Genomic DNA, 111,738 nt, shown 5'->3' on the forward strand with positions numbered 1-111,738 from the left:
CGCACCACCTTGTCGCCGCCGAACAGCAGCGTGTCGAAGGCATCGCGGATCGCGGCGATCGGGGTCATCGCGGCGACGTCATACTGGGCATCGATTTCCGGCGGCATGTCCACGGCGGCGATCAGCCGCGATTCGTCCTTTCGCCGGAGAACGATGGCCTTGGTTCCCGTCGCCATCAGGGTTTCTTCCTGCAGAGGCCGCGACAGCTGCACGTCTTGCAGGCCATCGACCACAACGCCGGCGGCGGCGGCCGTGTTCAAGCGGTCTTCCATCCAGCGGATGCGCATATTGGCAACGGACGGCACGAAGATCAGCACCTCGGCGAGCATGACGAAGACAACGGTCAGAAACAAAAGCCTGCCGGAAAGGCCGCGGAAAAAGCCAACGCGGGCCGGCTGCCTTTGAAGGGCCGTGGTTGCTGTCGTCTCTGCCGTCATGTCGTCGAATTCCATCGTCTCAGCCGAAGCGTCTGAGCAGGCGGATGATGGCCCGGACGAACGGCGCGCGTGTCAGGGGCGTATAATAGGCGATGACGGCCCGTTTTCCAATCTCCGTCATGGCCGGATAGGGGACGATGGCATTGCGGACATGACGCAGCGACTGGCCGTTGGCAATCAGCAGGCTCCACATGTTGATCATTTCGGCCGCTCCGGCCCCGGTTATGCCGACGCCGAGAATCTTTCCGCGCTTGCCCGTGACGATCTTGATCAGGCCCTCGGTGGCACGTTCCGCCTGGGCGCGGTCATTGTCCGCATAGGGCCAGCGAAGAACCTCGACGGCGCCGTAACGTCTGCGGGCTTGCTCTTCATCCAACCCGGCAGAGGCGATTTCCGGATCGGTGAAGGTGGCGCGCGGGACGATGTCACGGTTTTCGCGGGCGGGCAGCCGGAACAGGATTTCCCGCAGCACCAGCGAGGCGTGGTAATTGGCGGCATGGGTGAATTGCAGCCCGCCCGCCACGTCGCCGATCGCATAGACCCTGTGGTTCTGCGTCCGCAGGCTGCGATCAACAGAAATGCCCGTTACCGACACGCCGATACCGGCAGCCTCGAGGCCCAGCCCCGACGTATTGCCCCGCTTACCGGCCGCGACGAGCAGGGCGCTGCCTTCGATGGTGACCGGGCCAGCCGGCGTTTCGCAGTGGAGATGCAGGCCAGCCGCCGTTTTCCCGACAGACAAAACCTGGCTGTGTTCGAAAATATCGATGCCTTCGCCACGCAATCCGTCAAGCACGATGCCCGCCAGTTCGGGGTCCTCCTTGGCCAGCGCCCTGCCCGCATCGACGACCGTCACTCTCGCCCCCAGCCGCCGGTGCGCCTGCGCCATCTCCAGCCCCACCGGCCCGGCGCCGATGATGATGAGATGCTGCGGCAGGCTCTCGAGGTCAAACAGCGTTTCGCTGGTGAGGTAATCGATACCGGCAAGGCCCGGAACCGGCGGGATGACCGGCACGGATCCCGTCGCGATGACGAAACGGCGGGCGCGGATGGTATAGTCTCCGGCGATGACGGTATTACCGTCGGTGAATTGTGCATCGGCCTTGATGACTGTGACGCCCATGGCGGCGAACCGTTCGGCCGAATCATTCGGCGCGATGGCATCGATCACCGAACGGACATGCGCACGCACTTTCTCAAAATCGATCAACGGCTCACCGGCGATCACGCCGAACTCGGCCGCCTTGCGGACCGCATGGGCGTGTTTGGCGGCGGCGATCAGCGCCTTCGACGGCACGCAGCCGGTGTTCAGGCACTCGCCGCCCATCAGCCCGCGCTCGATCAACACGACGGGCACACCGAAGGCGGCCGCACCTGCGGCAACGGAAAGCCCCGCCGAACCGGCACCGATCACGCAGATATCGGGAGAAAGTACCGTTGCCACGCCGTCAGTCTTGTCCACGATCACCCGCCGCCTGCCGTTTTTCGCGAGCAAATTGCACCAGAAGCGGCAGGGCGGCAATGACGGCGAGCGCCATGAAGGCGACGGTCAGTTTTGGCGTCAGGAAATCGGACAACCGCAGGGCCCTTCCATGTTCCGCCGCCTCGCCGATAGCCTCCTCGAAGCCGCAGCCAAGCCATGTGTAGGCGAATGTGCCCGGAATGATGCCGACCACGGTGGCCAGCGCAAAGGTGCGCAGACTGACGGCGAAGAAAGCGGGTGCGATATTGACGACGAAGAAGGGAAACATCGGCGCAAGACGCAGCACCAGCAGATAGCTGAAGGCATTGCGGCTGAAACCCGCTGAAAAGCGTTTGAGAAACGGCCCGGCCCGCCGCCGGAGAATATCACCGAACACCGTGCGTGCACCGGCAAACAGAAGACAGGAACCGATGGTGGCAGCAATGACGACGATGATGCCGCCAGCCAGCCAGCCGAACAGGAAGCCGGCAAAGATCGTCAGCACCGATGCCGCTGGAACCGACAACGCCACAACGGCAGCATAGACCGCGAAGAACAGCACCACTGCCCGCACCGGATGGCGCGCCACCATATCGAGCAGCACCTCGCGCTGATCCGCCAGCCAGCCGAGCGACACATAACGGTGCCACCCCAGCCCATAGGCAAGGGCAAGGCCTGCGGCCAGCACGAGAAGCGGAGCAATGCGCAGCGCCAGCGGCGGCCCTCCCGGCACCTTGTCCCCTGCTGTCGTTTCCTGGCCGCCTTCCACTGTCAGCTGCTGCCTTTCGCGCTCATTCTGTTCCATCGCCCAGCATTAGAAGGAAAGTGCCATCCGGACCAATAACGAATGATCGCGTTCAACAACGTCGCCGTGATCGGAATGCAAAATCCCGCGGCGAGACCGGCTCGCCGCGGGATTTCTGTTCACGTCCGATATCCTGTTAAGGATCAGAATTCTTCCCAATTGTCCTTCGCCACCGCGGCACTGGCCGAGCCGCCGCCAAAGGCGCGGGCGACAGTACCCATCATCTTGCGGGCAGGCGATGCGACCGGCCGGGTGTTTTCGCGAACCGGAGCCGCGACCGCACGCAACGGCGCACTATCGTCCAGCTTGAAGTGGGAGATCAGCCGCGCCAGGCTGTCGGCTTCGGCCGAAAGCTTGTGGGTGGCGGCATTGGCTTCTTCGACCATCGCGGCGTTCTGCTGGGTCACCTGGTCCATCTGGTTGACGGCGGTGCTGACTTCGCCGAGGCCGGTCGACTGTTCGCGGGCAGCTGTGGCGATCGAATGGATGTGATCGTTGATGCTCAACACCCGCGTTTCGATCTTGCCAAGAACCTCACCCGTTTCCTGCACCAGCTTGACGCCGGTCGCGACTTCCGAGCCGGACTTGGCGATCAGACCCTTGATGTCCTTGGCGGCACTTGCGGCACGCTGGGCCAGTTCGCGGACTTCCTGGGCGACGACGGCAAAACCCTTGCCCGCATCACCGGCACGCGCAGCCTCGACACCGGCGTTGAGCGCCAGAAGGTTGGTCTGGAAGGCGATCTCGTCGATCACGTTGGTGATCTGGCCGATCTCGCTGGAAGCCTGCTCGATCCGGCCCATCGCATCGACGGCCTTACGCACGACTTCGCCGGACTGGGCAGCACTCTGTTTCGCCTCCGTGACCATGACAGTCGCTTCCTGGGCGCGGTCGGTGGAGTTGCGCACGGCGGCGGTGATCTGCTCCAGTGCAGCAGATGTTTCTTCGAGCGCTGCGGCCTGCTGTTCTGTGCGCTTCGACAGGTCATCGGCGGCGGAGCGCAGTTCCGAGGAATTGCCGTTGATCGAGTCCGTCGTGGTGCGGACTTCCCGTAGCGTGCTCTGCAGGGTCGACAGCGTGTCGTTGACGTTCTGCTGCAACTCGGCAAAGGCGCCCTGGAAGTTGCCGTTCATGTTCTGCGTCAGGTCACCGCCCGAAAGGCTGGCGATAACGCGGCGGGTCTCGTTGACACCGCTGTTCACACCATCGACAAGCTCGTTGAGGCTGGCGGCAAAGCGATTGAGGTCGGCATTGCCGTAATCCTTGCTGATCCGCTGGGTAAAGTCGCCAGCGGCGGCAGCGGTGACGACGACGGCAATGCTCGACTGCAGATCGGCGCTCTTTTCGCGCAGCGCACTCTCCTGCGCATTCAGTTCGCGCACGGCCAGGCCATTGCGCTTGAACACCTCGACAGCACCGGCCATTTCGCCGATTTCGTCCTTTCGGCCGGCAAACGGCACGTTGGCATTGAGATCGCCGTCAGCCAGCCGCTTCATCGTGCCTGTCAACTGCAGGATCGGCTGGCTCAGTTGCTTGGTGCCGATGTAGAAAGCCGTACCCGCGCCGATGACCAGGCCAACGCCCGCCGTCAACAGCACCATGAGGATCATCCGACTTTCAATCGTGTTGACTTCATTCTCGATCGTATCCAGAGCCGCGCGGTCGGTGTCGACGAGCGCATCGATCTCGGCCTGGAAGGCCTTGCGGTTGGCGCGGTTAAGTTCGTTGTTGCCCTGTTCGTTGGCAGCCTGCGGCGAGACTTCCTGGCTAAGACGGGCTGTTTCCGTGCGGAATGTGCGGAATTCGGCGGCGCGTTTGACGACCGCGTCGAAGGCTGGAATTTCTTCGGCGGGAACGAGCGGCTTCCACTCGGTGAGGAGAGCATCGATCTTGTCGAGGTTTTTCAGCAGGCCTTCAGCGAATGGCTTGGATTTTTCCATCGTCGGAGCTGCGTAGATACCGCGCGCTTCCATGACGACAGCCGTTACCAGTCGGTTGAGATGCTCGCCGTTCAGCGCGCGATCCGAGGCGTTGTCGAACTGGACGAGTCTCGAATTATATTGTGTGACCACTGTCAGCGCCATGCCGGTCACAGCCAGTGTGATCAGGCTCATCAACCCGACGATGAGATAGATCTTGCCTCGAATTTTCATTTACGTGTCACTCCCCTGGGACCGGCAGCAGACCATGAAAGGCGCAGCTTGCGGGTACTTGTCTCAGGCGTGACACTAAAGCAGCGATGGTTAATGAAGCCTCATGCGGCACTCAACAATTCTACTGATCGGGTCTTAGGGCTTTGTTTAAGCCGTTGCATTATTATGCACCAATACTCAATTTTAAGTTGAATAGACCCAAGGACACCCCAACCGGCTGCTGATCCAGCAGAACGGCAAAACCCGCGCTGATTCCAGCTTTTCCGCCCCGGCAATTGACTTTCGCGGCTCTTTGCTCTTATAAGCCGCCCACGTCCGGACAAGTCCCCTTGCCCTGTGCAATGCCATGCCCGGAACGTAACGCTCCCTTGCTAAGAAGCAAACCCAAGAAGGGCCGCACACCGCGGTATTAAAATAAATGACGAAGCGTACCTACCAACCGTCCAAGCTTGTTCGCAAGCGCCGTCACGGCTTCCGTGCACGTATCGCCACCAAGGGTGGCCGCAAGGTTATCGTTGCCCGCCGGGCACGTGGCCGTAAGCGTCTGTCGGCTTAAGGCCGTCTGGCGCGTGCCGCGTCTTCGCGCACTTACCTTCGCGAAACCTGCATGCGCGGCTTCACGGCGCCGGAGCATCCATCAGTCGTCTCTAGGGACACTGGATGCTCCAGCGCCAAGAAGGAGCGCGGGCGAATGACATCACCCAAGCCTAAATCAACTGCCGGGCGGCTGAAAAGCCGGCCGCAGTTTCTTGCTGTGCGCAAGGGAGAGCAGCGGAAAGGTCCGTTGTTTCTTCTGGAAGTTCTTGATCGCAACGAACCGGATACCGGGCCGCGTGTCGGTTTCACCGTCACCAAGAAGCATGGCAATGCCGTCGAACGCAACCGGATGCGCCGGCGCCTGAAAGAGGCCGTGCGGCTTTCCGCCGGATTTGCAATGAAGCCCGGACATGACTATGTGATTGTCGCCAGACGCGACCTTTTGAACGCACCCTTCAAGCGGATCGAAAAGACCCTCTGTGAGCGGATCGAAAGCAAGCAGAAATATTCACGGCCTCAACAGGCCGGCTCCAGGAAAGAATGATGGAAAAAAACCGCAACTACTTCGTGGCGATCGGGCTATCAGTGCTCATTCTGATTGCCTGGCAATTTCTCTATGTGAACCCGAAGATAGAGAAAGAACGGATTGCGGCGGAAGCCCATCAGAAGCTCACCCAGCAGACCCAGCCGGCCGGCACGCCTGCCGTTCCCGGTCAGGCTCAACCGGCTCAGGGCGCCGTCCCCGGCGCCGTTGAAACCCGTGATCAGGCGATCGCCAAATCGGCCCGTGTTTCCATCGACACGGCAGCGCTGATCGGCTCGATCAACCTCACCGGCGCACGTTTTGACGACCTGAAGCTCAAGGAATACCACGAGACCGTCGACGACAAGAGCCCGCTGATCACGCTGTTCAGCCCCTCCGACACGCCGGACGGTTACTTTACCGAACTCGGCTATATCGGCAACGACGCAACCGGCACCGTTCCCGGCCCATCGACCATCTGGACAGTCAAAAGCGGCGACAAGCTGACGACCGAAACCCCTGTCGTCTTGACTTATACCAACGAGAAGGGCGTGGTTTTCACCCGCACGATCTCGATCGACGAACACTTCATGTTCCAGGTCGTAGACTCGATCAACAATGGCAGCGGCGCTCCGGTATCGCTGTCGACCTACGGCCGCGTCACCCGCTTCAACAAGCCGACCACGCCCAGCGTCTACGTTCTGCATGAAGGCTTCATCGGCGTCATCGGCGAGCATGGCCTGAACGAAATCGCCTACAGCAAGGTGGAAAACGACGTTCCGGTCAAGCACGAGAAGGCAACGACCGGCTGGCTTGGCATCACCGACAAGTACTGGGCTGCCGCCATCGTTCCGCCGCAGACACTGGCTTACGAATCCAAGTACGAGCACTTCACCGATGGCCGCCCGCGCTTCCAGGCTGACTACAAGCAGGACGCAGTCACCATCGCGCCGGGCCAATCCACTGACCTGAAGACCCTGGTCTTTGCCGGCGCCAAAGTCGTCTCCGTTGTTCAGAGCTACTCAAAGGACGATAGCTGGTTCAGCTCAATGTTCTCGAGTTTGACGAACGCTGACAAATCGAAGGCAGCCGCCTATAACATTCCACAGTTTGATCTTTTGATCGATTGGGGCTGGTTCTACTTCATCACCAAGCCGATGTTCATGTTAATGGATTTCTTCTTCCGTTATTTCGGCAACTTCGGCGTTGCGATCCTTCTGACCACCATCGTCGTCAAGGGCCTGTTCTTCCCGCTTGCCTCGAAGCAGTACGCTTCGATGGCGAACATGAAGAAGGTTCAGCCGAAGATGGAGGAACTGAAGAAGAAGCACGGCGACGACCGCATGGCGTTGCAGCAGGGCATGATGCAGCTCTACAAGGAAGAGAAGATCAACCCGATCGCCGGTTGCTGGCCGATCCTGTTGCAGATCCCGGTGTTCTTCGCGCTCTACAAGGTGATCTACGTCACCATCGAAATGCGCCACGCGCCGTTCTTCGGCTGGATCCAGGATCTTTCCGCGCCGGATCCGACCTCGCTGTTCAACCTGTTCGGCCTTCTGCCTTACGCGGTTCCGCATGCGCTGGTCATCGGCGTCTGGCCGCTGATCATGGGCATCACCATGTTCCTGCAGATGCGTATGAACCCGACGCCGCCGGATCCCACCCAGGCGATGCTGTTCACCTGGATGCCGCTGGTCTTCACCTTCATGCTGGCAAGCTTCCCGGCCGGTCTGGTCATCTACTGGGCCTGGAACAACACGCTGTCGATCATGCAACAGGCGTTCATCATGAAGCGCCACGGCGCCAAGATCGAGCTGTTCGACAATCTCAAGGGATTATTCTCAAAGAAACCGAAACCGGCCGAATAGGCCGGAACCGGGACCAGGAATGCGAAAACCCCGGATCGGCTGATCCGGGGTTTTTTCTTGGCGAAAAACTTGCACCGCAACGGCTAGACCATGCGCTGCATCTCCTCCCCGAGCCATTTGCGGAATTTCCGCGTCATGCGGTTTTCATGACGATGGAAGACCACACGGTAATGACCGAGGTCCACCGGCCCGAAGCCCGGCAAAACCACCAGCCCGCCTGAGCGGATCTCGCGCTCCGTCAGGAACGCCGGCGCCAGAACCATGCCCAGACCGGCCGTGGCTGCATGCAGAGCCGTATCGTCGGTGTCGAACACATGCTGGATCTGTATGGCGCCGCCATCGAGGCCGAGCGTGCGGGTCCACAATGCCCAGTCCCAATTGTCCACCGAGCATTGAAGGGCTGGCACCCTTCCAAGATCGCCGGTCCCGTCATACCCGACGGCCGCCAGCAGCGCCGGCGACGCGACGGGACGGCTCATATCGGCGGCAAGCCACTCCCCTTCTGCAGGGTTCGTACCAGCACGGTGATAGGAAATTGCCAGGTCGCCGGACCCGAGAGAGATGCTGGAACCGGTTTTCGTCTCGACACGCACACGGGCGGCCGGATGCATCGCCTTGAACCGCTCCAGCGCTGGGATCAGCCAGCGAACGGCAAGCGAAATCGAGACGCGGACGACGATTTCGTTCTGGTCGCGGCTCAGCGCCTCTGCCGAACGGTCGATCGCAGCAATGGCAGCGGCGGCATCATCATGGAAGCGGCGACCCGCATCCGTCAGGTCAAGGAAGTTGTGGCTCCGCTTGAACAGCGCCACGCCCAGCTCACCCTCCAGCTTCTTGATTTGATGACTGACAGCGCTCGGGGTAACGCCGATTTCTGCGGCGGCCTGGACGATACTAAGATGGCGGGCCGTCAGGACAAAAACCCGCACCGCATTGAGCGAGACGTTCCGCTTGTTCTGCATCGAAATTACTCATCCAGGGCTCAAAAATCGAATTTGCATTGCGGCAGGGTCATTTGGCAAGAGTTGGAAGAGAAACCTTTGAAAGTTAAGGCCTTGCGTAAAAACCTGCTGAACTCGAATGCTGAAGCGATGATCTGGGTTGTACTCGGAACGGCATTATTTTCCTTGATTTTTGCCTCTGGCAAATTCGGGGGAGACAGCCTGTCCGTCGTACAGATCCAGTTCCTGCGTTATGTCAGCGGCCTGGCAACGCTTCTGGCTGTGGTTGCCTTCAAGCGCGACAGCTTGCGCGTCTATCGCAGTGCCCGGCCGTTTTCCCATGCCATGCGCGCCGCGTTCGGTGTTTCCGGCGGCTTCGCGCTGATTTATGCCTCTGCGGCGATGCCGATTGTCGATGCAACGGCGCTTGGTCTTCTCTACGTGGTTTTCATCATCCCGCTGGCGGTTATCGTCCTCAAGGAAACTGTGACGAAGCAGCATATGGTCGGCATCACCCTCAGTTTCGCCGGTGCCGGTTTCATCATGATTTCACGCGGCGCCTTCACCCAGTTCGAGCCCGCCTATCTCGTCCCCGCAGCTATTGCTGTTCTCGGTGCCGCGTTACTCGCCATCGAAGGGCTGATGATCCGTGTCCTCTCCCATGCCGACCGCCCGCTGACGGTCCTGCTCTATGTCAACGCCTTTGGCATCCTGTTCCTGGCGATACCGGCGTTCTGGACATGGAAGGAAGCGTCCCTCTCCTCCATGGTCCCGTTTCTGCTGCTCGGCCCGATCGCGGTGGCGGCACAATACTGCGTCGTCCGCGGCTACCGGCTTGCCTCACTGGCGATCGTCGGTCCGGTCGATTATGCTTGGCTGGTCTTTGCCGCCGTCATCGGCTTCCTGTTCTTCAACGAAATTCCGACGACGGGCGTGATCGCCGGTGCGGCCATCATCGCCATTGGCGGTGTGATTCTTGCCGTGATAAAGCCCGAACCGGACAAAACCGCCGCCGAGATTCAATAGTTGCGTCACATAAGGCACACAGGAAGGTTTGCGACAGCACCCTGTCGCGGATACCAGCGCGCGCCGGACCGTTCGCTCCTACACTGCAGCACCGCAACCGGATTCCCGCCATGTCGCAGCCTCTGCCGCAATCCGTAACCGATGGCCAAAACAGCGCAACCCAGGGCGCAGCCTTGGTGCTCGGCTCGGCCATCGTCTGGAGTTTCGGCGGCACGCTGGCGCGCTTCCTGTCGATCGAGGATGGCTGGACCATCGTGTTCTGGCGCTCGCTGTTTGCCGCCCTGTTCCTCATCGGCTTCATGTTGCTGCGCGACGGGCCACGCGGCACCGTCTCGCTGTTTCGCAACATGGGCCTGCCGGGCATCGCGGTCGGGCTGTGTTTTGCCATCGCCTCGACCTCATTCATCCTGGCGCTTGCCTATACCACCGTTGCCAACATCGTTCTCATTCAGGCCGGCGTGCCGCTGATTGCGGCGCTGATCAGCTGGATCGTGTTTCGGGAACGCGTCTCGCTGCTGACCTGGCTTGCCATCGCTGCCGTGATTTCCGGCGTAGCGATCATGGTCTCGGATTCCGTGAACGGCGCGGTCTCGCCCGTGGGCGATGCGCTGGCCATCCTGATCGCCTTCGTCTTCGCGCTCGCCACCGTCATCACCCGGCGCTATGCCCATGTGCGCATGACACCGGCTGCCTGTTTCGGCACCATCGTCGCCGGAACGGTCGCAGCCATTATGGCGTCCGGCCTCAGTGTCACGCTGCCGGAGCTCGGCATCCTCGTGACGTTCGGCGCGCTCAACTTCGGCCTTGGCCTCGCCTTCTTCGTCACCGGCGCGCGGTTGATCCCCTCGGCGCTCGCGGCCCTGCTCGGCACCGCCGAGACGATCCTGGCGCCGCTCTGGGTGGCGCTGATCCACGGCGAGATCCCAAGCCTCAACACGATCCTCGGCGGCACGATCGTGCTGATCGCCCTCCTCTCCTATCTCAGCATCGAGATGTGGCGGCAGCGGCGTACCATGGCCTGAGCCAAATTGGCGAAAATCGCGAGTTTTCTTGACATGGCGGCGCAAAACCGTGAAGTCCTGAACAAAAGCCAAGGACAGGATACCATGACAGACGCCACGCAGCAGGACGACAAGCCCCTTTTCGGGCGGCCATGGGTATTCATCCGCGGTGTGCCGTCGATGAAGTTCCTGCCGCCGGAGGGCCCGTTCGAGATCGCCTTTGCCGGCCGCTCCAATGTCGGCAAGTCGTCGCTGATCAACGGGCTGGTCGGCCAGAAGGGGCTTGCCCGCACATCCAATACGCCAGGCCGTACCCAGGAACTCAACTATTTCGTACCGGACGGCTATTCCGGTCAGCCCGGCGACCTGCCGCCAATGGCGCTGGTCGACATGCCCGGTTACGGTTACGCCCAGGCGCCGAAAGAGCATGTCGATGCCTGGACCAAGCTGGTCTTCGACTATCTGCGCGGCCGCTCGACGCTGAAGCGCGTTTACGTCCTGATCGACAGCCGCCATGGCATCAAGAAGAACGACGAGGACGTCTTGAGCCTGCTCGACAAGGCGGCAGTCTCCTACCAGGTCGTGCTGACCAAGACCGACAAGATCAAGGACCCGGCGGTTCCGCGGCTGATTGCCGAGACGCTGGAAAAGATCAGGAAGCGGCCTGCGGCGTTCCCGGAGGTGCTTGCAACATCGTCCGAGAAGAACCTTGGCATGGAAGAACTGCGCGCCGCCATCAAGGTCGCCATCTCCACCTGACGCACAGCAATCACGCTAAAGCATGCCGCGCATTTTTGCGCGGCATGCTTTAATTGCATCTGTCACACTACCCCGACATGAACTGTGCTCTATCTCCCAGCGCGGGGCGGCCTTCCGGCGACCTCCAATGCGTTGAGAGTTCAAGGAGAACACGACATGTCCGATCTGATTGTGGTGGGTTTTGACAGTACGGAAGAAGCCGACAAGGTGCTTCTGAAGCTGAATACGCTGAAGAAGGAATATCTGATCGATCTGGAGGATGCCGTCGTCGTGGTGCGCGACGAGACCGGCAAGGTTCACTTGAAGCAGAGCATGAACCTGACGGCCATCGGCGCGACATCGGGGCTTCTCAGCGGCTCGCTCTGGGGCGGCCTCGTCGGTCTCCTGTTCCTCAACCCGCTGGCCGGCTTTGCCATCGGCGGCGCGATCGGCGCCGGCACTGGCGCGCTGTCGGGATCGCTGGCCGATTACGGCATCGATGACAATTTCATCAAGTCGCTCGGCGATACCATTCCCAACAATTCCTCGGCGCTTTTCGTGCTGGTGCGCAAGGTACAGCCTGAAAAGGTTCTGGCGGAGTTCCACGGCCTGCGCGGCAAGGTCTTGAAGACCTCGCTGTCGCCGGACCAGGAAGCCAAGCTTCAGGCGGCGCTGTCCGATTCCCAGCCTGCGGCTCCAGCAGCCCTTTAAACGGTCAGGCAGCCGATGCTGGCGTGAACGTCATTGCGAACCCGTTGATGCAATGGCGCATGCCAGTCGGCTGCGGCCCGTCATCGAAGATATGCCCGAGATGGCCACCGCACCGGCGGCAATGACATTCGGTGCGGGTCATGAACAGCGACGTGTCCTCACGCTTGCCGACAGCATCCGGCAGCGATTCCCAGAAGCTCGGCCACCCCGTGCCGCTGTCGTATTTCGCGTCCGACGAATAGACCGGCAGATCGCAACCGGCACAGTGAAACGTGCCCTTGCGTTTCTCGGTGTTGAGCGCGCTGGTAAACGGCCGTTCGGTGTCTTCATGCCGCAGGATCTGGTATTGCTCGGCGGTCAGGATCGCTTTCCATTCGGCATCGGTTTTGGTCACTTCGAACGTTTCGGCGGCGATGGCCCCGGGGCTGCCTCCGCGAAACGCCACCGCAGCGGTAAGGGCTACCCCGGAAAGAAGAAAAAAGCGTCGGCTTGTCATGGTCATCTCCCGTCTGCCTGATGGTGCCGGCAACACCTGAAAACTAATGCGGCGTTCGCCCGGGGGCAAAACAAATGCCAATCAATCCCGCGTGAGCAATCGCTTGAATACGAGATAAAAAGGCCACCGGCGAGTGAAGAGCCGGTGGCCTTGAGGCCGGAGAGGTCTCCGGCCCGGAGCCGAAAATGCATCGAGGATGCATCCGGCTCCCAAGCCACAAGGGCGTGGATCAGGATTTCGGCAGCAGCACCTTGTCGATCACATGGATGACACCGTTCGACTGCTTGACGTCGGCGATGGTAACATGCGCGACCCCGCCCATTTCATCGGTGAGCGTGATCTTGCCGCCCTTGTCCTTGGCCTTCAGAATGCAGCCGCCAACCGTCTTGACGTCATGGGTGCCGCCATCATCCTTGACCATCTTGGCGATCGCCTTGGACATTGCATCCGCTGCCACCACATGGCAGGTCAGAACCTTGGTCAGCATCGCCTTGTTTTCGGGCTTCAGAAGGGTTTCCACAGTGCCCTTAGGCAGGGCGGCAAAGGCTTCATTGGTCGGAGCAAAAACCGTGAACGGCCCCTTACCCTCAAGCGTTTCGACGAGGCCGGCAGCCTTGACGGCGGCGACCAGCGTCGTGTGATCCTTGGAATTGACGGCATTTTCGACGATGTTCTTGTTGGCATACATCGGCGCGCCGCCGACCATCGGATTTTCAGCGTGCGCTGCAAAGGAACCTGTGGCCAGTATCGAAGCGACGGTGACCGTGCGCAGCATGGACTTGAACATTTCTCTTCCTTCCTGTTGATCTCGCGGACCCGCGTTGCGGATCTCTCCCAAGTTTTTTCTGGAATTCTTGTTCTCTGCGCAGAGGACAGAACAAGGTACGCAAGGTCGCCGGAAAGAGTTTCAGGAAAAATATGAACAATCCAAATAATTGATTTCATTTACCTCTTCGGAAGTCGCGCGCGGCACAATGAATAAAGGCCGCCCTCTTGCAAGGGCAGCCATTCGGTAACCAATTACTTACAATAAGCCGCTACGGCCGCCGCGTCTTGCCGACGGCAACGACCGGGCCGGTGGCCGTGGCGGTCGGCGAGCCGCCGAAAGGCTCGACACTGACGGCGAGCGTGACGCCTGCACCGAACTTCGAACGTAGCTCCGGCGGAATGATGATCTCACCCTCGCCCGTCTGCGGCAGGATGCCCAGCGACTTGGCGGGGTTATCGCCTTCGATCAGCCAGAGTTCCAGCGATTTGGCCTCGGCCTGCTTTGCCGCCACCGGCGTGATCTTCAGGGCGCCGTTGCCGGCGTCGTATTGCGCCAGAAGATTGATCGTCGTGCTGGCATCGCCAGTCAGTTCGGCCACCAGCGGCTTCGTCTGACTGACAGGCGTCAGGACACCCGTGGCGAAGGTCGCAACCGTCACGAGACCCGCCACCGATGCCAACGTCAGCATGCGCCACAGGGCCAGAGAATTCCATACCCCCGTGGCAGCAACAGCCGGTTTGGCCTGCGCGGCAAACAGGCGGCGCTCGACAGCGACCAGCACCTGCGGTGGCGGCGTGACCGGCTCGTAAGCATCGTCGAAAGAGGAGAGATTGCTCTGCCAGTGATTGACCATGGCAGCAAAGGCGCCATCGAGAACCATGCGCGCCTCGACCTTGCGGCGGTCGTCGGCAGACAGAACACCCAGAACATACTCGCCCGCAATCACCTGGTCGCGGCGGGAATCTCCGCTTTCGGGATTCTGTGTGGTCATCGCTCCATGCACTCTCTGAGTTTCAACAGACTGCGGCGCAGCCATGTTCGCATCGTGTTCAGCGGCGTGCCGAAAAGGTCGGCCAATTCCTGGTAGCTTAACCCTTCGACATAGGCCTTGCGTACGGCATCGGCGCGATCTGCCTCGAGTTCATTCATGCAATTGTCGATCCGGCGGCCCTCTGCCGTATTGATGGCAGCTTTTTCCGGGTCCGGCGCAGAATCCGCCAGATCATAGGCCTCGTCAATCGTGTTTGCCACCGGCTTTCTTGCCCGCAGATGATCGATCGCATGATTGCGCGCAATCGCCGAAAGCCAGGACATCGGATTGGTGTCGCCGCTGGCAAAACGGTCTGCCCGCTGCCATATCTTGATGTAGATTTCCTGCAAGGCTTCTTCCGCTTCCGTCCGGTCTCTCAAAATACGGACGCAAATGGCGAAAAGTTTCGGACTGGTCTGCCTGTAGAGCGCGGAAAAGGCGGCACGATCTTTCAGCGAGATCCGGCCGATCAGCGTGGAGATGTCGTCTGTGGTCATTGATGCTCCGGTCCTCGTCCGTCAGCGGCGAACATAGGGCACAAATCCGGGGATAAAAAGGGGAGTTGCGGCAGATAAAAACGGTGATAGAGGCTGATGTCACACCGGCTTTATCTTTGCCACGGATCATTCCCTCCACCGGAAACTTGCGCTAAACAGCACCCGGCTAATTTCGAGGTATTTCCATGTCCGCATCAGAAAGCGAAATCCAGGCAAATCTTCTCGCCAAGGCGCTGCCCTATATGCAGCGCTACGAGAACAAAACGATCGTGGTAAAATATGGCGGCCACGCCATGGGCAATGCCGAGCTCGGCAAGGCCTTTGCCGCGGATATCGCGCTTTTGAAGCAGTCGGGTGTCAACCCGATTGTTGTTCATGGCGGCGGTCCGCAGATCGGCGCGATGCTGACCAAGATGGGCATCGAATCAAAGTTCGAAGGCGGCCTGCGCGTCACCGATCAGAAAACCGTCGAGATCGTCGAAATGGTTCTGGCCGGCTCGATCAACAAGGAAATCGTCGCGCTGATCAACCAGACCGGCGAATGGGCGATCGGCCTGTGCGGCAAGGACGGCAACATGGTCTTTGCCGAGAAGGCCAAGAAGACCATCAAGGATCCGGACAGCAATATCGAACGCGTTCTCGATCTCGGCTTTGTCGGCGAGATCGTCGAAGTCGACCGCACCCTGCTCGACCTGCTCGCCCGCTCGGAAATGATCCCGGTCATCGCCCCGGTCGCTCCCGGCCGCGACGGCGCCACCTACAACATCAACGCCGACACGTTTGCCGGCGCCATTGCCGGCGCGCTGAACGCCACGCGCCTGCTGTTCCTCACGGATGTTCCGGGCGTGCTCGACAAGAAGGGCGAACTGATCAAGGAACTCTCGGTCGCCGAAGCGCATGCGCTGATCAAGGACGGCACGATTTCCGGCGGCATGATTCCGAAGGTCGAAACCTGCATCGAAGCGCTTTCCCGCGGCGTCGAAGGCGTCGTCATCCTCAACGGCAAGACGGCACACTCGGTTCTGCTCGAAATCTTCACGGAACATGGTGCGGGAACGCTAATCGTTCCGTAAGGCTGGCCGTAACGGATCTTCCTACCTCCGTCATTCCTGCTGTACTTGCCACAGGAATCCGGCCACGCGACATCCGTCGTGTGAAAAATCTTTCAGCGGCGCGGATGCGCCGCTACTGAATCCCCGCCACAGGTCCTTGGGTTAAACTCGAGGAGAAGATGACGGGAGAGTGAGATTGCCGCTCCAGAATCGTTAACCCGCGCGAGCGGTGGGAAACCCAAGCCCTCAGCCCTGCTGATATACCTTTGTCGCCTCACCCTTCAGCCACTCGATCATCGCCCGGTACGGGCCTGGCCCAAAGCTGATCCGCGCGACACCCAGCGCCGCCAGCGCCTTTATCTCCATGCCCGGCCGCATCATGATGTTTACCGGCAGCGCCACGGCCTCGCAGACACGGCCTATCAGGTCCGGATTCGACAGTCCCGGCACGAAGAAGCCGCTGGCACCGGCTTCGGCATAGGCCGCCGCCCGTTCGATTGCCTCATCAACCAGCGGCGCATGCCGGACAGGATCGGAGAGCTTCAAAAACAGATCGGTGCGGGCATTGATGAAGAAGGGAATGCCCTTTTCGTCGGCCTTGGTGCGGATCGCCTTCACCCGCGCCGCCTGCGCTTCGACCGTATGCAGCCCGCTGCCGCCAACCACCTGATCCTCGAAGTTGATGCCGACGGCACCGGTATCGATCACCCGGCCGACATTTTCAGCGGTCGACCCAGCGTCTTCGGCATATCCGCCCTCGAAATCGATCGACACCGGCAGGTCGGTCGCAGCGACAATGCTGCGGGCGATATCGACGAGTTGCAGCATCGGGATCTGCTGGCCGTCGCCGTAGCCATTGGCATCGGCCACCGACCAGCTTCCGGTCGCCAAAGCCTTGGCGCCGGAGGCCGCCACAGCCTTGGCCGTGCCCGCATCCCAGATGTTGTAGAGCACCACCGGATCGCCCTTGCGATGCAGATTGGCGAATGCCTTTGCCTTGTCCGTCTGGTTCATCATCTTTCCTCCGAAAACAATCCCGTTGGCCTCATCCTGCCTTCATGCCGCAAAAGCCACTGCTTGCGCCAGATGCCGCCGCCATATCCGGTCAGCGAGCCATCTGTACCAATGCAGCGATGACAGGGAATGACAATCGAAATCTGGTTGGCGCCATTGGCCTTGGCAACGGCCCGGACCGCTTTCATCGTATCCACGTCGCGGGCGATATCACCATAGGATCGTGTCTCGCCTGGCGGAATATCCTGCAGTTTCGCCCAGACCTGCCGCTCGAATGCCGTTCCGTTCAGGGCCAGCGGCGTCTTGAAGGCGTCCGGCTTGCCGGCGAAATAGTCCGAAAGCTCAGTCTCGATCTGCGCGATCGGCGGCGTCTTTCCGGGCGCCACGGACGAGCGCGTGTTCCGCTTCAGCTTCTCCATCTCGGCCGGCAATCCCTTGCGATCATGAAACTCCAGGAGATGCAGGCGTGTCTCGTCGGCCACCGCAACCATCGGCCCGAGCGGCGTTTCCATCCAGTCGGCATAAAGCAGCGTCCGCCCCTGCGACATCGCCGGGGCTCCGCCGATCAGCCGCGCGAAGGCGGCACGAAAGCCGCTTGGCGATTCATAGCCGGCCTCGATCTGGGCATCGATGACGCGGCCGCCATCTGCGAGATGCCGTGCTGCGGCACCCAGCCTTCGATGCCGGGCGAGATCGAGGAAAGTGATGCCGAGATGGCGCTTGAAGGCGCGGCGCACGGTCGAAGGATCATAGCCGCGCCGGATCAGATCGGTCTCGCTCCAGCGCCGTTCGGGATCGGCGTCAAGCGTCTGCATCAGGCCGTCGACGATCGCATCCTTGCCACCCGCCGTCTCGAGTGGACGGCAGCGCAGGCAGGGCCGGAAACCCGCCTCCAGGCAGGTGCCGATCGAATCGGTGAAAATCGTGTTCTCACGCCGGGGTTTTCGCGCCGGGCATGAGAGACGGCAGAAGATGCCGGTGGTTTTGACACAGACGAAAGCCGAACCTTCATAGTCGGTGCTGCGCGCCAGGAGCGCGTCGTAAAGGGTGTCTTCAGGGGGCAGATCAAACAGCATGATCCCTTCTACCACCGGACGATTCTGAGCGCCGCCGAAAATCGGGCGCGTATTTTTTAAAGAACCAGCAGCATCACCACGCCGAGCACGATCAGCAGGCAACCGAGAACTTCCAGCTTGTTGATCCACTCGCGGAAGATGAAGACGGCGGAGGCAAAGGTGAACAGCATTTCCACCTGCGCCACCACCTTGACGATCGCCGCCTGCTGCAGCGTCATCGCCATAAACCAGCCGAACGAGGCGGACGCGCCGGCAAACCCGACCAGCAGGCCCGGCCGCCAGGCCTTGACCACCCGTTTCAACTCATCCGGCTCGCGGATCAGGATCCAGACCAGCATCGTCACGGTCTGCAGCAGGATGACGAAACCGAGCGTGAAGCTCGCCTGCATGACGAAATCCGGCTCGGGCAGGCTAGGCGCCAGCGCCAGCGATGCAGACCGGTAAGACACCGCCGACAGGCCGAAGAACGTGCCGGACAGAACGCCGATCCCGGCTGTGCGGGTAAACACCGACGTCACCAGCGATGTGACGCTGAGCGGCGTGCGCGCCACCGAAATGATCATCACGCCGACGACGGAAATCGCGATCGCAACCAGCGTCCCCCGGCTTGCCGCTTCGCCGAGAAAGATCAGCGCAAACAAAGCCGCCTGTGCCGGTTCCGTGCGCGAATAGGCGGTTCCGACGGCAAAATTGCGAAAGGAAAACAGATGCACGAGCAGGAAGGTCGCGGCGATCTGCGACAGACCGCCGATCACAGCCCACAGGAAGAAATGCGCATCCGGAACCGGCAGCGGCCGGTCGAACCCGCGCCAGAGAATGGCGAGGTAGACCAGCGCGAACGGCACGCCGTAACCGAAGCGCACGAAGGTCGCCCCGGTCGTACCCATCACACCCTTCAGGTGTTTTTGCATGGCGGAGCGGATGTTCTGCAGGAAGGCAGCCGCGATGGTGATGACGATCCAAGTTTGCATCCTTGCGGGCTAGCATGCCCGGCGGCGGGAATCCATCACCGCGCATCGCGCAACCGGGCCATTGTCGCCTTTAGGCAACAAGGCCGCTGGCGTTTTCGCCACAAACGCCAGGTCACGGACCTCCACGCTTGCGCGGCGCATGCGGTTGGGTAGCGTCAGCGCAATTCAGACCAGGGACGCCGGATGCCAGATCTGCACTATGAAGAGCCATCGCTGGCGGAGCTTTACGATCTCGACAGCGGCTGGTCGCTCGACCGCGATTTCTATCTGGCGCTGGCCGGCAAGGCGCCGCAGCGGGTCCTCGATCTCGGCTGCGGGACCGGGCTGCTCTGCGACGCCTATGCCGCGCTTGGCCATGTGGTCACCGGCGTAGACCCTGCCAGAGCCATGCTCGATATCGCCCGGCAAAAGCCCAACGGCGACCGGATCGATTGGGTGCAGGCCGCAGCCCAGCATTTCCGCTCGCCGGAACGGTTCGACTTGATCATCATGACCGGTCACGCCTTCCAGGTCTTTCTCGACGACAGCGACGTGCTCGCCGTGCTGGCAACGATACGCCAGCACCTTGCGCCGGGCGGCATGATCGCCTTCGAGAGCCGCAACCCGGCGATCGACTGGCCCGCCCGCTGGAACCGCGATGCCGACCTTGCGGCCGAAGGACACTCCATCCGCCAGTCGCGCCGGGTTTCGCGCATGGCCAACAGGCGCATTGCATTCGACACCCACTATGAACTGCCCGGCCGTACGCTCGTTTCGTCCAGCGAACTGCTCTTCCTGTCGCGAACCGAGATCGAAGACCATCTGACCGCATCCGGCCTGCGGGCAGAAGCCGTCTATGGCGGCTGGCTGTCGGAACCGTTCGACGAGGCCGTTTCCGAGGAAATCATCGTCATCGTCCGGGCGGCATGAACAGAGCGACACATTTCCCATTTGCGTCCGCCGCGACCCATGGCATAACGCGCAGATGACCCAGCTCGACCGCCTGCCGACCCAAGCCGATTTCGCCCATGTCACTGACTGGGTGTTCGATCTCGACAACACGCTTTATCCGCATCACGTCAATCTGTTCTCGCAGATCGACCGCAACATGACGGCGTATGTCTCTGCCCTTTTGACCTTGGACCCGGTTGAAGCGAAGAAGCTGCAGAAGGAATATTACCGTGATCACGGCACCACGCTGCAGGGGCTGATGATCCATCACGGCATCGATCCCAACGATTTCCTGCAAAAGGCGCATGCGATCGACTATTCCGTCGTTCCGGCCGATCCGGCGCTCGGCGAGGCGATCAAGGCGCTGCCGGGACGCAAGTTCATCTTCACCAACGGTAGCGTCAAACACGCTGAAATGACGGCGCGCGCGCTTGGTATCCTCGATAATTTCGACGATATTTTCGATATCGTCGCGGCCGACTATGTGCCCAAGCCCGCCGGCGACACCTATCACAAGTTCATGAGCCTGCATCGGGTCGATACCAGGCACGCCGCCATGTTCGAAGACCTGCCGCGCAACCTGATCGTGCCCAAAACGCTCGGCATGAAGACGGTTCTCCTGGTTCCGCGCAATTTCGAATATGAGTTCGCTGAATCCTGGGAAAAGACGGAGGATGGGTCAGCGCAGGTCGATTACGTCACAGAAGACTTGACGGACTTCCTCAACCGGCTGTTGTCCGAAGGCTGACATCGCTCCCGGAACACAGTTTTGACACTGAAAAACCCTTTTCTTGTCAAAGACTTACATTACCAAACTTTAACTGGCCATCCCGGCCAGCCTGTCTATCCTCATCTCAGGGTCAATGATCACTGAAAGGATTTCGACATGCGAAAGAACACTTTGATTCTCGGCGCCGTCGCCGCCAGCCTCGCTCTCACCGGCTTTGTTGCCCCCACCTTCGCCGCCCGGCAAAAGCCGACGCCGGAGCAGCGGGCCGAATGGACGATCAAGCGCTTCGATACCAATGGCGACAACAAGGTTTCGCCGGACGAAATTCATGCCCGCATGACAGAAGCCTTCAAGGCTTTCGATACCGACGGCAACGGCCAGGTCACCCGCGAAGAAATCGAGGCAGTGCGCAAGGCGCGCGGCCAGGAATGGCGCGCCGCCAAGGAAAAGACCGGCGCAGACAGGACTGCAGCGATCGAAAAGCTTAAAGAGACACGCCCGGCCATGCTGCCCGGCATCCGGCACAAGGGCTTCGATCGCGCCGATACCGACAAGAACGGCTCGCTCAGCCTTGCTGAAGTCACAGCCCGGGCCGATGCAATGTTCAAGCGCCGCGACACCAATGGCGACGGCGTCATCGACGCCTCGGATTTCACCAAAACCAAGAAAATCTGATAGCATGACCCCGGCCAACCCTTTGGCCGGGGTCCTCAGCTTGCAGTCAATCTCTTACTACGGCGCAAAGCGGATGGCACGCCGGAAGAGCGGGTAGCTCCAGTCCAGCACCAGCATCACCACCAGCGAGATTCCCACCAGCGGAAAGAGAATGCCGCCGATCGCGAGCAGCGCGATCAGGCCGCGAAACACCCTTCTGTCCGAAGGCATCGGCGGCACACCGAGCGACCCCTTTGGCCGGCGCTTCCACCACATGACAGCGGCCGAAACCGCAAGCAGCACGATGGCGATGCAGGCCGCGAGTAGTACGAGTTGATTGATGAGCCCGAATTCCTGCCCCATATGGACATTGATGCCCCACTCCAGCGCCCTGCCGAGCGGGCCGTAATCGGCATAGCTCATGTCGATCAGCGGCTTGCCGCTATACTGGTCGAGATGCACGACGCGCTGCTGCGAAACATCGTCAGGATAGACGGAGCCGGTATAGACGCCTTGCGGCTTTGCCGGAATGTTGACGGCATAGCCATGATGCAGGCCTAGCCTGTCAAACGTGGCGACGGCCTGATCGAGGCTGATCGGCACGACACCTTGTCCTGTCGATTGCGGAACCTGTGCCTGTTCCAGCGACCACGTCGTCTTGGCGATATGATCAAGATGTTCGCCGGACATCGGCACGGCTGTGCGCACGCCGGCCGGATAGCCGAAATTGTTGCCGTTCGCCCATTCGTTGACCTTCTCGCCCCAGACGCCCGACCAGGGCATGCCGGTCACGGCGAGAAAGACAATGAAGAAGCCGACGAAGATGCCGCTGACCGCATGGGTGTCGCGCCAGAATACCCGCCGTTTCGGCGTGCCGCGTACGCTCACAACCCCGCCTGTCTGGGTGCGGGGCCACCAGAGATAGATGCCGGTGGCGACCAGAAGTATCGACCACCCCGCCGCAATCTCGATCAGCGTCCGCGCGAAAGAGCCGAAATATTTCAGGCTGTGCAGGCTGCGGATGGTCCACATGATGGTGCCGCGATCAGGCAACGCGCCCAGTATCTTTCCGTCATAGGGATTGACGTAAACCGCCATCCGGCCGGCAGCAGGCGTGCTGACGGTGATCTCGACGGAATCGGTTGAGGATGGCGGATCGGTATATTTGATCGCCGTGCCGGGATAGGCGGCCAGCGCCGCCGCGACCATCACTGAGGGTGCGGCCGTGGCGGTATTTTCCTGAACCTCGACCCGCTTCAGGTCGGCATAGACGAGACCATCGATCTCGTCGCGAAACAGATAGAGCGCGCCGGTGACTGCCAGCGTGATCAGAAACGGCAGAACCAGAAGGCCTGCATAGAAATGCCAGCGCCAGACGGCGCGGTAAAGGTCGGACGGCGAACGCACCGCAACAGCAGCGTCCACGCGGCCGATGGTGAAATCGGACATGGGTTTCTCCAGATGAGCTTAGATAGCGGCCACCGCGTCACGCGCGGCCGGGATTCAAGACGTCATGCGGAAGAGGATGGAGGGGCTCTCGCCTCGGCGAGGAAGCTGCGTAAAACAACACGCGGAGTTGGCTTTGCGACGACATAGATTTCGGCCGCCGCACGAAGAACAGGCGTTAGGATATCGATCGAACGGCCAGGCAAAGCAGGCGTATAGCCAGCCGCTATCTGGCAGAGCGTAGCGCACAGGTCATGGGCGGCCTTTGCAGGCCCACCGTCAGGCAAAGTCTGCTGCGGCCCGTCCTCATGCGCGATGCAAAGGATGTTGAACGGATCGACGGCAGCGCTGGCCATCGTTCCATGGGCAACACCGGAGAGAAGCCCCTGGACCAACAGCATGGCAGCGAACAGCACGGCAATCGCGCTGGCCGACACTCTATCTCTCAAGACAAGCCGCAGGGTTTTCATCACGGCTCATTGCCACAGCCGCGGCGCGCTGTCACTGCGACACAACGCCGGTTGCGCTACTGGCGGCGGCAGGGACCCGTCGGACGCCTAATGGCGTCGTTTGGCGGCCGCCAACTTGACTTCACCCTCATCCTCGCCGTCCCAGTAATGCGCCCGGACGGCGCTGATCCTGATCAGAACCATACCTTTGGTGTCGATGCCGTCCTTGAACCAGTCATCGAGATCCGGCGTCCAATGCTTCTTGAACATGGCCTTGTCCTTGATGACATCGGCTTCGCCTTCCACCGCCACCATGAAGGCCTTCTGCCCCTGGAAGGACAGACCCACTTTGGAGTTGCGTTTGATATCATCGACCATCCGCGACTTTTCCCAGGTGAAATAATAGGAATCGCCGTCGTAATCGACCTCGCCATTGTTGCTCATTGGACGTGCGGCGATGGCACCGCCATCGGTGTGGGTCGATAACATGGCGATATCGATATCGCGCATTTTCGAGGCTATGTCGGAAAGGTTCTTGTCACTCATGATCGTCTCCCATGTCGATGACTGACGTGAAAACGCAGCCCGCGCCGATTGGTTCAGACGCGGGCCGGAAAAGACGGCATCGTGATCGCTTTATCGCGCGCCGGAGGCCACGGGCACTGTTGCCGGATCAACCGTCTCGTAGAATTTCGAGATGATCTCCCAGGCTTCCTCGGCAGTTTCGACGAACTGAACGAGATCGAGATCGTTGGGCGCGATGGTGCCGAAATCGGCCAGCGCCTCGAAATTGATGACGCTGCGCCAGAATTTTTCGCCAAACAGGATCAGCGGCACCAGTGCCATGCGGCCCGTCTGCATCAGCGTGATCGTCTCGAACAACTCATCGAACGTCCCGAAACCGCCCGGAAAAACCGTGACGGCCTTGGCACGCAACAGGAAGTGCATCTTGCGGATGGCGAAGTAGTGGAAGTTGAACGACAGGTCGGGCGTCACATATTGATTGGGAGCCTGCTCGTGCGGCAGCACGATGTTCAATCCGATCGACGGCGCGCCGATGTCGTCGGCGCCGCGATTGCCCGCCTCCATCACGCCCGGCCCTCCGCCGGTGGTCACCACATACTCCGTATAGCCGGACTCGGCCGAATGCTGGGAGCAGAGGCGGGCGAATTTGCGAGCCTCCTCGTAATAGACAGAGGCAGCCGTCAGGTTCTGGCGCTGGGTGTCGTTCTTCGCCGCCCAGGCATCGCCGCCGGGCTCGGGAATGCGGGCGCCGCCGAACATCACCACCGTCGAATTGATGCCGCGTTCGGCCATGATCATTTCGGGCTTCAGCAATTCCAGCTGCAACCGCATGGGGCGCAGCTCTTCGCGAGCCATGAAATCATCGTCCGTATAGGCGAGCCTGTAGGATGGTGACATTGATTGTGGTGTCTGTGGAACGCCCGCCGCGCGCTTGCGCGTCTGCTGGCTATCGACCAGGGGATCCCAGACCCCATCCTTGCGCCGCAGATTCCGCTTCTTCATTCTTGCCATGTCAAACTTTCCTGCCGCAAACCGGCTGCAAATCATCGCTGCCGGATGCTCCTTTCAACATCCTGGTCGCTACGGATCAAATCACCCGTGCTCATTCCGGGACATACACCTTCATCCAGCCCCGACTGCAACCGAAAACCACTTCAATTTTTCGGGATCATGCTCTAGAGCAGGTTACGATAGACGCCGAAGTTTAAGGAATTCCGATGACGACCCATGATCTCGCCTCCCTGTCGCAGACCATCGACACCGCGTTCGACAACCGCGACAGCGTCACCATCAACACCAAGGGCGAGATCCGCGATGCGGTGGACACGGCTCTCAATCTGCTCGACGGCGGCAAGGTGCGCGTGGCCGAACGCGGCACTGATGGCAACTGGACCGTCAATCAATGGCTGAAAAAGGCCGTTCTCCTGTCGTTCCGCTTGAACGACATGGAGGTCGTCAAGGGCGGCCCGGGCCAGTCCACCTGGTGGGACAAGGTTCCCTCGAAATTCGAAGGCTGGGGCGAAAACCAGTTCCGCGACGCCGGTTTTCGCGCAGTGCCAAATGCTGTTGTGCGCCGCTCCGCCTATATCGCTCCCAATGCCATCCTGATGCCGTCCTTCGTCAATCTCGGCGCCTATGTCGGCGAAGGCACGATGGTCGACACCTGGGCGACCGTTGGTTCCTGCGCCCAGATCGGCAAGCATGTGCATCTGTCCGGCGGCGTCGGCATCGGCGGCGTGCTGGAACCGATGCAGGCCGGCCCGACGATCATCGAGGACAACTGCTTCATCGGCGCCCGCTCGGAAGTGGTCGAAGGCTGCATCGTGCGCGAGGGCTCGGTGCTCGGCATGGGCGTGTTCATCGGCAAGTCGACCAAGATCGTCGACCGCGCAACCGGCGAAGTGACCTATGGCGAAGTACCACCCTATTCCGTCGTCGTCGCAGGCTCGATGGGTTCCGGTGCAGTGATGCCGAACGGCTTGGTTGCCCCGAACCTCTATTGCGCCGTCATCGTCAAGCGCGTCGATGAAAAGACCCGCTCGAAGACCGGCATCAACGAACTCCTGCGAGACTAACCACAATGCAAATAGAGGGGCAGCAGAGCATGTCCTGGCTGTTCTTCAGCCCCTCCGGCCGCATTGGCCGCCTGCTTTATTTCCTCGGCTGGCTGTTCTGGGCCGCCATGAGCGGCTTTGTGCTGTCGCGTGTCTTCGCCCATCAGGGCAATGACATCCCGCTGGCGCTCTGGACCCTGATCCTGGTGGTCACTGCGCTTGTCTCTACCGCTTCGATCGCACTTTTGACCATCAAGCGGCTGCACGACATCGGCTATCCCGGCCATCTCGCGATTTGCCTGTTCATTCCTGTCCTCAGCCCTGTTCTTTTCCTCGCGCTCTGTCTGTGGCCGGGCACCCAAGGGCCAAACCAATACGGCCGCTGAACAACAGAGAAGCCGGAAAAATGCCGCCTATTGCTGCGGCATCTGGAAGGTGAAGCGCGTCTCTTCCTGCGTCGATGTCACCTGAAGAAAGCCCCTATGCGCCTTGGCAATCTCCGAGGAAATATAAAGTCCGAGACCGAGGCCCTCCAGATTTGCCTTGGCCGAAGCGCGCACAAACGGCTTGAACAGGTCCTTGACCACCGCTTCCGGGATGGGTTCGCCGGTATTGCTCACCGTCAACTCGAAGCGGCCGCCTGAAATCGCCGAGCGTATCCGGATCGGCGCCTCCGGATCGCCATGCGTCAGCGCATTGGCCAGAAGATTGGACAGCAATTGCCCGACCCGGCCTTCGTCGCAGCGCACCATCGCCTCCGCCAGATCAGCCTCGATCCTCCGGCCCGGATTGGCCATTTTCAGTTCCGCGACCACCTGCTCCAGCACAGGCCGAAGCGGCACGCGGTCGGCCTGTTCGATCGAAATGCCGCCGCCCAATCGGCCACGAGCGAAATCGAGTACGTTGTCGATCAGGCCCGACATCCGCGAAATGCTGTTCTGCATCAGCGCAAGAACCGTCTTGCCCTTGTCATCCGCCACCGTACGCTGCAGCATCCGTGTGCCGGCGTCGAGCGAGGCGAGCGGATTGCGCAGGTCGTGACCGAGCACCGCGATGAACTGTTCACGCAACTCGCTGCTCTGCCGCTCCTGATCCATCCGGTCATGGGCGTCGAGATGAAACGCGATCAGATTGGCAAACAGCTGAAACATGCCGACGATTTCGGGCGTGTTCAATGTGCGCGGCACCGTATCGATGGCGCAGAGCGTGCCGAAGAAGGAGCCATCGGCCAGCGTGATCGGCATGGAGATATAGCTCTGCAAACCGTAATGCGCTGGCGTATGATGGCCGCAATACAGTGGATCCTCGGCCACGTTGTCGATGATGACGGGTTGGCGGTGATCGCGGATTTCGTTGCAGATCGTCGTCTCGATCTTTAGCTCGCCGCCCGGCTCCAGCCCGAAAGCCAGGTTGTCCTGAACACCGCAGGCAATCCACCGGTCAGTGCTCACCCGCGCCACCGCTGCAAAGCGCATGCCGGTCGTCCTGCAGACCACATCGAGAATGGTCGGCACGGCGCTGATCTGCGCGATGGCATCGACGGCGGCGGCGGGGTTGTCGTTCAATGCATGTCTTTCGAGATTAGATATTAAAAGCAGTGCCCTCTTTCTCGGCGGAATGTGCCGCAGATGCAAGCCCGATGATGGCAAGGGCGGCGCAAACGGCCGCCCCGCGCCGTCATGCTTTCGCTTCGAACGGCTGTGGCCGGCGGGCCGCTCCCTGCCGTTCCAGCATCCAGCCCGGATATTCCGGCGGCAGGGCGCTGACAGCATCGAGCTTGGCCATGTCATCGGCATCGAGCCGGAGCTTCACCGCTTTCAGGTTTTCCTCCAGCTGCTCCACCCGCTTGGCGCCGATGATGACGCTGGTGACGAAGGGCTTGGCGAGGATGAAGGCGAGCGCCACTTCGGCGACGCTGGCACCATGTTTTTCCGCAACCTCGCGCATGGCGGCCACACAGGCCCAGGCCCGGTCCTTGTCGACCGGCGGAAAATCGAAATTCGCCCGGCGGCCCTCGCCATTGCCCGGTGCGCCCGGTCCATACTTGCCCGACAACAGGCCACCTGCGAGCGGCGACCAGACCATCAGGCCCATCTTTTCCTCGGTCAGCAGCGGCACGATTTCGCGCTCCAGATCGCGTCCGGCGATCGAGTAATAGGCCTGCAGCGTCTCAAACCGGGCAAACCCCTTGCGCTCGGAAACACCCAATGCCTTGGCGATCTTCCAGGCCTGCCAGTTGGACATGCCGACATAACGGACCAGTCCGCCGGAAACCAGGTCATCCAGCGCCCTGAGCGTCTCGTCGATCGGCGTCACCGTGTCGGTGCCGTGGATCTGGTAGAGATCGATATGGTCCATCTGCAGCCGGTCCAGGCTCTCCTCGACCGAGTCCATGATATGGCCGCGGGAAGCGCCACGATCGTTCGGGCCATCGCCCATCTGACCATAGACCTTGGTGGCGATCACCACGTCCTTGCGCTCGACGCCCAGATTGATCAGCGCCTGCCCGAGCAGGCGTTCGGATTCACCGGCTGAATAGACGTCGGCGGTATCGATGAAATTGACACCGGCAGCCAGGGACCGTTCGACGATCCGGTCGGCCGCATCCTGGTCGACACCGGCGATGCCGCCCCAGAAGGCGCCTTCGGCCGATCCGAAGGTCATTGTTCCCAGGCAGATTTCCGAAACGAACAGGCCGGTATTGCCAAGCTGATTGTAACGCATGGTTAGCTCCATAGTTCTGTAAGGATAGCGGTGGAAGATCCCGGCCCTGCAGGCGGGGTTCTCATGGGCGATAGGACGCAATGGCCGTTTTGCCAGCGCGTCCACGGCTTTTCGAACGCCACTCTGCGCGTTCAAAACTGTTGTGTTATTCGGCCGCGACCTGCGTGCGTAGCATCGAGACATCGCGCAGCGGCGACTGGCCGTAGAAACGGGTATATTCCAGGCCGAACTGCGACGGGCTCTGGTAACCGACGGTATGCCCAGCCATGCCGGCGTCCATATTGTCGACCAGCATCAGGCGGCGCGCTTCATAGAGCCGCAACTGCTTCTGGTATTGCATCGGCGTCATCGCCGCCACCGCCTTGAAATGATGATGCAGTGACGAAACGCTCATGCCGCAATGGTCTGCCAGTTCCTCGATCCGCAGCGGCCGCACGTAGTGTTCCCGCAGCCAGGCAATCGCCTTGGCCACCCGGTTTCCCGGACTGTCGACCGTGGCGATCTGGATCAGTCGCGGCCCGTATGGCCCTGTCAGCAGCCGATAGAGAATTTCCTGCTCGACAAGAGGTGCCACGCCCGCGATGTCGCTTGGAGTATCGAGGAGCCTCAGATATCTCAGCGTCGCATCCACAAGGGCTGGCGATGCCTTGTGGATGGCCAGGCCCCGCATGCCGTCTGCCGTTGCCGCAACAGGTGGAACCGCGATCCGCTGCAACACTTCGCGCAGACGGTCGGGATTGATCACCATGCCAAGCCCCAGATGTGGTGCCTGCGGGCTGGCGACGCTGACGCGCGAGACGACCGGCAGGTCGAACGACACCACGACACAATCGCCAGCCCCGTAATGATAGACATCCTGCCCGAGCGTCACGGTTTTCTGTCCTTGGGCAATGAGCGCGAAGGCCGGGCGGTGGGCCAGATGCACAGGGTCGGTTGGCGCGGTCTGGCGCCCCAAAAGCAGGTTGTCGATCGCCGTCGGAAACATCCCCGTCCCCGAGGTATGCCGCGCAATGATCTCAGCGATTTCACCGAAACGTTCTGTCTGGTTCTGCATGGAGCGGAAGCGATGTCCTGATTTTCGACTGAACCGACGCTACTGCGGAATTTCGGCGCTGGGAATGTCTCCTCCTCCACATTTGCAGGATCGCATAGAAATCTCGGAGTATCGTTGTAACGCCAAAGCCCTTGTCTGCCGCATGCTTGGCTCATCGGATCAACATGTCCGAAGAATCAAGGAAATTGCTATGACCAGATTGACCGGAAAAACCGCCGTCGTCACCGGCGTTGCCAATGGACCAGCGGCGCGGATCGCCGCCCGCCTTGCCGCCGAAGGTGCAGCCGTCATCATCAATGATGCCGCCGATAGCGAGGGTGCGTCCCGTCTTGCCGCAAAGATCGTCCGGGGTGGCGGCCGGGCTGTCGCCGTCGAAGGCGACGTGTCGAAATCTGAGGATGTGAAGCGCATCTTCCGGGCCACGATCGAGATTTTCGGCCGGCCTGATATCGTCGTCAACAATGCCGGCATTGTCCGGGCCGCCCCGCGGCAGGCAGAGGCAGACCCCAACCGCACCTTTGCCGTCAATGTGTTCGGCACGTTCCTGATGTGCCAGGAGGCGGCCCGCCAGTTCGCCGGCAAGGGCGGTGTCATCATCAACATGAGCGCGGCGGCCAATGCCACACCGGCGGCCGGAACTCCGGATGCGGAAACGCTGGCCACCGTCAAGAGCGCCATCGACATGCTGACACTCGGCCTCGCCCGCGACTTCGCGGAGCGTGGCATCCGTGTCCTCTCGATCGATCCGGCGGGTTTCGACGCTGAAAACCTGTGCAGCCCCGACCTGCCCGAAAGGACCACGCGCCGCACGACAGCCGTGGCTTCACTGCGCCGCGGCCGTCTCCCCGGCGCCGGTACGCTTGCTGCTTCCGACGACATCGCCTTTATCCGCAACGACCTGGTGGCATCCACGGGCTGGCGCGGCTGGTAAAACGGTGCCGGCTGATAACGCAACCGCCTATGCTTTGGACGTCAGCCAGACGCCAACCAGTGTCACCGCCAGACCGATAAACATGGTTACCGTCAGCGGTTCGGAGAACAAGGCCCAGGCCCACAGCATGGTCACGGGCGGGCTGAGATAGATCGCAGCACTCACCTGCGCCACGGGAAACAGGCGCAGGCTGGTATAGTAGACCGAATAGGCAGCAAAGGTCGCAATCAGCACCAGCCATGCCATGCCGATGGCAAAATTGGCAGTCATCGGCGGGGCAAGGCTCCCCTGCATCAGGGCACACACGGCAAAGAGGGCCGAGCCGGTCAGCGTCTGGACACACAGGCTCTGATGGACAGGCATATGCTGGGTGCGCCGCCGCCGGTAAAGAACGGATGCCAGCGCAAAGACCAGCATCGAGCCCACCGTCAGGGCATAGGCCCATAACGGAGCCGCGCCAAAACTCAGGCTGTCGAGCGAGACGAACAGGACGCCTGCGACCGCGATCGCCGTTCCCAGCCATTGCCGCGCTGTCAGCCGTTCGCCGAGGACAGGCTGTGACAGACATGCAATCGCCAGCGGCAAAAGATCCGAAATGAGAGCGACAAGCCCCGTGGGAACCCGTTGCTCGATCGCCAGGGCAAAGCCGCCGAGATACAGAAATACCGACATGACGCCGAAGGCCATTTGTTCGAGCACGCCGCGCCGCGTCATCCGCGGCCCGATCAACAGCGCGAACGGCAGGAGGATCACCCCTGACAGAAGGGTGCGCCAGAACAACACCAGCACGACGCTTGCCTCTTCGATGGCAAAGCGAATACCGACAAAGCCGGAACTCCAGCCAATGATCAGAAGTGTCGCCAGCAACGGCCAGAGGAAAGGGCTTCGCTGAGGCTTTGGCCGGGAGAGAGCTTGGTCGGTCATGGAATACTCGCTGGGATATCGGTCCCGTCGAGCCATAGAGGAAACACGATGCGCCGGCACATGACAAATTTCGATCACGACATGACATAGACTCCGCTTTCGTGATGGAAACTTGCGAAAATTATTGGCGAAGCGCATGGTTTCCGAACATCACATCGTGAGTGTTGCCATGAGTGAACTCAACAGCCGCAGACTTGAAATCGACGCCTTGCGCGTCTTGCTGGCTATTCGCCGCCATGGCGGAGTTACGCGTGCGGCAAAATCTTTGGGCCTGTCGCAATCGGCCGTGAGCCACAAGATCAAGCGGCTGGAAGGCAGCCTCGATTGTGATCTTCTCAGCCGCAAACCGGGTGCTGCGGTCTTTACGGCCGCCGGAGAGGATCTGCTGGATTATGCCGAGCGTATCCTTGGCCTCCACGACGAAGCGTTGCTCAGCCTGACGAAAACGCCGCTGGCGGGGCGCATCGCGCTAGGGCTCACCGAAGACACGACCTGCACCGATCTCGCCCGCATACTGGGGCGGTTTCGCCGCCTGCACCCTCATGTCGCGGTGCGCACCAAGGTCCGGATGAGTCTGGTCCTGCGGGCCATGCTGGAGCGGGGCGAGCTGGATGCCGCGATCATACAGATTTTCGCGCATGAGGTCCGCCCGACGGACGTCGTCCTTTTTCGCGAACAGCTGCACTGGGTCAAACATCCCGACGTCATTCTGCCGCCGGACGGTCCCATTCCGTTTCTGTCCTTCGACGACGAGTGCTTCTACCGGCAATGGGCCTTCGATATCGGCCAGGACGGCGATCTCTTTCTCGAGACGGTCTTTGAATGCTCAAGCGCTGCCGGGATTGTCGCGGCAGTCACATCGGCACTGGGCGTTGCGCTGCTCAGCGAACGCCATCTGCGCCCCGAGATGAGCATCGTCACCACTCCGCTGCCGGCGCCTCCAGCCTTGGCCTATGTGGTGCGCCGGGCACGAAAGTCCCGCAATCCCGCGCTGGACACGCTTGTCGCCGAAATCGAAACCGAAGTGAGCCGGCACGGCGGCCTGTCCCTGGCCAGCTGACGTACCAGTCCGGTCACGCCGCGCACCGCGTCTCAGCCGCGCCGCGCCGCTTCGATCACCGCGACATCGATCTTCTTCATGGTCATCATCGCATCGAAGGCGCGCTTTGCTTCGCCGCCGCCCGCCGCCATCGCTTCCATCAGGACGCGCGGCGTAATCTGCCAGGACACGCCCCACTTGTCCTTGCACCAGCCGCATTCGCTTTCCTGGCCGCCATTGCCGACAATGGCATTCCAGTAACGGTCGGTTTCCTCCTGATCTTCCGTTGAGATTTGAAAGGAGAAGGCTTCGTCCTGCTTGAATGTGGGACCTCCGTTCAAGCCGATACAGGCAACACCGGCAACCGTGAATTCAACGACCAGCACGTCCCCCTGCTTTCCATCCGGGAAGTCTCCGGGCGCCCGCATCACGGCCCCCACCGCGCTGTCGGGAAATGTCTCGGCGTAGAAACGGGCGGCGGCCTCGGCATCCTTATCGTACCATAGGCAGATGGTATTCTTTGCCATCGTAGTGTCCTTTCGTTTTCCGGGTCTGGCCAAAAATAGAAGCCGGACACGGTTTTTCCAGCCTCGGGCGTTCGAAATGCCTTCCGGGCGCCGGCTATGCGATGGCGATGATCTCCAGTTCCTGATCGCCCGCGCCAACGACATCGCCAACGGCCTTGCCCGTCAGAAGCCGTGCCACCGGTGAGACATAGGAAATCGACCCGGCCTTGGGATCGGCCTCATCCTCGCCGACAATACGGTAGGTCTGCACACGCCCGTCGCTGCGTGCGAAGGTCACCGTGCTGCCGAAGGCAACCGTATCGGTCGACTCCGGCGCAGCGACAATCTCGGCCGTATGAACCCGGGCGGCAAAGTAGCGGGCATCGCGCATGGGGGTTGCCACTTGGCGCCGCCGTTCGTTGACATCCTCGATGACACTCGCGGCCTCATAGGCAGCGCGTGCTTGCTCAAGCTGCAGTTCCAGCGCTTTCAATCCGGCCACCGTCACCCGGTTCGGGTGCGGGGAAATCGGACGGTCCGGCAGATGGGTTTCCGCAGCCGTTTCAGCACTGTCATCCTTGGCAAAAGCAACACTCAATTTCAAAACTCCATCTCGGCACGTTGCGCCGTTACCGGCGCACGGGGAATGACCGCGTGTTTGTCAGAAACCCACATGGGAAGACAAGGAATGATCCACCGGTCGTCCACCATCCTGCGCCTGCGCTGGTTCAGGGTATTCCCGGCAGCAAGATAGCATGAACCTGCCGGTTATTCTCACGTGCTACCGGTGGAATTTAGACATGGCAATTCGGGCCGAACGCAACCGCCGCCCGCGAACACCTCATCCTCGGGCATGTCCGCGGGGACGACGGAGGAAATATCCATCTCCCGGGTGCTAAAAAATCATCTCGCGTGAGCAGGACAAAACGAGCATCTTCCCTTTAACGCCAAATACTTGTCGCCCAATCTCCCCTACGCCCGCGCACCCCAATCGCACCGAAAATCATCCCCGCAAATCCCCGCGATCAAAACCTGTGCCATCATCATTGCGTCCTGTCATCGGCGAGACCGCTAGGCGTAGCGGTGAGACAGGGCCGGTGCCGGGTGGAGGACAGACGTAAGCCTTTGTCCGGTGGATGGTCAGAAAGTGGTTTCCCTCCCGTCTGCAAAATGGCGGGGCGTGCCTGTGAGGCACACATGAGGACCGGCGAGCGGTATTGCGACAGCAATATCTTTCCTGGCGCGGCGGCAACGTCAGCGTCAGCCCGTATCAAAAGGGCGCCGCCATCCCCGCAGAGAAACCGGAGTTGCCCATCGTCGAACACTGAACGGGGCGCTGGAAGGCGTCATATACTTTACTTTGTCCCGGCACTTTCCAGCGCCCCGGCCAAGTAAACAATAGAGAAAACCACGGCGGATTTTCCGGGCGTGGTTATAGGCGTTGAGGAAGGCGGCGATCTCCCTCTTGAGGACGGAGGTCGCCACGCAGTCGCGGCTGGCGGCAACCATTGCAAACGCTAAGCGGAACCCCGTGACAGCCCCGCATGGATCGGCTAAACCAAGCCCCGCGAAACAACAGGCTTTCTTGATGACCGCTATCGATCCCGTCGCCAATCTCTCCGCCCTGATCCGCTGCCCGTCCGTGACGCCTGCCGAGGGCGGCGCACTGACAGCGCTCGAAGCGATGCTCAAACCGCTCGGCTTTACCATCGACCGGGTAATGGCGACCGAAGAAGGCACGCCGGATATCGAAAACCTCTATGCCCGGCTAGGCACCGGCGGCCCACACCTGATGTTTGCCGGTCATACCGATGTCGTGCCGGTCGGCGACGAAAGCGCCTGGACGCATGGTCCATTTTCTGCCGATATTGCCAATGGCGAAATGTATGGCCGCGGCGCCGTCGACATGAAGGGCGGTATCGCCTGTTTTGCCGCCGCCGTTGCCCGCCACATCGATAAGCATGGGGCGCCGGAGGGCTCGATCTCGTTCCTGATCACCGGCGACGAGGAAGGCCCGGCGATCAACGGCACCACCAAGCTGCTCGAATGGGCGGCCGCCAGGGGCGAGCGCTGGGATGCCTGCCTGGTCGGCGAGCCGACCAATCCGGACCAGCTCGGTGACATGATCAAGATCGGCCGTCGCGGCTCGCTGTCCGGCACCATTACCGTGCACGGCGTTCAGGGCCACGCCGCCTATCCGCATCTGGCCGACAGCCCTGTGCGCGGCATTCTCTCGCTGACGCAGGCGCTGATGGACCCACCCTTCGATGGCGGCACCGACAATTTCCAGCCGTCCAATCTGGAAGTGACGACGATCGACGTCGCCAACAAGGCGGTCAACGTCATCCCGTCCAAGGCATCGGCGAGCTTCAACATCCGCTTCAACGACACCTGGGACGCCGATAGCCTGAAGGCCGAGATCATCGCCCGGCTGGATCGTGCCGCAGCCGAAAGCCCGCTTCGCCCCGGCCGCCCGCCGGTCCGCTACGATCTTGCCTGGAGCGAACGCCCGAGCCACGTCTTCCTCACCCGCAACAATGCGCTGATCGCCTCGCTGTCAGGCGCTGTCGAAGCCGTCACCGGCCGCGAGCCAAAACTGTCGACCACCGGTGGCACATCGGATGCGCGCTTCATCAAGGATTACTGCCCGGTAGTCGAGTTCGGCCTTGTCGGTCAGACCATGCACATGGTCGATGAACGTGTTGCCGTCGCCGATCTCGAGACCCTGACGCAGATTTACGAAACCTTCATCAGCCGCTGGTTTGGCCATGCCGCAGATTGAGGAAGTCGGTGCCTATCTGAAGGGTATCTGGCTGCTGATCCTCGGCGACAGGAGCGGCTTCGACTGGCTCGACATCACGGCCGCCGGCGTCTGGCGTTCGTTTGCCGCGTTCCTCTGGTGCCTTCCGGCCATGGCGGTCGGCTGGGCAGCGTGGCGCTTGTTTTATCTGGAGCAGATGCCGACCGGAACGGAAACCGGGATCGGCTTCATTTTCAAGCTGTTCCTCGTCGATGCGACGATGTGGATCGTGCCGCTGGTGCTGGTGGCCGTGCTGGCAAAACCACTCGGCTATGGCGGCATGCTGGCCTCGATCATTATCAGCACCAATTGGCTGGCCGTGCCGACTGTCTATGCCATGGCAGTTCCACTGGCGATCAGGCTGGTCTTGCCCGGCAGCCAGGGGCTGGCCTCTCTCTTGTCCCTCATGTTGTTAATGGTCAATTTCACCGTGATTTTCAGGCTGATGAAGACGGTGACCAACAACCAGTTGCTGCTCGCTTCGGCGATCTCGGCCCTGCTGATCCTGCCGTCCCTGATGCTCAGCGAAGCCCTGCCGCCCATGCTCGGTCTGATGCCGATCTATCCCGCCGCCCTTCAGTAATCGACCTGCATGAAATAAAGCCCGTCGGGCGGCGCAACCGGGCCGCAGGCCTTGCGGTCCTTGGCCTCGAGTGCCGCCCGCACATCATCCGGCGTCCACCGGCCGTCGCCCGCCATTTTCAACGTGCCCGCAAAAGAACGTATCTGGTTGTGCAGAAAGCTCTGTGCCGTCGCCCGGATTTCGATGACGTCGCCATTCCGCGTCACGTCCAGCCGGTCAAGCGTCCGCCAAGGGCTGTTCGCCTGGCAATGGGTGGAGCGGAATGTGGTAAAATCATGATAACCGACCAGCCTCTGGGCCGCTGCGTGCATGGCTTCATGATCGAGCGGCTTCGACACCCACCAGGCGCGCTTCGCCTCCAGCGCTAAGGGTGATGGCCGCGAAATGATGCGGTAGAGATAATGCCGTCTCAGGGCTGAAAAGCGGGCATCGAAATCATCCGGCACTTCTGCCGCATCGATGATCGACACCTGCTGCCCGGCCTGGCCGAGATAGGCATTCAGCGCATTTCGCAACGTCCGCGGATCCCAGGCCCGCGAGAGATCCACGTGTGCCACCTGCCCCCTGGCATGCACGCCGGAATCGGTGCGCCCTGCCCCGCGGATCAGAGCGGGCTCGCGGGTCAAAGCCAGGATCGCCTTTTCGACGGCACCCTGCACCGACGGCCCATTGTCCTGCCGCTGCCAGCCGACATAATTGGAACCGTCATACTCGATCGTCATGCGGAAACGCGGCATCAGGAAAGCCTTGTGCCGGCAGGAATCGGCGTACCGCGCCTAAAATCCTCGGCACCCAGCACCTTGCCGCCCGCCTTCTGCAACCGGGTCAGCCGAACCGACCCATCGCCGCAGGCAATCGTCAAATCGTCAAAAAGTGCCACCCCAGCCTCGCCACCGGCGGTTTCGACCACCGAAGAGAGAACCTTGATCCGCTCCGGCTTGCCATTGATCTCCAACTCGAACCAGGCACCTGGAAAGGGCGACAGTCCGCGAATGTGATTGTGAACTTCCGTAGCTGTCTTGGAAAAATCGATTCGCGTCTCCGCCTTGCTAATCTTGGCGGCATAGAGAACGCCCGTCTCCGGTTGAGGGGTCAGCGGCAGGTCGCCGCCGTCAAGCTTTTCCATCGCTTCCCTCATCAGGCCCGCACCGGCCAGCATCAGCTTGTCGTGAAGTTCACCAGCCGTCATCTCGTCACCGATCGCAACCACCTTGGTCAGTGCCACGTCGCCGGTATCGAGCCCCTTGTCCATCTTCATCACCATCATGCCGGTCTCATGATCACCGGCCATGATCGCCCGCTGGATCGGCGCCGCACCCCGCCAACGCGGCAGAAGCGACGCATGGCCATTGTAGCAGCCAAGCCGGGTGCCATTGAGAATCTCCTCCGGCAGCAGCAATCCATAAGCCACGACAACGGCAACATCGGCATCGAAATCGCGAAAGGTCTCACGGTCCACAGCATCCTTGAAATTGATGGGCGTCAGCACCTCGATGCCGAGCAGTTCGGCCGCCTGATGCACCGGTGATTTCTGCAGGTCGAGACCGCGGCGTCCGCCGGGACGGGGCGGCTGGGTGTAGACGGCAACGATGGTATGACCGGCCTCAGCCAGTGCTGCCAGCGTCGGGACCGAAAACTCCGGCGTTCCCATGAAGATGATGCGAAGCGGCATGGCGCGCGGTTCCCCGTTCTGATCAGGCCTCTTCAAACGGGTTTACGAGCTTCAAATCAAGCCCCTCGAAATCTTTTGTAGTGCGGGTCGCCAGCGTCGCGCCATGCGACAGGCAGATCGCTGCAATCATGGCGTCCTTGGTTTCCATCGTCTTGCCTGCCTTCTGGCGCTGGGCGGCAATGATTCCATATCGTGCTGCCGCAGTTTGCGAGAAACTCAGGATCCTGCTGGAAAACTCATTCTCAATTCGCAGGAACGTCTGACGCAGGCTCTCTTGCCGCACCCCCGAATCCAGCAAAGCGATACCGAAGTGAATTTCTGCCAGCGCGATGGCCGTCAGAAAAACCACTTCACTGTCATAGCTGTCCAACCATCGCAGAATGCGCTCGCTATGCTGCCGCCCCTGAAGTTCGGAAATGACGTTCGTATCAAGAACGATCATGTGAAGTCCGGCGGGGCACGATCAGACTGCTTGCGAAACGCCTCGATGGCGCGCAACTCCTCATCTTCAAACGTCGCCTCGCCCAGAATCGAGCGCAGACGCTGTCCCGCGGTTTGCCCGCGCCGCCGCTCCTTTTCCAAGGCGGACCGAATCTGCGCAATCGCTTCATCCGAAAGACTGCGGCCATTGCGGCGTGCACTTTCCTGCAGCTCGATTTTCAGAGCATCGTCAATTCCGCGAAGAAGCAGATCGCCCATGCGCAACCTCCACTATGATATCACTGATATCATAGTCCCGCAGGCCCAGGTTTTCAACGGAAGCGTCAGATCGCCTTGGCGCCGCGGGTCTTGGCGGCCTTGGTGAACTTGCGGATCACCATTTCGCGCTTGAGCTTGGAAATGTGGTCGATGAACAGCACGCCGTTCAGATGATCGATCTCGTGCTGCAGGCAGGTCGCCAAAAGGCCGTCGGCCTTGGCGGTCAGCTTCTTTCCTTCCAGATCGATGTACTCGACCGTAATCGTCGCCGGCCGCTCGACCTCGGCATAATAATCCGGGATCGACAGGCAACCCTCTTCGTAGACCGACCGCTCATCCGACGCCGTCAGGACCTTCGGGTTTATAAAGACCAGCGGCTGCTTGTCCTCGCCTTCTTTCGAGACGTCGATGACCAGCATCTGGCGCGGGACGCCGATCTGGATCGCCGCAAGGCCGATGCCCGGCGCATCATACATTGTCTCCAGCATGTCGTCCGCCAGACTGCGGATTTCGGCATTGACTGTTTCCACCGGCTGGGACAGCTGGCGCAATACGGGATCGGGAAGAATGATGAGCGGCTTGATGGTCATCTGGCTCCCATAACTGATCTTTTGCGCCGATGGAATTCTCGTTTTCAAGATTTTTGCAGCAAATGCAGCAGTTTGTATCGATCGATTTACCAATGTTCTTGTTTTGATCTAGTCAGCAAAGCCGAATCCACCTAGGCTGCCTGGATGGAACCGACAATTCTCACCCTCGACCAGCCACTGTTCATCCTTGGCTCCTACACGGTCACGCTCGGCATGTGCCTGTTCGGTGCTGTCGTCATCCTGCTGTTTGCCGGTATTCCGGCGGTTCTCAGCAGGCGGCGTGACCGGCAGGCGGCTGTTGATGCAGAGCAGCGCATGACGGCGCTTCTCGCCGCGCAGACGGAGATGCAGGGCCGTATTGCTGCCATGGCCGACGTGTTCGGCGCGCGCCAATCCGAGCTTAACCAGTCGATCAGCCAGCGGATTGACGGCATGACGCACCGGCTCGGCACCTCGATTACCGAACAAACCAAGGCAACACATGAAAACCTGCGCCGGTTGCAGGAACGGCTGGCGGTCATCGACACCGCGCAGACCAATATCCAGTCGCTGGCCAAGGACATGGCCGGACTGCAAAGCATCCTGTCCAACAAGCAGACGCGCGGTGCCTTTGGCCAGTCACGCATGGAAACGATCATCGCCGATGGCCTGCCGATGGGGGCTTATGCCTTCCAGGCAACGCTATCCAACGGGTCGCGGCCGGACTGCACCATCCGCATGCCAAACGGCCAGCCGGATCTGGTGATCGACGCGAAATTCCCGCTCGAGGGCTGGAATGCGATCCGCAGTGCCGAAAATCCGGAGATGATCCGCCAGGCGCAACAACAGTTCCGGCGTGACATGGAGGTGCATATCCGGGATATTTCGGGGAAATACCTGATCCCCGGCGAGACCCAGGAAACGGCCTTTCTCTTCGTGCCCTCCGAATCGATCTTTGCCGAAATCCACGAGCATTTCGAAGGGATCGTCCAGAAGGCGCACCGTTCGCGGATCGTCATCGTCTCGCCGTCACTGCTGATGCTGTCGATCCAGGTCATCCAGGCCATTCTCAGGGATGCCAGGATGCGGGAGCAGGCACATCTGATCCAGGGCGAGGTAATCCGGCTGATGGAAGACCTGACCCGCCTCGACGACCGGGTGCGCAAGCTGCATGGCCATTTCCTCACCACCCAAAAGGATGTCGACGACATTCTGGTTTCCTCGGAAAAGCTGAAGAAGCGTGGCACGCGCATCGAGGCACTGGACCTGGCAACATCGGGGGCGATGCCTGACGGCAAGCCCGATCAGAAATCCTTCGATGCGCGCATGGGGCAATTGAAGCTGCGGGTGGTTGACGAGGACTGACCCTGTCGGGCACTGTCCCGCGAAAATCGACTGCCCCGGGAGAGACTTCAGATGATTACAGTTTTCGGTTCCATCAACATGGACCTGATCGCCACCACCGCACGCCTGCCAAAGCCCGGTGAAACGGTGACCGGCACCGGCTTCACCACCGCCGCAGGCGGCAAGGGTGCCAACCAGGCCCTGGCAGCGCGGCGGGCGGGAGCCAGCGTCCGCATGGCGGGCGCAGTCGGATCGGACAGCTTTGCCGATGGCGCGCTGGCCCTCCTGAAACAGGCAGGCACCGACTTGTCGCTGACGAAAACCGTAAGCGAGCCGACCGGCACCGCACATATTCTTGTCGGTGGCGACGGTGAAAATGTCATCGTCGTGGTGGCCAGCGCCAATGGCACGGTCAGCGCTGGCGATGCACAGTCCGCCGTCGAGACGATGGGCGCCGGCGATACGCTGATGCTGCAGCTGGAAATCCCGCCAGCATCGGTGGAGAAGGCGCTTGCTGCGGCAAAGAGCAAGGGCATCACCTCGATCATCAACATCGCGCCTTTGACTGCAGATGCCGCCCGGCTTGGCCGTATGGCGGATATCGTCGTTGCCAACGAGACGGAATTCGAGCTGCTTGCCGGACGCGAAGGCCTTTCAGCAGCCGAGCGTGAAGACGCCATGCAGGCTCTGTCGCGGGAAACAAGCCAGACCGTCATCGTGACGCTGGGCGCCGAGGGCGTTGTTGCGGTGCGGGGCGGCAACGTCCATCGTGCCAAGGGCCTGAAGATTGAGCCGGTCGATACCGTCGGCGCCGGAGACACGTTCTGTGGCTATCTCGCCGCCAGCCTCGATGCCGGTCTTGATTTCGATGCAGCCTTGCGGCGCGCGGCCGTTGCCGGTTCGCTTGCCTGCCTCAATCCGGGTGCTCAGCCAGCCATCCCCTTGGCCGCCGAGGTCGACGCAAAAATCTGAGCGGCTGCGGCCGGCAGAGCGCTTCCGCGCAATCAGAACAGCCGACGTCGCCGCCACGGCACTGCGGAGGAAATCCCGTGAAAACTACGGGATTTCGGTCTCCAACGTTGTTCTAATTTTAATAAATACCACGTTATCAAACACCTGAAAGGGCTGTCTTCCCAAGATCATGGGCAGCCCAACGATGCCGGTTGGCATCCGGCGCTCCATGAGGGGGCATCTCCCACCCAAAGATCGCGTCATTCCGCGGCTTCAACCCGCGGACCTCTCACCATGCGGGGACATTCATGTTCAAGTTCCAGGCCAAATCGCTAGCGACCAAGCTTATCGCGGTCACGGGCGGCACCATTGCGCTCGTCCTTCTTGCTTCAAATTACGTGCTCATCTCCCAGACGCAGGACCGTGTTGAAACGCTGGTTCTCGACCAAGCGCGTACCGAGGCGAAATCCATCGCATCCGACATTGCCAGCAACATTGCCGAACTGGCGGGCGCTGCCCGCTCAACAGCCGGGATCATCAGCCGCGGCCAGGAAGGTGGCTATCTCGATCGCAAGGCTGTCGTCGATTTGCTGAAAGCCAATGTCGAGAAGAATGCATTCGCTTTCGGTAGCTGGTTTGCCGAGGAGCCGAATGCTTTCGATGGCAAATCCAAGGACTTTGCAGGCCAGAAGGAATTCGGCGCCAGCAAGGACGGTACGCTTAACCCCTACTGGACCAAGAGCAAGACCGGCATCACCTTCTCGACCTTCGATTCCGACTACTCGGCCGACTGGTATGCGCTGGCGGCCAAGAGCCTCAAGGGCGCCATGTCGCCGCCCTATACCGAAAGCACGACGGGCGACAACAATTCGATGTCCTCGATCGCCTATCCGGTCATCTCCAACGGCAAGCTGATCGGCGCCAGCGGCGTCGATGTTTCCCTCTCCTCGCTTGCGAACAAGGTCAAGGATATCCGCCCCTTCGGCACCGGCCGCGTGACGCTTCTCTCGCAGACGGGCAAATGGCTGGTCGCCCCGATCCCGGACCTGCTGATGAAGGAATATGACGGTGTTGGTGCAGATATCGTCAAGAATGCCCTGTCCACCGCACAGCCGGGTATGATCCATGATCTGACCTATGACGGTAACGAGACCTTCGAACGGGTGGTCTATCCCTTCAGCCTGCCCGATGTGAACACGACCTGGGTGGTCCTCGTTGACGTACCACAGAGTGCCATCAACGCGCCGGTCGTCGATCAGACCTACATGATGATCATCGGTGGCCTGATCGTTCTTGGCGCCGTGCTTCTCGGCCTCTACCTTTCCGTTCGCAGCTTCGTCCAGAAGCCGCTTGCAGGGCTGGTCAGCGATGTCGAGAACCTCAGCAAGGGTGTCTACTCCAACGCCGTGTCCGGTCAGGACCGTACCGACGAAACCGGTTCCGTCGCCAAGGCGCTGGAAGGTTTCCGTCATCGCCTCGCCGATACCAAGCGCCTGGAGGCCGAAGCGCAACAGGAGCGTCAGTCGTCCGAGCAGCAGCGTAACCAGTCCGAAGCCGAACGCGCCCAGTCGAACGCAACCCAGCGCGAGATTGTCGCCAAGCTCGCCAAGGGCCTGTCGCAGCTTTCTTCCGGTGACCTCGCCTACCGCATCACCGACGATTTCCCGGGCGAATATGCCCAGCTGAAGACTGACTTCAACTCCGCCATGGATAGCCTCGAAGAGACGATCCAGACGGTCAACAGCTCGGTCGTCAACATTAGCACCGGCACCAGCGAAATCAGCAATGCTGCCAATGATCTGTCGCACCGCACAGAGCAGCAGGCCGCAAGCCTGGAAGAAACGGCGGCAGCGCTCGATCAGCTGACTTCGCAGGTCAATGCCAGCGCCGACAACGCCAAGGTCGCGGCAAAGTCCGTCGAGACCGCCAGCACGGATGCCGAACAGTCCGGCGAAGTGGTACAGAAGGCGATTGCCGCGATGAAGGGCATCGAACAGTCGTCAGGCGAAGTCAGCCGCATCATCGGCGTCATCGACGAAATCGCCTTCCAGACCAACCTGCTGGCGCTCAACGCCGGTGTCGAAGCTGCCCGCGCTGGCGATGCCGGCAAGGGATTTGCTGTCGTTGCGCAGGAAGTGCGTGAACTGGCACAACGTTCGGCCAATGCCGCCAAGGAGATCAAGACATTGATCAACACCTCGGCTGGCCAGGTTCGGGATGGTGTCGATCTCGTTGGCCGCGCCGGTGGCGCGCTGCAGAAGATCGCCGATCAGGTGGTGCAGATCAATGGCCTGATCCGCCAGATCTCCGGTTCGGCTTCCGAGCAGGCCGTTGGCCTGAAGGAGATCAACACGGCGGTCAACCAGATGGACCAGGTGACCCAGCAGAACGCTGCGATGGTGGAAGAAACCACCGCCGCCAGCATGGCATTGAACGAGGAAGCCCGCGCGCTGAGCACGCTGGTCTCCCGCTTCCATGTCGCCCGTCAGAACCTGTCTTCGGCTGACATGCTGCGCAGCACGGCAGACAAGATGCGCACCCCTGCCAAGCCATCCACTGCGAGCTACAGCGCGCCGGCCAAGACCGCACCGTCCCGCTACAGTGCTCCAGCGCCACGGGCCGTGCCGCAGGTTTCCGGCAACACGGCTCTTGCCCAGGACAACTGGGAAGAATTCTGAGCCACACGGATCACCAACGAGAAACGGCGCCCTTGCGGCGCCGTTTTTGTTTCATGTTGATGCTGCCGATCAGAGACGGGCCAGACGTTCCGTCAGAAGATCGAAGAAACCCTGATCGTCGACTTCGCGCATGACCTTGGCGTTGTGCTTGCGGCCGGTCACCTGCCACCAATCCACGACTGTCATGCCAACGGTCAGCTCCGACTTGGTTTCGATCTCGACATTGCAATCGCGGCCCTTGAACAGCTCCGGGCGCAGGAGATAGGCGATGACGGTCGGATCGTGCAGCGGGCCGCCATCGGAACCGTATTTTTCGATATCGAAGCGCTCGAAGAATTCCAGCATTTCGGCCATGGCAACGGCGGCCGCCGAGCCGATCGCCTTGATCTTTTCAACGCGGGTCTTGTAGGTCAGCACCCGGTGGGTGACATCAAGCGGCATCATCACGATCGGGATGCCGGACTTGAAGACGATATCGGCGGCATCCGGGTCGACATAGATATTGAATTCGGCCGCCGGCGTGATGTTACCGCCCTCGAAGAAGCCGCCGCCCATCATGACGATTTCACGGACTCGCGGGGCAATCTGCGGTGCCTTGTTGAGCGCCAGCGCGATGTTGGTGAGCGCACCCAAGGTGCAGAGCGTCACGGTTCCCACGTCTTCGGCCAGCAGGGTCTCGATGATGAAATCGACGGCGTGCTGTGTCTGCATCGGCATGGTCGGCTCTTCGACCACCGGGCCATCCAGGCCGGTCTTGCCGTGCACGTGCTCCGCCGTCACCAGTTGACGAACCAGAGGCTTGTCAGCACCCGCATAGACCTTGACGTCACGGCGATTGCAGAGTTCACAGATCACCCGGATGTTGCGCGAGGTGAGCGCCACCGGGACATTGCCGGCGACCGCCGTAATGCCCAGCACATCAAGCTCACCAGGGCTGCCGAGCGCCAGCATGATCGCGGCGGCATCGTCCTGCCCCGGATCGGTATCGATGATAATCTTTCTCGGCTCGGCCATGCAGGTCTCCTCCAAATCAGCGAGCGGGACTATGATTTGCCTGTTGGCGCAGTGCAAGCGCCTTGCACTCGCTACGCACAGCTACCATATTGAGGCCTCGCGGATGCTGCCTCGCAGGTCCGTCAAAACGGTCGCTTGAGCTGCAAGGACTAGACATGACCCGGATCACGCCCTTCACGAGCCCGCTTCTGCTCGGTTTCGATGCGATGGAAAAGACCCTGGAGCGCATCGCCAAGGGCAATGACGGTTACCCTCCCTACAATATCGAGCGGGTGCGCCGGGACGAGTCGGTCAATGAGCCGGACAGCCTGCGAATCACCCTGGCTGTCGCCGGTTTTTCAGAAGACGACCTCGACGTCACGACCGAGGAAAACCAGCTGATCATCCGCGGACGCCAGTCAGAGACCGGTGAACGCGACTATCTGCACCGTGGCATTGCAGCCCGCCAGTTCCAGCGGATGTTCGTTTTGGCTGAGGGAATGCAGGTTTCCAAGGCGGAGCTGAAGAACGGCCTGCTGTCGGTCGACCTCATTCGTCCGGAACCTGTCCGTATGGTAAAGAAAATTAATATTTTGGTCCCAGAGTAGGATAACCGGCAGTTCATGCTGGCTGCACCTAGGACCCGGCCGCTCCCAATGGCCCCGAACTTCGTACAGGAAAATCAATGTGTTGCGAGTTTCTTCGCCTTTCCCGGCGATGAAACCCGCAAAGCCACGGAGTACGACTCATGGGATTGAAACACGTCAGCTCACATCTGTCGAAAAACGACCTGGCCCATCTCGGCGCCGGTGAGGTTGGCTATATCCGCAAGATGCGCTCGGACGAAGTGTCGCGCGTTTTTCCGGAAGCGCCCAATATGGACCCTGATCTTGACCTGTGGGCCCTGTTCGGCGCCGACGGCACGCCGATCCTTTTGACCGACAACCGTTCCAGCACCTTCTTCAAGGCCGCAGAAGACGACCTGCGCACTGTCAGCCTGCATTAAGACCCACAGACTGACATGACATTCCGGCCTAGACGCGCCGGAATGTCAGATAAGCGGACTTGCGGCCTTCCCGGCGCGCCTTGGCCTCGTAGCGTGTGCTCGGCCAGCCGGCATAGGGCGTCAGCCAGTCCGAGGCATTTTCCGCCGTCCATTCGAACGCCGCGTGATTACGGCAATGTTCGAGCGTCCAGTTGACATAGGTGTCGATATCCGAGGCGAAGCAGAAAATGCCACCGGGTTTCAGCACGCGAGCGAACCGATCGAGATTGACCGGAGAGACGAAGCGGCGCTTCCAGTGCTTCCGCTTCGGCCATGGATCCGGATAGAGAAGATCGATCTGATCGATTGAATTTTCCGGCAGCCAATCCAGCACCTGCGTTGCATCATCATCATGCAGGCGAATATTCTTCGCGCCACGCTCCTCGATATAGCCGACCAGCTTTGCCATGGAATTGACGAAGGGTTCGACACCAATAAAGCCTGTCGACGGGTCTTCGACGGCACGGTGAATCAAATGCTCACCACCACCAAAGCCGATCTCCAGCCGCACGCGTTCGACAGGATGCTTGAACAGCGTCTTGACATCCACCGGTGCTGGCGATGCCAAATCCAGCCGAAGCAAGGGCAGGACCGTATCAAGATGCGTCGCCTGCAGCGCGCGCAACGGTTTGCCCTTGCGGCGGCCGAAGAAGGCTTCGGTCGAGCGGCTGCGGTGCTGTTCGGTCATGGCAATGGTCTTTCACGATAAAAGCGGATGTCTCCGTCAGGAAACATCCGCTTTACAGTTTTATCGGCAGGTCCGTAAAGAGCCTGATCAGGCGGCCTTCAGCGCTTCTTCCTTCAAAGCATCCTTGAGCGGCTTGACGAGATCGAGCTTTTCCCAGGAGAAGGAGCCGTCGCGGCCGGCCTTGCGGCCGAAATGGCCGTAAGCCGAGGTCTTGGCATAGATCGGCTTGTTGAGGTCGAGATGACGGCGGATGCCCGACGGGGACAGATCCATCGTCTTGCGGATCGCGCCTTCGACCTGGTCTTCCGTGACCTTGCCGGTGCCATGCAGGTCGACATAGATCGACAGCGGCTGAGCGACACCGATCGCATAGGCGATCTGGATCGTGCAACGGTCTGCCAGGCCAGCGGCCACGACGTTCTTGGCGAGGTAGCGCGCAGCATAGGCAGCCGAACGGTCAACCTTGGTCGTGTCCTTGCCGGAGAACGCACCGCCACCATGCGGGGCAGCACCGCCATAGGTGTCGACGATGATCTTGCGACCGGTCAGGCCTGCGTCGCCATCCGGACCACCGATGACGAACTTGCCAGTCGGGTTGATGTACCAGGCGCAATCGTCGGCAATCTCGATGTCGTGCAGCGCTTCGCGGATATAGGGCTCGACGACGGAGCGCACCTTGGCCGAATCCCAGGCCTCATCAAGATGCTGGGTCGACAGGACGATCGACGTGACTTCCGACGGCTTGCCGTCGATATAGCGGACAGTGACCTGGCTCTTGGCGTCGGGGCCAAGACGGCCAGCCTCATCAGCGCCCTTCTTGCGGGCGGCGGCCAGAAGATCAAGAATACGATGCGAATAATAGATCGGCGCCGGCATCAGTTCTGCCGTTTCCTTGCAGGCGTAACCGAACATGATGCCCTGGTCGCCGGCACCTTCGTCGCCCTGCTTGTCGGCGGCATTGTCAACGCCCTGGGCGATGTCGGCCGACTGCGGATGAAGCAGCACGTCGATCTTGGCGGTCTTCCAGTGGAAACCAGCCTGTTCGTAACCGATTTCACGGATCGCCTTGCGGGCTGCGGTCTTGAACTTCGACGGGTTGATGACCGGATGACCAGCGGCGTCCTTCAGGACGTTGCCATCCTTGTCTTTCTTCAAAAGCGTGTCCGGCACCCGGACTTCACCGGCAATAATCACCCGGTTGGTGGTTGCCAGCGTTTCGCAGGCGATGCGGACACCCCAGGGATCAACGCCGGTTTTTGCGGCTTCACGATACACAAGATCGACAATTTCATCGGAGATCCGGTCACAGACCTTGTCTGGATGACCTTCTGCCACGGATTCACTCGTAAACAGGTAATTAGCGCGCATGCGGGAAGTCCCCTCAAAGAAAAAATGCTTCAGACGTGTTAGTGATTTTGCCACGAAATGACAAGCACACAAGGACATAAATATATCTTTATATCCGCCAGAAGGGAACGTTTTTCCGGGCTTTTGATGCTTTAATGCCGCATCTCGGCATTCTGCCACTGTGAGGGCGACAGTCCCGCCCTGGATCAGAACACAAAAAAAGCGGCACTGTCCGGCCGCTTTTTTTCATGCCATGTCTGCGGGCAGATTTATTCGGCTTCCGCTTCTGCGGCCAAGGCCTTGACGAGGTCTACAAGCTTGCGGCGCACCTTGGGATCGCCAATCTTGACGAATGCGCGGTTGAGCTGGAGACCTTCCGAGGACGACAGGAAATCGACCACGTAGTTCGAGCTTGAGGCTTCTGCCATGCCAGACGGACCGGTTGAGGCATCGCCCGGTGCATCTTCGAAAAAGAAGGAGACCGGAACATTCAAGATGCTTGAAATGTTCTGAAGGCGGCTGGCGCCGACCCGGTTCGTACCTTTTTCATATTTCTGGATCTGCTGGAAGGTGATCCCGAGGCTCTCTCCGAGCTTCTCCTGGCTCATGCCCAGCATGGTGCGGCGAAGACGAATCCGGCTACCGACATGAATGTCGATAGGGTTCGGCTTCTTCTTGTTTTCTATCATAACGGTTTCCTAATAAGCGAAGTTGCAGTTGCTCCATAACCTGGACACTTGCCGAGAGCAGACTACACGATACGTTGTGCAGCCGGGGCGGAAACCCCCCGAACATAGGTGAAGATCGATGGTAAATGCCACTATGCAATTTTAGGGGTTTTTGGTCAATTCTCTCGCAGAATAAAACTTGCGCGGGAAATAACGGCCAAACCGAAGAGAAGGAGCGCAATCAGGATTGCGCTCCTTTCTTGCGCCTCAGGGCTCATTAGCAATACATGTTTTCCCGGCAAAATTGTGTCTACAAAGCCTTTTGTTCCGAACGGAAAGCCGGTGACTATCTCTCCACGCCCATTGATAACAGCCGAAATACCGGTGTTGGCATCGCGGATGAGCGGCAAACCCGTCTCCACGGAGCGCAGCCGGGCCTGCTGGAAATGCTGATAGGGGCCGGGTGTATTGCCGAACCATGCATCATTGGTGAGGTTCAGCAGCGCGTCGCCCTGGAGCGCATCCATGCCGATTTCGCCAGGAAAAATAGCCTCATAGCAGATCAGCGGATAGAGCGTCTTGCCACCTGGCAACGTCAGCAGCGTGCGTGTCGCCGCGGCGGAAAAGCCGCCAGGCATCGCGACCGTATCCAGCCCCGCGGCAGAGAGGAGGCTTTCCAGCGGCAGGTATTCCCCAAACGGAACAAGATGGACCTTGTCGGACGCGCCGACGATCTGGCCGCGATCGTCAATCACATAGATCGAATTATAGTAGCGCGGTGGCTGGCCGGCGCCGCTGGCTTCAGCCCGCACCGCGCCGGCGATGAGCAGTTGGCCATCTTGCAACACATCTGAAATCCTCAGCAGCGCATCGGGATTCTCGGTCAGGATGAACGGGACCGCGGTTTCCGGCCAAACGACAATATCAGGCCGTTTGCCGCCATCGGCGGGAGGCGCCTGCGTCAGCTCCAGATGCTCTTCAAAGATCGCCATCCGCTCGTTGTCATCGATCTTCTTCGACTGATCGATCAAAGGCTGGACAAGCCGGATCGTCAAAGCAGGATCGGCGGGCGGCGGCAAGGGCTGCGCCAGCCGGTAGAAGCCGTAACCGAAATGTGCCGCAACCAGCAAAACAGCAAGACTCAATCCCACGCGCAACCCCTTGCGCGTACCGATGAGCGCGGGTGCTGCGAAGACGAAGACCGCCAGCATGTTGACGCCTGCCAGTCCGATCACGGCGGCAGACTGCATCATCAGCGGAACCGGCATGGCCGCATAGCCGATCGCGTTCCAGGGAAACCCGGTGAGGACAAAGCTGCGCAGCCACTCGAAAAGCCCGAAAGCAAAAGCGAGCGCCGCAATCCGGCCAAGGCCGTCCGACCAGAGGATGCGGGCGACTGCGGTTGCCAAGGCATAAAACAAGGCGAGGAACGCCGGCACACCGAGCACGGCCAATGGCACTGCCCAGGCAAAATCATCAGCCTCGACGAGCAGCGCGTTGCCCAGCCACCAGAGGCCACCGAGGAAGTAGCCGAAACCAAAACACCAGCCGATCCAGAATGCCGGAAAGCCGCGCCTGAGCACACCGTGACCGGGATTGCCCGAAGCACCATCGAGCAGCCAGACAAGAATCGGAAAAGACAGAAACGGTGCTGCGAAAATGCCGAAGGGCGGCAAGGCGAAAACCGCAATCAAACCGGCGACGAAGGCGACAAGTGCCCGGCGGGCTCCCGACAACAGCATGATCCTGCCCGCAAGCCACTCCATTCACTTCCCCCAATCGGCGCAAACCGCCACCCGGCCACCGGCGCGGCAAACAACGCGCGCAGTGACCGTCAATCCGAATCAACGTGGGGCAGTGTTCCAAAAAAGCGGCGGCTTGTCGTGCCTGGAAACGCTGTTTAAGCGTTCAAAGCAGGAGGCTTAGCCGGTTTCGCGCAGCGATTTCTCCGGCGCATCGGCTGGAGCGGCCTCGAAAGGCACCTCCTCTTCGCCCTTTGCTGGACGACGGCGGGCGGGCGGGCGCTTGCGGACGATCCGCACGCGCTTCACCCGGCGCGGATCGGCATCCAGAACCTGGAATTCGAAGCCGGGGATAGCCTGGACCACCTCACCCCGAGCCGGGATGCGGCCGAGCGAGGCAAAGACCAGACCGCCGAGCGTATCGACATCCTCAAGCTGCTCGCGCACGTCGAAATCCGGGCCGATCGCTGCGGCGATCTCTTCCAGTTCAACGCGGGCATCGGCAACAAAAACGTCGTCGGACGTCTTGGCAAACATGACTTCTTCGTCGTCATGCTCATCTTCGATATCACCGACAACCATTTCGACGATATCCTCGAGCGAGGCGAGGCCATCGGTTCCGCCGTACTCATCGATCACCAATGCCATCTGGATGCGGGCGGCCTGCATGCGCTGCATCAGGTCCGAGGCGTGCATGGACGGCGGCACGAACAGGACCTGGCGGATGATGCCGGCCTCTTCGACGGTCTTAGACAGGTCGATGCGGCCGAGATCGAAACTCGGCTTGGGCTGGCGAACCGGCTTTTCGGATTTTTCAGCCGTGGTTGCCGCAGCACTCGCAGAAGAACGGCTGCCGGTGCGCCGTTTGTTGCGGGCCTGCTTGGTCACATAGGAAAGCAGGTCGCGGATATGAACCATGCCGCGCGGGTCGTCGAGGCTTTCGCTATAGACCGGCATGCGCGAGCGGCCGGATTCCTCGAAGATCACCATCAGTTCACCGATGGTGATGCTGAGATCCACGGCCTCGATATCGGCGCGCGGAACCATGACATCCTCGACGCGGACTTCGCGGAACCGCAGGATGTTGTTGAGCATGGCGCGTTCGGCCGGCGAAAACGCCGTATCGCCATCCGCAGCCCCTGTCATCAACGCGTCGGTAAGATCTTCACGAAGGCTGGAGGCATTGCCCGCACGCCAGATCCGGGCTGCACGGCTCCAGAAGGAGGAGCCTGACTTGCCGTTCTCAGGTTTGGGGGCGGTGCTACTACTGCCCGCCTCGTCCTGACTGGAGGCTTCCGCCTCGTCTCTAACAGCCGCTGCCGGCTGCGCTCTAAAATCGCTCATTGTTCCAAACTATCAAACGGGATCACTGTCCCCATAGGGATCAGATAAACCAAGACCGGCCAAAATGCGAGTCTCAAGGTCCTCCATTCTTTCGGCGTCACTCTCATCGATATGATCATAACCGAAAAGATGCAGGAATCCATGCACCAGGAGGTGGGTCAGGTGCTCATCGAAAGGCTTGCCGAGATCATCGGCCTCGCGCACCAGCGTCTCATGGGCAAGGATGATATCGCCGAGCATCGGACCCGGCATCTTGCCCGGCGTCACCGGGAAGGCGGGAAACGACAGGACATTGGTCGGTTTATCCTGGCTGCGCCATTCTGCGTTGATTTCCCGGATGGAGGCATCATCGGTAAACACTAGCGACACTTCCGGCGGCATTTTGGGAAATGGCTGTTTTTCTTCACGCTTCAGGAAATCGGCGCTCGCGCCAAGCACACGTTCACTGAGAGACGCAAGTTCCGCTTCGGAAGGCCATGGGCCTTCCTCGACGCTGATCTGGATATCAAGGCTCGTCATGATTGGCTTGCTTCCGCCTTAGCGGTCGCCCTGCTCGCTTTCGTCATGCACTGCCGTCGTTGCCTCATAGGCACGGACGATACGGGCAACCATCGGATGGCGGACAACATCGACATCCTTGAAGCGGACAACCGATACGCCTTCAACGCCTTTGAGGATCTGCAGGGCCTCGACCAGGCCGGACTTGACGCCACGCGGCAGGTCGACTTGGCTTGGATCGCCCGTGACGATCATCCGGCCGTTTTCGCCGAGACGCGTCAAAAACATCTTCATCTGCATCGTCGTGGTGTTCTGTGCCTCGTCGAGAATGACGGCGGCATTGGCGAGCGTACGTCCGCGCATGAAGGCGAGCGGGGCGATTTCGATGACGCCAGCAGTGATTGCCCGCTCGACCTTGTCGCCGGGCATCATGTCATAGAGCGCGTCGTATAGCGGCCGCAGATACGGATCGACCTTGTCCTTCATGTCACCCGGCAGGAAGCCGAGGCGTTCGCCGGCCTCCACGGCAGGGCGCGACAGCACGATGCGATCGACCGCGCCGCGCTCGAGAAGCTGGGCAGCATGCGCAACGGCAAGATAGGTCTTGCCGGTACCGGCCGGGCCGACGCCGAACACCAATTCGGACCGCTCCAGCGCGCGCATATAGGCGTCCTGCGTCGGCGTGCGGGCCGCAACAGTCTTCTTGCGCGTCGAAATCTGCGCGAGGTTCAGCTTGGCTTTCTTTTCCATGGTCGGCAACTGGAGCTGGTCATCGGCAGCGACCGCCATGCGGATGGCGCCTTCGACATCGGAGGGTTCAACGGTGCTGCCATTCTGCAGGCGCCCGTAGAGATAATCGAGCGCCCGGCGGGCCTGATTGGTGGCGACGACTTCACCGGAGATCGCGACGGAATTGCCCCGCGGCCGTGCATCGATATGCAGGCGCTGCTCAATCAATTTGAGATTCTGGTCGAACTGGCCAAACAACTCGCTGGCGAACCGGTTGTTCTCAAATGTGAGCACGAAGTGATTGACGTCTGTCGCGGATGTTTTCGACTGGCGCGGCGAAGATGAAACCAATTCGTGTCCGTTCAAGCGGTCAGGCTCCTTGAGTTAGCGGTCCTTCAGCTTACCACTTCGGCAAACAGACTGTTAGGCCCCGCACCAGTGATTCGTACAGAAACAATGTCACCGATTTGCGATGCGTTTGCATCAACATTCACGGACTGCAGCCAGGGCGAGCGGCCGATCAGCTGGCCCGGCATGCGGCCCGGCTTCTCCAGAAGCAGGTCGATCGTCTTGCCGATACAGGCTTGAGCAAACTCGTTTTGCTGTTTTAGCAACAAAGCCTGCAATCTTTCCAAGCGTTTGGCTTTTACGTCTTCCGGCACCTGGTCTCCAAGATCGGCGCCGGGCGTTCCGGGGCGGGTCGAATACTTGAATGAAAATGCCTGTGCATAACCAACGGTTTCAACCAGGCGCAGCGTGTCCTCGAAATCCTCGTCGGTTTCGCCGGGGAAGCCGACGATGAAATCGCCAGAGAGCGCGAGATCGGGCCGGGCCGCCTTGATGCGGGCGATCAGCGCGATGTATTCGGCCGTCGTGTGCCGCCGGTTCATCGCCTTCAGGATGCGGTTGGAGCCGGACTGGATCGGCAGGTGCAGATAGGGCATCAGTTGCGGCAGATCACGATGGGCGTCGATCAGGCTGTCATCCATGTCGCGCGGATGGCTGGTGGTATACCGCAGGCGGGAAAGACCTTCGATCTGCGTCAGGCGATGCAGGAGGTCGCCGAGACCCCATTTTTCGCCGTTGGCGCCAACGCCATGCCAGGCATTGACGTTCTGGCCGAGCAGAGTGATTTCGCGCACGCCAGCATCGACCAGTTTCTGTGCTTCGGCAACGATCTGGGCAACCGGCCGGGAGACTTCGGAGCCACGCGTGTAAGGCACGACGCAGAAGGTACAGAACTTGTCACAGCCTTCCTGAACCGTGAGGAACGCGGTGACGCCCCTCGCCTTTGTCTTGGCCTTGTCGGGTGCCGGCAAGTGCTCGAACTTGTCCTCGATGGCGTAATCGGTTTCCAGCACCCGCTCGCCACGTTTGACGCGCTGAAGCGCCTCGGGAAGCCGGTGGTAGGTCTGCGGCCCGATGACGAGATCGACGGCGGGTGCCCGGCGCAAGATTTCGTCGCCTTCGGCCTGCGCGACGCAACCGGCAACGCCGATCATCATTTCGCGGCCTTCGCCGGCCTTTTTCTTCTTCAAGTCACGCAGCCGCCCAAGCGCCGAGTAAACCTTCTCAGCGGCTTTCTCACGGATATGACAGGTGTTCAACAGGACGAGATCGGCGTCCTCCATGACATCGGTTGCGACATAGCCATCCTTGGCCAGCGCATCGGTCATCCGGTCGGAATCGTAGACGTTCATCTGACAGCCGTAGGTCTTCACGAAGACCTTGCGGACGGCTGAGCTCTCAAGAGCCACATCGGGCTTTGCGGATAAAACGGCGATTTCCTGTGTCATGCCCGGTTCCATAGAGCATCAAGGGCCAAAATTGAAGCCCTTTCCCTTGGCCACGACAGCCTCAGCGGCCACGCAGCTTGAGAGCCAGCATCTCGCGAATGCTCTTCTCCACCTGGCGGCTGACGACCTTGCGGTTGCTCTCTGCCGTATAGGTGATCTGCTCGCCGTAGATCACGTCGACATCGACGGCGCCCTCGTAGAGGATACCGAGCAGATGCGGCGCCAGCGCGATATCGCCCGGCCAGGCGGCGACCGGCCGGTGATAGCGGCCCATCGGCATGCCGTGAATGCCGGTATAGGCAATGGCCAAAGGTTGGACATGGACGGCACCCGTCGGCGACATCGGAACGGCGGCGGCAGCGGCACCGAACAGCGACGTCTTGATCTCCAGAAGCCGGTTGCCATCCGAGGTCGTGCCTTCGGGAAACAAAACAACGATCTCGCCATCGGCCAGACGCTTGCCGATCTCGTTGACCTGATTGCCGGTGGTGCGTTTCTGCTCGCGCTCGACGAAGATCGTTGCCTGCAGACGCGCCAGAAGGCCGAAGACCGGCCACGCCTTGACGTCGGACTTGGCGACGAACACCACGTCGGCGATCGAGCCGAGAACGAGAATATCCTTCCAGCTGGCATGGTTCGATACCAGCAGCAATGGCCGCTGCCGGTCCGGCGTGCCATGGACGCGGACCCGGATGCCGACGAGGCGGCAGGCCATGCGATGCCACAGGCGCGGCAGGGTGCGGCGTTGCGGTGTGTCCAGCCACAGAAACAGGATTTGCAGCGGCGCCATGACAACGGTCGCCAGAACGAGAATTGTCATGCACAGCGTGACGCGCAGCCAATTGATCACGCGCAGCGCCTCGGCACGCCATCCGGCGTCAGCATCAAGGACACTGTGCTGCGTCTATCGTGATCTCTGCTTGGTCTGTCGGCATTGCGGCGCAAGCGCGTCTCTCTTCCTGGTCCGCTTCACATCAGTCGGTTCAAGGCAGCTACGGCTAACCAAGATCGAGCCGCATGACAAGGGCAGCGGTTTTGGCGCCGTTAACATCCTGATAATAAGCACGTCTTTCGCCGACCTTGGAAAATCCGAGTTTCCGGTAGAGCGCGATCGCGGCAGTATTGGTCTCATCGACTTCGAGGAAAACGGCTTCAGCAGCCTGATCGCGCGCTTCGCGCAATGCCGCCCGCATCAACCGCCAGCCGAGGCCGAGACGCGAAAACCGCGGATCGACGCCGATCGTCAGGATTTCCGCTTCACCGGCCGCCACCCGCGACAGGACAAAGCCGCCGATAAGTGGTTGCGTGATAAACGGCCGCGTATAGGCATTGTTCTGGCGGGCGATGAAGCCGAAAACGGTATCCTGGTTCAGCAGCGAATGCAGTTCGCCGTCGCTCCAGGCATGCGTGAACCGCAATTTATGGACGGCCGCCGCCTGCGGCAGGTCGGCCGTTTCCAGGGCAAAGATTTCGAATTCGGGCTTGCGGACAAAAAAGTCGGTCAGCGACATCTTACGCTCGCGCCACCGCAAAGCCGGCCTGCGACTTGACGTCGGGGCCGCGCAGATAGAGCGGGCTCGGCTTGCCCAGTGAAGGATCGGCCGCAGCACCAAGGCGGGCGACAAGACGGATATCCGTGAGGTCCGTTTGGGCGGCGCTTTCCGGAACGTTGTCTGTCAGATGCCGGGCGGCGGTGCCGCAGATGAAGCCGTCGAAACCGGCAAACATCCTTTGGGCGTCTGGAATTTCCAGCATCAACGCTTCGCTACGCGCCGTGCCGTCGGCTTCGAAACTCTGGCAATAAAGCTCGTCACGCTTTGCATCGATCGTCGCCAGGATGGCGCGGCCCGGATGCCTTTCCCGGGCAGCTTCGGCAATGGCAGCAAGTGTTGAAACACCAACGGCCGGCACGTTCAGTGCCAGCGCAAAACCACGCGCCGCGGCAACGCCGACGCGGATGCCGGTGAAGGAGCCCGGACCGATGGTCACCGCGATGCGGCCGATATCGGCAAGCACCTTGCCACAAGCGGCGAGCGCCTCGTCGATAAACCCCATGAGTTGCTCTGCATGGCCACGGCCGATATCGGCCCCGGCCGAGGCCAGAACCGTATCGCTATCGCTGTCGTAGACGGCTGCAAAACAGCCCGCCCCAGCCGTATCAATGGCCAGGACGATCATGATTTTTCAACTTTTCTGGATAGTCGCGGCACGGATAATCGCTCGCTTAGACGGCTTCGACCGCCTGCACTTCAGGAATAAAATGATGCAGCAGGTTCTGCACGCCATGCTTCAGCGTTGCCGTCGAGGACGGGCAGCCGGCGCAGGCGCCCTTCATGTTGAGGAAGACAGTGCCATCGCGAAAACCCTTGAAGGTGATATCGCCACCATCCTGGGCGACAGCCGGGCGAACGCGGGTTTCCAACAGTTCCTTGATGGTCGCAACGATGGTCTCGTCGCCCTCTTCGAAGAACTCGCCGTCCTGATCACTTTCTTCAGCGCGCGTATGCACCGCCATGACCGGTTGCCCGGACATGAAGTGTTCCATGATCGAGCCGAGGATGGCAGGCTTCAAGTGCTGCCATTCCTGCGCTTCCTTGGTGACCGTGATGAAATCATAGCCGAAATAGACGCCGGTCACACCGGGGATCATGAACAGGCGCGCGGCCAGCGCCGAACCGGCTGCGGCTTCTTCCGCGTCGCGGAATTCGGCCGTGCCGTTTTCCATCACAACCTTACCCGGCAGAAATTTCAGCGTGGCGGGGTTCGGCGTGGCTTCGGTCTGGATGAACATGTCTTTACTCCGCGTCGGCCGGGATCGCGTTCAACCAGCCTGTTTAGAACTATTCAAAAGAATATAAGCCGTTTGGGCGGCTGCTTCAAGATGCGTGGGCCAGCGTTTCAGCCGCGCAAGGATCAATTCCATTGATCCTTGTTTTGGCGGCAAGGTTCAGCTCAACGCATCGATTTCCTCGTCCGTCAGCAGATCCGGGATGACAGTTACCGGGATCGGGAATGCGGCTGTCTTGCCGGCAATAGACGAAACCAGTGGACCTGGGCCATCCTTGGCCGAACCGGCGGCCAGCACCAGAATGGCGATGTCGCGGTCTTCCTCGATCAGGCTGTAGATCTGATCCGTTGCGCCGCCTTCGCGGATCACCATTTCCGGCTCGATCCCGATCGTTTCGCGCACCATCTGGGCGATCTTGGCAAGCGTTGCCTCGGCCTCGGCCCGGGCTTCCGCCCGCATGATCCCCTCGACACCCAGCCATTGCTGGAAGTCGGCATCGGCAATGACATAGAGCAGAACGAGACCGCCATTGGAGTTTTTAGCGCGCATGCCGGCATAGTGAACGGCGCGGCCGCATTCCGGGGTATCGTCGATCACCGCCATGAATTTGCGGCGGTGACCTTCCAGTCTTGAGAGTCGTGTTGAAACCATGACGCGACTCTTACACCCGATATTTTTGGCTGCAAGGTTTCTTTTGCGGCGGATTATTGCAGAAAGCCGACGATTTCCCGAACCTGTTTCATCGTCACTTCCGCCCGCGCCCTGGCCCGCTCGCCACCATCGCGCAGGATGCTGTCGATATGGGTCGTGTCGTCCATCAGGCGGCGCATTTCGCCCGAGATCGGGGCAAGAACGGTGACCGCGAGATCGACGAGCGCCGGCTTGAAGACGGAAAACTGCTGGCCGCCGAATTCTGAAAGCACCTCAGCCTTGGTCTTGTCCGACAGGGCGGCATAGATACCGACGAGATTGTCGGCTTCCGGGCGGCCCTTCAGGCCATCGACCTCGCTTGGCAAGGCGTCCGGATCGGTCTTGGCCTTGCGGATCTTCTTCGAGATCGTCTCGGCATCGTCCATCAGGTTGATGCGCGACAGATCGGATGCATCCGACTTCGACATCTTCTTGGTGCCATCACGCAACGACATGACGCGCGGCGCCGGGCCGCCGATCAGCGGCTCAACCATCGGGAAATAGGCATGCACCGGCTCTTCGCCGACCTTGATATCGACACCGTAATCGGTCCGGCGGATATGATCGCCGAAATCGATGTTGAACTTCTGCGCGATATCGCGGGCAAGTTCCAGGTGCTGCTTCTGATCATCACCGACAGGCACGTGCGTCGCGCGGTAAACGAGAATATCAGCAGCCATCAGGCTCGGATAGGCAAGCAGGCCCAACGACATCTGTTCGGCATTCTTGCCGCCGGATTTGTCCTTGAACTGGGTCATGCGTTCCATCCAGCCGATGCGGGCGACGCAGTTGAAGATCCAGGCAAGCTCGGCATGCTGCGGCACGGCCGACTGGTTGAAGACGATGTGTTTCTTCGGATCGATGCCCGAGGCGATGAAGGCGGCGGCAATCGAGCGGATCTGGCCCGGCATGTCCTCATGCACCAGCTGCGCGGTGATCGCATGCAGATCGACGACGCAATAGATGCAGTCATTGTTTTCCTGCAGGGCGACGAATTTGCGGATCGCGCCGAGATAATTGCCGAGGTGGAGATTGCCTGTCGGCTGAACGCCGGAAAAAACGAGCGGCTTGAATTCTGACATCGTGTCCTCATTCGGGCTTGTGGAGGGCCCGGCCTCTGTTGCTGTTGGCGGGCTTATGCACACAGGCGCAGCTGCGATCAAGAGGATTGCGGCCAGTGTCTGCGGCAAATTCCCTCCAGGGTGGAGGAAGAGAATGCCAAGACCTTGAATCCAAAGATTCAAATTGGAATTTTTTCCTCTAATGTTCAATTTCAATTAATGAACATGGCGGCAATACGGCATAGCTATTTAGAGCTAAAAGAAGAAAATTCCATAAATTTGCTGCAATTCGGATGAATTTGCCAATCCGCCAACACAACCAGGTTCCTAGGCCGAGCTCTCAGCTGTACTGCGCACATCGATGGCGCGGCGAACCGACATTTGCATGTGCTCCGATCCAATGAAGGACGCTGACGGGCCATGCCAAGGGGATTGTCATGCGTAATCTTTTATCGCTCGCACTCGCGTGCCTGCTTGCCGTTTCCGGTTTTTCCCTCGCCGAAGCCAAGGACGACAAACAGCGGAAAGTGAAGCTTCCCGTGCACAGCAGAACGACAGCCTACGCCGTGCAGACCGTATCGGTCAGAACCGGCTGCTTTTCACCGCGTCTGGAGGGCATTCTGGCGCATATCGCTGCGAAAACCGGCCGACGGCCACTGGTCACCTCCGGCCACCGGCCGAGCTCCCACCGTTCCGGCTCGATGCACCGGTTCTGCCAGGCCGCTGATATCCGCGTGCCCGGCGTTTCGGAAAGTGCGATCCTTGCCGCCGCGAGATCGGCGCCGGGCATCGGCGGTATCGGCCGTTACTGCAATGGTATCGTTCATGTCGATACGGGCGCCAAACGCCAATGGGCCTATTGCGGCAAGTCGAAACGTCATTTCCTCAGCGCCAAGCGCCGCTCGGGAAAGCGCGCCTGAAGCCTTTATAGCCTTAACTATCCTCTGGCGGCGTTGCGCTGGCAGCGCCCTTGCGCTTGATATTGCGCCGGATCATCGAGAGATCAGCCCCGCCAATCAGGAAGGCGGCTGCGAAGTAGACGACCATCGACACCCCGATCAGAATTCCAAGCGCCCCCAGCTTCGTCCAGAACGGCGATCCTGACGCCAGCGAGGCGGCGAAGACGCTGCGCAGGTAATAGAGAACGCCGCCCATGATCGACGCGGCGACAACCAACAGCGCCGTGCGGCGTACGAGCGCCCATTCCCAAGCCAGATGACCGCGGCGCAGCAGCGTGACAAAGAGCAGCACTGTGCTGATCCAGCCTGCCGTTGCTTCGGCGACCGCGATGCCCGGAGCGCCGAGGCGTGGAAACAGCGTGATTGCCAGAGCACAATTGACCACGACAGCAATAGCCGAAAAGCGCATCGGCATCTTGGTATCTTCGCGCGCGTAAAAACCCGGCTGCAGCGCCTTGATCAGCACGAAAGCCGGCAGGCCGATGCCGTAGATGGCAAGGATCGAACCGACAACGGCGGTATTTCCGGCGTGGAATGCACCCCGTTCAAACAGCACCCGGATGATTTCGTCGGAGAGGATCCACAGCGCAAAGGCAGCCGGAATGGTCAGGAACAGAACAAATTCGATGGACCGGTTCTGCAGGTTTCCGGCCTCGCGCAGATGACCGCCTTTGAGTGCGCGCGAGAGTTCCGGCAACAGTACGACGCCGACGGCGATACCGACCACGCCAAGCGGCAACTGATAGATCCGGTCGGCATATTGCAGGGCGGCGATGGCGCCGTCCTGCGCCGATGCGATCGCCTGACCAATCAACTGATTGATCTGGGTAATGCCACCGGTGATCGCAGCAGGTACGGCCAGGATCAGCAGGCGTTTGACGTTAGGTGTGAAACGAGGGAATTTGAGCTTGATGCTCATGCCGGCATGCAGCACGCCGAAATAGACGACAGCAAGCTGCAGGACACCCGCAACAAGCACACCCCAGGACAGATACCAGGCGGTCGTCAGCGGATCGGCGCCGGTATAAAGCGCATAGAATAGCGCGCCGATCATCACCACGTTCAGAAAGATCGGGGCGACGGCGGCGGCAAAGAAATGATGCAGCGAATTGAGCATGCCGCTCATCATCGCCGTCAGCGACATGCACATGAGGTAGGGGAACATCACCATCGCCATGCGCACGGTCAGCGCTGACTTCTCGGCATCGTCGGCGAAGCCCGGCGCGATGACGAAACGCACCAGGAGCGGCATCGACAGTTCCATCGCGATGGTGATCAGCAGCAGGACGGTGAAGAGCACACCGAACACTTCTTCGGAGAAACGTTTGGCACCATCCGTGCCATTGGCTTCGATCTCCTTGGAGAACAAAGGCACAAAAGCCGCATTGAAAGCGCCCTCGGCGAAGAGCCGGCGAAACAGGTTGGGGAACCGGAACGCCGCATAAAACACGTCGGCCATCGGGCCAGTACCGAGTGCCGCGGCCATCAGCATTTCACGGGCGAAACCGAAGATGCGGCTGCCGAGCGTGGCGCCACCGACGGTCATGAATTTCTTGACGAGGCTCATGATTCTGCCTTGGATTTTTTTGCACCCGTGACGGAGCGCGTGTGTTGCGGCGCGATCATGCCCGACGGCATGCGGTCGCGCATCTCGTCCGCCTCGTCCGACATCACAGCCTTCAGCCGCGCAACAATATTGCTCTGCCGGGCTTCCGTGGTGATCTTCTGGCCGACAAGGTCGGTGACATAGAACGTATCGATGACCTTCTCGCCGAAAGTGGTGATATGCGCCGAGGCGATGTCGAGCGACAAGTCGGAGAGCACCGCAGTGATTTCCGAAAGCAGGCCGGTGCGGTCGAGGCATTCGACCTCGATGACGGTGAACTTGTTCGACAGGCTGTTGCTGATGGTGACGGCGGGCGGCACCGTGAAGGCCTTGTTGCGCTTGCGGTGTTTCGTCCGGCTGGCGATCACTTCCGGCAGGCGTTTCTTGCCGGACAGCACATCCTCGATCATCTTGCCAATATTCGCAGCACGGCGCATCTCGTCGTCATCGACCGAAAACTCGCGGGTGATCAGGATCGTATCCAGCGCCCGGCCGTCCGACGTCGTGAAAATCTGCGCATCGACGATATTGGCACCTGCTGCCGCACAGGCCCCTGCAATCACCGCCAGTAGCCGCGGATGGTCGGGTGACAAGATGGTGATTTCAGTGATGGCGTGGAACTGGTGGGTGCGCACCATCGTCGCCAGCGCCCGTCCGGTCTTGTCGGCCTCCCGGATGAAACGGGCATGGCGCAGCTGGTCTTCGAGCGGCACCGACAAGAGATACGGCTGGTAATGCAGCTTGGTATAGGTCTTGCGGTCCTTCTGGCTCCAGTCGGACAGGGCATCGAACAGCACGTCGGCTGCATGTGCCGCACGCTCCTTGCGCGGCAGATCGGAGAAGCCGCCGGACAGAAGCAGTTCGGTCTCATAGTACAGCGTCCGCAGCAGCTGGCCCTTCCAGCCGTTCCAGACGCCGGGACCGACGGCGCGGATGTCGGCGATGGTCAGGATCAAAAGCATTTTCAGGCGGTCGAGCGATTGGACCTTTTCGGCAAAGTCGATGATCGTCTTGCGGTCGTTGAGGTCGCGCGTCTGCGCCACCATCGACATGGTGAGATGCTCCTCGATCAGCCACGCCACCGTTTCGGTCTGCTTGGGCGTCATGCCGAAGCGCGGGCAAAGTTTTCGGGCAACCTTGGCTCCGGCGGTCGAATGGTCTTCCGGACGGCCCTTGGCGACATCGTGCAGAAGAACGGCAACGAACAGTGCAGTGCGATCTTCGATCGAGGGCATGAGCTTGAAAGCGAGCGGATGCAGTTCCTCGTCGCGGCCCTGATCGATCCTCGACAGCACATCGACGGCGCGCAGCAGATGCTCATCGACGGTATAGTGGTGATACATGTTGAACTGCATCAGCGAGACGATCTTGCCGAACTCCGGAATGAACCGGCCGAGCACGCCAGCCTCGTTCATCCGGCGCAAGATCAACTCGGGATCGCGGCGCGAGGTCAGCATCGACATGAACAGCCGGTTGGCTTCCTCATTGTCGCGTACGGCCGGTGTGATCAGGCCAAGCGACCGGGTGACCTGCTTCAGGGCGGCAGGATGGAACTCCAGTCCATTGATATCGGCCACATGAAAGATGCGGATCAGATTTATCGGGTCACGCTTGAAAATATCCGGACTTGCAAGCGCAATACGGCCGCCGTCATCGACGAATTCCAGCGTACCGGCGATCTTACGGACGCGGTGAGTGAAGCGGCTGAGCGCAGCGGTAAACCCCGGAAGCTGCTTGGCCTGCTGGTCTTCCAGCGCAGCACAGAAGATGCGGGTGAGATCACCGACACTCTTGGCGACGAGGAAATAGTGCTTCATGAAGCGCTCGACAGCGGTCAAGCCAGGATGATCGTGATAACCGAGGCTTTCGGCAATCTCGCGCTGGATATCGAAGGATAGCCGCTCTTCCGCCTTGCCGGTCAGGAAGTGCATGTGGCAACGCACCGCCCAGAGAAAATCGTCGGCTTTCTGGAACAGGGCATATTCCTGGCGCGACAGGACGCCGAGCTTGATCAGGTCGGCCGAATCCTTCACCCGGTAGAAATATTTAGCGATCCAGAACAGCGTATGGATGTCGCGCAGGCCGCCCTTGCCTTCCTTGACGTTCGGCTCGACCAGATAGCGCGTATCACCGGCCTTGCGGTGGCGCTCGTCGCGCTCGGCAAGTTTGGCGGCGATGAAATCGGGGCCGGTATTCTTGACAATTTCGCCGTCGAAGCGGGTTTCCAGTTCCTCCGTCAACTCCTTCGAACCGCAGATATAGCGAGTTTCGAGGATAGCCGTGCGGATGGTCATATCGCCGCGCGACAGCCGGATGCACTCGTCGATGGTGCGCGTCGCATGGCCGACCTTGAAGCCCAAATCCCATAGGATATAGAGCATGAACTCGATGGCAGGCTCGGCCCAGACCGCCTTCTTGACCGGCAACAAGAAGAGAAGATCGATATCGGATCCCGGCGCCAGCGTACCGCGGCCGTAACCGCCGACGGCAGTGACGGCGATGCGAGTCCAAGGCTGGGCATTGGCGGCGTCGAAGACCTCATTCAGGACGAAGTCGTGCAGGAGGGTGATGAGCTGGTCCTGCAGCCAGGAAATCCGCTCGGCGCATTTCAGCCCGCTGCCGTCTTGAAGCAGCAGTTCACGCGCCTTTTCACGGCCGGCCAGATTGGCCTGCTTGAACGCGGCCAGCAGCGCCTGGCGCATCATGTCGCGGTGTTCCGCATGCGCCGAAGCGATGAAACTGCACTTGGCCCTGAGTGCCGTAACATTCAGGATATCGGGAAATGACGTCTCATGTATGGTCATCAAAGGCCGACCGTCTTCCTGTCCGGCAGGCTCTGCGAGCCATGCTTGTGCATGCGCTATAGCCTTTTTGCCCGAGAATGGACAAGACTCTTACGATCAAGAATTACCAAGCTGCTTCTTCAGCGCGTAAAGCGCATCCATCGCCTCGCGTGGCGTCATGTCATCGGGATTGAGGCTTTTCAAAGCCTCCTCCACCTTCGACGGACCCGCCTTGACCTGTTCCTCGCGGCGGATTGCCACCTGGAACAGCGGCAGGTCATCGATCAACTGGCTGGCCGGGTTCTTGCGGTCGGCGTCCTCGAGCTTTGCCAGAACATCCTTGGCCCGGGAAACAACGGACGCCGGCAAGCCGGCAAGGCGGGCGACCTGGATGCCGTAGGACCGGTCGGCAGCACCAGGCCCGACCTCATGCAAGAAGATGACGTCGCCATGCCATTCCTTCACCCGCATGGTGGCATTTGACAGACGATCGAGCTTTTCCGACAGAACCGTCAGCTCGTGGAAATGTGTAGCGAACAAGCCGCGGCAGCGGTTGCCCTCGTGCAAATGTTCGACGGAGGCCCAGGCGATCGACAGGCCGTCGAACGTCGCGGTGCCACGGCCGATCTCATCGAGGATGACCAGCGAGCGGTCCGTCGCCTGATTGAGAATCGCGGCCGTCTCGACCATCTCGACCATGAAGGTGGAGCGGCCACGGGCGAGATCGTCCGACGCGCCGACGCGCGAGAACAGCCGGTCGACGATACCGATATGGGCGGATGCTGCAGGCACGAAGGCCCCCATCTGCGCCATGATGGCGATCAACGCGTTCTGACGCAGGAACGTCGATTTACCGCCCATGTTGGGACCGGTCAAAAGCCAGATCGCCCCATCGCCCTCGCCGTCATGCGGCGACAGATCACAGGTATTGGCAACAAATGCGGCGCCGGACTGGCGGCGCAACGCCTGTTCCACCACTGGATGACGGCCACCGTCGATGGCAAACATTTTCGATGTATCGACCAGCGGGCGGCAATAGGCCTGCTCCTCGGCCAGCGTCGCCAGCCCGGCAGACACATCGACCACAGCAAGCGCAAGGGCGGCGGCTTTGATGGCTTCAGCCTCCGCCACCACCATGGCCGACAGCCGATCGAAAGCCTCAAGCTCGATGGTCAGCGCCCGGTCGGCGGCATTGGCGATCTTGGTCTCGAGATCGGAGAGTTCGGTCGTGGTGAAGCGCATGGCATTGGCCATGGTCTGGCGATGGATGTAACGCGCCTTGGCCTCGGGTGTGTCGGTCATCGGCCCGGCATTGCCCTGGGTCACTTCGATGAAATAGCCGAGCACATTGTTATACTTGATCTTCAACGACTTGATGCCGGTTTCCTCGGCATAGTCGAGCTGCAGCCCCGCGATCACCCGGCGGGACTGGTCACGCAGTGCCCGCATTTCGTCGAGTTCGGCACTGGCGCCATCGCGCAAAAAGCCGCCGTCACGCTTCAACAGCGGCAATTCATCACCGAGAATGGCTGCCAACTGCTGGACCATATCCTGCGGCAGCGTCTTGATGGCCAGAAGCGCGCCGCCCAGCTCTTCCGAGAGATCCCCGCGACTAAGCAGGCCAGCAACCTCGACCGCAGACTGGCAACCGGCAAGGATGCTGCCGAGATCACGTGGGCCGCCACGGCCCAGAGACAGGCGCGACAGCGCACGCGGCATGTCAGGCACGTGTTTCAGGGCGGAGCGCAGATCGCTGCAGAACGACGGCTGGTCGGCAAGCGCACTAATGGAATCAAGCCGGGCATTGATGCGCTCCGGATCCGTCAGCGGGGACATCAGCCGTTCGGCCAGCAGCCGGGCGCCGCCGCCGGTGACGGTACGGTCCAGCGCCTTCAAGAGCGTGCCGTTGCGATCGCCGGACTGGGTTTTCACCAGTTCGAGATTGGTGCGGGTTGCCGGATCGATGAACAGCGTCGAGGCGGCACTTTCGCGCTCCGGCGCGCCCAGCGGTGGACGCTCCGCGAGCTGGGTTTTTTCCACATAGGAAATTGCGGCAGACGCAGCCGCGAGTTCGGCGCGCGAAAAGCTGCCGAAACCATCAAGCGTCTTGACGCCATAATAGCGGGCGACGCGGTTTTCCGCCGTGGCGCTGTCGAACAGCACGGCCGGCTGCGGCACCGCGACTCGGCCGAGAATGTCGATGACCGGGCGCATCTCCGGATCATGGAATACCGTATCGGCGAGGATCAGCTCACGCGGCTCGATACGCAGGATATCGGCGAGCAGCCGCGTTTCCGTGGTTTCCGCCAGCCGGAAGACGCCGGTGGAAATATCGATCCAGGCCAGCGCGATGGCAGGCTCATTGCCGCCGCGAATGCGGGCAAGCGCCATCAGGTAGTTCGATTCCGATGGCGAAAGCAGCTTGTCTTCGGTGATCGTGCCGGGGGTAACGAGACGCACGACATCGCGCTTCACCACCGATTTTCCGCCGCGCTTCTTGGCCTCAGCCGGATCCTCGACCTGCTCGCAGACAGCGACACGGAAGCCGAGACCAATCAACTTTTGCAGATAATCGTCTGCCGCGTGAACCGGCACGCCACACATCGGGATGTCCTGGCCGAGATGCTGGCCGCGCCGCGTCAGCGTGATCCCAAGCGCCCGCGACGCCTCAACCGCGTCCTGAAAGAACAGTTCGTAAAAATCGCCCATCCGGTAAAACAGGATCGAATCCGGGTTGTTCGCCTTGATCTCGATGAACTGTTCCATCATCGGCGTGGCCGTGGCGCGGCTCTCTTCCGTCGCCAGCTGGGCGGCGGTCAGAACCTCGGGAGGACGGATAATTGGCTCTGCTACAAAAGTCATGCTGGTTCCAAAAAAGTGGTGCCACACTATCCATGCGCGTTTATAGAAGACAACACCAAAGCGGCTAAGGAGAGCCGTCGCCCACAAAAGGTTGGAGGACCCATGGCCGAAAATGACAAGACCAGTCGCAGCGCGACCAGCGTGACCGATCAGGAAGCCCTCGACTTCCATTCGCAGGGGCGACCCGGAAAGCTGGAGATATCGCCGACCAAGGCGATGGCGACGCAGCGCGACCTGTCACTTGCCTATTCGCCAGGTGTGGCCGTGCCGGTCAAGGCCATCGCCGCCGACCCGTCCAAGGCCTATGACTACACGACCCGCGGCAACATGGTCGCCGTCATTTCCAACGGAACCGCCATTCTTGGCCTCGGCAATCTTGGCGCACTCGCCTCCAAGCCGGTGATGGAGGGCAAGTCCGTGCTCTTCAAGCGGTTCGCCGATGTCGATTCGATCGATCTTGAAGTCGACACCGAGAATGTCGACGAATTCATCAATTGCGTACGGTTCCTCGGCCCGTCCTTTGGCGGCATCAATCTTGAGGACATCAAGGCACCGGAATGTTTCATCATCGAGCAGAAACTGCGCGAGATCATGGACATCCCTGTCTTCCACGATGACCAGCACGGCACCGCGATCATCGCCGCCGCCGGCCTGATCAACGCGCTGACGCTGACCGGCCGTGATTTCAAGACGACCAAGCTCGTCTGTAACGGTGCAGGTGCAGCCGCAATCGCCTGTATCGAGCTGATCAAGTCGATGGGCTTCAACCCGGCCAACATCATACTCTGTGACACCAAGGGCGTGATCTACCAGGGCCGCACGGAAGGCATGAATCAGTGGAAATCGGCGCATGCGGTCAAGACCGATCGCCGCACGCTGGAAGAAGCCATGAATGGCGCGGATGTCGTCTTCGGTCTTTCCCAGAAGGGAGCTTTCTCCGAAGACATGATCCGTTCGATGGCGGACCGGCCGATCATCTTTGCGATGGCCAACCCCGATCCGGAAATTACACCGGAGGAAGTGTCCCGCATCCGTGACGACGCGATCATGGCAACGGGACGATCAGACTACCCGAACCAGGTCAACAACGTCCTCGGCTTCCCCTACATCTTCCGCGGCGCGCTCGACGTACATGCCTCGACTATCAACGAAGAGATGAAGATCGCTGCAGCGCAGGCTCTGGCAAGCCTTGCCAAGGAAGATGTGCCGGACGACGTGGCTGCCGCCTATCAGGGCAACCGTCCGCGTTTCGGCCCGCAATATATCATCCCTGTCCCGTTCGACCCGCGGCTGATCTCGGCGATCCCGATGGCCGTTGCCAAGGCGGCGATGGACAGCGGCGTTGCCCGCAAACAAATCCCGGATCTGGCCGCCTATGGCCGGCAGCTGTCAGCCCGCCGCGACCCGATCGCCTCGACACTGCAGCGCATCTATGAGCGTGTTCGCCGCCAGCCGAAGCGCATTGTCTTTGCCGAAGGCGAAGAGGTGCAGATGATGCGCTCGGCGGTTTCCTATGCCAACCAGGAACTCGGCACCGCCATGCTGCTCGGCCGCGAAGACCGGATGCGCCAGACGGCGGAGCGCGAAGGCATTGATCTCGACCGGCCGGGTATCCAGCTCGTCAACGCCCGCATTTCCAAACGTACCGGTGCCTATACCGACTATCTCTACGCCCGGCTGCAGCGGAAGGGCTACCTGTTCCGCGATGCACAGCGTCTGATCAACAACGACCGCAATCACTTCGCCGCCTGCATGGTGGCACTCGGCGACGCCGATGGCATGGTGACGGGCATCACCCGCAATTATTCCACGGCACTTGAGGACGTTCGCCGCTGTATCGATCAGAAACCCGGCCACCGGGTGATCGGCGTGTCGCTGGCTCTCTGCCGTGGCCGTACCGTGCTGGTTGCCGATACGGCGGTTCACGATATGCCGTCTGCCGATGAACTGGCCGATATCGCCGAGGAGGCCGCCGGCCTCGCCCGCCGTCTCGGCTACGTGCCACGTGTGGCGCTTCTGGCCTATTCGACATTCGGCCACCCGTCGGGAGAGCGCTCGGAACGAGTCCGTGAAGCCGTCAAGCTGCTCGACAAGCGCCGTGTCGATTTCGAGTATGATGGCGAGATGGCGGCCGATGTGGCGCTGAATGCCAAGGTGATGGAGCAGTATCCGTTCTGCCGCCTGTCAGGTCCGGCCAACGTGCTGGTTATGCCGGCGTTCCACTCGGCTTCGATCTCGACCAAGATGCTTCAGGAACTGGGTGGATCGACGGTGATCGGCCCCCTGCTCGTCGGCCTCGACAAGTCGGTCCAGATCGTCTCGATGTCGGCCAAGGACAGCGATATCGTCAACATGGCGGCCCTGGCGGCGCACAACGCTAATAGCTGAGCGCGCATCTGAAACACAAAGAGCCCGCCCGGCAAACCCGAGGCGGGCTCTTTTTATGCGACATGTCGATCTTGATCAAAACACAACTGAATACACGTTCCGCAATATTGGAAGCCCGATCAAAACGTTCACTTGCATGTAAACTGCATTCCAGAACGCCAAGCGGCGCCTTCAGCTCGCGAAGCGGCCAGCATCGGCACCATAGTAATTCAGGTAGCGGCCGGAGATATTGGTGATCGGCAAAACGATCAGCACATCGGTGGTGCGGAACGCGTGATCGACCACGGCGCCATTCCCGACCATGGCGCCAAGGCGCATATAACCCTTGATCAACGGCGGCAAAGCGGCAAGCGCCTTGCGCATGTTGATGGCTTCAACCGGCATCAGGTCCATGGTGCGATAGAGTTCCGGGCGGGCAGACACGTCCCACTCGTCACGAACGACCACGTTATGATGCAGGAAAGACAGCGCCAACGCGTGCTCTTCGGGAATGACACCCGGAAACGAGCCGCAGCCAAACATGGCGTCGACGCCATACTTCAACGCATAGGCCCAATTGCCCTGCCATAAAAGCTCGACAGTGCGCTTGGTGCGGTATTCCGGCAGGACGCAGGAGCGGCCAAGCTCCATGAACTTCTTGTCCGGGTGCCGCTCGAGAAGCGAGCCGACCGAAAACTCCGAAGCCGAATAGAAGCCGCCTGTCCGGGTCGCGACGTCCTGGCGAAGCAGGCGATAGGTTCCGACGATCTGGTCTTCCGGGTCACCCTCGATCGACGTGTCGAGCACCAGAAGGTGATCGCAGACCAGGTCCCACGCATCGGCGTCACGTTTGCGGCGATCGGCGTCCAGCGGGATTTGCGCCTTCATCTCCTCGACGAAAACCTTGTAGCGGACCGCCTGCGCGGCATCGATTTCAGACGCGTTGCGGGCAAGCCGCGTCTCGAGATTGCCGATACGTCCGAGTATGTCATGCGCCGGGGCATTGACGCCCCGGACACGGGTCTGCGGCTGTTCAGCCACCACAACCAGATCCAGAGTTTCGATTGTCATCGTACGTCATCCTAGTCGCTTTATCCTGCCCGGCTTAAACCATGTTTCTGCGACAGGATAGTGACATCGAAGGCCCAAGAAAACCGTCAAAGTCACGAAGCAAGCAGGCGATCGATTTCAGCGGTCAGCGCTTTCGGGTCCGCGGGTTTGGACAACACCGCGCTTGCTCCGGCAGCCATGAGTTTCTGGCGCGTATCGAGCTGCGTGTCGGAGGTCAGAATGATGACCGGGACGGGCGCGCTGCCGGACTGACGCTCGTGCTCACGCAGCCGCTCCAGCATCGACAGCCCATCGCCGCCGGGCATATTCAGGTCGCTGACGATCAGTTCCGGGGCAATACGGACAGCGGCTGGCGCATCAAACAACGTTAGGGCAAGCACGGCAAAATCATCGACGACGCGAACGGTATGGCCGGCTTTCTCCAGAACAGAACGCACCATGAGGGCATTGATCGGATCGTCCTCAGCCAAGAGCAGACCGCCTTCGGCCGGCCTGTCCCGCTGCGCGGGGACCTCGCGCAGCATCGGGCGGTTGTCGTTGAATGCGTCACGCACTTCCATTCCTTTCATGCGGCCTCGCAGCACCTCGACCAGAGATTTTTCCCGCAGCGGCCTGATCAGCCACGCATGATAACCATCCATCTGGTTGATCTGCCGGCCGTTGCGTTCTTCCGGATTGATCAGATAGGTCTTGCGCAGCTTCTGCTGTTCGAGGCTTGGCATCTGCGCCAAAAGCCGGCGAAACTGTGCGGCGTGGCGATGATCGACGATGATGTCGGTCAGTGGCATCCCCGTGGACAGCGCCCGCACGGCGGCGGCCTGCGCATCTTCTATCGTTTCGGCGCGTTCGCAGAAACCGCCGAGCGTCCGGATCGTCGCAAAGAGCGCGGCCGAGGCAGGGCCAGCCGGTGCCATGACCAGCACGCGGGACATTCCCAGCACGTCTTTTCTGGCGAGAGAGGCATTCGCGAGATCACACCCCAGGGCGGGGAAGCGGATTTCAAACGTGCTACCTGTCCCGGGAACGCTGGAGAGCGTCAGTGAACCGCCAAACTCCTCCATGATCCGCCGGGAGATAGCGAGACCGAGACCTGTGCCGCCGGCACGCTGGGATCTGGCCCCAGCTTGCTCGAATTCATCGAACACCCGAGCCTGTTCCCGCGCGTTCATGCCGGGCCCGGTATCATTAATACTGACGATAATCGTATCGCGCTCCCGCGCGGCGCTGACAAGCACACCGCCGGTATGGGTGAACTTGACCGCATTGCCAATGACGTTGAACAGAACCTGACGCAGCCGGGCCGCGTCGAAATCCATCAGGCCCGGCACGTCCGCGGCAATGGTGGCGCCGATCTCGATACCCTTTTCATGCGCACGGTGCGACAGCATCTCGACGACGCTTTCAATCGTTTCGCGCAACGGTTCCGGCGCCGGGCGCAATTGAAAGCGGCCAGCCTCGATCGAGGAAAAATCGAGCAGATCATCAACCAGTTGCACCAGCGCATGGCCTGACTGGCGCATGCCGGCGAGGTAATTCTTCTGCTCGCTCGTCAACCGCGTCTGGCTGATCAGATGGCTCATGCCGAGAATGCCCGACAGTGGCGTGCGGATTTCATGGCTGACGGTCGCCAGCAATCGTGACTTCGCCTGGCTCGCCTGTTCGGCGCGGCGGCGCGCCTCCTCGCTTTCGCGGGCGATACGGCTTTCCTCAGTGACATCCCGGGCGATGCTGTGAAGCATAAAGGCACCACTGGCTGGCTCGCGGGCGATCACGTCGTGCCAGTCGAATATTTTCGTCCCCGCATCCGTGACGATGCGAACCCGGTAGTGATTGGAGCCGGGGGCCGGTTCGAAGTCGATCCCGAGCGCCTCGCAGGTCCGTCCTTCGGGCTTCAACCAGCCTGTCAGGCGGCAAAATACCGAATTGGCCTGAACGATCTTGCCGCCCGGCTCGCGGATGATGGCGATATCGCCGAGGGCATCGTGAATGGTGGAGAGAAGCTGCGAGGTCTCGCTGCGCTCCCAGCGGCTATCGCTGGCTTTTTCGTCCCGGATGCGCCCCTTGGCTTCGGCGGGCCCGGCGACGGATCCGTACCAATCTTTCAGCAGCAGGGCCGCGCCAGTGACACCGGCAATAGCCAGACCAGCCGAAAGCAAATAGAACCCGGCATCAATGCCTGCGCCGAGAACAGCGGCCGAGCCGAGCAGCCCAACGCCGGCAAGGGCCGGTTTCAATCCCGGATAACGCTCCTTCGCTCCACCGGGACCTTCTTCCGGTTCCAGCGAATGCGGATCTTCGGCCAAGGGCGCATCAGATGCGCGCCTGTTGTTCAACGTCCGCTTCGGTGCGCTGAACTCAACAGTAATCCGTTTTCTCAGGTTTGGCAGGTCGCTCATGACGCTTGGCCTAGCATGGCAAGCGTTTTGATTGGCTTCAGCCGGTCTCTAAGATTTTAGCGATCCTGCTTTTTCATGTGCAGGATTTCGTCGAGAATGATCGAACCAGCGCCGATCGTAATGAAACTGTCGGCGAGGTTGAAGACGGCAAAAGACCATGTCGGCAGGTGAAACAGCACGTAGTCGATGACATAGCCGAAGATCAGGCCATCGATCACGTTGCCGATGGCTCCTGCGATGATCAGCGCATAGCCGAGATGCGTCAGGAAACGATCGGCCGGCGTCTTGCGCCAGAGCCAGATGACGAAGGCCACCACCACAATTCGAAGACCGATGATGGCCCAGCGCTCGACGCCTGAAAACAGCGAAAAGGCAACGCCGTAATTGTAGACGCGGTGGAGAGCCAGGAATGGCAGGACGGCAACACTTTCGCCATAGGGCAGCCAAAGTTCGACGGCGGCTTTGATCGCCTGATCAAGCAGGACGGCGACGACGATCAGGATTGCGACCGGCACCGGGCGCGAAAAAAGGGCAGTCTTTTGCATCAGGTTCTATCGTCCAGCGTCAGCAGATGGCGGCGCGCCTCAAACAGCATGATGCCGGTGGCGATGGCCAGGTTGAGCGAATCGGCCCGGCCTTGCTGCGGAATCCGGGCAAGCGCCGTCGCCTCCCTCGCAAGCTCCTCCGGTAAGCCAGCCTGTTCATTGCCCATCAGGATGACGACAGGCTTCTTGCGGTAGTCGATGGTGCGATAATCGACGGCACCGGCAAGATGAGTGGCGGCAAGCTGCACGCCGGCTGCCTTCTGCCACTTGATGAAGTCGCTGACATTGGCGCGCATCAGCGGCATCGCAAACACCGACCCCATGGTGGCGCGGACCGTTTCCAGCGAAAACGGATCCGTGGTCTCGCCGACGAGGATGACGCCGGAGGCACCTGCGGCATCAGCCGTGCGGATAATTGTGCCGAGATTGCCGGGATCGCGGACGCGGTCGAGCGCCACATAGGTTTCGCCTAGCACAGGCTTTACGTCACGCAGGTTGGCGTAGCGCTGTTCGAAGACGCCGACCACCATCTGCGGATTATCGCGCCGGGTGATGGCGGAGAGCACTTTCTCGCTGACTTCAAGAACGAGCCCGCCGGTGGCAACCGTCTTCAGCGCGACCTGCTCGACCTGCGCCTTGCCCTTGGCGGCTTTCGCGTAGACCAAGGTCTTAATGGTCCAGCCAAGGTCCAGCGCATCGATGACCAGCTTGAGACCTTCGGCGATGAAGGAACGGGTTTCGTCGCGCTCCTTCTTGTTGGCGAGTGCCTTGATGTCCTTGATGATCGGATTGGCAAGGCTGGTGACTTCCTTCACCTGGCCGACACGCCGGGGTCCCTGATTATAGTCGTTCATTTCGGCACCCAACGGGAAAAGAGAGAGGTGGACAGCGCACGGCCCGGCTCGTTGCCGTCAAGACCGCCTTCGCGCAGGATCAGTTCGCCCGATTCCACTGCACCGCCGCGGCCGCGCATCGTTTCACGCATCAGTTCGTGGATGGAATAGAAGCTTGCGCGGATCGAGTAGGCGGTCAGCACCAGGCCCTTGGCATCCGGCGACAGGATTTCGCGGCAGATATCCAGCATCAAGGCAAGATGATCGAAAAGCTGCCAGACCTCGCCATTGGGACCGCGGCCAAATTTCGGCGGATCGGTCAGGATGATGTCGTAGCGGCTGCCGCGGCGCTCCTCGCGCTGGATGAACTTCATCGCGTCTTCGCAGATCCAGCGGATCGGCAGATGGTCGTTGCGGCCAAGCGCCTGGTTTTCGCGCGCCCAGCCGATCGCCTTCTTCGAGGCATCGACATGGGTGACCTCGGCGCCTGCCTTCGCGGCGATCAGCGAGGCAACACCGGTATAGCCGAACAGGTTGAGAACCTTCAGCGGCCGGCCCGCCGTCTCGATCTGCTCCTTCATCCAGCTCCAGTGGGCCAGCTGTTCCGGAAAGACGCCGACATGGCGAAATGCGGTGAAGCGACCGTAGAACTCGGCGTCGAGAATCTGCATCGGCCAGGTTTCGCCAAGCGCCTGCCGCGGGAAGCGCCAGCGCCCCATGCCGTCTTCGTCGGTATCGCCGGTGAAAATCGAATCGGCATTGTCCCAGACATGCGCGGGCAGCGTCTTTGGCCACAGCGCCTGCGCTTCGGGGCGAACGATACGGTAAGGGCCATATTGTTCGAGCTTCAGGCCATCGCCGCTGTCGATCAGGTGATAATCGCGCGCCCCCTTGGTTTCAAGGATGATCGGGATACGCTCGTCCGGCTTGGTGCCGGTGCGGATACGCACCTCGGCACGCGGCGCTGGATCCGAAGCCGCCGATTTTGCCGCTGTTTTCTCCCCGAACGCCTTGGCAGGAGGCCGCACCTCACCGCTACGCATCGCCTGGGGTTTGGATTGCTGCGGCTTGGATTGCGATGACCGGCTGGCCGGTGCCTGCGCGGCACGGCCCTGCACGCCGCGCGACGACGTTGCCGGTGCGGTTTTGCCCTTTGGCCGTCTGTCTTTATCTTTCACGCCGTTTCGCCCGTCAGCTGCTAGTGTTCAAAGGCTGCAAATAGCACCGCTCTTTCTCTTGGCAAAGCTGTTTCCGATCTGCGATACATTTGGGCAGACATGATCAGGGAGGATCATCATGGAGATGCAGGGCGAAGAACGCATTGCTGCGCGCCGCGATATCGTTTGGGCGGCGTTGAACGATCCCGAGATTCTGAGGCAATGTATTCCCGGCTGCCAGTCGCTGGAGCTGACGTCGCCGACCGAACTCTCAGCCACAGTCAAGATCAAGATCGGCCCAGTTTCGGCTTCCTTTTCCGGCGATGTGGTGCTGTCCAACATCGACGCACCCGAAAGCTATACGATTTCCGGTGAGGGCAAAGGCGGCATTGCCGGTTTTGCCAAGGGCGGCGCGGATGTTGTTCTCAAGGAAGATGGCGACGAGACCATTTTAACCTACGAGGCCAAGGCCGAAATCGGCGGCAAGCTGGCACAACTCGGCTCGCGGCTGGTAGGCTCCAGTGCCAAGAAGCTTGCCCAGCAATTCTTCGCAGACTTCAATGCGGCCGTGACGGCGCAGGCTGCAGCAAACAGCTGAACGGAATTATTTGGAGGAGGCCGGAAGCAGCGTTTGTGCGGCAATGGTTTCGGCGCGCGCGCGGTGCTTGTCGGCTTCCGCATGCCATTTCACCGCTTCATGCGCCTCGTTGCGGGCCCGCTTGCGATATTTGCCCTGGGTAAACCACGTGGTCAGCGAGCCGACGATCATGCCGAAGATCACCGCGAGAAACAGGAACACGAAGAAGGGTGCCGAGGCCGACAGGACGCTGTCGGTGGGATTGAACGGATTGAGCGCCAGCGTCACCATCTGCCGGTTGGCGACGGACAGCACGATCAGGATGATCGCGACCGGAACCAGCACCACGATGTTCAACAGCTTCTTCATCATCATTCCACGTCTCCGTCATGTCGCCTGCCCGGCGCATTCAAGCACCGGGCGGACGTTTCATTCATCATCTTCGTCATCGGCGCCAGGATTAAGGCGCTCGCGCAATTCCTTGCCGGTCTTGAAGAAGGGAACCCATTTTTCCTCGACGAAGACGCTGTCGCCGGTGCGCGGATTGCGGCCGGATCGCGAAGGCCGGTTTTTCACCGAAAACGCGCCGAAGCCACGAAGTTCGACCCGGTTTCCGCCCGCCAGGGCATCTGTAATCTCATCAAGAACGGCATTGACGATATTTTCGACATCACGGTGATAGAGATGCGGGTTGCGCGCCGCAACAATCTGCACCAGTTCTGACTTGATCACTGTCGCCCCCTGTTGTGAATTTGTATGTGATCTTAAAGCGTTAAGCCCATCGGACGGCCTTGTCCACCTCTTGTGCGGAGTAGCATGCCGTTTTCAAGCCTCCAAAAACGGCATCCAAAAGGCCATCGCGTCTTTTCAGTCGCCGCCAACCTGCCAAACGGAAACCAGACCGTCAAGAAACAACTTGTCCCGGCCCAAACTTTCGAGCGCGCCGAAAGACGGAAAAGCGTCATATCCCAAGGATTTGGCAAGAGCTGTAGCGGCCGATCCGAGCCCGAACGGTAAGGATGAACTGGGCGCCTTCCATTCGATCACATCCAGCCCCTTGCTAACCTTGCGGCTATCGAGGAAGGCGCGGATCTCGTCATCACCGCCGAGCTCATCGACAAGCTTCAACTTCAGCGCCTGGCGGCCGGTGAAAATCCGACCGTCGGCAAGCTTGAGGGCCTCATCGCGCGGCATTTTCCGCCGGTCGGCAACCAGATCGACGAACCAGTTGAAACTGTCATCGATCATCGCCTGGATCACTGCCTTGGCATCGTCGCTGGGCGGGTGGAACGGCGACGGTTCCGCCTTCAGAGGCGCGGATTTGATTTCCTCCAGCGACACGCCGATCTTGTCCATCAGGTTTTTGAACTGCGGATACTGGAAGATCACACCGATCGAGCCGGTGATCGAGCTATCCCCTGCCACAATACGGTCGCCGGCAAGCGCGATCATATAGCCTGCGGAGGCAGCCAGCGTGCGTACATCGGAGACAACCGGCTTCTTGGCCGCAACCTTGCGGATGGCCTTGAACAGCACTTCGCCGCCATAAGTCGTCCCGCCCGGCGAGGAAATGGTGACGACCAGTGCCTTGACCGCATCGGTTTTGGCGATGGTGTTCAACCGCTCCAGCAGTTCGCGGTCATCCTGGATGATGCCGGAAATGGTAACGCGGGCAATATGTGGCTGACTGAGGCCACCCGCCCGGCCTGTGCCGGAATAAAAATAGGCGGCAACGCCTGCGCAAAGTACAAGAGCAATGGCCACAAGCCGCCAGAAACCGAGCTTCCGCCGCAGTTGGCGCCGGTCGGCGATGGCAAGCTGATCCATGGTCTTTCCTCCTGTTCAGGGGTATTGGGGACAAACGGCCCGGCGCGAGAAGCGCACGGTTTCATAGCGCCAGCGCGGCCGTGTTGTAACCCGGCTTGAACAAAATTCGCGCCTCACATTGTGGTGGAACAAAAAAATCTCCATATTCGCGCTCACTCACATCGCTTGACAGCCAAGGCAAATGCGCATTTGCGCCGCGATGTATTTTGAATAACGGGTCTATTTCATGCTGAATGACGTGCAATTTACCGGCGCCTTGCCGCATTCGGGGCCGATCCTGACCGACGCTTATACGGTCGCGGCGCGCCACTCGCGGCGGGTCAAGCGGCTGAAAGTCATACTGCCTCTGATCGCGGTGCTCATCGGTGCCATCTTCGTTGCCGTTTCCGTGGTGCGGGCTTTTCTGCCAGAAAACGTCACGATCGAGAACGCGACAATCGAAAATGGCAAGATCGTCATGCAGAACCCGGCGATTTCCGGGCGCAACAAGCAGGACATCAGCTATTCGATGAAGGCGACGCGGGCGCTGCAGGACATCGCCAATCCGGACATCATCACCCTTGAGACGATCCATGCCGAAATGCCCGTCAACGACACTTTGATTGCCACCGTCGAGGCGATCAGCGGTATTTATGACCGCGGACGCAACACGCTGGATATGAATGCCCCCTTCAGCATTACCATGAACAATGGGCTGATCGCCGATTTCGAAGCGGCCTATCTCGATATCAATGCCGGTGAGATGGAAACGAAGAAGCCGATCGCAATCACCATGAAGGGCGGTTCCATTGTTGCACAGTCGTTGAGAATGACGGATAAGGGACGCATTGTTACATTTGAAGGCATGGTAAAGGTCGTTGTCGATCCCGCAACCATCCGTAAAACCGCCAACTAGAAAACCGGGGCACATATGTCGGCCACTTCAGCCTTTTCCTTTCGGCTTGCCGGAACAGCCATTCTCTTAAGCCTTTTTGCCAGCGCCTCCATGTCTCCGGCCGCCGCCCAGGCGACCACGAGCAAGATGAAAGGCATGCAGCTTTCCAACAATGAGCCAATTCAGATCGAAAGCGACAAGCTTGAAATCAAGGATGCGGAAAGCAAGGCCATGTTCACCGGCAATGTGAAGGTCGTTCAGGGAACGACGACATTGCAGGCCGGTAAAATGGTGGTTTTCTACAAGAAGGGCGGCGGCTCGATTTCCGGCGGCAATGCCGAGATCGATCGCATTGAAGTCGATCAGAAGGTCTTCCTGCAATCGGGAACCCAACAGGCGACAGCCGACACCGGCGAATTCAACATGACGGCACAAACGCTGGTGCTGAAAGGCAAGCAGGTCGTTCTGTCGGAAGGCAAGAACGTTTTTAGCGGCTGCCAGCTGAACGTTCAGATGGACACCGGCGAGGCACAGCTCGAAGCCTGCGGCGGCCGCGTCCAGATTCAGCTCGACCCGAAGTCCCAGAAAACGAACTGATGCAGACGCCCACGTGAATATTCCCTTTCTTCACAAGCGCAAACGGGGCGCCAAACCTGAGGCTGCCCCGGCTGCCCGTGCCGTGGACAAGGCGCGCTATGAAGGCACGCTGATCGCGCGCGGCTTGACGAAGGCCTATCGCGGGCGGCGGGTCGTGGACGGCGTGTCGCTGGTCGTGCGCCGCGGCGAAGCCGTTGGCCTGCTCGGCCCCAACGGCGCCGGCAAGACCACCTGTTTTTACATGATCACCGGCCTTGTCCCTGTCGATGAAGGCTCGATCGAGATCAACGGCAACGATGTCACGTCGATGCCGATGTATCGCCGCGCCCGCCTTGGTGTCGGCTATCTGCCGCAGGAGGCCTCGATCTTTCGCGGCCTCACGGTCGAGGAGAACATCCGGGCCGTCCTTGAGGTTCATGACAAGAACAGCGAACGGCGCGAAAGCAAGCTGAATGAACTGCTCAGCGAGTTCAATATTTCCCACCTGCGCAAATCACCGGCCGTCGCGTTGTCCGGCGGCGAACGGCGCCGGCTGGAAATTGCCCGGGCGCTGGCGACAGACCCCACGTTCATGCTGCTCGACGAGCCTTTTGCCGGCGTCGATCCGATTTCCGTTGCCGACATCCAGGCGCTGGTGAGGCATCTGACGTCACGCGGCATCGGCGTGCTGATCACCGACCACAACGTCCGCGAAACACTGGGCCTGATCGACCGCGCCTACATCATCCATGCCGGCGAAGTGCTGACGCATGGACGGGCCAACGATATCGTCACCAACCCGGACGTCCGGCGTCTCTATCTCGGCGACAATTTCAGCCTCTGAGGCTCAAGCAGGAGGCGGCGGCAAGCCTGCCGCTTTCGGAAAAGAGCCTTTCAGCGCATCCGGGCAGCCTGCCTATTCACCTTATTTGCCGCTGCCGCTTGACCAAACCCCATTAATAAGCAATTTTTGGGCCAGTTGAAGAACCGGCAATTTCACCCCCTCGAAAGATGAGAGCCGGCTCCGGTCATCAAGCGGAGTTTTGCGTCAGAATGGCACTTTCGGCCAGCCTTTTCCTGCGTCAAAGCCAAACCCTGGCCATGACGCCGCAATTGATGCAGTCAATCCAGCTGCTGCAGATGACCCATTTCGAACTGAACCAGTTCATCGAGCTGGAAGTCGAGAAAAATCCCCTCCTGGAATTCGCGGCCAATGACGACGCGCCGGCCAGTCCAGACCGCCATGGCAAGGACGACCAGCATATCACCCAGGACGAGCGCAGCGATCGGGACAATGCCGAAAGCCCCGCATTCGATCCGATGGGTGACGTGTACGACAGCACGACGTCTGCGACCGGCGAACGGATGAGCGAACAGCTCGACGCCAATTTCGAAAATGTCTTTCCAGACGATACAGCGCCGCAGCGCGCCGATGCGCCAGAACTTCTCAGCCAGTGGAAATCCATGCCCGGCGGCGGTGAAGGCGAAAGCAGCGACGGCTACGACCTCGACGATTTCGTTGCCAATCGCGTCACGCTGCGCGATTTCCTCAACGAGCAGGTTCCCTTCAGCGTGCATGGCGCAGCCGACCTGCTGATTGCCCAGCACCTGATCGACCAGCTCGACGAAGCCGGCTACCTGCATGCGGATATCACCGAGACGGCGGAACGGCTCGGGTGCGCGGCGGCGGATGTAGCGCGGGTGCTCGACAGCCTGCAGCAACTCGACCCGCCGGGCGTCTTTGCCCGCTCCCTCAGCGAATGCCTGGCGATCCAGCTCAAGGCACGCAACCGGCTCGATCCGGCGATGGCCGCCTTGCTCGACAATCTGGAACTGCTCGCCCGGCGCGACTTTGCCAGCCTGAAGCGGATCTGTGGCGTCGACGAGGAGGATCTCATCGACATGCTTGCCGAAATCCGCAAGCTCGACCCCAAGCCCGGCACCGGCTTCGAGGCAAGCCCTTCGGAAGCGATCATGCCGGATATCGTCGTGCGCCCGGCGCAGGACGGCAGCTGGGCGGTGGAACTCAATCCCGACACGCTGCCGCGCGTTCTCGTCAACCAGACCTACTACGCAACGGTTTCCCGTCATGCCCCGAAGAACAGCGCGGACCATGCCTTCTTGACGGAGTGCCTACAAACGGCCAATTGGCTGACCCGCAGCCTTGACCAGCGCGCCAAGACGATCATGAAAGTGGCGACGGAGATCGTGCGCCAGCAGGACGCCTTCCTGGTTAACGGCGTCGATCATCTGAGGCCGCTGAACCTCAAGACGGTCGCCGATGCGATCAAGATGCATGAATCGACCGTCAGCCGCGTTACGTCGAACAAATACATGCTGACGCCACGCGGACTGTTCGAGCTGAAATACTTCTTCACCGTCTCGATCGGATCGGCGGAAGGCGGCGACGGCCACTCGGCAGAATCCGTGCGGCACCGCATCCGTAACATGATCGTGCTGGAAAGCCCGGACGCTGTTCTTTCGGATGACGATATCGTCGATCTCTTGAAAAAAGGGGGCGTCGATATCGCCCGCAGGACTGTGGCGAAATACCGCGAAGCGATGAACATCGCCTCCTCCGTTCAGCGCCGAAGAGAGAAAAAGGCACTCGCGAAGGTCTCCGCCTGACTGTTTGGAGCGCTTGACCACAACCGCATAAATTACACATACTTATCCCCGATATCCCGGCTTTTCACGGGCTTTCGGCCTCAAATTATGGTTTCCTTAACTGTTTCGTTGACTCCAGAAGCAACCGGTAGTATGAGGCCGCCGCAATGGGCACGGGCATAGAGCCTGCCTCAAGTATACCCCTCCAAATCCTGGCCGTTCTGACGCAATTTTTTTTTGCGTGCGTGAAATGCTTGGATGACGGATGCGGTTGGAATAGACTGGCTACGCAAATCACGAAAAGAGAGGAAACTCCATGAGTGTGCGTGTATCCGGTAAACACATGGAAATCGGCGAAACGTTTCGTCTTCGGATCGAAGACCAGATCGAACAAGCTGTAACCAAATATTTTGACGGAGGGTATTCAAGCCAAGTCACTGTGGAAAAGTCTGGATCGCGTTTCAGCGCCGATTGCAAGATACACCTCGATTCTGGTGCTGCCTTGCAGGCGAGCGGCGAAGCAAACGACCCGCAAGCGGCATTTGACGCAGCGTCGGAGCGGATTGCCAAGCGCATCCGCCGGTACAAGCGCAAGCTCAAGGACCACCACAATGGCAATGGCCATGCTGGATTTGCCGAAGTAGCCTACACCGTAATGGATTCAGTGCCCGACGAAGACGATGAGCTTCCGGACAATTATGCACCGACGATCGTTGCGGAGAGTTCAAAACAACTGAAGACGATGTCTGTCGCAAACGCCGTGATGGCGCTCGACATGACAGATGATCCCGTTCTGATGTTCCGTAGTCCTGGTAATGAACAGTTGAATATCGTCTATCGACGCAACGATGGAAACATTGGCTGGATCGACGCAGCCAATATAAAGAGCTAAGTAGATATCGTCCGGGGCCGGTCAGCCGGTTCCGGACGGTCTGCTTTTTTCTGGTGGTTTACGCATGGAAGACCGTTGACGGTCCGCCGGTAAAGCGCCGAGAGAAAGATGGATGGGAGCCGCCGTCCGGCATTTTGCCGGGCGATGCGGTTTCTACCTGCGAACGAGGACAAAAGAATGGCATTGGCAGGCTTGCTGCAGCAGAATGCGATACTTCCGGCCATGAAGGCCAATTCGAAGAAGCAGTTGCTTCAGGAATTGGCGGCAAAAGCATCCAAGATCACGGATTTGCCCGAACGGGAAATCTTCGACGTTATCCTTCAGCGCGAACGACTGGGCTCGACCGGTGTCGGCAATGGCATTGCCATCCCGCATGGCAAGCTTGGCCATCTGACATCGATCGTCGGTATTTTTGCGCGCCTGGAATCGCCGGTCGATTTCGAAGCGCTGGACGACCAGCCGGTCGATCTGGTCTTTCTGCTGCTCGCGCCGGAAGGCGCCGGCGCCGATCATTTGAAAGCCTTGTCACGGATTGCGCGCGTGCTGCGCGACCCGGAAATGGTTGCCCGGCTGCGCGCGACGGATTCCGCATCGGCTATCTACGCCTTCCTCAGCGACGATCAGGCCTCCAACGCGGCCTGATCCGATCCCTCAATACAGGTTATGCTGATTGAGATGGTCGATGAAAATGCGAAACAGCTCCGCCTGGCTGGAAATGGCCAGGCGCTTGTAGATGTTCTTGCGGTGAATGCGCACCGTCCCTTCCGAAATGCCGATGCTTTCACCGATCGATGCGTTGCTGTGTCCGCGCAGGATAAGCCGCACGATGTTGCGCTGCTGCAGCGTCAACCGGTCGGCGCAAAGCCGGCCAAAAGCTTCCTCCATCAGATCATCCTGACCGGCCTGCGGAAATGCGCGGATTGTCTCGCGCTTCCAGCTTGACCGGATTGCCGCCTGTACGATCGGCTCGTAGGCGCGCAGGTTCTCCAGTTCGCTGTCGCTGAATCCCGAATGGCCCTTCACCCGCATCAGCGAATAGGTGGCCGTGAAACCGCCATCCAGCGGTACCAGAAATCCGATTTCCTCGACCAGCGATCCTTCCTCCGTCGATACACACGGATGAACCTCCCGCGAAGTGCTGAACTGCGTGTCGAAAAACTCATCCGGCGCCAGATCCCGCATCCGCCATAGGCCGGCCGGGTGACTGTTGTTGCAGGCGACATAAAACGGATCGAGCAGATAGGCGCCGCCGAGATAGGCTGCCCAGGCCTTGGGTGCAACATGCCGGGTATAACCGTCATGCAGCAGGAGCGGACGGGCATCGTAGGGAAAGACGAAGACGCCGGACAAATCGAAACCGGCGACCTGTCGCAGCATGGCATCGAGCGCGTCGCCGAATCCCGGCGTCGAGAGACCATCAATCAACGCGGCAATCTGGCGGGATTCGTCGGGCAGCAAAGCGGACTTTCCTTCGTCAAGCGATCTATCCCCTATGGGATATCGACAGCCCCCATTGCGTCAACAATAATCCTTGAAAAGCAAGAGCACGAGGAGAACGGCAATGGCAGGCAGACTTTCAGGAAAGACCGCACTGATCAGCGGAGGCGCTGGAGGATGCGGCCTTGCGGCCTCCCAGCTTTTTGCCCGCGAGGGCGCACGCGTCGGCATCGTTGACCTGCCGCGCAGCAAGGGCGAAGAGGTTGCTGCCCAAATCCGCGCCGAGGGTGGACAGGCCGTCTTCGCACCGGCGGATGTTTCCGTCTCCTCAGAGGTCAAGGCAGCTGTCAAAGCAGTAGAGGATGCGCTTGGATCGATTACCGTTCTCTTCAATCATGCCGGCATTCTCGCCGTCGGACCTTTCCTGGAAACGGAAGAGGATGAGTGGGACCGGCTGATGGCGGTCAACGTGCGCTCGATGTTCCTGATGACCAAGGCCGTGCTGCCCGGCATGCTGGCGGCCGGTGGCGGCAGCATCGTCTCGACCTCCTCGATCTCGGCCGTTGCCGCGACGCCGATGGAGGTGCTTTACGACACGACCAAGGGGGCCTGCCACATGTTCGCCCGGGCGATTGCGGTGGAATTCCGCGACCGCGGTATCCGCTCAAACGCTGTCTGCCCCGGCTTCATCGCCACCGACCACGGCAAGCGCGAGCTGGTCGGCCTTGCCAAATACGGCGTCGATGTTTCCGATGCGGCGATTGCCGCCCAACAGGGCCGGATGTGTGATCCGATGGAGGTGGCGCAAGCCGCGCTGTTCCTGGCGAGTGATGAGTCGAGCTTCGTCAACGGCACGCATCTGTTTGTCGACAACTGCTTCACAGCGGTCTGAACAATCAAGGGGAGAATGGGATCATGATGGAAGCAGGCGGCCACTGGCGCAACTGGGTGGGAAATCAATCGTGCATCGTCCGGCACCGGGGCGCGCCCGACAGCGAGGCGGCTCTGGCCGAAATGGTCCGGGAGGCAACCTCGAACGGTTTGAACGTTCGCTGTGCCGGTTCGGGCCATTCGTTCACGCCGGTGGCACTGACGAGCGGGCTACACCTGACGCTCTCTGGCCTGCAGGGCATCAGCCATATCGACACGGCGCGCAAGCGCGTCTCCGTCTATGCCGGCACGACGATCAACACGCTCGGCAAGGCGTTGAAGCGCAACGGCCTGTCGATGATCAACCAGGGCGACATCGACAGCCAGGCACTGGCAGGCGCCTTGACTACAGGAACCCACGGCACCGGCATCAAGCTTGGCAACATGGCCTCGCAGATCGTCGGCATGCGGCTGGTACAGCCGGATGGCAGCATCCTTTCGATCGACGACAGCGAACCGGACATGCTGAACGCCGTCCGCGTTTCCATCGGCATGCTCGGCGTCATCTCCGAAATCACCCTGCAGGTGATGGACAGCTACAATCTGCATGAAAAACTGTGGCGTTGCACCTTTGACGAATGCATGGAGCAACACGACGATCTCGCCGCCAACCACCGGCATTTCGGCTTCTTCTGGTGCCCGGTGCCGGAAAGCCGCCATTGCTACTGCCTGCCGGACACATCTTCTGTCTCGACCACCACGAGCCTTTCTGACGTCTGCGAGATGAAGACCATCGACATCACCGATCAGCCGCCGATGGAGAGCGCGTTCGAGAAAGTCGCCTATTCCTCGGAAATCTATCCGATCGAATATGTGCCGAACTTCCACGAACTCGAATACGCAGTGCCGGTCAAATACGGCAAGCAGGCCTGCACCGAAGTGCGCAAGCTGATGCTGGAGAAACACCCGACCTGCATCTACCCGATCGAATACCGCTTCACCGCCGGCGATGGCGGCTGGATCAGCCCGTTCTTCGAACAGGATTCGATCACGCTCTCGGTCTCGGGCCAGCCGGGCACGGACTACTGGAACTATCTGAAGGATGTCGACGATATCCTGCGCCAGTTCGGCTCGCGCCCGCATTGGGGCAAGCTGCATTTTCTGGGGAGCGAGGACGTGACGGCGCTCTATCCACGCGCAGGGGATTTCCGGGCGCTGCGCAACAAGCTCGATCCGGAAGGGCGGTTCCTGAATGATCACTTGAAACAGTTGTTTGGGTAATATTATGCAGTCTGGCCGTCGCGACAGATAATGCACTGCCACGCAAATTGTTGGGAGACGGTGAGCGTGGTAGAGACATCAAGCGCTCATCGTTCGTGAGCGATCTCGCGGAAATGGGCGGATGGGAGGCTGACCATGAACGGTGCTGATATTCTGTGCGATGTGCTTTTGGCCAATGACGTCAACGTCTGCTTCGCCAACCCGGGCACGTCGGAAATGCATTTTGTCGCGGCTCTCGATCGCCGGCCGGACATGCGTTGCGTGCTGGGGCTTTTCGAGGGCGTGGTGACAGGCGCTGCCGATGGTTACGCGCGGATGACCGGCCGCCCGGCCGCGACGCTGCTTCATACGGGGCCGGGATTGGCAAACGGGCTCGCCAACCTGCACAATGCCAGGCGCGCCCGCGTTCCGATGATCAATGTCGTCGGCGACCATGCCTCCTACCATCTTCCGCTCGACGCGCCGCTGACAACGGACATCGAGAGCCTGGCTGCGCCGATGTCCGACTGGGTACGGCGGATCGAAGGGCCGGACGACGTTGCCGCGGCAACGAAAGCGGCGATCCAGGCCTCGATGTCGCCTCCGGGCATCGCGACCCTGATTCTGCCTGGCGACGCGGCATGGGGTGAGGCAAAGCCACCTGCATCGGCAGTGATCAATCGTCCCCAGCCTTCCGCTACCAAGGATGAGGCAATCCGCAGTGCAGCGGAAGCGATCCGCAAAGCTCGCGGCCGGAGTGCATTGCTTGTCAGGGGATTGGCAGCACAGGCTGGCGCCCTGGAGATCGCCGGGCAAATTTCCGCAGCGCTCGATGTGCGCCTGTTCGGCGAACCGCAGGTCGCGCATATGCAGCGCGGTGCCGGCCGTGTGGCACCAACCCGCATCCCCTACCCCATCGACGCGGCATTGGAGATGCTCGCGGATATTGACGTTCTTATCCTTGTCGGAGCATCGGAGCCGGTTGCTTTCTTCGCGTATCCGGGCAAGCCCGGTCGGCTCGTTCACAAAGGCTGCCAAGTCATGACCTTGGCAGATCATGGCGCGGACCTGAAGGCGGCACTGGAGGGGCTTCGGGATGAACTGGGGATCAAAAGCTCCCAGGCCGTACTGCTGGCAAAGACAATCCCGGATGAAGGGCGGCCGAGCGGAGCACTGTCGGAAGACGCAGTCGCCGTGATCGTGGCGCAAAAACTCCCGGACAATGCCATCGTTTGCGATGAAGCCATCACCTCCGCGCGAAGGTTCTTTGCTTTATCCGAACGGTCGGCTCCCCATGACTTCATGATGAACACGGGGGGCGCCATCGGCATCGGCATCCCCCTGTCGATCGGCGCCGCGATCGCCTGCCCTGACCGGAAGGTCCTGAACCTGCAAGCTGACGGAAGCGGGATGTATACCGTTCAGGGCCTGTGGACCCAGGCCCGGGAAAATCTCGACATCATCACGATCGTCTTTGCCAATCGCACCTACGCGGTGCTGCATGGGGAAATGCGCAATGTCGGCGTTCAGACGATCGGCGAAAACGCCCGGAAAATGCTCGATCTCGACAAGCCGACGCTGGACTGGGTGTCAATGGCAAAGGGAATGGGCGTTGAGGCTGCGCGTGCCAGTACCTGCGAGGCATTTATCTCTCTCCTCGACCATGCACTGTCGCGTGGCGGCCCCTTCTTGATAGAAGCCGTCATCTGACGGGTAACCGTAACGACCCCGAGAGCCCCGTATCAAACCGGTACGACCGGGCTTTACCTCCCCCTTGAGAGGGAGGCAGCAGCGAAGCTGCGGGTGGGGGTGAATGTCAGGGGCGCACAAAGATCACCCCACCCCGGCACTGCGTGCCGACCCTCCCCCTCAAAGGGAGGGTAGAAATCAAGCCGCCGGTGTTTCGTCCGTTGCAGGTGCCTTCGGGCCGCCCTTGGAGACGCCAACCATGGCGGGGCGCAGGACGCGCTCGCCGATCGTGTACCCGGCCTGAACGACCTGGACGACGGTATTGTTCGGTACTTCCGGATTCGGAACTTCGAACATCGCCTGATGGAAGTTCGGGTCGAACTTCTGGCCGACCGGCTCAAGTTTCTGGACGCCGTGACGCTCAAGCGCCGACAGCATGGCGCGCTCGGTCATTTCCACACCCTCGATCAGCGAGTTGAGACCGACATCGCCGGCATCGCGGGCTTCGGCCGGGATGGCGTCCAGCGCACGGCGGAGGTTATCCGAGACGCCGAGCATGTCGCGGGCAAAGCCAGCGACGGAGTAGGACTTGGCGTCCTTGACGTCGCGCGCGGTGCGGCGACGCAGGTTGTCCATTTCGGCGGCAAGGCGCAGATAGCGGTCGCGCATGTCGGCGGCTTCTGCCCTGGCAAGCTCCAACGGATCCGGCTCGGAAACGGCTGCATCGACCTGCTCATCGGCGGCTTCGGCATAGGCTGCAGCGGCTTCGTCCGCGTTCACTTCAGCACCATGTTTGTTCATATCGTCGGTCATGACGGTCTCCGGAATGTCAGTATGTCTAGGATTTGGTGTCGATATCGAGCTTTGAGGCCGAAAAATCAAGGGTGCAATCGAAAGCTGCCGGAAAAACCGGCCGCTTCACGGCTGGTTACCGCGACAAACGCGACATCAATTGCGCAGTATAGTCCACCATCGGCACGATGCGCGAATAATTCAGCCGGGTTGGGCCGATGACGCCGACGGCGCCGACGATCTTGTCGTCGCTATCCTTGTAGGGGGCGACGATCAGCGACGAACCGGAGAGCGAGAACAGCTTGTTTTCCGACCCGATGAAGATCCGCACCCCCGGCCCGCTTTCGGCCAGGTTGAGGATTTCGATCAGGCTGTCCTTCTTTTCCAGATCGTCAAACAGCATGCGCAGCCGGTCGACATCCTCGGCACCAGCGAGGCCTTCCAGAAGATTGGCACGGCCGCGCACGATCAGTTGCGTCGGCTTGTCGTCCGCCTCGCTGCCCGACCAGATGGCAAGGCCGCGCTCGACCAGGTCCTGACTCAACGTATCTAGTTCGCGCCGGACGGTTTCCTTGACCTTTTCCAGCTGGCCGCGAACCTCTGGCAACGTCTGTCCGGCCAGATGGGCGTTGAGGAAATTTGCGGCTTCCGTCAGTTGCGAGCTGGTGACGCCGGCCGGAAGCTCGATGATCCTGTTTTCCACCTGGTCGTGTTCGCCGACAAGCACGGCGAGCGCCTTGGTCGGCGCCAGCCGCACGAACTCGACATGCCGCAGCACCGGGTCGTTCTTGGCGGTGATCACTAGCCCAGCCCCGCGCGACATGCCCGACAGCATCTGGCTCGCTTCGGTGAGCAGCGTTTCGACAGGCTGGTCACGATCGGCGCGGCGCACGTGCCGGTCGATCGAGGCTCGGTCTTCCGGCGAGAGATCCCCCACCTGCATGAAGGCATCGACGAAGAAGCGCAGGCCGTTCTGTGTCGGCAGCCGCCCGGCGCTGATATGCGGAGAATAGATCAGGCCGAGGTCTTCGAGGTCGCTCATCACATTGCGAACAGAGGCCGGCGACAGCGACATCGGCAGGATGCGTGACAGGCTGCGCGATCCGAGCGGCTCGCCGCTTTCCAGATAGCTTTCCACGATGCGGCGGAAGATTTCGCCCGACCGCTCATCAAGCGCCGAAAGCCTTTCCCGCATTGCAGATTTATCCAGCACCATTCGAACGCAAAAACCCATCCTGTTGAAGTCAATTGAAATATAGTGATCCCGGCCCGGATAGCAAAAGGGAAATTGGCTGGAAAGCCCGCCGTACAGCGCCTTTTGCCGCTCTCCACTCTTTTAGAGCAAATGATTTCCCTTCCTTCCAAGTTAGGTTAGAAGGCTGACAAACATCACAGGAGTTCATGATGCGGCCTTCCGGCAGAAAAACCGACCAGATGCGCAAGGTTACCTTCGAGCGCAATGTTTCCAAGCATGCAGAAGGTTCCTGCCTGGTGAAGTTCGGCGACACGCATGTGCTGGTCACGGCGAGCCTGGAAGAAAAGACGCCGCCGTGGCTGCGCAACAGCGGCAAGGGCTGGGTCACGGCGGAATACGGCATGCTGCCACGCGCCACCGGCGAGCGGATGAAGCGCGAGGCGGCTTCTGGCAAGCAAAGCGGCCGCACTCAGGAAATCCAGCGCCTCATCGGCCGGTCGCTGCGCGCCGTGGTTGACCTGCAGGCACTGGGCGAGCGCCAGATCTCAATCGACTGCGACGTCATCCAGGCCGATGGCGGCACACGCACCGCCTCGATCACCGGCGCCTGGATTGCGCTGCGCGATTGCCTCGCCTGGATGGAAGCCCGCAACATGATCAAGGTGGAAAAGGTCCTGAAGGACCATATCGCCGCGATCTCCTGCGGTATCTTCGCCAATCAGCCGGTCATCGATCTCGACTATCTGGAGGACTCGGCGGCTGAAACCGACGCCAATTTCGTCATCACCGGCTCCGGCGGCATTGTCGAGATCCAGGGCACTGCGGAAGGCAAGCCGTTCTCGGAAGAGGAATTCGGCACATTGCTCGGCCTCGCCAAGAACGGCATTGCCGAACTGGTTGGTCTGCAGAAGCAGGCTATCGGGGGCTGAGGACGCCTATGCGATCACTGCCCCTCATCCACACTATCGGGCACCTTCTCCCCGTCGTGACGGGGAGAAGGACCAGTCGGCAATCTCTGTCGTCCCCTCTCTCCGCGTGCTGGGAGAGGGCCAGGGTGAGGGCAACGCATGGATAAGCTGAAATTCGAAGGTATTCTGGAGACGGCGCTCTATGTTGACGATCTCGATGCGGCGGAGGCGTTTTACGGCTCCGTTCTCGGCCTTGAGAAAATCAGCCGCGGCGGCAACCGGCATATCTTCTTTCGCTGCGGCCCCGGCGTTTTGCTGATCTTCAATCCAGCCGAGACGATCAAGCCTCCGCCGGCAGACGGCCTGCAGGTTCCGCCGCACGGGACACATGGAAACGGGCATATGTGCTTGCGGGTCGCGAAAGGCCAGCTCGCGGCCTGGGAAGACAAACTGAAGGCTGCGGGCGTCGCGATCGAGACCGATGTCCATTGGCCATCCGGCTCCCGGTCCTTCTATTTCCGCGACCCGGCTGGAAACAGCCTGGAATGCGCCGAAGCCGGCCTCTGGGCTATCGACTGAAACGAATGGGCGGACTGTCCGCCGGATGAGAAAGACGCAGATGCGCAAGCTTGAAGACAAGACCCTGATCGTTGCCAGCCACAATGCCGGCAAGATCCGTGAAATCCGCGACCTGATCGGCCCGATGGGCTTTGAGGCCAAGTCGGCGGCCGATCTGAATTTCATCGAGCCGGACGAGACCGGCACGACCTTCGAGGAAAACGCCACGATCAAGGCGCTGGCCTCGGCAAAAGCCTCCGGCATGCCGGCGCTCTCGGACGATTCCGGCCTTGTCGTCGATGCACTGAACGGCGATCCCGGCGTCTACACCGCCAATTGGGCCGAAACCGCTGACGGCACGCGCGATTTCGCCATGGCGATGCACAAGGTCGAAACTGCCATCCAGGAAGCCGGTGCCACCGCCTTCGACAAGCGCACTGGCCGCTTCGTCTCGGTGCTCTGCCTTGCCTGGCCGGACGGCCATGTGGAGCTGTTCCGCGGCGAAGTGGAAGGCCACATCGTCTGGCCACCGCGCGGCACACAGGGATTTGGCTATGACCCGGTCTTTCAACCGCTCGGCTACGACACCACATTCGGCGAAATGAGCGCCGAGGAAAAGCACGGCTGGAAGCCGGGTGATGCCGAGGCGCTGTCGCACCGCGCGCGGGCATTCAAGTTTTTTGCCGAGACATGCCTGAGTGCTTGAAAACGTGAGCGCGAAACCTCTTCTCCCCAGCGGGGAGAAGTGCCGAACGTGGTGAGGCGATGAGGGGGCTTCGGCGCAGCCGGAGCCAGACCAAGGTGCCTTCGGCCCCCTCATCCGGCCTTCGGCCACCTTCTCCCCGCTGGGGAGAAGGGAACGCCGACAGGCGGGGTAACCCGGCTCCGATTTCAGACATAGAGATAAAAGACCAAACGGTATAAGAGACGGGATAGCGTTTAGCGTTTCCGGTCTCTAAATATGCGGACAACACGACCTTAACGACGCAGCGCACAAGCGCCTGAAAGACCCAGAACAGAATGGCCACTTTTTCTTCCATCGGTGACAACAAGGAGCCCGGTTTCGGGGTCTATGTGCATTGGCCCTTCTGTGCCGCTAAATGTCCCTATTGCGATTTCAACAGCCATGTCCGGCATCAGCCAGTCGACCAGCCGCGCTTTGTCAGCGCATTTCTGACCGAAATGGCGGCGATGCGGCATATGTCCGGGCCGCGCACCGTCACCAGCATCTTCATGGGTGGCGGCACGCCATCGCTGATGAACCCATCAACGGTGGAGGCCATTCTCGATGGTATCGCCAATCTCTGGCATGTGCCGGATGGTATCGAGATCACCATGGAAGCCAATCCGTCCAGCGTCGAAGCCACTCGCTTTCGCGGCTACCGCGCAGCCGGGGTCAACCGCGTTTCGCTCGGTGTCCAGGCGCTCAACGACCGGGACCTCAAATTTCTCGGGCGTCTGCACAACGTCGAGGATGCGCTGAAGGCCATCGGCCTGGCGCGGGATATTTTCCCGCGCATGTCGTTCGATCTGATCTATGCCCGCCCGAAACAGACGGTCGAGGAGTGGGAACAGGAACTGAAGCAGGCGGTTTCCTATGCGGTCGACCACCTGTCGCTCTACCAGCTGACGATCGAAGAAGGCACGCCCTTCTACGGGCTGCACAAGGCAGGCAAGCTGATCGTGCCGGACGGCGAGCATTCCGCCGTGCTGTACGAGGCGACACAGGAAATCACCGAAGGTTTCGGCATGCCGGCCTATGAGGTATCCAACCATGCCGCTCCCGGGGCAGAAAGCCGTCATAATCTTACCTACTGGCGCTATGGCGACTATGCCGGCATTGGCCCGGGCGCCCATGGACGCCTGACGCGTGGCCGCAACAAGATTGCCACCGCGACCGAGCGCAAGCCGGAAGACTGGCTGCAACTGGTCGAGGAGCATGGCCACGGCATGATCGATCAGGAAGTGCTGGGTTATGAAGAACAGGCCGACGAGCTGCTGCTGATGGGCCTGCGGCTGAAGGAAGGCATCGATCTCGTGCGCTGGCAGGACCTGTCCGGCCGCGAGCCGGATCCCGACCGCGAACAGTTTCTGATCGAACACGGCTTCATCGAGCGGCTCGGCAATTCCCGCCTGCGCTGCACCCCGGCCGGCATGCTGATCCTCGACGCCGTGGTTGCCGATCTCGCCTGTTGAGTTTTACTCGAAAGCAGCCAGATATTTTTTGGCAATCGCATCCAGCGCTTTCCGCTCTTCAGGCTCCAGCAGCGCCGTCAACCGGTGCTGGTTGGCGACGTGGGCGGTAACAGTGCGTTCGACCAGTTCGAGCCCCGGCTGTGTCAGGGCGATCAGCACGCTGCGGCGATCCTCTGGATTGGTCAGCCGCTCAACCAGACCTGCCTTTTCCAGCTGATCGATCCGGTTGGTCATCGTTCCCGACGTGATCATTGTCGTGCCCAGCAGGTCGCCGGGCGACAGTTGGTAGGGCTTGCCGGAGCGCCGCAGGGCCGCCAGCACGTCGAAGCTCGCCGATGACAGCCCGAATTCCGAAAATGTCCTATCGACCTCGCGGCCAAGATAGGTGGATAGCCGCGCCAGCCTGCCGAGCAGGCCCATCGGCTCGACATCGAGGTCCGGGCGCTCCCTGCGCCACTGCACGAGAATTCTATCGACGTGATCTTCATCCATGGTTTTTGGTACGCAGGATTCATCTTGACGTCAAGATAATCGATGTTATTCTCAATTTATCTTGAAATCGAGATACTTTAAATGAAGATAAAATCCTCCTCCCTCGCTGATATCGCCTTGACGGCGATTGCGCCCGCCATCTGGGGCAGCACCTATGTGGTCACCACCGAATTTTTGCCGCATGGCTATCCCCTGACAGTCGCCATGCTGCGCGCGCTTCCCGCAGGCCTGATCCTGCTTCTCATCGTCCGGCAATTGCCGCAGGGCATCTGGTGGGCGCGCAGCTTCATCCTCGGCGCTCTCAATTTCTCGTTCTTCTGGGCCATGCTGTTTGTCTCGGCCTATCGCCTGCCCGGCGGCGTCGCGGCAACCGTCGGCGCCATCCAGCCGCTGATCGTCGTCATGCTGGCGCGGATGCTGATCGGAACGCCGGTGAGGACAATGGCAATCGCCGCCGGGATCGTCGGCATAGCCGGTGTCGGCCTGCTGGTGCTGACACCCGGCGCAACGCTCGATCCGATCGGCATCATCGCCGGGCTGGCCGGGGCGGTCTCCATGGCGTTTGGCACGGTGCTGTCACGGCATTGGGCGCCGCCGGTATCCAGCCTTACCTTTACCGCGTGGCAGTTGACCGCCGGTGGCCTCTTGCTGGTACCGGTCGCCCTGTTATTCGAGCCGGCCCTGCCAATGCCGACCATGGCCAATATTCTTGGCATGGCATGGCTGGGACTGATCGGAGCGGCCTTCACCTATCTCCTGTGGTTTCGCGGCCTGTCCAAGCTTGAGCCCGCAGCCGTCGCCTCACTCGGCTTCCTCAGCCCGTTGGTGGCCACGCTGCTTGGCTGGAGTGTGCTTGGCCAGAACCTGACGCCGCTGCAGATTGTTGGCATGGTTACGGTTCTGGTCAGCGTGTGGCTTGGACAACGGGCGCAGATGGCACCGCGTCCTGCAGCCCCGCTCGCAGCAAAAACGGTCAGCCCTTAGCCGCCTTCTCCGTCGCCGCGGCCAACCCCTTGGAGATTGGCCCGGTGATATCCGCCAACAGCATTGCCGTCAGCCCGGCGGCGGTGGTTCCGCCATAGTCCGTAAAGATCCGGACTGTATCGGCCGGTGTTTCCGAAGCCCCGGCCAGCCATGTCCCGGCACCCAGAAAAAGCTGGCGGACAGCGATGTCGGCCACATCCGGCGCCACCCCGTTTTTAATCGCATCCCGGATCATCACATCGGCAAAAGCGGCAATGAAGGCCGGACCAGAACCGGTCAGCGCGGTGAAATAATCCAGCTCGCTTTCCGTGGACACCCTCACTGCCCTTCCGGAGCAGGCAAAGAAGCCGTCGGCGAAATCAGCGTCCGCTGCCGTGATGCCGGGGGTTGAAAACCAGGGCGTGAAGGACAGGCCCTGTTCGGCGCAGGCGTTCGGCATGGCGCGGATGATGTGCTCGCTTTTGAACCGTGCTGTGAGCGCCGCCGCGGGCAAACGCGCCATGACCGAGATGATCAGTTTACCGGACAGATCAAGATCGAGCGCTCCGACATCTTCCGGCCGCACCGAAAGAATGATGATATCAGACCGGGCCGCCAGCTCGGCATTATCGGTGGTAAACCGAACATCCGGCCAAGCTTCGAACCCTGCCCTATTGCCGCTGCGCGACGATAGAACCAGATCGGCGGCAGCGACGAACCCTTTGGCCAGCGCGGGGCGAAGCAAAGCCCCGCCCAGCCAGCCGGTCCCGCCGATGACGCCGAGCGTGGTCAAGCCCATTCGCCCTTGCGCATGACCGGAACCTTGGCCCCGTCAGCGCGAACGCCGTCGATATCGACCTCACCGGAGCCGATCATCCAGTCGATATGAATCAAGCTGGAATTGCCGCCCTGTGCGGCGATCTGTTCCTGGCTGAGCGAAGCACCGTCGAGGAAGCATTTCGAATAGCACTGACCGAGCGCGATGTGGCAGGAGGCATTTTCATCGAACAGCGTGTTATAAAACAGGACGCCGCTGGCCGAGATCGGCGAGGAATGCGGCACCAGCGCCACTTCCCCGAGACGGCGGGCGCCTTCATCCGTATCCAGCACCTTGTTCAGTACCTCCTCGCCCTTCGACGCCTTGGCCTCAACGATCCGGCCGCCTTCGAAGCGGACCTGGATATTGTCGATCAGCGTGCCCTGATGCGACAGCGGCTTGGTGCTCGACACATGGCCTTCGACGCGCAGTGCATGCGGCGTGGTGAAGACTTCCTCGGTCGGAATGTTCGGGTTGCAGGTAATGCCGTTCTTCGCCGTCGAAGCGCCGCCGTGCCATTCGTGACCATCGGCCAACCCGACCGTCAGGTCCGTGCCGGGGCTGGTGAAATGCAGGGCGGAAAAACGCTCGCCGTTCAGCCATTTGGAACGCTTGGCGAGGTTGGCATTGTGCTCTGCCCAGGCGGCAATCGGATCTGCAACATCGACGCGGGAGGCGGCAAAAATCGCGTTTGCGAGCTTTTCGACGGCGACCTGTTCGATGTCATCCGGGAACATCTGCTTGGCCCAAGCGGGGTTGGGATAGGAAACGATGTTCCAGTTGATGTCGAAATTGGAGATCTTTTCGAGGGCCGGCTTGTAGGCCATCGACATCGCCTTGTTGGCGCGTGCCACCTTGGCCGGGTCCTGTGCGGCCAGCATCATCGGATTGTCACCGGAAATGGCAAGACGCGCGGTGTTGCTGCTGAAAGCCTTGGCCATGCCGTCGTAGAGCCAGCCGCTGGCCTTGTCGAAACTCTCGTCAGGGGCATGGGCGTAACGGGCAAGCGTCGTTTCCTCGTCGGAATAGAACGTCGTCACCAGCCCTGCCCCGGCGATATAGGCATGCTTGGTGATCAGCCGCACTAGCGGCAGGGCGGCGATCGGCGCGGTGATCAACAGATCCTGTCCGCGCTCAAGCCGGAGCCCGACCTTGATGGCGACTTCGGCCAGCTTGTCCAGTTTGACGGGATCGACGGCTTGGTGGGCGGGAGAGGTCATCGCATATTCCTGCTGGCTGGTTTTCCGAACCACTGGTTTAGAGCGGTTCGGATCAAAACAGAAGGCCTTTGCGATCACGCAGCGATCCTGCTGTGCGTCAGGAGATAGGCGCCATGATGCTGCAGGAACGCGAGCAGCCGCTCGGGATAATCCGGCGCCACCGCGCTTACCACGCTCGGCCGGACTGCTAGCGCCTGGCGCCAGGCGTTGACACGCGGCAGCCCATCAAAAATGCCGCTTGGAAGCAGCGCCTCGAACAGTTCGAAATAGCGGAACACCGGCGCAAAGGCCGCATCGACCATGCTGAATTGTGAGCCGGCGAAATACGGCCCCTTGGCAAGCTCCTGCTCAAGCGTGGCGAACTTCGTCCGAAGGACCTGGCACTTTGCTTCGAACCGCGCCACATCCGCCGTCGTTTCGTACACCCAGAGATCGGCGAGGATGGAGGAACCGAACTCCATCCAGCCGCGATGCAGGGCGCGCTGCAGGGGATCGGCGGGGTGAAGCGGTGCGCCACGCTGCGTTTCCTCCAGATATTCACAGATGACCGCGCTTTCGAACAGGATCGCATCGGCACGGCCGCGCGGAACCGCCAGCAACGGCACCTTGCCGAGCGGCGAGATCCGCAGGAACCAATCCGGCTTGGCGGCGAGATCGATATAGGTCCGCTCGAAGGGGACGCCCTTTTCCGACAGGACGATCGAGGCGCGCTGAACATAGGGGCAGAGATGATGGCTGATGAGGGTGAGAACTTTCGAGTGCATGACAAGTCTCCAGTTATTTATATGCAATTGCATATATTGTCATTTGCCAATCCCGTAAAGATAGATGTAAATGCATTTATGTCTGAGAAGCGAACCGATACCAATCAGGCGCCAAGCGCCGATGTCACCCGGGCCTGGATCAACCTGATGCGGGCGCAGCAGCGCGTGCTTGGCGCGATCGAGCGCGATTTCAAAGACGCAGGAATGCCGCCGCTCGGCTGGTATGATGTGCTGTGGGAACTGGCGCGGGCGCCGGACGGGCGGCTGCGGCCGTTCGAAATTGAGGAGCGGACGCTGCTGGCACAGTACAATCTCTCCCGCCTGATCGACAGGCTGGAAAAGGAAGGCCTTGTCGAGCGCCGCACCTTCGATGACGACGGCCGGGGCCGCTGGGTAATGATCACCGAAAAGGGCCGCAGCCTGCGCGAAGCGATGTGGGAGGTCTATGGCAAATCAATCGCGCGGCATGTCGGCGCCAAGCTGCCGGAGGGCGATGCGGCCCAACTTGCGGCGCTGCTGTCGAAACTCGCCTGAGATCAGGCAATCAGGGGGGCTGCGACCGCATTCAGGGCCTTGCGCGCTTCATCTGGTGCGAGCCGCACCTGCAAGCCGCGCTGGCCACCGTTGATATAGACCAGCGGCTCGGCAAGGACTGCCTCCTCGATCGCCGTCGGCACCTGTTTCTTCTGCCCGAACGGGCTGATGCCGCCGACATGATAGCCGGTCAGCCGCTCGGCTTCCGCCGGTTTCATCATGTTAGCCGACTTGCCCTGAAACGCCGCGGCCAGCTTCTTCATGCTGACTTCACGATCAGAGGGCACGACGACGCAGACAGGCTTGCCATCGACCTCCGCCATCAGCGTCTTCAACACACGGCAGGGCTCTTCGCCCAGCGCCTCCGCCGCCGCCATGCCGATCCGGTCGGCAGACGGATCGTAATCATAGGTATGAACGGTGAAGGCGGCTGCGGCTTTCGTCAACGCAAGCGTTGCCCGGGTGCTCTTCGACATGATCTACCCCTGGAAAAGGCTGGCATAAATCTCCGGCTTGAAACCGGCGGTAAGCGTTCCATCGTGATCTAGCACCGGGCGCTTGATCATCGACGGCTGAGCGAGCATCAGAGCGATCGCCTTGTCTTCGTTGAGATCCTGCTTATCGGCATCCGGAAGCGCGCGAAATGTGGTTCCGGCGCGGTTCAGCACCGTTTCCCAGCCCAAGGCTGCCGTCCAGCGCTCAAGCGCCTCGCGAGAAATACCGGACGCCTTGTAATCGTGGAAATCATAGGCGATCCCTTGAGCGTCCAGCCAGGTACGCGCCTTCTTCATCGTGTCGCAGTTTTTGATGCCGTAAATGGTCACGCTCATGCACTTTTCCTCATTGCAGGCCCTCATTGCAGGCAAGCGGGATAGCATGAAGATACCCGGCTGAGAATATCTTCATCCGGACGCATCAGCCCGCCTTCACGCCGATCCGCTACGGCAGAGCGGCGACGGTTCTGACGGCGTGGCTGGCGCCCGCGCGCGCCACCTTTCACCGGCTTTTCGTAGAGCGCAGCCTGCGGATTTGGGGAAAGCACGGCAGTTCAGTCCATCGAGAAGCAGTGACAACCGCCAGCGGTGCGGCGATTGTCCATCCATAAGCTCAGGCAACATGTTGCCACGCCATCAGAGATCACCGGCGCGGTTAGGCCTCAAGCGCACCGGGCTTACGCACTGCCTTCGTCTGCTCGTCACAGGCGATTTTCATCAGGTTGTCGCGCCGGCGTGCGAAGCGCTGCGAGGTGCGCGTCGCGACCAGGCCGGCCTGGGGCGCGTGAATATCGATCGAGCCTCCTTCCATGCCCGGCGCCGTGACGATCGTCGCCAGCAGATCACCGGCAGCGACGGTATCGCCGATGGTGCGGTGAAACAGCACGGCACCGGCCTGCGGCGCACGGATCATCTCGATATTGTCGAGCGGCGTCACCTTGCCCTTGTAAGGCTCAAGCGCTGCGACAGTGCCGCCAACTGCGCCGCGAGCGGCTAGAAAGCGCCAGAGCCCGTCCGCATCCTTGCGGGCCGTGTCCGGATAGACATCGCGCGTGCCGCGAAGCTCGACCGTGACCGCCAGACGGCCGGGCAGCCGCTTTGCCTTCTCGGCAGTTTCATGCTTCCAGGCATAACCGACAGCCTCCTCGAAGGCGCTGCTTTCGCCATCGGCCAGAAACACGGCTTCCATATCAAGCGCCGATGCCAGATCGGCGGCTTCCGGCCAGAACGCCTCATCGACATAGGTATATTGCACGGACTCATCGTCGCAATGCAGATCGAGCATGAGGTCGGCGCCGAGCGCCATATGCAGCAATTGACGCTTCAGCTGCTCGACTGCCGGATAACGATCGAGATCCTCGATCAGCGTCTCGCGCTCTCCAATGAGGATCAGCGGAAACTCGCGGTTGAAATTGGTGCGCGACCCCAGATCGAAACGGCCCTGCAGATCGCCGAAATGCGATTGCGCGGTGCCGATCGGATTGGCCTGCGGGACGATCGTGATGTCGCTGAGGATCGTGCCGTCGGCATCCGCCTGACGCAACTTTTCGCACAGGAAATGCAGAAGTGCCGTGCCCGGAAGCTCGTTGGCATGCAAGGCTGCCTGGATATAGATTTTCGGCGCCTTAGCATCGCGACCTTTAAAGCGGATCACCGGCAGCCGCCACTCGGCGCCAGGCGTATCTCCCTTGATGACGATTTCAGAAATGTCCATGAATACCCTCCCGTTTGCAATTTCAGCGGCTTATGCGGCTTCCGGCCGACAGGTGCAAGACGCCAAAAATTGCAGCGTGTCCGGCGGCACGGCATCATGACCACAGCCGTCGCCGTGATCGCTGAAACGCCATCGCGGCGAGCCTCCGCAGCCCCGTTGCGTGCGAGGCTTCACAAAGAGACGGTTCATTTCCCTTTAGAAAGGCGAACAAAACAGGACAAGCGCTTGACCTGCCGCCCGGCAGGCCAAGTTTGGTGAAAGAAGCCTCAACCCAGCAGCGGCCAGCGATCGAGATATTCATATTCGCTCTTGCCGATGAGACTGCGGATGAGCACGAACTCGCGCGCAATCCAGCGGACGGGCTCTGCCAGCAAATGTTCCGGCACCGGCGTTTCATCATAAAGCACCGTCATATGCGGCATGAAGCGCGGATTGTAGGTGAAAGTCAGACCGACCGCCCACATTTCCTTGGCGAGTTGGACGTGCAGGTCCATCATTTCCTCGCTGCGGATCGCATTCGCCAGAACGACAGCCTTGGCGCTGGTAAAATGCATGGCACGATCGAAATTCACCTCGAAAGGCGCTGCTTTGACGGTGGCCATCGCCGCGGAGACAGCAAAGACGATATCGTCCGGGAAGTCCGGATAGTTGCCGATGCCATTCAGCGAGACATGCATCAGTTCATGCGGGCGGGGAGTTTTCGACAAGCCATAGCGCTGCGCAATGTCCCTTCCTGTCTCGACGGCCTGCAATGCAACCTCCCGTTCCGGCACAAGGGCCAAGAACAGGTTGCTTTTTCCAAGCTCGCCTGCCTGTCTCTGGCGGGTCTTCGCCGCCGCGGCGCCGCCGCCATGACCGAATGAAAATGACTTCTGTTCACTGCGCACAACTTCATTTCCGGCTCTTCCAAGCATGGCAGACCTCATCTCTTTTTGGATGTCGCTACTATACGCGAGTCGAATTCAAGATCAAGAACAAAACAGGAACATTGTGAATTTATTCCCACACGCCGTTAAGGGATGCGGGCCGGCGTTGCACCAATTTGACCCTGCAGCATCAGCGGCAACATCACCTTCGAGAGGCCATTCCAGAGCAAGAAACGGGTGGCGGAATGATGAAAACTGCGGGAAACTGCGACCATGACCTATGTGCATAAAATCATCGCATCCCCCGTCGGCAAACTTGAGCTTGTTGCGCGGGGTGACGGCTTGGCTGCCATCCTCTGGGAGAAGGATGACCCAAAGCGCGTGCGGCTGGGCGAAAGACAGGAACGCCCGGATCATCCTGTTCTGCTTGAAACCGAACGGCAGTTGGACGAATATTTCGCAGGCGCCCGAAGGGACTTTACCGTCCCGCTTGATCTGGCCGGCACCGGCTTTCAGAAAGCAGCCTGGCACGCACTGTTGACGATCCCGTTCGGCGAAACCCGGACCTATGCCGAGATCGCCAGGCAGATCGGTCATCCGACGGCATACCGGGCGATGGGAGCGGCCAATGGCAGAAATCCGGTGTCGATCATCGTACCCTGCCACCGCGCCATCGGATCGGATGGCCAGCTGCATGGCTTTGCCGGCGGACTGGATGCCAAGCGATATCTGCTTGCACTGGAGCGCAACAGACTGAACGCGGCGGCCTGACGGACGACCGCGTATTTTTGCCCCTGCTGCCTTGCGCGGGGAATAGAAGGAGTGGAACGATGGCAGAGAAAGCACAAACCTATCACGTCTTCAAAACGGCCGGCGGCTACTGCGGCATTGCCTGGAACGATATCGGCGTCACCCGGTTCCAATTACCGGCGCAAAGCGCCGAAGCCACCGAGCGCAACGTGCTGCGCCGGGTGCCAGGTGCCGAAGCGGGCGAACCGACGCCCGCTATCAACGAGGTCATCGCCGCCGTCCGGCGGTATTTTGACGGCGAGACCATCGATTTCTCGGATGTCGCCGTCGATCTGGATGGCCAGGACGAATTTTTCCGGCAGATCTACCATGCGCTGCGCCGCGTCGGTTGGGGCCATACGACCACCTATGGCAGCATCGCCAAGGAACTCGGCGCCGGGCCGCAGGCCGCCCGCGATGTCGGTCAGGCGATGGCCAGGAACCCGGTGCCCTTGATTATCCCGTGTCACCGCGTACTTGCCGCCGGCGGCAAGGTCGGCGGGTTCTCCGCACCCGGCGGCGCCACCTCCAAAGTCCGCATGCTGGAACTGGAAGGGGTCCATACCGGCGCGCCGGAGCCGGCGCAGCAATCGTTGCTGCTGTAAACAGCCGCGGTTTGTGCAACGGTAGCAATCACGGCAATAATCGGAAGGCATGGATCGCAATCCGGCCGCCGATTGCCCAGAAGGAACGCGCTTCCTTCTTCGGAACCCATTGACAATTTTGCGAAATTTGCCCTTCTTGTTGTGTCTCGCAGAACGTGGAGACAATCATGCATATTCCTTATGCCGGTTCCGGCCCCTATTGCTACGCCAACTCTTTCGCCATGATGTTCGGCGCCAATGCGCCATCCATCGGCGTCGTTGAATTCGCCATGGTGGCACGCTTCCCTTTTTCGATCCTTACGGCTGGACGCCGGAAGCAAGTTTCAACGATGCCCTGGCCGCGTTGGGCTGGCGGTCGGAAATGCTGCGTAATGACGACCCACAAGCCGCGCTTCTTGCGCTGAGCACGGCCCTTGCTGATGGGCCGGTCTGGATCGGACCTGTCGAGATGGGTTACCTCAGCCACCAGCCGGGAATGACAGGCCCTATCGGCGCAGACCATTACCTCATCGTGGCCGAGATCGATGATCACTCGGTTCTGATGCACGATCCGCAAGGCTATCCCTATGCCCGGCTTCCCATCAGCCTGTTTCTCAAAGCCTGGCAAGCTGAAACCGTCGACTATGCATCGCCGTTCACCATGCGCTCCGGTTTTCGCCAGATAGAGCGAAAGTCCGAGCGTGACATCATCCTGTCGGCCATGCCGGCCGCGAGACGGTGGCTGGCGATGGAAAACGCCGTTCATGTCCCTCCTGGAACCATTGGTAACGGCGAGGCGGCGGAAGCGCTTGCTGAAGTCATCGAGCGAGGCATGGATGATGACCTGCGCGGTCATCTCATCCACTTCGCGGTGCGCGTCGGATCACGGCGGGCTGCGGATGCAGCCACATGCATGATCAAGGCCGGCTACGACCGCGCCGCACAAATCCTCGACCGGCAGGCACGCCTCATCGGCGCCCTGCAATATCCCCTCGTCATACGCGACGATGCGACAGCAGCCGCCGGTCTTCGATCGCTGGCCCCGACTTATGGCGACCTGCTGCATGTACTAAGTTCGCGGTAGAACGGCACCCCCGGACGCCCGCAAGTCCGCTTCATCCAGGCAAAAACCGGCAGAGGCCTGCGCTGTTGTCACCCGGCTGCTCTATCACCGTAAAAGCCGGGTGAACGCATCTACGGTTCGGAGCGGTCAGCCTCTGCAACCAGCCAATCCCAGAGCTCCGTTACCACCGGGTGCCGCAGATTGCGCGGATGAGCCGCCAGCATGAAAGGTTTGGCCGAGGTCATTCCCCGGTCACCAAGGAGTACAAGCTCGCCCTTCGCCAGCCGCTCCGATGCGAGGTTGATGCTGCCGAGGCAGACGCCGAAACCGCGCGCGGCGGCATCGAGCATGATGCCGGAATCGGAGAAATTGAGACCCGTGACGAGTGCGCCACCATCAAGCCCTCCGGCCAGAAACCATTTCTGCCAGTCGTCCTCCGTCTCGTCATGCAGCATCGGAAAGTCGAGGAACGTCTGCCCATCCGGATTAGCAGGCATCGTGGCTCTGAGGGAAGGCGCACACATCGGCCACAGTGTATCGGTGAACAGCACGGCCGACACCATGCCATCCCAGTTTCCGCGTCCATGCGTCACCAGAATGTCGATTTCGGATTCGGCGAGGTTCACCTCCTCCTCCGTAGTCACCAGCCATGGCTCCATATCCGGATGACTGGCCTTGAGCTTTGCCAGCCGCGGCATATACCAGCCGGCGGCAAAGGATGGCGGCATCGCCAGAACAACCGAACCGGGCTTTGTATAGAAGCCGAGCCTGCGGACACCCAACCGCAGTGTTTCCAATGTGGCAGCCACGGTATCGTGGAAATCCCGCCCGGCATCCGTCAGCTCGACGCGCCGGTTGAGGCGCAGGAAAAGCGGTTGTCCGAAATGCTCCTCCAGCGCCCGAACCTGATGACTGACCGCCGATTGCGTCATGTTCAGCTCTTGCGCCGCCAGCGAAAAACTGGACAGCCGCGCAGCGGCCTCAAAGCCGGCCATTGCCGCCATCGGCGGCAGGTTTCGATAGGGGTTCACATGAGATTTTTTCATCAAACACCTTAAAGATTCGCGTTTGCACGCGGATTGCACAGCTCTTAGATTTTGATTGCTCATGATGCGCTGCTGCAGCGTCCTTTACTGATGAGAAATTTTAATCCCGGGGTCAATGATGCAGAATGCCAATGGCACACCGAAACAGACTGGGTTCCGCATGCCGGCGGAATGGGAACATCATGAGCGCAGCTGGATGATGTGGCCGGCAAGAGCCGGGTTCTGGGACGACATCGCCGCCACCAGGCGCGACTATGCAGCGGTCGCCCATGCCATCCGCGCGTTTGAACCGGTTACCATGGCTGTACGGCCAGAGGATGCGGCGGAGGCCCGTTCGATGCTGGGCGGCGATATTGCGCTGGCGATCACCGCGATCGACGATTCCTGGGCGCGCGACGCTGGTCCGTGCTTTCTCGTCGATGACCACGGTGCGCGGGCTGGCGTGAATTTCAGGTTCAACGCCTGGGGCGGCAAATATCAGCCGCATGACAAGGACGACGCGTTTGCCGGCTACGTGCTTCAGCAAACGAATGTCCGGACGTTCAATTCACGCCTCGTCGCGGAAGGCGGCGGCATGTCCGTGGACGGTGAAGGCACGATTCTGACCACCGAAAGCTGCTTTCCCAACATCAATCGCAATCCGGACTGGACGCGAGACGAGATCGAGCTTGAACTCAAGGATATGCTTGGCGGCAACAAAGTGATCTGGCTGCCTGGCAACCCGGAGGAAATCGAAACGGACGGCCATGTCGATGGCATTGCCACCTTCGTGGCTCCGGGTGTTGTGCTGATCGAACATGCCGGAGATCCGCAATCCCCGTGGCACGCCATCAGCATGGCCAACATCCGGGCGCTTGAAGGCCAGACAGACGCCAAGGGACGGCAGATCAAACTGATCACCATCCCCGAGGCGGTTGAGGCGGAGGCGATTGGTGATAGGTTCTGCCGGTCCTATGTCAATTCGTACCTGGTCAACGGCGGCGTGATCATGCCGCGCTATGGCGTCCGCAGTGACGATCTGGTGCGCGAAACGTTTGAAGCGCTGTTTCCCGGCCGCACGGTGCGCCAGGTTTCCATCGACAATATCGCAGTCGGTGGCGGCGGCATCCATTGCATCACCCAGCAAGAGCCGGCGGCGTAATCACGGCAGGAATGCCGGAACCCCAGGCCGGCGCTGGCCACCGGCGAAACAGTGCATCCCCCATTCGCATAAGGAGTTCTTGATGATGAAACGGCGAAATTTCCTGAAGCGAAGCCTGCTGGTTTCCGGAGGCGCGCTCGCAACGGGCGCTTTTGCCAACAGCTTCAGCACGACAGCCGCTGCGCAGGACAGCGTGTGGCGCATGCCCGACGAAGGCGAGCGCCATGCTGCAACATGGATGGCCTTTGGCCCGAGCGCTGATGTCTGGGGCCGCAAGCTGCTTCCCGTGGCCAGAGAAAACCTAGCCAGCATCGCCAAGGCGATTGCGGCGCACGAACCTGTGAAGATGCTGGTGCGCGAAGAGGAGCACGACATCGCAGCGCGCCTGTGCGGCCCCTCGGTGACGCTGGTGGTTCAGCCTATCGATGACCTGTGGATGCGCGACACCGGGCCGGTGTTCGTGAAGAACGAGGCGGCGCAAGCCGGCGCAGTCGGCTTCAACTTCAACGGCTGGGGCGGCAAGCAGGAGCATGATGATGACGCACAAGTCGCCAGCTTCATTGCAGATGCGGTCAACACCAAATTCATCGAAACGGATCTGGTTCTCGAAGGCGGCGGCATCGAGGTGGATGGCGAAGGCACGGCAATCATCACCGAAAGCTGCGTGCTCAACGCCAACCGCAACCCCGGCGTCAGCAAGGCGCAGTGCGAGGAGGAACTCTCCCGCCTGCTCGGCATTCGCAAGGTCATCTGGCTGCCGGGTATCGCCGGCATGGACATCACCGACGGCCATACCGATTTCTATGCGCGTTTTGCCACGCCCGGCGTGGTCGTTGCCGGTCTGGACCTGGACCCGGATTCCTATGACCACGCCGTCACCAAACGCCATCTGGAGATCCTGCGGCGATCCACGGACGTCAACGGGAAAAAACTGGATGTCGTGGTGCTGGAAGGCCCCTCAACCGTGCGCGCAAAATACGAGAACAAGGAGTTCGCGGCCGGCTACATCAATTTCTACGTTTGCAACGGCGCCGTCATCGCCCCGGAATTTGGCGACCGGAAGGCCGACAACAATGCGCGCGACACGTTGCGGGACCTATTCCCGGGCCGGGACATCATCCAATTGAACATCGACGGCATCGCCGCTGGCGGCGGCGGCATCCACTGCACCACCCAACAGCAACCCGCCTGAAAAACGTTTTGAGCAGGATGCCCGCTTCTTCAAACCAGCAGCGGCCGGATCATGCACGCCTGCCGCCGGATTGCCGATTAAGCTTCCGGCCCACGACCAGCATTGACATCGCCTCGGGCATCGAAGATACTTCACTACATGGTGAAGTATCGAACATCCCCCATTGACCGTACATTTTCAGCGCTTGCCGATCCGACGCGGCGGCAGGTGCTGATGCGGTTGAAGGACGAGCCGGGGCTGTCGGTGAGCGAGCTTGCCCGGCCATTGTCGCTGAAGCTGCCGGGCATCATGAAGCATCTCGACGTCCTGTCCGATGCCGGATTGATCACCCGGACCAAGACCGGCCGGACCGTGTCGGTCAATCTCTCGGCCGGGCCGATGCAGGATGCGATGGCGTGGCTCAATCAGTATGAACGGCTCTGGACGGTCAGCATCGACCGGCTGGTGGCGCTGGTGGAAGAGGATGACGGACAATGATCAACAGCGTTGCGAGCGTCACCATCGTCCGCAGGATCAAGGCCTCGCCGGCCAGGGTCTGGGCGGCGATCACCCGGCCCGAACAGATGCTGAAATGGTGGGGCCCTGATGCCGGACCGACGCTCAAGGCCGAAGCCGATGTGCGACCCGGCGGCCGCTTCAGCGTTCTGTTCCGCCTGCTGAACGGCGAGGAACACAATCCCACCGGCATCTACCGGGACGTGCTTCCCGAGCGCAAGCTGGTTTTTACCTGGGAATGGCCCGGTATGCCCGAACGGGAATCCCTGGTGACATTCCTGCTCAGGCCACTCGATGGCGGCACCGAGCTCACCTTGATCCACGCGCAGCTCCCCGATGAAGAAGCGCGGGAAAGCCATGAGCGGGGCTGGAGCGGCCTGCTCGACAAGCTGCCGATCTTTCTTGGAGAAAAACCATGAGCGACTTGACCCTTATCACCTTCGACTGGGTTCCCGAAATGCCGCGGGGATTTGTACGTGACATCAGGGTGCGCTGGGCACTGGAGGAAGCGGGCCTGCCCTACCGCGTCGAGGGTGTGTCATTCAGCGGCCGCAATGCCGACCATTTCGCCCACCAGCCCTTCGGCCAGGTGCCGTGGCTGACCGATGGCGAGCTATCGATCTTCGAGAGCGGTGCGATCCTGTTGCATCTGGCGGAAATGAGCGATGCACTGATGCCGGGAGACCTGCGTGAACGCAACGCAGTGAAAGAATGGCTGTTTGCGGCACTCAATTCGGTCGAGATGGCAAGCCTGCCCTGGTCCCTGCTGATGTTCTCCGGCAATAATGACGGCACGCCCGGATGGAAGTTCTTTGACGGCTTCCTTCATCAGCACCGGCTGAAGCACATGGAGGCGGTACTTGCGGGACGCGAATGGTTGGCCGGACGCTTCTCTGTCGCCGATATCCTGATGGCGGATGTGCTGCGCCTGGTCGACCGGTTCGACGGGCTGGCGAACTATCCCGCCTGCCGTGCCTATGTCGCCCGCGCCACGGCCCGCCCCGCCTTTATCAAGGCGCACGCGGACCAGATGGCCCATTTTGCCAAAGGTGATGCAGCCACCGCCGCGAACTAGCGCGGCGGGCCAACACTACTGCCTTATTCCCACTCGATTGTGCCCGGCGGCTTGCTCGTCACATCGTAAACGACGCGGTTGATGCCGCGAACTTCGTTGATGATGCGCGTGGCGGCGCGGCCGAGGAAATCCATGTCGTAATGGTAGAAATCCGCCGTCATGCCGTCGACCGAGGTGACGGCGCGCAGCGCGCAGACGAATTCGTAGGTGCGGCCATCGCCCATGACACCGACGGTCTGGACCGGCAGCAACACGGCAAACGCCTGCCAGATGGCGTCGTAGAGGCCAGCCTTGCGGATCTCGTCGAGATAGACAGCATCGGCTTCGCGCAGGATTTCCAGTTTTTCGCGGGTGATACCGCCCGGGCAGCGGATGGCAAGGCCCGGACCCGGGAACGGGTGGCGACCGATGAAGCTATCGGGCAGACCAAGCTCCTTGCCGAGAACGCGGACTTCGTCCTTGAACAGTTCGCGCAACGGCTCGACCAGCTGCATGTTCATGCGGGCAGGCAGGCCGCCGACATTGTGGTGCGACTTGATGGTGACCGAGGGGCCGCCGGTGAAGGAGACGCTTTCGATCACATCCGGATAGAGCGTACCCTGGGCAAGGAAATCGGCGCCGCCGAGCTTCTTGGCTTCCGCCTCGAATACGTCGATGAACAGCTTGCCGATAGTCTTACGCTTGGTTTCCGGATCGCTTTCGCCTTCCAGCGCATTGATGAACATGTCGGATGCATCGACATGAACGAGGTGCAGGTTGTAGTGCTCCTTGAACATGGCGACGACATCGGCCGCCTCGTTCTTGCGCATCAGGCCGTGGTCGACGAGGATGCAGGTGAGCTGGTCGCCGACGGCTTCATGGATCAGCAGAGCCGCAACGGATGAATCAACGCCGCCGGACAGGCCGCAGATGACACGCTTGTCGCCAACCTGCTTGCGGATTTCAGCAACAGCCTTTTCGCGGTAGGCGGCCATCGACCAGTCGCCCTTGAGACCAGCGATCTTATGAACGAAGTTGGCGAGCAGCTTGGCGCCATCCGGTGTGTGCACGACTTCCGGATGGAACTGGACGGCGTAGAATTTCTTGTCTTCGTTGGCGATGAAGGCAAACGGCGCGTTCGGCGATGTCGCAACAACATCGAAACCGGCCGGAATCGCGGTGACGCGGTCGCCATGGCTCATCCACACCTGATGGCGGGAACCAACAGTCCAGAGACCGTCGTAAAGCGCGCATTCCTTGTCGATCTCGATGAAGGCGCGGCCAAACTCGCGGTGATGGCCCGCCTCGACCTTGCCACCGAGCTGCTCGCACATGGTCTGCTGGCCATAGCAGATGCCAAGGACCGGCAGGCCGCTGTCGAAAATCACCTGCGGCGCACGCGGCGAGCCGATATCGAGCGTCGAGGCCGGGCTGCCGGACAGGATGACCGCCTTCGGCTTCAGCCGCTTGAAGCCTTCTTCTGCCGACTGGAAAGGCACGATCTCGCAATAGACGCCGGTCTCGCGCACGCGGCGCGCGATCAGCTGGGTGACCTGGCTGCCGAAATCGACGATGAGAACGGTATCGGGATGGACTGTCGCTGTCATGACGCGCTTCCGTTGGCTTGGGCTTATGTGATGGGGAACTATGGCGAGCCTTTAAATAAAGGCGCGCCCAAGCGCAACGATTACATTGCACCCGGACAATTTTGCGGCCTCAAACGGTGATTTCGCCGGTTTTCAGGGCGTTTTCCAGTGCATCGGCAGCGTTCGCCAGCTTCTCGTCGATCACGTGCAGATATTCCGTCCAGTCGCTGACGTGCTTGAGTTCGGCCTTGCCATCGGAAATGCCGCGCAAGCCGATCAGCGGCAGGCCGAACGACTGGCAGGCGCGCAACACGGCAAAGGTTTCCATC

Annotated in this window: 113 protein-coding genes and 2 pseudogenes (2 of these 115 only partly in view); 48 read left to right on the plus strand and 67 right to left on the minus strand. The window is 60.6% G+C overall.

From position 1 onward, the window contains the following. The 4 genes from ACSQ3J_RS06375 to ACSQ3J_RS06390 all read right to left on the minus strand — a co-directional run. Positions 1-437 carry the 5' portion of a sensor histidine kinase gene (locus tag ACSQ3J_RS06375; protein ID WP_060501380.1) on the minus strand. It extends 1,045 nt beyond the left edge of the window, so only the first 437 of its 1,482 coding nucleotides appear in the window; it begins with the start codon at positions 435-437; the stop codon falls past the left edge of the window. Positions 438-456: 19 nt separating this feature from the next. After that, positions 457-1,881 (minus strand): dihydrolipoyl dehydrogenase family protein, encoded by a 1,425-nt coding sequence (locus tag ACSQ3J_RS06380; protein ID WP_060501383.1) that lies wholly within the window; start codon positions 1,879-1,881, stop codon positions 457-459. Positions 1,882-1,885: 4 nt separating this feature from the next. Beyond that, on the minus strand, positions 1,886-2,704 hold the full coding sequence (locus ACSQ3J_RS06385) for a TVP38/TMEM64 family protein (protein ID WP_082511894.1): 819 nt from the start codon (positions 2,702-2,704) through the stop codon (positions 1,886-1,888). A 143-nt stretch (positions 2,705-2,847) separates the two neighbouring features. Further along, a complete protein-coding gene (locus ACSQ3J_RS06390; protein ID WP_060500716.1) occupies positions 2,848-4,857 on the minus strand; it encodes a methyl-accepting chemotaxis protein in 2,010 nt (669 codons plus the stop codon). 418 nt (positions 4,858-5,275) lie between these two features. On the opposite strand from ACSQ3J_RS06390, the gene rpmH reads away from it, so the two are divergent. From rpmH to yidC, 3 genes are all read left to right on the plus strand, one after another. Beyond that, complete coding sequence (gene rpmH / locus ACSQ3J_RS06395; RefSeq protein ID WP_037104763.1) at positions 5,276-5,413, plus strand: 50S ribosomal protein L34; 138 nt, start codon at positions 5,276-5,278, stop codon at positions 5,411-5,413. A gap of 135 nt (positions 5,414-5,548) precedes the next feature. Then, entirely contained in the window at positions 5,549-5,938 is a 390-nt protein-coding gene (gene rnpA, locus ACSQ3J_RS06400) for a ribonuclease P protein component (RefSeq protein WP_060500720.1), read from the plus strand. Beyond that, positions 5,935-7,785, plus strand: a complete 1,851-nt coding sequence (yidC, locus tag ACSQ3J_RS06405; RefSeq protein WP_082511895.1) for a membrane protein insertase YidC — start codon at positions 5,935-5,937, stop codon at positions 7,783-7,785. The genes rnpA and yidC overlap by 4 nt, the downstream gene beginning before the upstream one ends. A gap of 83 nt (positions 7,786-7,868) precedes the next feature. Here the strand turns inward: yidC and ACSQ3J_RS06410 are convergent, their stop codons facing one another. Continuing rightward, positions 7,869-8,747 carry a LysR substrate-binding domain-containing protein gene (locus ACSQ3J_RS06410; RefSeq protein WP_436038898.1) on the minus strand — a complete coding sequence of 293 codons (879 nt, stop codon included), beginning with the start codon at positions 8,745-8,747 and terminating at the stop codon, positions 7,869-7,871. A 78-nt stretch (positions 8,748-8,825) separates the two neighbouring features. Between ACSQ3J_RS06410 and ACSQ3J_RS06415 the strand changes: the two genes are divergently transcribed. From ACSQ3J_RS06415 to ACSQ3J_RS06430, 4 genes are all read left to right on the plus strand, one after another. Beyond that, positions 8,826-9,752, plus strand: a complete 927-nt coding sequence (locus ACSQ3J_RS06415; RefSeq protein WP_060500725.1) for a DMT family transporter — start codon at positions 8,826-8,828, stop codon at positions 9,750-9,752. 110 nt (positions 9,753-9,862) lie between these two features. Next, positions 9,863-10,774 (plus strand): DMT family transporter, encoded by a 912-nt coding sequence (locus tag ACSQ3J_RS06420; protein ID WP_082511897.1) that lies wholly within the window; start codon positions 9,863-9,865, stop codon positions 10,772-10,774. 84 nt (positions 10,775-10,858) lie between these two features. Next, the gene (gene yihA / locus ACSQ3J_RS06425; RefSeq protein ID WP_060501388.1) at positions 10,859-11,512 is read left to right on the plus strand and encodes a ribosome biogenesis GTP-binding protein YihA/YsxC; all 654 of its coding nucleotides are present in this window, start codon (positions 10,859-10,861) and stop codon (positions 11,510-11,512) included. A 156-nt stretch (positions 11,513-11,668) separates the two neighbouring features. Then, positions 11,669-12,202 (plus strand): DUF1269 domain-containing protein, encoded by a 534-nt coding sequence (locus ACSQ3J_RS06430; RefSeq protein ID WP_060500727.1) that lies wholly within the window; start codon positions 11,669-11,671, stop codon positions 12,200-12,202. Positions 12,203-12,206: 4 nt separating this feature from the next. Here ACSQ3J_RS06430 and msrB read toward each other — a convergent pair whose 3' ends face one another. The 4 genes from msrB to ACSQ3J_RS06450 form a co-directional block, all read right to left on the minus strand. Next, complete coding sequence (gene msrB / locus ACSQ3J_RS06435) at positions 12,207-12,698, minus strand: peptide-methionine (R)-S-oxide reductase MsrB (protein WP_060501390.1); 492 nt, start codon at positions 12,696-12,698, stop codon at positions 12,207-12,209. A 229-nt stretch (positions 12,699-12,927) separates the two neighbouring features. After that, a complete protein-coding gene (locus ACSQ3J_RS06440) occupies positions 12,928-13,485 on the minus strand; it encodes a fasciclin domain-containing protein (RefSeq protein ID WP_060500729.1) in 558 nt (185 codons plus the stop codon). Between the two features lie 250 nt (positions 13,486-13,735). Continuing rightward, complete coding sequence (locus ACSQ3J_RS06445) at positions 13,736-14,458, minus strand: anti-sigma factor (RefSeq protein ID WP_436038899.1); 723 nt, start codon at positions 14,456-14,458, stop codon at positions 13,736-13,738. After that, complete coding sequence (locus ACSQ3J_RS06450) at positions 14,455-14,994, minus strand: sigma-70 family RNA polymerase sigma factor (protein WP_060500733.1); 540 nt, start codon at positions 14,992-14,994, stop codon at positions 14,455-14,457. The genes ACSQ3J_RS06445 and ACSQ3J_RS06450 overlap by 4 nt, the downstream gene beginning before the upstream one ends. Positions 14,995-15,179: 185 nt before the next feature. Between ACSQ3J_RS06450 and argB the strand changes: the two genes are divergently transcribed. Continuing rightward, positions 15,180-16,067, plus strand: a complete 888-nt coding sequence (argB, locus tag ACSQ3J_RS06455) for an acetylglutamate kinase (RefSeq protein ID WP_060500735.1) — start codon at positions 15,180-15,182, stop codon at positions 16,065-16,067. Positions 16,068-16,292: 225 nt separating this feature from the next. On the opposite strand, the gene ACSQ3J_RS06460 is transcribed toward argB, so the two are convergent. The 3 genes from ACSQ3J_RS06460 to ACSQ3J_RS06470 are packed head-to-tail and all read right to left on the minus strand — an operon-like array spanning position 16,293 to position 19,107. Beyond that, positions 16,293-17,060, minus strand: coding sequence for an isocitrate lyase/PEP mutase family protein (locus ACSQ3J_RS06460; protein ID WP_060500737.1), 768 nt, complete (start codon positions 17,058-17,060; stop codon positions 16,293-16,295). Continuing rightward, complete coding sequence (locus ACSQ3J_RS06465; protein ID WP_060500739.1) at positions 17,060-18,136, minus strand: bifunctional transcriptional activator/DNA repair enzyme AdaA; 1,077 nt, start codon at positions 18,134-18,136, stop codon at positions 17,060-17,062. Before ACSQ3J_RS06465 ends, ACSQ3J_RS06460 begins: the two co-directional genes overlap by 1 nt. 56 nt (positions 18,137-18,192) lie before the next feature. Then, positions 18,193-19,107: an EamA family transporter gene (locus ACSQ3J_RS06470; protein WP_060500741.1), complete on the minus strand. Its 915-nt coding sequence runs from the start codon at positions 19,105-19,107 to the stop codon at positions 18,193-18,195. Between the two features lie 183 nt (positions 19,108-19,290). Between ACSQ3J_RS06470 and ACSQ3J_RS06475 the strand changes: the two genes are divergently transcribed. The 3 genes from ACSQ3J_RS06475 (at position 19,291) to ACSQ3J_RS06485 (ending at position 21,442) form a co-directional block, all read left to right on the plus strand. Then, positions 19,291-20,016 carry a class I SAM-dependent methyltransferase gene (locus ACSQ3J_RS06475; protein ID WP_060500743.1) on the plus strand — a complete coding sequence of 242 codons (726 nt, stop codon included), beginning with the start codon at positions 19,291-19,293 and terminating at the stop codon, positions 20,014-20,016. A 55-nt stretch (positions 20,017-20,071) separates the two neighbouring features. After that, the gene (locus ACSQ3J_RS06480) at positions 20,072-20,785 is read left to right on the plus strand and encodes a pyrimidine 5'-nucleotidase (RefSeq protein ID WP_112834485.1); all 714 of its coding nucleotides are present in this window, start codon (positions 20,072-20,074) and stop codon (positions 20,783-20,785) included. A gap of 138 nt (positions 20,786-20,923) precedes the next feature. Next, positions 20,924-21,442, plus strand: coding sequence for an EF-hand domain-containing protein (locus ACSQ3J_RS06485; RefSeq protein WP_060500745.1), 519 nt, complete (start codon positions 20,924-20,926; stop codon positions 21,440-21,442). A gap of 57 nt (positions 21,443-21,499) precedes the next feature. On the opposite strand, the gene ACSQ3J_RS06490 is transcribed toward ACSQ3J_RS06485, so the two are convergent. The 4 genes from ACSQ3J_RS06490 to ACSQ3J_RS06505 all read right to left on the minus strand — a co-directional run bounded on the left by ACSQ3J_RS06490 (position 21,500) and on the right by ACSQ3J_RS06505 (position 24,852). Next, entirely contained in the window at positions 21,500-22,870 is a 1,371-nt protein-coding gene (locus ACSQ3J_RS06490) for a PepSY-associated TM helix domain-containing protein (protein ID WP_060500747.1), read from the minus strand. 62 nt (positions 22,871-22,932) lie between these two features. Next, positions 22,933-23,337, minus strand: coding sequence for a hypothetical protein (locus tag ACSQ3J_RS06495; protein WP_156393807.1), 405 nt, complete (start codon positions 23,335-23,337; stop codon positions 22,933-22,935). A gap of 87 nt (positions 23,338-23,424) precedes the next feature. After that, on the minus strand, positions 23,425-23,862 hold the full coding sequence (locus tag ACSQ3J_RS06500) for a pyridoxamine 5'-phosphate oxidase family protein (protein WP_060500751.1): 438 nt from the start codon (positions 23,860-23,862) through the stop codon (positions 23,425-23,427). A 90-nt stretch (positions 23,863-23,952) separates the two neighbouring features. Next, a complete protein-coding gene (locus ACSQ3J_RS06505) occupies positions 23,953-24,852 on the minus strand; it encodes an LOG family protein (RefSeq protein ID WP_060501393.1) in 900 nt (299 codons plus the stop codon). Between the two features lie 206 nt (positions 24,853-25,058). On the opposite strand from ACSQ3J_RS06505, the gene dapD reads away from it, so the two are divergent. Both dapD and ACSQ3J_RS06515 read left to right on the plus strand, forming a co-directional pair. Then, positions 25,059-25,916: a 2,3,4,5-tetrahydropyridine-2,6-dicarboxylate N-succinyltransferase gene (gene dapD / locus ACSQ3J_RS06510; RefSeq protein ID WP_060500753.1), complete on the plus strand. Its 858-nt coding sequence runs from the start codon at positions 25,059-25,061 to the stop codon at positions 25,914-25,916. Between the two features lie 5 nt (positions 25,917-25,921). Continuing rightward, positions 25,922-26,281, plus strand: coding sequence for a DUF805 domain-containing protein (locus ACSQ3J_RS06515; protein WP_060500755.1), 360 nt, complete (start codon positions 25,922-25,924; stop codon positions 26,279-26,281). Positions 26,282-26,308: 27 nt separating this feature from the next. Here ACSQ3J_RS06515 and ACSQ3J_RS06520 read toward each other — a convergent pair whose 3' ends face one another. The 3 genes from ACSQ3J_RS06520 to ACSQ3J_RS06530 form a co-directional block, all read right to left on the minus strand. After that, entirely contained in the window at positions 26,309-27,460 is a 1,152-nt protein-coding gene (locus tag ACSQ3J_RS06520; RefSeq protein ID WP_060500757.1) for a GAF domain-containing sensor histidine kinase, read from the minus strand. 112 nt (positions 27,461-27,572) lie between these two features. Next, positions 27,573-28,619, minus strand: coding sequence for an aldo/keto reductase (locus tag ACSQ3J_RS06525; RefSeq protein ID WP_060500759.1), 1,047 nt, complete (start codon positions 28,617-28,619; stop codon positions 27,573-27,575). A 145-nt stretch (positions 28,620-28,764) separates the two neighbouring features. Beyond that, complete coding sequence (locus ACSQ3J_RS06530; RefSeq protein ID WP_060500761.1) at positions 28,765-29,673, minus strand: AraC family transcriptional regulator; 909 nt, start codon at positions 29,671-29,673, stop codon at positions 28,765-28,767. 190 nt (positions 29,674-29,863) lie between these two features. On the opposite strand from ACSQ3J_RS06530, the gene ACSQ3J_RS06535 reads away from it, so the two are divergent. Then, positions 29,864-30,604, plus strand: a complete 741-nt coding sequence (locus ACSQ3J_RS06535; protein WP_436038902.1) for an SDR family NAD(P)-dependent oxidoreductase — start codon at positions 29,864-29,866, stop codon at positions 30,602-30,604. A 27-nt stretch (positions 30,605-30,631) separates the two neighbouring features. On the opposite strand, the gene ACSQ3J_RS06540 is transcribed toward ACSQ3J_RS06535, so the two are convergent. Further along, on the minus strand, positions 30,632-31,528 hold the full coding sequence (locus ACSQ3J_RS06540) for a DMT family transporter (protein WP_060500765.1): 897 nt from the start codon (positions 31,526-31,528) through the stop codon (positions 30,632-30,634). Positions 31,529-31,697: 169 nt separating this feature from the next. Here ACSQ3J_RS06540 and ACSQ3J_RS06545 point away from each other — a divergent pair, with 169 nt between their 5' ends. After that, on the plus strand, positions 31,698-32,588 hold the full coding sequence (locus ACSQ3J_RS06545) for a LysR family transcriptional regulator (protein ID WP_060501395.1): 891 nt from the start codon (positions 31,698-31,700) through the stop codon (positions 32,586-32,588). A gap of 32 nt (positions 32,589-32,620) precedes the next feature. Here ACSQ3J_RS06545 and ACSQ3J_RS06550 read toward each other — a convergent pair whose 3' ends face one another. Further along, on the minus strand, positions 32,621-33,094 hold the full coding sequence (locus ACSQ3J_RS06550; protein WP_060500767.1) for a VOC family protein: 474 nt from the start codon (positions 33,092-33,094) through the stop codon (positions 32,621-32,623). 94 nt (positions 33,095-33,188) lie between these two features. After that, on the minus strand, positions 33,189-33,671 hold the full coding sequence (greA, locus tag ACSQ3J_RS06555) for a transcription elongation factor GreA (RefSeq protein WP_060500770.1): 483 nt from the start codon (positions 33,669-33,671) through the stop codon (positions 33,189-33,191). A gap of 990 nt (positions 33,672-34,661) precedes the next feature. On the opposite strand from greA, the gene dapE reads away from it, so the two are divergent. Next, the gene (gene dapE / locus ACSQ3J_RS06560) at positions 34,662-35,855 is read left to right on the plus strand and encodes a succinyl-diaminopimelate desuccinylase (protein ID WP_060500773.1); all 1,194 of its coding nucleotides are present in this window, start codon (positions 34,662-34,664) and stop codon (positions 35,853-35,855) included. Then, entirely contained in the window at positions 35,842-36,456 is a 615-nt protein-coding gene (locus ACSQ3J_RS06565; protein ID WP_060500776.1) for a hypothetical protein, read from the plus strand. Before dapE ends, ACSQ3J_RS06565 begins: the two co-directional genes overlap by 14 nt. Here the strand turns inward: ACSQ3J_RS06565 and truA are convergent. From truA to def, 5 genes are all read right to left on the minus strand, one after another. Continuing rightward, positions 36,450-37,193, minus strand: a complete 744-nt coding sequence (gene truA / locus ACSQ3J_RS06570; RefSeq protein WP_060500778.1) for a tRNA pseudouridine(38-40) synthase TruA — start codon at positions 37,191-37,193, stop codon at positions 36,450-36,452. The two genes, ACSQ3J_RS06565 and truA, sit on opposite strands and share 7 nt — an antisense overlap. Continuing rightward, positions 37,193-38,128, minus strand: a complete 936-nt coding sequence (fmt, locus tag ACSQ3J_RS06575) for a methionyl-tRNA formyltransferase (protein WP_060500780.1) — start codon at positions 38,126-38,128, stop codon at positions 37,193-37,195. The genes truA and fmt overlap by 1 nt, the downstream gene beginning before the upstream one ends. 22 nt (positions 38,129-38,150) lie before the next feature. Further along, entirely contained in the window at positions 38,151-38,570 is a 420-nt protein-coding gene (locus ACSQ3J_RS06580; protein WP_060500782.1) for a type II toxin-antitoxin system VapC family toxin, read from the minus strand. Beyond that, positions 38,567-38,827 (minus strand): FitA-like ribbon-helix-helix domain-containing protein, encoded by a 261-nt coding sequence (locus ACSQ3J_RS06585; RefSeq protein WP_060500784.1) that lies wholly within the window; start codon positions 38,825-38,827, stop codon positions 38,567-38,569. Before ACSQ3J_RS06585 ends, ACSQ3J_RS06580 begins: the two co-directional genes overlap by 4 nt. A 65-nt stretch (positions 38,828-38,892) precedes the next feature. Next, positions 38,893-39,417, minus strand: a complete 525-nt coding sequence (gene def, locus ACSQ3J_RS06590; protein WP_060500787.1) for a peptide deformylase — start codon at positions 39,415-39,417, stop codon at positions 38,893-38,895. A 144-nt stretch (positions 39,418-39,561) separates the two neighbouring features. On the opposite strand from def, the gene ACSQ3J_RS06595 reads away from it, so the two are divergent. From ACSQ3J_RS06595 to ACSQ3J_RS06605, 3 genes are all read left to right on the plus strand, one after another. Next, on the plus strand, positions 39,562-40,761 hold the full coding sequence (locus ACSQ3J_RS06595; protein ID WP_060500789.1) for a DNA recombination protein RmuC: 1,200 nt from the start codon (positions 39,562-39,564) through the stop codon (positions 40,759-40,761). Between the two features lie 51 nt (positions 40,762-40,812). Further along, positions 40,813-41,712 (plus strand): ribokinase, encoded by a 900-nt coding sequence (locus tag ACSQ3J_RS06600; RefSeq protein ID WP_060500790.1) that lies wholly within the window; start codon positions 40,813-40,815, stop codon positions 41,710-41,712. Positions 41,713-41,999: 287 nt separating this feature from the next. After that, positions 42,000-44,369, plus strand: a complete 2,370-nt coding sequence (locus ACSQ3J_RS06605) for a methyl-accepting chemotaxis protein (RefSeq protein WP_060500792.1) — start codon at positions 42,000-42,002, stop codon at positions 44,367-44,369. Positions 44,370-44,438: 69 nt separating this feature from the next. Here the strand turns inward: ACSQ3J_RS06605 and ACSQ3J_RS06610 are convergent, their stop codons facing one another. Continuing rightward, positions 44,439-45,383, minus strand: a complete 945-nt coding sequence (locus ACSQ3J_RS06610) for a nucleoside hydrolase (protein WP_060500794.1) — start codon at positions 45,381-45,383, stop codon at positions 44,439-44,441. A gap of 155 nt (positions 45,384-45,538) precedes the next feature. Here ACSQ3J_RS06610 and ACSQ3J_RS06615 point away from each other — a divergent pair, with 155 nt between their 5' ends. Both ACSQ3J_RS06615 and ACSQ3J_RS06620 read left to right on the plus strand, forming a co-directional pair. Continuing rightward, the gene (locus tag ACSQ3J_RS06615; protein WP_060500797.1) at positions 45,539-45,970 is read left to right on the plus strand and encodes an Hsp20 family protein; all 432 of its coding nucleotides are present in this window, start codon (positions 45,539-45,541) and stop codon (positions 45,968-45,970) included. Positions 45,971-46,110: 140 nt separating this feature from the next. After that, the gene (locus tag ACSQ3J_RS06620; RefSeq protein ID WP_037104558.1) at positions 46,111-46,368 is read left to right on the plus strand and encodes a DUF1150 family protein; all 258 of its coding nucleotides are present in this window, start codon (positions 46,111-46,113) and stop codon (positions 46,366-46,368) included. A 28-nt stretch (positions 46,369-46,396) separates the two neighbouring features. Here ACSQ3J_RS06620 and trmB read toward each other — a convergent pair whose 3' ends face one another. The 14 genes from trmB to trpS all read right to left on the minus strand — a co-directional run bounded on the left by trmB (position 46,397) and on the right by trpS (position 59,779). Next, entirely contained in the window at positions 46,397-47,095 is a 699-nt protein-coding gene (trmB, locus tag ACSQ3J_RS06625) for a tRNA (guanosine(46)-N7)-methyltransferase TrmB (protein ID WP_060500799.1), read from the minus strand. A gap of 87 nt (positions 47,096-47,182) precedes the next feature. Further along, complete coding sequence (gene metK / locus ACSQ3J_RS06630) at positions 47,183-48,463, minus strand: methionine adenosyltransferase (protein WP_060500801.1); 1,281 nt, start codon at positions 48,461-48,463, stop codon at positions 47,183-47,185. 248 nt (positions 48,464-48,711) lie between these two features. Then, positions 48,712-49,131: a helix-turn-helix domain-containing protein gene (locus ACSQ3J_RS06635; protein WP_060500804.1), complete on the minus strand. Its 420-nt coding sequence runs from the start codon at positions 49,129-49,131 to the stop codon at positions 48,712-48,714. A gap of 155 nt (positions 49,132-49,286) precedes the next feature. After that, a complete protein-coding gene (lnt, locus tag ACSQ3J_RS06640; protein WP_060500806.1) occupies positions 49,287-50,876 on the minus strand; it encodes an apolipoprotein N-acyltransferase in 1,590 nt (529 codons plus the stop codon). A 156-nt stretch (positions 50,877-51,032) separates the two neighbouring features. Next, positions 51,033-52,196: a transporter associated domain-containing protein gene (locus ACSQ3J_RS06645; protein WP_060500807.1), complete on the minus strand. Its 1,164-nt coding sequence runs from the start codon at positions 52,194-52,196 to the stop codon at positions 51,033-51,035. A 12-nt stretch (positions 52,197-52,208) separates the two neighbouring features. After that, entirely contained in the window at positions 52,209-52,715 is a 507-nt protein-coding gene (gene ybeY, locus ACSQ3J_RS06650; RefSeq protein ID WP_060500810.1) for an rRNA maturation RNase YbeY, read from the minus strand. 18 nt (positions 52,716-52,733) lie between these two features. After that, positions 52,734-53,789 (minus strand): PhoH family protein, encoded by a 1,056-nt coding sequence (locus ACSQ3J_RS06655; protein WP_037104536.1) that lies wholly within the window; start codon positions 53,787-53,789, stop codon positions 52,734-52,736. Between the two features lie 29 nt (positions 53,790-53,818). Continuing rightward, positions 53,819-55,219 (minus strand): tRNA (N6-isopentenyl adenosine(37)-C2)-methylthiotransferase MiaB, encoded by a 1,401-nt coding sequence (miaB, locus tag ACSQ3J_RS06660; protein ID WP_060501397.1) that lies wholly within the window; start codon positions 55,217-55,219, stop codon positions 53,819-53,821. 61 nt (positions 55,220-55,280) lie between these two features. Then, positions 55,281-56,069 (minus strand): lysophospholipid acyltransferase family protein, encoded by a 789-nt coding sequence (locus ACSQ3J_RS06665; RefSeq protein WP_060500812.1) that lies wholly within the window; start codon positions 56,067-56,069, stop codon positions 55,281-55,283. A gap of 148 nt (positions 56,070-56,217) precedes the next feature. Next, entirely contained in the window at positions 56,218-56,730 is a 513-nt protein-coding gene (locus ACSQ3J_RS06670; RefSeq protein ID WP_060500814.1) for a GNAT family N-acetyltransferase, read from the minus strand. Position 56,731: 1 nt separating this feature from the next. Next, a complete protein-coding gene (gene tsaB, locus ACSQ3J_RS06675; RefSeq protein ID WP_060500816.1) occupies positions 56,732-57,397 on the minus strand; it encodes a tRNA (adenosine(37)-N6)-threonylcarbamoyltransferase complex dimerization subunit type 1 TsaB in 666 nt (221 codons plus the stop codon). A 46-nt stretch (positions 57,398-57,443) separates the two neighbouring features. Beyond that, entirely contained in the window at positions 57,444-58,010 is a 567-nt protein-coding gene (locus tag ACSQ3J_RS06680; RefSeq protein ID WP_060511956.1) for a NifU family protein, read from the minus strand. A 156-nt stretch (positions 58,011-58,166) separates the two neighbouring features. Continuing rightward, positions 58,167-58,658: a universal stress protein gene (locus ACSQ3J_RS06685; protein WP_060500819.1), complete on the minus strand. Its 492-nt coding sequence runs from the start codon at positions 58,656-58,658 to the stop codon at positions 58,167-58,169. Between the two features lie 53 nt (positions 58,659-58,711). Next, entirely contained in the window at positions 58,712-59,779 is a 1,068-nt protein-coding gene (trpS, locus tag ACSQ3J_RS06690) for a tryptophan--tRNA ligase (protein ID WP_060500821.1), read from the minus strand. A 416-nt stretch (positions 59,780-60,195) separates the two neighbouring features. On the opposite strand from trpS, the gene ACSQ3J_RS06695 reads away from it, so the two are divergent. Further along, entirely contained in the window at positions 60,196-60,678 is a 483-nt protein-coding gene (locus ACSQ3J_RS06695) for a YcbK family protein (protein ID WP_060500823.1), read from the plus strand. A gap of 13 nt (positions 60,679-60,691) precedes the next feature. Here ACSQ3J_RS06695 and murJ read toward each other — a convergent pair whose 3' ends face one another. The 3 genes from murJ to mutS form a co-directional block, all read right to left on the minus strand. Then, positions 60,692-62,284: a murein biosynthesis integral membrane protein MurJ gene (murJ, locus tag ACSQ3J_RS06700; protein WP_060500824.1), complete on the minus strand. Its 1,593-nt coding sequence runs from the start codon at positions 62,282-62,284 to the stop codon at positions 60,692-60,694. After that, positions 62,281-65,127 carry a [protein-PII] uridylyltransferase gene (locus tag ACSQ3J_RS06705; RefSeq protein WP_060500826.1) on the minus strand — a complete coding sequence of 949 codons (2,847 nt, stop codon included), beginning with the start codon at positions 65,125-65,127 and terminating at the stop codon, positions 62,281-62,283. The genes murJ and ACSQ3J_RS06705 overlap by 4 nt, the downstream gene beginning before the upstream one ends. 96 nt (positions 65,128-65,223) lie before the next feature. Further along, entirely contained in the window at positions 65,224-67,968 is a 2,745-nt protein-coding gene (mutS, locus tag ACSQ3J_RS06710; protein ID WP_060500828.1) for a DNA mismatch repair protein MutS, read from the minus strand. Positions 67,969-68,070: 102 nt separating this feature from the next. On the opposite strand from mutS, the gene ACSQ3J_RS06715 reads away from it, so the two are divergent. Beyond that, positions 68,071-70,356, plus strand: coding sequence for an NADP-dependent malic enzyme (locus tag ACSQ3J_RS06715; protein WP_060500830.1), 2,286 nt, complete (start codon positions 68,071-68,073; stop codon positions 70,354-70,356). A 171-nt stretch (positions 70,357-70,527) separates the two neighbouring features. Here the strand turns inward: ACSQ3J_RS06715 and ACSQ3J_RS06720 are convergent, their stop codons facing one another. The 5 genes from ACSQ3J_RS06720 to ACSQ3J_RS06740 form a co-directional block, all read right to left on the minus strand. Further along, positions 70,528-71,406 carry a GNAT family N-acetyltransferase gene (locus ACSQ3J_RS06720; protein ID WP_060500831.1) on the minus strand — a complete coding sequence of 293 codons (879 nt, stop codon included), beginning with the start codon at positions 71,404-71,406 and terminating at the stop codon, positions 70,528-70,530. 92 nt (positions 71,407-71,498) lie between these two features. Beyond that, positions 71,499-73,802, minus strand: coding sequence for a PAS domain-containing hybrid sensor histidine kinase/response regulator (locus ACSQ3J_RS06725; protein ID WP_060511958.1), 2,304 nt, complete (start codon positions 73,800-73,802; stop codon positions 71,499-71,501). A 56-nt stretch (positions 73,803-73,858) separates the two neighbouring features. Continuing rightward, entirely contained in the window at positions 73,859-74,347 is a 489-nt protein-coding gene (gene lspA, locus ACSQ3J_RS06730) for a signal peptidase II (protein WP_060500835.1), read from the minus strand. Beyond that, complete coding sequence (locus tag ACSQ3J_RS06735) at positions 74,347-75,201, minus strand: TrmH family RNA methyltransferase (protein WP_060500836.1); 855 nt, start codon at positions 75,199-75,201, stop codon at positions 74,347-74,349. Before ACSQ3J_RS06735 ends, lspA begins: the two co-directional genes overlap by 1 nt. Then, the gene (locus tag ACSQ3J_RS06740; RefSeq protein WP_060500838.1) at positions 75,198-76,358 is read right to left on the minus strand and encodes a class I SAM-dependent rRNA methyltransferase; all 1,161 of its coding nucleotides are present in this window, start codon (positions 76,356-76,358) and stop codon (positions 75,198-75,200) included. The genes ACSQ3J_RS06735 and ACSQ3J_RS06740 overlap by 4 nt, the downstream gene beginning before the upstream one ends. A gap of 118 nt (positions 76,359-76,476) precedes the next feature. Between ACSQ3J_RS06740 and ACSQ3J_RS06745 the strand changes: the two genes are divergently transcribed. Then, a complete protein-coding gene (locus ACSQ3J_RS06745) occupies positions 76,477-76,935 on the plus strand; it encodes an SRPBCC family protein (protein WP_060500840.1) in 459 nt (152 codons plus the stop codon). 6 nt (positions 76,936-76,941) lie between these two features. Here ACSQ3J_RS06745 and ACSQ3J_RS06750 read toward each other — a convergent pair whose 3' ends face one another. From ACSQ3J_RS06750 to sppA, 3 genes and pseudogenes are all read right to left on the minus strand, one after another. Beyond that, on the minus strand, positions 76,942-77,286 hold the full coding sequence (locus ACSQ3J_RS06750; RefSeq protein WP_060501398.1) for a DUF1049 domain-containing protein: 345 nt from the start codon (positions 77,284-77,286) through the stop codon (positions 76,942-76,944). A 57-nt stretch (positions 77,287-77,343) separates the two neighbouring features. Further along, positions 77,344-77,664, minus strand: a pseudogene (locus tag ACSQ3J_RS06755) (integration host factor subunit beta); the annotation flags it as partial. Positions 77,665-77,781: 117 nt separating this feature from the next. Further along, complete coding sequence (sppA, locus tag ACSQ3J_RS06760; RefSeq protein WP_060500842.1) at positions 77,782-78,741, minus strand: signal peptide peptidase SppA; 960 nt, start codon at positions 78,739-78,741, stop codon at positions 77,782-77,784. Between the two features lie 226 nt (positions 78,742-78,967). Between sppA and lptC the strand changes: the two genes are divergently transcribed. The 6 genes from lptC (at position 78,968) to ptsN (ending at position 84,332) form a co-directional block, all read left to right on the plus strand. After that, entirely contained in the window at positions 78,968-79,636 is a 669-nt protein-coding gene (gene lptC / locus ACSQ3J_RS06765; protein ID WP_060500844.1) for an LPS export ABC transporter periplasmic protein LptC, read from the plus strand. Positions 79,637-79,651: 15 nt separating this feature from the next. Then, entirely contained in the window at positions 79,652-80,212 is a 561-nt protein-coding gene (locus ACSQ3J_RS06770) for an LptA/OstA family protein (RefSeq protein WP_060500845.1), read from the plus strand. 13 nt (positions 80,213-80,225) lie between these two features. Then, positions 80,226-81,035: an LPS export ABC transporter ATP-binding protein gene (gene lptB / locus ACSQ3J_RS06775; RefSeq protein WP_060500847.1), complete on the plus strand. Its 810-nt coding sequence runs from the start codon at positions 80,226-80,228 to the stop codon at positions 81,033-81,035. A gap of 209 nt (positions 81,036-81,244) precedes the next feature. Next, a complete protein-coding gene (rpoN, locus tag ACSQ3J_RS06780; RefSeq protein WP_060500849.1) occupies positions 81,245-82,819 on the plus strand; it encodes an RNA polymerase factor sigma-54 in 1,575 nt (524 codons plus the stop codon). Positions 82,820-83,114: 295 nt separating this feature from the next. Further along, complete coding sequence (hpf, locus tag ACSQ3J_RS06785) at positions 83,115-83,690, plus strand: ribosome hibernation-promoting factor, HPF/YfiA family (RefSeq protein ID WP_060500852.1); 576 nt, start codon at positions 83,115-83,117, stop codon at positions 83,688-83,690. 177 nt (positions 83,691-83,867) lie between these two features. Beyond that, positions 83,868-84,332 carry a PTS IIA-like nitrogen regulatory protein PtsN gene (ptsN, locus tag ACSQ3J_RS06790; protein ID WP_060500853.1) on the plus strand — a complete coding sequence of 155 codons (465 nt, stop codon included), beginning with the start codon at positions 83,868-83,870 and terminating at the stop codon, positions 84,330-84,332. Positions 84,333-84,341: 9 nt separating this feature from the next. Here ptsN and ACSQ3J_RS06795 read toward each other — a convergent pair whose 3' ends face one another. After that, the gene (locus tag ACSQ3J_RS06795; RefSeq protein WP_244481793.1) at positions 84,342-85,148 is read right to left on the minus strand and encodes a helix-turn-helix domain-containing protein; all 807 of its coding nucleotides are present in this window, start codon (positions 85,146-85,148) and stop codon (positions 84,342-84,344) included. Positions 85,149-85,251: 103 nt separating this feature from the next. On the opposite strand from ACSQ3J_RS06795, the gene ACSQ3J_RS06800 reads away from it, so the two are divergent. The 3 genes from ACSQ3J_RS06800 (at position 85,252) to ACSQ3J_RS06810 (ending at position 88,967) form a co-directional block, all read left to right on the plus strand. Then, positions 85,252-86,019: an SDR family NAD(P)-dependent oxidoreductase gene (locus tag ACSQ3J_RS06800; RefSeq protein WP_060500855.1), complete on the plus strand. Its 768-nt coding sequence runs from the start codon at positions 85,252-85,254 to the stop codon at positions 86,017-86,019. Between the two features lie 23 nt (positions 86,020-86,042). Continuing rightward, the gene (locus ACSQ3J_RS06805) at positions 86,043-87,278 is read left to right on the plus strand and encodes a D-arabinono-1,4-lactone oxidase (protein WP_060500857.1); all 1,236 of its coding nucleotides are present in this window, start codon (positions 86,043-86,045) and stop codon (positions 87,276-87,278) included. Positions 87,279-87,413: 135 nt separating this feature from the next. Continuing rightward, positions 87,414-88,967, plus strand: a complete 1,554-nt coding sequence (locus ACSQ3J_RS06810; RefSeq protein ID WP_060500859.1) for an acetolactate synthase large subunit — start codon at positions 87,414-87,416, stop codon at positions 88,965-88,967. 177 nt (positions 88,968-89,144) lie between these two features. Here ACSQ3J_RS06810 and grpE read toward each other — a convergent pair whose 3' ends face one another. Together grpE and hrcA are read right to left on the minus strand one after the other, a co-directional pair. Next, positions 89,145-89,759, minus strand: a complete 615-nt coding sequence (gene grpE / locus ACSQ3J_RS06815; RefSeq protein ID WP_060500860.1) for a nucleotide exchange factor GrpE — start codon at positions 89,757-89,759, stop codon at positions 89,145-89,147. 115 nt (positions 89,760-89,874) lie between these two features. After that, positions 89,875-90,933 (minus strand): heat-inducible transcriptional repressor HrcA, encoded by a 1,059-nt coding sequence (hrcA, locus tag ACSQ3J_RS06820; protein WP_436038904.1) that lies wholly within the window; start codon positions 90,931-90,933, stop codon positions 89,875-89,877. Positions 90,934-91,142: 209 nt separating this feature from the next. Here hrcA and rph point away from each other — a divergent pair, with 209 nt between their 5' ends. From rph to hemW, 4 genes are all read left to right on the plus strand, one after another. Further along, positions 91,143-91,862 (plus strand): ribonuclease PH, encoded by a 720-nt coding sequence (gene rph / locus ACSQ3J_RS06825; protein ID WP_060500862.1) that lies wholly within the window; start codon positions 91,143-91,145, stop codon positions 91,860-91,862. A 138-nt stretch (positions 91,863-92,000) separates the two neighbouring features. Beyond that, complete coding sequence (locus ACSQ3J_RS06830) at positions 92,001-92,420, plus strand: VOC family protein (RefSeq protein WP_060500864.1); 420 nt, start codon at positions 92,001-92,003, stop codon at positions 92,418-92,420. A 40-nt stretch (positions 92,421-92,460) separates the two neighbouring features. Next, entirely contained in the window at positions 92,461-93,105 is a 645-nt protein-coding gene (gene rdgB, locus ACSQ3J_RS06835) for an RdgB/HAM1 family non-canonical purine NTP pyrophosphatase (RefSeq protein ID WP_060500866.1), read from the plus strand. A gap of 314 nt (positions 93,106-93,419) precedes the next feature. Further along, entirely contained in the window at positions 93,420-94,595 is a 1,176-nt protein-coding gene (gene hemW / locus ACSQ3J_RS06840; RefSeq protein ID WP_060500867.1) for a radical SAM family heme chaperone HemW, read from the plus strand. Positions 94,596-94,598: 3 nt separating this feature from the next. Here the strand turns inward: hemW and ACSQ3J_RS06845 are convergent, their stop codons facing one another. Further along, positions 94,599-95,087, minus strand: coding sequence for a MarR family winged helix-turn-helix transcriptional regulator (locus tag ACSQ3J_RS06845; RefSeq protein WP_060500868.1), 489 nt, complete (start codon positions 95,085-95,087; stop codon positions 94,599-94,601). 81 nt (positions 95,088-95,168) lie between these two features. Between ACSQ3J_RS06845 and ACSQ3J_RS06850 the strand changes: the two genes are divergently transcribed. Then, positions 95,169-96,071 (plus strand): EamA family transporter, encoded by a 903-nt coding sequence (locus ACSQ3J_RS06850; protein ID WP_060500869.1) that lies wholly within the window; start codon positions 95,169-95,171, stop codon positions 96,069-96,071. Here ACSQ3J_RS06850 and ACSQ3J_RS06855 read toward each other — a convergent pair. The 3 genes from ACSQ3J_RS06855 to ACSQ3J_RS06865 form a co-directional block, all read right to left on the minus strand. Beyond that, positions 96,061-96,849, minus strand: a complete 789-nt coding sequence (locus ACSQ3J_RS06855; protein WP_060500870.1) for a pyrroline-5-carboxylate reductase family protein — start codon at positions 96,847-96,849, stop codon at positions 96,061-96,063. The two genes, ACSQ3J_RS06850 and ACSQ3J_RS06855, sit on opposite strands and share 11 nt — an antisense overlap. After that, positions 96,840-98,087, minus strand: coding sequence for an aminopeptidase (locus ACSQ3J_RS06860; protein ID WP_060501402.1), 1,248 nt, complete (start codon positions 98,085-98,087; stop codon positions 96,840-96,842). The genes ACSQ3J_RS06855 and ACSQ3J_RS06860 overlap by 10 nt, the downstream gene beginning before the upstream one ends. 74 nt (positions 98,088-98,161) lie before the next feature. Further along, positions 98,162-98,851 (minus strand): glutathione S-transferase family protein, encoded by a 690-nt coding sequence (locus ACSQ3J_RS06865; protein WP_060500871.1) that lies wholly within the window; start codon positions 98,849-98,851, stop codon positions 98,162-98,164. Positions 98,852-98,929: 78 nt separating this feature from the next. Between ACSQ3J_RS06865 and ACSQ3J_RS06870 the strand changes: the two genes are divergently transcribed. After that, positions 98,930-99,385, plus strand: coding sequence for a MarR family winged helix-turn-helix transcriptional regulator (locus ACSQ3J_RS06870; protein WP_060501404.1), 456 nt, complete (start codon positions 98,930-98,932; stop codon positions 99,383-99,385). A 2-nt stretch (positions 99,386-99,387) separates the two neighbouring features. Here the strand turns inward: ACSQ3J_RS06870 and ybaK are convergent, their stop codons facing one another. The 4 genes from ybaK to ACSQ3J_RS06890 all read right to left on the minus strand — a co-directional run bounded on the left by ybaK (position 99,388) and on the right by ACSQ3J_RS06890 (position 102,480). Next, on the minus strand, positions 99,388-99,861 hold the full coding sequence (gene ybaK / locus ACSQ3J_RS06875; RefSeq protein ID WP_436038905.1) for a Cys-tRNA(Pro) deacylase: 474 nt from the start codon (positions 99,859-99,861) through the stop codon (positions 99,388-99,390). Positions 99,862-99,864: 3 nt separating this feature from the next. Further along, entirely contained in the window at positions 99,865-100,215 is a 351-nt protein-coding gene (locus ACSQ3J_RS06880) for an ArsC family reductase (RefSeq protein ID WP_060500874.1), read from the minus strand. Between the two features lie 319 nt (positions 100,216-100,534). Beyond that, positions 100,535-101,593: a M14 family zinc carboxypeptidase gene (locus tag ACSQ3J_RS06885; RefSeq protein ID WP_060500876.1), complete on the minus strand. Its 1,059-nt coding sequence runs from the start codon at positions 101,591-101,593 to the stop codon at positions 100,535-100,537. A gap of 266 nt (positions 101,594-101,859) precedes the next feature. Beyond that, positions 101,860-102,480 (minus strand): 2'-5' RNA ligase family protein, encoded by a 621-nt coding sequence (locus ACSQ3J_RS06890; protein ID WP_162246311.1) that lies wholly within the window; start codon positions 102,478-102,480, stop codon positions 101,860-101,862. Between the two features lie 252 nt (positions 102,481-102,732). On the opposite strand from ACSQ3J_RS06890, the gene ACSQ3J_RS06895 reads away from it, so the two are divergent. From ACSQ3J_RS06895 to ACSQ3J_RS06905, 3 genes and pseudogenes are all read left to right on the plus strand, one after another. Beyond that, on the plus strand, positions 102,733-103,230 hold the full coding sequence (locus tag ACSQ3J_RS06895; protein ID WP_060500879.1) for a methylated-DNA--[protein]-cysteine S-methyltransferase: 498 nt from the start codon (positions 102,733-102,735) through the stop codon (positions 103,228-103,230). A 59-nt stretch (positions 103,231-103,289) separates the two neighbouring features. Beyond that, positions 103,290-103,853, plus strand: a complete 564-nt coding sequence (locus ACSQ3J_RS06900) for a methylated-DNA--[protein]-cysteine S-methyltransferase (protein ID WP_060500881.1) — start codon at positions 103,290-103,292, stop codon at positions 103,851-103,853. Positions 103,854-104,017: 164 nt separating this feature from the next. Continuing rightward, positions 104,018-104,916, plus strand: a pseudogene (locus ACSQ3J_RS06905) (hypothetical protein). A gap of 110 nt (positions 104,917-105,026) precedes the next feature. Here ACSQ3J_RS06905 and ACSQ3J_RS06910 read toward each other — a convergent pair. After that, positions 105,027-105,941 carry a LysR substrate-binding domain-containing protein gene (locus tag ACSQ3J_RS06910; RefSeq protein ID WP_162246312.1) on the minus strand — a complete coding sequence of 305 codons (915 nt, stop codon included), beginning with the start codon at positions 105,939-105,941 and terminating at the stop codon, positions 105,027-105,029. 118 nt (positions 105,942-106,059) lie between these two features. Between ACSQ3J_RS06910 and ACSQ3J_RS06915 the strand changes: the two genes are divergently transcribed. From ACSQ3J_RS06915 to ACSQ3J_RS06935, 5 genes are all read left to right on the plus strand, one after another. Beyond that, positions 106,060-107,082 (plus strand): agmatine deiminase family protein, encoded by a 1,023-nt coding sequence (locus tag ACSQ3J_RS06915; RefSeq protein ID WP_200956609.1) that lies wholly within the window; start codon positions 106,060-106,062, stop codon positions 107,080-107,082. 202 nt (positions 107,083-107,284) lie between these two features. Beyond that, the gene (locus ACSQ3J_RS06920) at positions 107,285-108,274 is read left to right on the plus strand and encodes an agmatine deiminase family protein (RefSeq protein WP_436038907.1); all 990 of its coding nucleotides are present in this window, start codon (positions 107,285-107,287) and stop codon (positions 108,272-108,274) included. Between the two features lie 138 nt (positions 108,275-108,412). Further along, positions 108,413-108,751, plus strand: coding sequence for an ArsR/SmtB family transcription factor (locus tag ACSQ3J_RS06925; protein ID WP_060500886.1), 339 nt, complete (start codon positions 108,413-108,415; stop codon positions 108,749-108,751). Further along, complete coding sequence (locus ACSQ3J_RS06930) at positions 108,748-109,188, plus strand: SRPBCC family protein (RefSeq protein WP_060500888.1); 441 nt, start codon at positions 108,748-108,750, stop codon at positions 109,186-109,188. The genes ACSQ3J_RS06925 and ACSQ3J_RS06930 overlap by 4 nt, the downstream gene beginning before the upstream one ends. Next, the gene (locus tag ACSQ3J_RS06935) at positions 109,185-109,844 is read left to right on the plus strand and encodes a glutathione S-transferase family protein (RefSeq protein WP_060500890.1); all 660 of its coding nucleotides are present in this window, start codon (positions 109,185-109,187) and stop codon (positions 109,842-109,844) included. Before ACSQ3J_RS06930 ends, ACSQ3J_RS06935 begins: the two co-directional genes overlap by 4 nt. Before the next feature lie 23 nt (positions 109,845-109,867). Here the strand turns inward: ACSQ3J_RS06935 and guaA are convergent, their stop codons facing one another. Both guaA and ACSQ3J_RS06945 read right to left on the minus strand, forming a co-directional pair. Continuing rightward, entirely contained in the window at positions 109,868-111,430 is a 1,563-nt protein-coding gene (gene guaA, locus ACSQ3J_RS06940) for a glutamine-hydrolyzing GMP synthase (RefSeq protein WP_060500892.1), read from the minus strand. 109 nt (positions 111,431-111,539) lie between these two features. Further along, positions 111,540-111,738, minus strand: the 3' end of a protein-coding gene (locus tag ACSQ3J_RS06945) for a 5'-methylthioadenosine/S-adenosylhomocysteine nucleosidase (RefSeq protein WP_060500894.1). The gene runs 440 nt beyond the window's last position; the window shows 199 of its 639 coding nt (coding positions 441-639); the start codon falls outside the window, past its right edge; its stop codon occupies positions 111,540-111,542.

The organism is Rhizobium sp. LjRoot98, assembly GCF_964252935.1.
GTDB lineage: Bacteria > Pseudomonadota > Alphaproteobacteria > Rhizobiales > Rhizobiaceae > Pararhizobium.

Coding starts and splice junctions, on each gene's coding strand:
- ACSQ3J_RS06385 (WP_082511894.1), bottom strand. CDS start 2,704: ATGGAACAGAATGAGCGCGAAAGGCAGCAGCTGACAGTGGAAGGCGGC.
- ACSQ3J_RS06390 (WP_060500716.1), bottom strand. CDS start 4,857: ATGAAAATTCGAGGCAAGATCTATCTCATCGTCGGGTTGATGAGCCTG.
- rpmH (WP_037104763.1), top strand. CDS start 5,276: ATGACGAAGCGTACCTACCAACCGTCCAAGCTTGTTCGCAAGCGCCGT.
- rnpA (WP_060500720.1), top strand. CDS start 5,549: ATGACATCACCCAAGCCTAAATCAACTGCCGGGCGGCTGAAAAGCCGG.
- yidC (WP_082511895.1), top strand. CDS start 5,935: ATGATGGAAAAAAACCGCAACTACTTCGTGGCGATCGGGCTATCAGTG.
- ACSQ3J_RS06410 (WP_436038898.1), bottom strand. CDS start 8,747: ATGCAGAACAAGCGGAACGTCTCGCTCAATGCGGTGCGGGTTTTTGTC.
- ACSQ3J_RS06420 (WP_082511897.1), top strand. CDS start 9,863: ATGTCGCAGCCTCTGCCGCAATCCGTAACCGATGGCCAAAACAGCGCA.
- yihA (WP_060501388.1), top strand. CDS start 10,859: ATGACAGACGCCACGCAGCAGGACGACAAGCCCCTTTTCGGGCGGCCA.
- ACSQ3J_RS06430 (WP_060500727.1), top strand. CDS start 11,669: ATGTCCGATCTGATTGTGGTGGGTTTTGACAGTACGGAAGAAGCCGAC.
- msrB (WP_060501390.1), bottom strand. CDS start 12,698: ATGACAAGCCGACGCTTTTTTCTTCTTTCCGGGGTAGCCCTTACCGCT.
- ACSQ3J_RS06440 (WP_060500729.1), bottom strand. CDS start 13,485: ATGTTCAAGTCCATGCTGCGCACGGTCACCGTCGCTTCGATACTGGCC.
- ACSQ3J_RS06445 (WP_436038899.1), bottom strand. CDS start 14,458: ATGACCACACAGAATCCCGAAAGCGGAGATTCCCGCCGCGACCAGGTG.
- ACSQ3J_RS06450 (WP_060500733.1), bottom strand. CDS start 14,994: ATGACCACAGACGACATCTCCACGCTGATCGGCCGGATCTCGCTGAAA.
- argB (WP_060500735.1), top strand. CDS start 15,180: ATGTCCGCATCAGAAAGCGAAATCCAGGCAAATCTTCTCGCCAAGGCG.
- ACSQ3J_RS06460 (WP_060500737.1), bottom strand. CDS start 17,060: ATGAACCAGACGGACAAGGCAAAGGCATTCGCCAATCTGCATCGCAAG.
- ACSQ3J_RS06465 (WP_060500739.1), bottom strand. CDS start 18,136: ATGCTGTTTGATCTGCCCCCTGAAGACACCCTTTACGACGCGCTCCTG.
- ACSQ3J_RS06470 (WP_060500741.1), bottom strand. CDS start 19,107: ATGCAAACTTGGATCGTCATCACCATCGCGGCTGCCTTCCTGCAGAAC.
- ACSQ3J_RS06475 (WP_060500743.1), top strand. CDS start 19,291: ATGCCAGATCTGCACTATGAAGAGCCATCGCTGGCGGAGCTTTACGAT.
- ACSQ3J_RS06480 (WP_112834485.1), top strand. CDS start 20,072: ATGACCCAGCTCGACCGCCTGCCGACCCAAGCCGATTTCGCCCATGTC.
- ACSQ3J_RS06485 (WP_060500745.1), top strand. CDS start 20,924: ATGCGAAAGAACACTTTGATTCTCGGCGCCGTCGCCGCCAGCCTCGCT.
- ACSQ3J_RS06490 (WP_060500747.1), bottom strand. CDS start 22,870: ATGTCCGATTTCACCATCGGCCGCGTGGACGCTGCTGTTGCGGTGCGT.
- ACSQ3J_RS06495 (WP_156393807.1), bottom strand. CDS start 23,337: ATGAAAACCCTGCGGCTTGTCTTGAGAGATAGAGTGTCGGCCAGCGCG.
- ACSQ3J_RS06500 (WP_060500751.1), bottom strand. CDS start 23,862: ATGAGTGACAAGAACCTTTCCGACATAGCCTCGAAAATGCGCGATATC.
- ACSQ3J_RS06505 (WP_060501393.1), bottom strand. CDS start 24,852: ATGGCAAGAATGAAGAAGCGGAATCTGCGGCGCAAGGATGGGGTCTGG.
- dapD (WP_060500753.1), top strand. CDS start 25,059: ATGACGACCCATGATCTCGCCTCCCTGTCGCAGACCATCGACACCGCG.
- ACSQ3J_RS06515 (WP_060500755.1), top strand. CDS start 25,922: ATGCAAATAGAGGGGCAGCAGAGCATGTCCTGGCTGTTCTTCAGCCCC.
- ACSQ3J_RS06525 (WP_060500759.1), bottom strand. CDS start 28,619: ATGCGTTACAATCAGCTTGGCAATACCGGCCTGTTCGTTTCGGAAATC.
- ACSQ3J_RS06530 (WP_060500761.1), bottom strand. CDS start 29,673: ATGCAGAACCAGACAGAACGTTTCGGTGAAATCGCTGAGATCATTGCG.
- ACSQ3J_RS06535 (WP_436038902.1), top strand. CDS start 29,864: ATGACCAGATTGACCGGAAAAACCGCCGTCGTCACCGGCGTTGCCAAT.
- ACSQ3J_RS06540 (WP_060500765.1), bottom strand. CDS start 31,528: ATGACCGACCAAGCTCTCTCCCGGCCAAAGCCTCAGCGAAGCCCTTTC.
- ACSQ3J_RS06545 (WP_060501395.1), top strand. CDS start 31,698: ATGAGTGAACTCAACAGCCGCAGACTTGAAATCGACGCCTTGCGCGTC.
- ACSQ3J_RS06550 (WP_060500767.1), bottom strand. CDS start 33,094: ATGGCAAAGAATACCATCTGCCTATGGTACGATAAGGATGCCGAGGCC.
- dapE (WP_060500773.1), top strand. CDS start 34,662: ATGACCGCTATCGATCCCGTCGCCAATCTCTCCGCCCTGATCCGCTGC.
- ACSQ3J_RS06565 (WP_060500776.1), top strand. CDS start 35,842: ATGCCGCAGATTGAGGAAGTCGGTGCCTATCTGAAGGGTATCTGGCTG.
- truA (WP_060500778.1), bottom strand. CDS start 37,193: ATGCCGCGTTTCCGCATGACGATCGAGTATGACGGTTCCAATTATGTC.
- fmt (WP_060500780.1), bottom strand. CDS start 38,128: ATGCCGCTTCGCATCATCTTCATGGGAACGCCGGAGTTTTCGGTCCCG.
- ACSQ3J_RS06580 (WP_060500782.1), bottom strand. CDS start 38,570: ATGATCGTTCTTGATACGAACGTCATTTCCGAACTTCAGGGGCGGCAG.
- ACSQ3J_RS06585 (WP_060500784.1), bottom strand. CDS start 38,827: ATGGGCGATCTGCTTCTTCGCGGAATTGACGATGCTCTGAAAATCGAG.
- def (WP_060500787.1), bottom strand. CDS start 39,417: ATGACCATCAAGCCGCTCATCATTCTTCCCGATCCCGTATTGCGCCAG.
- ACSQ3J_RS06595 (WP_060500789.1), top strand. CDS start 39,562: ATGGAACCGACAATTCTCACCCTCGACCAGCCACTGTTCATCCTTGGC.
- ACSQ3J_RS06600 (WP_060500790.1), top strand. CDS start 40,813: ATGATTACAGTTTTCGGTTCCATCAACATGGACCTGATCGCCACCACC.
- ACSQ3J_RS06605 (WP_060500792.1), top strand. CDS start 42,000: ATGTTCAAGTTCCAGGCCAAATCGCTAGCGACCAAGCTTATCGCGGTC.
- ACSQ3J_RS06610 (WP_060500794.1), bottom strand. CDS start 45,383: ATGGCCGAGCCGAGAAAGATTATCATCGATACCGATCCGGGGCAGGAC.
- ACSQ3J_RS06615 (WP_060500797.1), top strand. CDS start 45,539: ATGACCCGGATCACGCCCTTCACGAGCCCGCTTCTGCTCGGTTTCGAT.
- ACSQ3J_RS06620 (WP_037104558.1), top strand. CDS start 46,111: ATGGGATTGAAACACGTCAGCTCACATCTGTCGAAAAACGACCTGGCC.
- trmB (WP_060500799.1), bottom strand. CDS start 47,095: ATGACCGAACAGCACCGCAGCCGCTCGACCGAAGCCTTCTTCGGCCGC.
- metK (WP_060500801.1), bottom strand. CDS start 48,463: ATGCGCGCTAATTACCTGTTTACGAGTGAATCCGTGGCAGAAGGTCAT.
- ACSQ3J_RS06635 (WP_060500804.1), bottom strand. CDS start 49,131: ATGATAGAAAACAAGAAGAAGCCGAACCCTATCGACATTCATGTCGGT.
- lnt (WP_060500806.1), bottom strand. CDS start 50,876: ATGGAGTGGCTTGCGGGCAGGATCATGCTGTTGTCGGGAGCCCGCCGG.
- ACSQ3J_RS06645 (WP_060500807.1), bottom strand. CDS start 52,196: ATGAGCGATTTTAGAGCGCAGCCGGCAGCGGCTGTTAGAGACGAGGCG.
- ybeY (WP_060500810.1), bottom strand. CDS start 52,715: ATGACGAGCCTTGATATCCAGATCAGCGTCGAGGAAGGCCCATGGCCT.
- miaB (WP_060501397.1), bottom strand. CDS start 55,219: ATGACACAGGAAATCGCCGTTTTATCCGCAAAGCCCGATGTGGCTCTT.
- ACSQ3J_RS06670 (WP_060500814.1), bottom strand. CDS start 56,730: ATGTCGCTGACCGACTTTTTTGTCCGCAAGCCCGAATTCGAAATCTTT.
- tsaB (WP_060500816.1), bottom strand. CDS start 57,397: ATGATCGTCCTGGCCATTGATACGGCTGGGGCGGGCTGTTTTGCAGCC.
- ACSQ3J_RS06680 (WP_060511956.1), bottom strand. CDS start 58,010: ATGTTCATCCAGACCGAAGCCACGCCGAACCCCGCCACGCTGAAATTT.
- ACSQ3J_RS06685 (WP_060500819.1), bottom strand. CDS start 58,658: ATGGTTTCAACACGACTCTCAAGACTGGAAGGTCACCGCCGCAAATTC.
- trpS (WP_060500821.1), bottom strand. CDS start 59,779: ATGTCAGAATTCAAGCCGCTCGTTTTTTCCGGCGTTCAGCCGACAGGC.
- ACSQ3J_RS06695 (WP_060500823.1), top strand. CDS start 60,196: ATGCGTAATCTTTTATCGCTCGCACTCGCGTGCCTGCTTGCCGTTTCC.
- murJ (WP_060500824.1), bottom strand. CDS start 62,284: ATGAGCCTCGTCAAGAAATTCATGACCGTCGGTGGCGCCACGCTCGGC.
- ACSQ3J_RS06705 (WP_060500826.1), bottom strand. CDS start 65,127: ATGACCATACATGAGACGTCATTTCCCGATATCCTGAATGTTACGGCA.
- mutS (WP_060500828.1), bottom strand. CDS start 67,968: ATGACTTTTGTAGCAGAGCCAATTATCCGTCCTCCCGAGGTTCTGACC.
- ACSQ3J_RS06715 (WP_060500830.1), top strand. CDS start 68,071: ATGGCCGAAAATGACAAGACCAGTCGCAGCGCGACCAGCGTGACCGAT.
- ACSQ3J_RS06720 (WP_060500831.1), bottom strand. CDS start 71,406: ATGACAATCGAAACTCTGGATCTGGTTGTGGTGGCTGAACAGCCGCAG.
- ACSQ3J_RS06725 (WP_060511958.1), bottom strand. CDS start 73,802: ATGAGCGACCTGCCAAACCTGAGAAAACGGATTACTGTTGAGTTCAGC.
- lspA (WP_060500835.1), bottom strand. CDS start 74,347: ATGCAAAAGACTGCCCTTTTTTCGCGCCCGGTGCCGGTCGCAATCCTG.
- ACSQ3J_RS06735 (WP_060500836.1), bottom strand. CDS start 75,201: ATGAACGACTATAATCAGGGACCCCGGCGTGTCGGCCAGGTGAAGGAA.
- ACSQ3J_RS06745 (WP_060500840.1), top strand. CDS start 76,477: ATGGAGATGCAGGGCGAAGAACGCATTGCTGCGCGCCGCGATATCGTT.
- ACSQ3J_RS06750 (WP_060501398.1), bottom strand. CDS start 77,286: ATGATGAAGAAGCTGTTGAACATCGTGGTGCTGGTTCCGGTCGCGATC.
- sppA (WP_060500842.1), bottom strand. CDS start 78,741: ATGGATCAGCTTGCCATCGCCGACCGGCGCCAACTGCGGCGGAAGCTC.
- lptC (WP_060500844.1), top strand. CDS start 78,968: ATGCTGAATGACGTGCAATTTACCGGCGCCTTGCCGCATTCGGGGCCG.
- ACSQ3J_RS06770 (WP_060500845.1), top strand. CDS start 79,652: ATGTCGGCCACTTCAGCCTTTTCCTTTCGGCTTGCCGGAACAGCCATT.
- rpoN (WP_060500849.1), top strand. CDS start 81,245: ATGGCACTTTCGGCCAGCCTTTTCCTGCGTCAAAGCCAAACCCTGGCC.
- hpf (WP_060500852.1), top strand. CDS start 83,115: ATGAGTGTGCGTGTATCCGGTAAACACATGGAAATCGGCGAAACGTTT.
- ptsN (WP_060500853.1), top strand. CDS start 83,868: ATGGCATTGGCAGGCTTGCTGCAGCAGAATGCGATACTTCCGGCCATG.
- ACSQ3J_RS06800 (WP_060500855.1), top strand. CDS start 85,252: ATGGCAGGCAGACTTTCAGGAAAGACCGCACTGATCAGCGGAGGCGCT.
- ACSQ3J_RS06805 (WP_060500857.1), top strand. CDS start 86,043: ATGATGGAAGCAGGCGGCCACTGGCGCAACTGGGTGGGAAATCAATCG.
- ACSQ3J_RS06810 (WP_060500859.1), top strand. CDS start 87,414: ATGAACGGTGCTGATATTCTGTGCGATGTGCTTTTGGCCAATGACGTC.
- grpE (WP_060500860.1), bottom strand. CDS start 89,759: ATGACCGACGATATGAACAAACATGGTGCTGAAGTGAACGCGGACGAA.
- hrcA (WP_436038904.1), bottom strand. CDS start 90,933: ATGCGGGAAAGGCTTTCGGCGCTTGATGAGCGGTCGGGCGAAATCTTC.
- rph (WP_060500862.1), top strand. CDS start 91,143: ATGCGGCCTTCCGGCAGAAAAACCGACCAGATGCGCAAGGTTACCTTC.
- ACSQ3J_RS06830 (WP_060500864.1), top strand. CDS start 92,001: ATGGATAAGCTGAAATTCGAAGGTATTCTGGAGACGGCGCTCTATGTT.
- rdgB (WP_060500866.1), top strand. CDS start 92,461: ATGCGCAAGCTTGAAGACAAGACCCTGATCGTTGCCAGCCACAATGCC.
- hemW (WP_060500867.1), top strand. CDS start 93,420: ATGGCCACTTTTTCTTCCATCGGTGACAACAAGGAGCCCGGTTTCGGG.
- ACSQ3J_RS06845 (WP_060500868.1), bottom strand. CDS start 95,087: ATGGATGAAGATCACGTCGATAGAATTCTCGTGCAGTGGCGCAGGGAG.
- ACSQ3J_RS06850 (WP_060500869.1), top strand. CDS start 95,169: ATGAAGATAAAATCCTCCTCCCTCGCTGATATCGCCTTGACGGCGATT.
- ACSQ3J_RS06855 (WP_060500870.1), bottom strand. CDS start 96,849: ATGGGCTTGACCACGCTCGGCGTCATCGGCGGGACCGGCTGGCTGGGC.
- ACSQ3J_RS06860 (WP_060501402.1), bottom strand. CDS start 98,087: ATGACCTCTCCCGCCCACCAAGCCGTCGATCCCGTCAAACTGGACAAG.
- ACSQ3J_RS06865 (WP_060500871.1), bottom strand. CDS start 98,851: ATGCACTCGAAAGTTCTCACCCTCATCAGCCATCATCTCTGCCCCTAT.
- ACSQ3J_RS06870 (WP_060501404.1), top strand. CDS start 98,930: ATGTCTGAGAAGCGAACCGATACCAATCAGGCGCCAAGCGCCGATGTC.
- ybaK (WP_436038905.1), bottom strand. CDS start 99,861: ATGTCGAAGAGCACCCGGGCAACGCTTGCGTTGACGAAAGCCGCAGCC.
- ACSQ3J_RS06880 (WP_060500874.1), bottom strand. CDS start 100,215: ATGAGCGTGACCATTTACGGCATCAAAAACTGCGACACGATGAAGAAG.
- ACSQ3J_RS06885 (WP_060500876.1), bottom strand. CDS start 101,593: ATGGACATTTCTGAAATCGTCATCAAGGGAGATACGCCTGGCGCCGAG.
- ACSQ3J_RS06895 (WP_060500879.1), top strand. CDS start 102,733: ATGACCTATGTGCATAAAATCATCGCATCCCCCGTCGGCAAACTTGAG.
- ACSQ3J_RS06900 (WP_060500881.1), top strand. CDS start 103,290: ATGGCAGAGAAAGCACAAACCTATCACGTCTTCAAAACGGCCGGCGGC.
- ACSQ3J_RS06910 (WP_162246312.1), bottom strand. CDS start 105,941: ATGAAAAAATCTCATGTGAACCCCTATCGAAACCTGCCGCCGATGGCG.
- ACSQ3J_RS06915 (WP_200956609.1), top strand. CDS start 106,060: ATGCAGAATGCCAATGGCACACCGAAACAGACTGGGTTCCGCATGCCG.
- ACSQ3J_RS06920 (WP_436038907.1), top strand. CDS start 107,285: ATGCCCGACGAAGGCGAGCGCCATGCTGCAACATGGATGGCCTTTGGC.
- ACSQ3J_RS06925 (WP_060500886.1), top strand. CDS start 108,413: ATGGTGAAGTATCGAACATCCCCCATTGACCGTACATTTTCAGCGCTT.
- ACSQ3J_RS06930 (WP_060500888.1), top strand. CDS start 108,748: ATGATCAACAGCGTTGCGAGCGTCACCATCGTCCGCAGGATCAAGGCC.
- ACSQ3J_RS06935 (WP_060500890.1), top strand. CDS start 109,185: ATGAGCGACTTGACCCTTATCACCTTCGACTGGGTTCCCGAAATGCCG.
- guaA (WP_060500892.1), bottom strand. CDS start 111,430: ATGACAGCGACAGTCCATCCCGATACCGTTCTCATCGTCGATTTCGGC.